91 protein-coding genes and 1 tRNA gene (1 of these 92 only partly in view) are annotated in these 112,354 nt (G+C 63.9%); 39 read left to right on the top strand and 53 right to left on the bottom strand.

What is annotated here, in order from left to right; translation table 11 throughout:
• Positions 1 to 117: 117 nt before the first annotated feature.
• The 3 genes from ACRARG_RS16965 to ACRARG_RS16955 are packed head-to-tail and all read right to left on the bottom strand — an operon-like array spanning position 118 to position 4,442.
• The gene (locus tag ACRARG_RS16965; protein WP_432691285.1) at positions 118 to 1,725 is read right to left on the bottom strand and encodes a carboxyl transferase domain-containing protein; all 1,608 of its coding nucleotides are present in this window, start codon (positions 1,723 to 1,725) and stop codon (positions 118 to 120) included.
• Positions 1,722 to 3,248 carry an AMP-binding protein gene (locus tag ACRARG_RS16960; protein WP_432691393.1) on the bottom strand — a complete coding sequence of 509 codons (1,527 nt, stop codon included), beginning with the start codon at positions 3,246 to 3,248 and terminating at the stop codon, positions 1,722 to 1,724. Before ACRARG_RS16960 ends, ACRARG_RS16965 begins: the two co-directional genes overlap by 4 nt.
• 33 nt (positions 3,249 to 3,281) lie before the next feature.
• Positions 3,282 to 4,442 carry an isovaleryl-CoA dehydrogenase gene (locus ACRARG_RS16955; RefSeq protein ID WP_432691284.1) on the bottom strand — a complete coding sequence of 387 codons (1,161 nt, stop codon included), beginning with the start codon at positions 4,440 to 4,442 and terminating at the stop codon, positions 3,282 to 3,284.
• A 140-nt stretch (positions 4,443 to 4,582) separates the two neighbouring features.
• Between ACRARG_RS16955 and ACRARG_RS16950 the strand changes: the two genes are divergently transcribed.
• Complete coding sequence (locus ACRARG_RS16950) at positions 4,583 to 5,059, top strand: pyridoxamine 5'-phosphate oxidase family protein (protein WP_432691283.1); 477 nt, start codon at positions 4,583 to 4,585, stop codon at positions 5,057 to 5,059.
• Between the two features lie 182 nt (positions 5,060 to 5,241).
• Here the strand turns inward: ACRARG_RS16950 and ACRARG_RS16945 are convergent, their stop codons facing one another.
• The 3 genes from ACRARG_RS16945 to ACRARG_RS16935 form a co-directional block, all read right to left on the bottom strand.
• On the bottom strand, positions 5,242 to 6,462 hold the full coding sequence (locus tag ACRARG_RS16945; protein ID WP_432691282.1) for a DegT/DnrJ/EryC1/StrS family aminotransferase: 1,221 nt from the start codon (positions 6,460 to 6,462) through the stop codon (positions 5,242 to 5,244).
• A 9-nt stretch (positions 6,463 to 6,471) separates the two neighbouring features.
• On the bottom strand, positions 6,472 to 7,743 hold the full coding sequence (locus ACRARG_RS16940) for a TCR/Tet family MFS transporter (RefSeq protein ID WP_432691281.1): 1,272 nt from the start codon (positions 7,741 to 7,743) through the stop codon (positions 6,472 to 6,474).
• An 87-nt stretch (positions 7,744 to 7,830) separates the two neighbouring features.
• Positions 7,831 to 8,493, bottom strand: a complete 663-nt coding sequence (locus ACRARG_RS16935; RefSeq protein WP_432691392.1) for an HAD hydrolase-like protein — start codon at positions 8,491 to 8,493, stop codon at positions 7,831 to 7,833.
• Positions 8,494 to 8,617: 124 nt separating this feature from the next.
• Here ACRARG_RS16935 and glmU point away from each other — a divergent pair, with 124 nt between their 5' ends.
• The 3 genes from glmU to ACRARG_RS16920 are packed head-to-tail and all read left to right on the top strand — an operon-like array spanning position 8,618 to position 12,489.
• A complete protein-coding gene (gene glmU / locus ACRARG_RS16930; RefSeq protein ID WP_432691280.1) occupies positions 8,618 to 9,973 on the top strand; it encodes a bifunctional UDP-N-acetylglucosamine diphosphorylase/glucosamine-1-phosphate N-acetyltransferase GlmU in 1,356 nt (451 codons plus the stop codon).
• Positions 9,974 to 11,797, top strand: coding sequence for a glutamine--fructose-6-phosphate transaminase (isomerizing) (glmS, locus tag ACRARG_RS16925; RefSeq protein ID WP_432691279.1), 1,824 nt, complete (start codon positions 9,974 to 9,976; stop codon positions 11,795 to 11,797).
• Complete coding sequence (locus ACRARG_RS16920) at positions 11,794 to 12,489, top strand: DNA alkylation repair protein (RefSeq protein ID WP_432691278.1); 696 nt, start codon at positions 11,794 to 11,796, stop codon at positions 12,487 to 12,489. The genes glmS and ACRARG_RS16920 overlap by 4 nt, the downstream gene beginning before the upstream one ends.
• On the opposite strand, the gene ACRARG_RS16915 is transcribed toward ACRARG_RS16920, so the two are convergent.
• Positions 12,479 to 12,949: a hypothetical protein gene (locus ACRARG_RS16915; RefSeq protein ID WP_432691277.1), complete on the bottom strand. Its 471-nt coding sequence runs from the start codon at positions 12,947 to 12,949 to the stop codon at positions 12,479 to 12,481. The two genes, ACRARG_RS16920 and ACRARG_RS16915, sit on opposite strands and share 11 nt — an antisense overlap.
• 118 nt (positions 12,950 to 13,067) lie before the next feature.
• On the opposite strand from ACRARG_RS16915, the gene moaA reads away from it, so the two are divergent.
• Both moaA and ACRARG_RS16905 read left to right on the top strand, forming a co-directional pair.
• Positions 13,068 to 14,075 (top strand): GTP 3',8-cyclase MoaA, encoded by a 1,008-nt coding sequence (gene moaA / locus ACRARG_RS16910; RefSeq protein ID WP_432691276.1) that lies wholly within the window; start codon positions 13,068 to 13,070, stop codon positions 14,073 to 14,075.
• Positions 14,076 to 14,087: 12 nt separating this feature from the next.
• On the top strand, positions 14,088 to 15,443 hold the full coding sequence (locus tag ACRARG_RS16905; RefSeq protein ID WP_432691275.1) for a 3-deoxy-D-manno-octulosonic acid transferase: 1,356 nt from the start codon (positions 14,088 to 14,090) through the stop codon (positions 15,441 to 15,443).
• A 239-nt stretch (positions 15,444 to 15,682) separates the two neighbouring features.
• Here the strand turns inward: ACRARG_RS16905 and ACRARG_RS16900 are convergent, their stop codons facing one another.
• From ACRARG_RS16900 to ACRARG_RS16885, 4 genes are read right to left on the bottom strand one after another with little or no spacing between them, the layout of a single operon-like run.
• Complete coding sequence (locus ACRARG_RS16900; protein ID WP_432691274.1) at positions 15,683 to 16,846, bottom strand: M20 aminoacylase family protein; 1,164 nt, start codon at positions 16,844 to 16,846, stop codon at positions 15,683 to 15,685.
• A gap of 24 nt (positions 16,847 to 16,870) precedes the next feature.
• The gene (locus ACRARG_RS16895) at positions 16,871 to 18,034 is read right to left on the bottom strand and encodes a M20 aminoacylase family protein (protein ID WP_432691273.1); all 1,164 of its coding nucleotides are present in this window, start codon (positions 18,032 to 18,034) and stop codon (positions 16,871 to 16,873) included.
• Positions 18,035 to 18,048: 14 nt separating this feature from the next.
• Positions 18,049 to 19,215, bottom strand: a complete 1,167-nt coding sequence (gene argE / locus ACRARG_RS16890) for an acetylornithine deacetylase (RefSeq protein WP_432691272.1) — start codon at positions 19,213 to 19,215, stop codon at positions 18,049 to 18,051.
• A gap of 3 nt (positions 19,216 to 19,218) precedes the next feature.
• Entirely contained in the window at positions 19,219 to 21,069 is a 1,851-nt protein-coding gene (locus ACRARG_RS16885) for an ABC transporter ATP-binding protein (protein ID WP_432691271.1), read from the bottom strand.
• A 223-nt stretch (positions 21,070 to 21,292) separates the two neighbouring features.
• Between ACRARG_RS16885 and ACRARG_RS16880 the strand changes: the two genes are divergently transcribed.
• The 4 genes from ACRARG_RS16880 (at position 21,293) to ACRARG_RS16865 (ending at position 26,387) form a co-directional block, all read left to right on the top strand.
• Positions 21,293 to 22,996, top strand: a complete 1,704-nt coding sequence (locus ACRARG_RS16880; protein ID WP_432691270.1) for a peptide ABC transporter substrate-binding protein — start codon at positions 21,293 to 21,295, stop codon at positions 22,994 to 22,996.
• Positions 22,997 to 23,159: 163 nt separating this feature from the next.
• Positions 23,160 to 24,167, top strand: a complete 1,008-nt coding sequence (locus ACRARG_RS16875; RefSeq protein WP_432691269.1) for an ABC transporter permease — start codon at positions 23,160 to 23,162, stop codon at positions 24,165 to 24,167.
• Between the two features lie 16 nt (positions 24,168 to 24,183).
• Complete coding sequence (locus tag ACRARG_RS16870; protein WP_432691391.1) at positions 24,184 to 25,125, top strand: ABC transporter permease; 942 nt, start codon at positions 24,184 to 24,186, stop codon at positions 25,123 to 25,125.
• A 200-nt stretch (positions 25,126 to 25,325) separates the two neighbouring features.
• Entirely contained in the window at positions 25,326 to 26,387 is a 1,062-nt protein-coding gene (locus ACRARG_RS16865) for a YeeE/YedE thiosulfate transporter family protein (RefSeq protein ID WP_432691268.1), read from the top strand.
• Positions 26,388 to 26,392: 5 nt separating this feature from the next.
• Here the strand turns inward: ACRARG_RS16865 and ACRARG_RS16860 are convergent, their stop codons facing one another.
• Complete coding sequence (locus tag ACRARG_RS16860; protein ID WP_432691267.1) at positions 26,393 to 27,265, bottom strand: hypothetical protein; 873 nt, start codon at positions 27,263 to 27,265, stop codon at positions 26,393 to 26,395.
• Positions 27,266 to 27,497: 232 nt separating this feature from the next.
• Here ACRARG_RS16860 and ACRARG_RS16855 point away from each other — a divergent pair, with 232 nt between their 5' ends.
• On the top strand, positions 27,498 to 28,088 hold the full coding sequence (locus ACRARG_RS16855) for a hypothetical protein (RefSeq protein WP_432691265.1): 591 nt from the start codon (positions 27,498 to 27,500) through the stop codon (positions 28,086 to 28,088).
• A 70-nt stretch (positions 28,089 to 28,158) separates the two neighbouring features.
• On the opposite strand, the gene ACRARG_RS16850 is transcribed toward ACRARG_RS16855, so the two are convergent.
• The 3 genes from ACRARG_RS16850 to ACRARG_RS16840 all read right to left on the bottom strand — a co-directional run bounded on the left by ACRARG_RS16850 (position 28,159) and on the right by ACRARG_RS16840 (position 31,756).
• Positions 28,159 to 29,592 (bottom strand): NAD(P)(+) transhydrogenase (Re/Si-specific) subunit beta, encoded by a 1,434-nt coding sequence (locus ACRARG_RS16850; RefSeq protein WP_432691263.1) that lies wholly within the window; start codon positions 29,590 to 29,592, stop codon positions 28,159 to 28,161.
• A gap of 15 nt (positions 29,593 to 29,607) precedes the next feature.
• On the bottom strand, positions 29,608 to 31,182 hold the full coding sequence (locus ACRARG_RS16845) for a Re/Si-specific NAD(P)(+) transhydrogenase subunit alpha (RefSeq protein WP_432691261.1): 1,575 nt from the start codon (positions 31,180 to 31,182) through the stop codon (positions 29,608 to 29,610).
• Between the two features lie 124 nt (positions 31,183 to 31,306).
• Positions 31,307 to 31,756, bottom strand: coding sequence for a methyltransferase family protein (locus tag ACRARG_RS16840; RefSeq protein WP_432691390.1), 450 nt, complete (start codon positions 31,754 to 31,756; stop codon positions 31,307 to 31,309).
• Between the two features lie 176 nt (positions 31,757 to 31,932).
• On the opposite strand from ACRARG_RS16840, the gene ACRARG_RS16835 reads away from it, so the two are divergent.
• Positions 31,933 to 32,685, top strand: coding sequence for an SDR family NAD(P)-dependent oxidoreductase (locus tag ACRARG_RS16835; RefSeq protein ID WP_432691389.1), 753 nt, complete (start codon positions 31,933 to 31,935; stop codon positions 32,683 to 32,685).
• Between the two features lie 97 nt (positions 32,686 to 32,782).
• On the opposite strand, the gene ACRARG_RS16830 is transcribed toward ACRARG_RS16835, so the two are convergent.
• Both ACRARG_RS16830 and ACRARG_RS16825 read right to left on the bottom strand, forming a co-directional pair.
• Positions 32,783 to 33,562, bottom strand: coding sequence for a gamma-glutamyl-gamma-aminobutyrate hydrolase family protein (locus ACRARG_RS16830; protein WP_432691259.1), 780 nt, complete (start codon positions 33,560 to 33,562; stop codon positions 32,783 to 32,785).
• Positions 33,563 to 33,686: 124 nt separating this feature from the next.
• On the bottom strand, positions 33,687 to 33,878 hold the full coding sequence (locus tag ACRARG_RS16825) for a hypothetical protein (protein ID WP_432691257.1): 192 nt from the start codon (positions 33,876 to 33,878) through the stop codon (positions 33,687 to 33,689).
• A gap of 278 nt (positions 33,879 to 34,156) precedes the next feature.
• Between ACRARG_RS16825 and pepN the strand changes: the two genes are divergently transcribed.
• Positions 34,157 to 36,721 carry an aminopeptidase N gene (gene pepN / locus ACRARG_RS16820; RefSeq protein WP_432691255.1) on the top strand — a complete coding sequence of 855 codons (2,565 nt, stop codon included), beginning with the start codon at positions 34,157 to 34,159 and terminating at the stop codon, positions 36,719 to 36,721.
• Positions 36,722 to 36,744: 23 nt separating this feature from the next.
• The gene (locus ACRARG_RS16815) at positions 36,745 to 37,491 is read left to right on the top strand and encodes an SDR family oxidoreductase (protein WP_432691253.1); all 747 of its coding nucleotides are present in this window, start codon (positions 36,745 to 36,747) and stop codon (positions 37,489 to 37,491) included.
• Positions 37,492 to 37,531: 40 nt separating this feature from the next.
• On the opposite strand, the gene ACRARG_RS16810 is transcribed toward ACRARG_RS16815, so the two are convergent.
• Positions 37,532 to 38,251: a CDP-alcohol phosphatidyltransferase family protein gene (locus ACRARG_RS16810; RefSeq protein ID WP_432691251.1), complete on the bottom strand. Its 720-nt coding sequence runs from the start codon at positions 38,249 to 38,251 to the stop codon at positions 37,532 to 37,534.
• A gap of 230 nt (positions 38,252 to 38,481) precedes the next feature.
• Here ACRARG_RS16810 and ACRARG_RS16805 point away from each other — a divergent pair, with 230 nt between their 5' ends.
• From ACRARG_RS16805 to ACRARG_RS16780, 6 genes are all read left to right on the top strand, one after another.
• Positions 38,482 to 39,699 carry a hypothetical protein gene (locus ACRARG_RS16805; protein WP_432691249.1) on the top strand — a complete coding sequence of 406 codons (1,218 nt, stop codon included), beginning with the start codon at positions 38,482 to 38,484 and terminating at the stop codon, positions 39,697 to 39,699.
• Positions 39,700 to 39,927: 228 nt separating this feature from the next.
• Entirely contained in the window at positions 39,928 to 41,442 is a 1,515-nt protein-coding gene (gene gatB, locus ACRARG_RS16800; protein WP_432691388.1) for an Asp-tRNA(Asn)/Glu-tRNA(Gln) amidotransferase subunit GatB, read from the top strand.
• Between the two features lie 7 nt (positions 41,443 to 41,449).
• Positions 41,450 to 41,668: a hypothetical protein gene (locus ACRARG_RS16795; RefSeq protein WP_432691247.1), complete on the top strand. Its 219-nt coding sequence runs from the start codon at positions 41,450 to 41,452 to the stop codon at positions 41,666 to 41,668.
• A 321-nt stretch (positions 41,669 to 41,989) separates the two neighbouring features.
• On the top strand, positions 41,990 to 42,511 hold the full coding sequence (locus ACRARG_RS16790; RefSeq protein WP_432691245.1) for a thioesterase family protein: 522 nt from the start codon (positions 41,990 to 41,992) through the stop codon (positions 42,509 to 42,511).
• Positions 42,508 to 42,978: a thioesterase family protein gene (locus ACRARG_RS16785; RefSeq protein WP_432691243.1), complete on the top strand. Its 471-nt coding sequence runs from the start codon at positions 42,508 to 42,510 to the stop codon at positions 42,976 to 42,978. Before ACRARG_RS16790 ends, ACRARG_RS16785 begins: the two co-directional genes overlap by 4 nt.
• A 161-nt stretch (positions 42,979 to 43,139) precedes the next feature.
• Positions 43,140 to 43,913 carry a DUF4177 domain-containing protein gene (locus ACRARG_RS16780; protein WP_432691241.1) on the top strand — a complete coding sequence of 258 codons (774 nt, stop codon included), beginning with the start codon at positions 43,140 to 43,142 and terminating at the stop codon, positions 43,911 to 43,913.
• 15 nt (positions 43,914 to 43,928) lie between these two features.
• Here the strand turns inward: ACRARG_RS16780 and ACRARG_RS16775 are convergent, their stop codons facing one another.
• Entirely contained in the window at positions 43,929 to 44,186 is a 258-nt protein-coding gene (locus ACRARG_RS16775) for a BolA family protein (RefSeq protein ID WP_432691239.1), read from the bottom strand.
• Between the two features lie 74 nt (positions 44,187 to 44,260).
• On the opposite strand from ACRARG_RS16775, the gene ACRARG_RS16770 reads away from it, so the two are divergent.
• Positions 44,261 to 44,890 carry a J domain-containing protein gene (locus ACRARG_RS16770; RefSeq protein WP_432691237.1) on the top strand — a complete coding sequence of 210 codons (630 nt, stop codon included), beginning with the start codon at positions 44,261 to 44,263 and terminating at the stop codon, positions 44,888 to 44,890.
• Between the two features lie 496 nt (positions 44,891 to 45,386).
• Here ACRARG_RS16770 and ACRARG_RS16765 read toward each other — a convergent pair whose 3' ends face one another.
• Together ACRARG_RS16765 and ACRARG_RS16760 are read right to left on the bottom strand one after the other, a co-directional pair.
• Complete coding sequence (locus ACRARG_RS16765) at positions 45,387 to 46,076, bottom strand: anti-sigma factor (RefSeq protein WP_432691235.1); 690 nt, start codon at positions 46,074 to 46,076, stop codon at positions 45,387 to 45,389.
• Positions 46,073 to 46,615 carry a sigma-70 family RNA polymerase sigma factor gene (locus ACRARG_RS16760; RefSeq protein WP_432691233.1) on the bottom strand — a complete coding sequence of 181 codons (543 nt, stop codon included), beginning with the start codon at positions 46,613 to 46,615 and terminating at the stop codon, positions 46,073 to 46,075. The genes ACRARG_RS16765 and ACRARG_RS16760 overlap by 4 nt, the downstream gene beginning before the upstream one ends.
• 136 nt (positions 46,616 to 46,751) lie before the next feature.
• Between ACRARG_RS16760 and cobS the strand changes: the two genes are divergently transcribed.
• Positions 46,752 to 47,735: a cobaltochelatase subunit CobS gene (gene cobS, locus ACRARG_RS16755; protein WP_432691231.1), complete on the top strand. Its 984-nt coding sequence runs from the start codon at positions 46,752 to 46,754 to the stop codon at positions 47,733 to 47,735.
• Between the two features lie 91 nt (positions 47,736 to 47,826).
• A complete protein-coding gene (locus tag ACRARG_RS16750; protein ID WP_432691229.1) occupies positions 47,827 to 48,399 on the top strand; it encodes a transferrin-binding protein-like solute binding protein in 573 nt (190 codons plus the stop codon).
• Between the two features lie 199 nt (positions 48,400 to 48,598).
• Here the strand turns inward: ACRARG_RS16750 and ACRARG_RS16745 are convergent, their stop codons facing one another.
• A complete protein-coding gene (locus tag ACRARG_RS16745; RefSeq protein WP_432691227.1) occupies positions 48,599 to 49,192 on the bottom strand; it encodes an NADPH-dependent FMN reductase in 594 nt (197 codons plus the stop codon).
• 465 nt (positions 49,193 to 49,657) lie between these two features.
• Here ACRARG_RS16745 and cobT point away from each other — a divergent pair, with 465 nt between their 5' ends.
• The 3 genes from cobT (at position 49,658) to ACRARG_RS16730 (ending at position 53,918) form a co-directional block, all read left to right on the top strand.
• On the top strand, positions 49,658 to 51,532 hold the full coding sequence (gene cobT, locus ACRARG_RS16740; protein ID WP_432691387.1) for a cobaltochelatase subunit CobT: 1,875 nt from the start codon (positions 49,658 to 49,660) through the stop codon (positions 51,530 to 51,532).
• Positions 51,533 to 51,707: 175 nt separating this feature from the next.
• On the top strand, positions 51,708 to 53,504 hold the full coding sequence (locus ACRARG_RS16735) for an aminopeptidase P family protein (RefSeq protein ID WP_432691225.1): 1,797 nt from the start codon (positions 51,708 to 51,710) through the stop codon (positions 53,502 to 53,504).
• Positions 53,505 to 53,576: 72 nt separating this feature from the next.
• A complete protein-coding gene (locus ACRARG_RS16730) occupies positions 53,577 to 53,918 on the top strand; it encodes a DUF427 domain-containing protein (protein ID WP_432691223.1) in 342 nt (113 codons plus the stop codon).
• A 123-nt stretch (positions 53,919 to 54,041) separates the two neighbouring features.
• Here ACRARG_RS16730 and ACRARG_RS16725 read toward each other — a convergent pair whose 3' ends face one another.
• Entirely contained in the window at positions 54,042 to 55,733 is a 1,692-nt protein-coding gene (locus tag ACRARG_RS16725) for a chloride channel protein (RefSeq protein WP_432691221.1), read from the bottom strand.
• Between the two features lie 122 nt (positions 55,734 to 55,855).
• On the opposite strand from ACRARG_RS16725, the gene ACRARG_RS16720 reads away from it, so the two are divergent.
• On the top strand, positions 55,856 to 57,223 hold the full coding sequence (locus ACRARG_RS16720; protein WP_432691219.1) for an FAD-binding oxidoreductase: 1,368 nt from the start codon (positions 55,856 to 55,858) through the stop codon (positions 57,221 to 57,223).
• A 101-nt stretch (positions 57,224 to 57,324) separates the two neighbouring features.
• Positions 57,325 to 59,196 carry a bifunctional helix-turn-helix transcriptional regulator/alpha/beta hydrolase gene (locus tag ACRARG_RS16715; RefSeq protein WP_432691217.1) on the top strand — a complete coding sequence of 624 codons (1,872 nt, stop codon included), beginning with the start codon at positions 57,325 to 57,327 and terminating at the stop codon, positions 59,194 to 59,196.
• A 207-nt stretch (positions 59,197 to 59,403) separates the two neighbouring features.
• Here ACRARG_RS16715 and recN read toward each other — a convergent pair whose 3' ends face one another.
• The 5 genes from recN to ACRARG_RS16690 form a co-directional block, all read right to left on the bottom strand.
• The gene (gene recN, locus ACRARG_RS16710; RefSeq protein ID WP_432691216.1) at positions 59,404 to 61,068 is read right to left on the bottom strand and encodes a DNA repair protein RecN; all 1,665 of its coding nucleotides are present in this window, start codon (positions 61,066 to 61,068) and stop codon (positions 59,404 to 59,406) included.
• 60 nt (positions 61,069 to 61,128) lie between these two features.
• Positions 61,129 to 61,986 (bottom strand): outer membrane protein assembly factor BamD, encoded by an 858-nt coding sequence (locus ACRARG_RS16705; RefSeq protein ID WP_432691214.1) that lies wholly within the window; start codon positions 61,984 to 61,986, stop codon positions 61,129 to 61,131.
• A gap of 187 nt (positions 61,987 to 62,173) precedes the next feature.
• The gene (gene lpxC / locus ACRARG_RS16700; RefSeq protein WP_432691212.1) at positions 62,174 to 63,097 is read right to left on the bottom strand and encodes a UDP-3-O-acyl-N-acetylglucosamine deacetylase; all 924 of its coding nucleotides are present in this window, start codon (positions 63,095 to 63,097) and stop codon (positions 62,174 to 62,176) included.
• Between the two features lie 293 nt (positions 63,098 to 63,390).
• Positions 63,391 to 65,040, bottom strand: coding sequence for a cell division protein FtsZ (gene ftsZ / locus ACRARG_RS16695; RefSeq protein WP_432691210.1), 1,650 nt, complete (start codon positions 65,038 to 65,040; stop codon positions 63,391 to 63,393).
• A 444-nt stretch (positions 65,041 to 65,484) separates the two neighbouring features.
• Positions 65,485 to 67,275 carry an Ig-like domain-containing protein gene (locus ACRARG_RS16690; protein ID WP_432691208.1) on the bottom strand — a complete coding sequence of 597 codons (1,791 nt, stop codon included), beginning with the start codon at positions 67,273 to 67,275 and terminating at the stop codon, positions 65,485 to 65,487.
• Positions 67,276 to 67,814: 539 nt separating this feature from the next.
• Here ACRARG_RS16690 and ACRARG_RS16685 point away from each other — a divergent pair.
• Complete coding sequence (locus ACRARG_RS16685) at positions 67,815 to 69,425, top strand: nidogen-like domain-containing protein (protein WP_432691206.1); 1,611 nt, start codon at positions 67,815 to 67,817, stop codon at positions 69,423 to 69,425.
• Between the two features lie 111 nt (positions 69,426 to 69,536).
• Here the strand turns inward: ACRARG_RS16685 and ftsA are convergent, their stop codons facing one another.
• From ftsA to ftsW, 10 genes are all read right to left on the bottom strand, one after another.
• Complete coding sequence (gene ftsA, locus ACRARG_RS16680) at positions 69,537 to 70,871, bottom strand: cell division protein FtsA (protein ID WP_432691204.1); 1,335 nt, start codon at positions 70,869 to 70,871, stop codon at positions 69,537 to 69,539.
• Positions 70,868 to 71,920: a cell division protein FtsQ/DivIB gene (locus ACRARG_RS16675; RefSeq protein WP_432691202.1), complete on the bottom strand. Its 1,053-nt coding sequence runs from the start codon at positions 71,918 to 71,920 to the stop codon at positions 70,868 to 70,870. Before ACRARG_RS16675 ends, ftsA begins: the two co-directional genes overlap by 4 nt.
• Positions 71,908 to 72,843, bottom strand: coding sequence for a D-alanine--D-alanine ligase (locus ACRARG_RS16670; RefSeq protein ID WP_432691200.1), 936 nt, complete (start codon positions 72,841 to 72,843; stop codon positions 71,908 to 71,910). The genes ACRARG_RS16675 and ACRARG_RS16670 overlap by 13 nt, the downstream gene beginning before the upstream one ends.
• 106 nt (positions 72,844 to 72,949) lie before the next feature.
• Entirely contained in the window at positions 72,950 to 73,885 is a 936-nt protein-coding gene (gene murB, locus ACRARG_RS16665) for a UDP-N-acetylmuramate dehydrogenase (protein ID WP_432691198.1), read from the bottom strand.
• 300 nt (positions 73,886 to 74,185) lie between these two features.
• Entirely contained in the window at positions 74,186 to 75,466 is a 1,281-nt protein-coding gene (locus ACRARG_RS16660) for a TRAP transporter large permease (RefSeq protein ID WP_432691197.1), read from the bottom strand.
• A gap of 2 nt (positions 75,467 to 75,468) precedes the next feature.
• Positions 75,469 to 76,017 (bottom strand): TRAP transporter small permease, encoded by a 549-nt coding sequence (locus tag ACRARG_RS16655; RefSeq protein ID WP_432691195.1) that lies wholly within the window; start codon positions 76,015 to 76,017, stop codon positions 75,469 to 75,471.
• Positions 76,014 to 77,030, bottom strand: a complete 1,017-nt coding sequence (locus ACRARG_RS16650; RefSeq protein ID WP_432691193.1) for a TRAP transporter substrate-binding protein — start codon at positions 77,028 to 77,030, stop codon at positions 76,014 to 76,016. Before ACRARG_RS16650 ends, ACRARG_RS16655 begins: the two co-directional genes overlap by 4 nt.
• A gap of 193 nt (positions 77,031 to 77,223) precedes the next feature.
• A complete protein-coding gene (gene murC, locus ACRARG_RS16645) occupies positions 77,224 to 78,621 on the bottom strand; it encodes a UDP-N-acetylmuramate--L-alanine ligase (RefSeq protein ID WP_432691191.1) in 1,398 nt (465 codons plus the stop codon).
• A gap of 73 nt (positions 78,622 to 78,694) precedes the next feature.
• Positions 78,695 to 79,822: a UDP-N-acetylglucosamine--N-acetylmuramyl-(pentapeptide) pyrophosphoryl-undecaprenol N-acetylglucosamine transferase gene (locus ACRARG_RS16640; protein WP_432691189.1), complete on the bottom strand. Its 1,128-nt coding sequence runs from the start codon at positions 79,820 to 79,822 to the stop codon at positions 78,695 to 78,697.
• Positions 79,819 to 80,985 (bottom strand): putative lipid II flippase FtsW, encoded by a 1,167-nt coding sequence (gene ftsW / locus ACRARG_RS16635; RefSeq protein WP_432691187.1) that lies wholly within the window; start codon positions 80,983 to 80,985, stop codon positions 79,819 to 79,821. The genes ACRARG_RS16640 and ftsW overlap by 4 nt, the downstream gene beginning before the upstream one ends.
• Positions 80,986 to 81,135: 150 nt before the next feature.
• Here ftsW and ACRARG_RS16630 point away from each other — a divergent pair, with 150 nt between their 5' ends.
• Positions 81,136 to 82,335 (top strand): BaiN/RdsA family NAD(P)/FAD-dependent oxidoreductase, encoded by a 1,200-nt coding sequence (locus tag ACRARG_RS16630; protein ID WP_432691185.1) that lies wholly within the window; start codon positions 81,136 to 81,138, stop codon positions 82,333 to 82,335.
• Here ACRARG_RS16630 and murD read toward each other — a convergent pair.
• The 9 genes from murD to ACRARG_RS16585 form a co-directional block, all read right to left on the bottom strand.
• Positions 82,326 to 83,726: a UDP-N-acetylmuramoyl-L-alanine--D-glutamate ligase gene (gene murD, locus ACRARG_RS16625; RefSeq protein WP_432691183.1), complete on the bottom strand. Its 1,401-nt coding sequence runs from the start codon at positions 83,724 to 83,726 to the stop codon at positions 82,326 to 82,328. The two genes, ACRARG_RS16630 and murD, sit on opposite strands and share 10 nt — an antisense overlap.
• Positions 83,727 to 83,838: 112 nt before the next feature.
• A complete protein-coding gene (gene mraY, locus ACRARG_RS16620; protein ID WP_432691181.1) occupies positions 83,839 to 84,921 on the bottom strand; it encodes a phospho-N-acetylmuramoyl-pentapeptide-transferase in 1,083 nt (360 codons plus the stop codon).
• A 40-nt stretch (positions 84,922 to 84,961) separates the two neighbouring features.
• Positions 84,962 to 86,392 carry a UDP-N-acetylmuramoyl-tripeptide--D-alanyl-D-alanine ligase gene (locus ACRARG_RS16615; protein ID WP_432691179.1) on the bottom strand — a complete coding sequence of 477 codons (1,431 nt, stop codon included), beginning with the start codon at positions 86,390 to 86,392 and terminating at the stop codon, positions 84,962 to 84,964.
• Entirely contained in the window at positions 86,389 to 87,879 is a 1,491-nt protein-coding gene (locus ACRARG_RS16610) for a UDP-N-acetylmuramoyl-L-alanyl-D-glutamate--2,6-diaminopimelate ligase (protein WP_432691177.1), read from the bottom strand. Before ACRARG_RS16610 ends, ACRARG_RS16615 begins: the two co-directional genes overlap by 4 nt.
• A gap of 19 nt (positions 87,880 to 87,898) precedes the next feature.
• Positions 87,899 to 89,689 (bottom strand): peptidoglycan D,D-transpeptidase FtsI family protein, encoded by a 1,791-nt coding sequence (locus tag ACRARG_RS16605; RefSeq protein ID WP_432691175.1) that lies wholly within the window; start codon positions 89,687 to 89,689, stop codon positions 87,899 to 87,901.
• On the bottom strand, positions 89,686 to 90,054 hold the full coding sequence (ftsL, locus tag ACRARG_RS16600) for a cell division protein FtsL (RefSeq protein ID WP_432691173.1): 369 nt from the start codon (positions 90,052 to 90,054) through the stop codon (positions 89,686 to 89,688). Before ftsL ends, ACRARG_RS16605 begins: the two co-directional genes overlap by 4 nt.
• Positions 90,051 to 91,046: a 16S rRNA (cytosine(1402)-N(4))-methyltransferase RsmH gene (gene rsmH, locus ACRARG_RS16595; RefSeq protein WP_432691171.1), complete on the bottom strand. Its 996-nt coding sequence runs from the start codon at positions 91,044 to 91,046 to the stop codon at positions 90,051 to 90,053. The genes ftsL and rsmH overlap by 4 nt, the downstream gene beginning before the upstream one ends.
• A gap of 3 nt (positions 91,047 to 91,049) precedes the next feature.
• Positions 91,050 to 91,568 (bottom strand): division/cell wall cluster transcriptional repressor MraZ, encoded by a 519-nt coding sequence (locus tag ACRARG_RS16590; RefSeq protein ID WP_432691170.1) that lies wholly within the window; start codon positions 91,566 to 91,568, stop codon positions 91,050 to 91,052.
• Positions 91,569 to 92,703: 1,135 nt separating this feature from the next.
• The gene (locus tag ACRARG_RS16585) at positions 92,704 to 93,780 is read right to left on the bottom strand and encodes an Mrp/NBP35 family ATP-binding protein (protein WP_432691168.1); all 1,077 of its coding nucleotides are present in this window, start codon (positions 93,778 to 93,780) and stop codon (positions 92,704 to 92,706) included.
• A gap of 312 nt (positions 93,781 to 94,092) precedes the next feature.
• On the opposite strand from ACRARG_RS16585, the gene ACRARG_RS16580 reads away from it, so the two are divergent.
• A complete protein-coding gene (locus ACRARG_RS16580) occupies positions 94,093 to 94,308 on the top strand; it encodes a DUF1127 domain-containing protein (RefSeq protein ID WP_432691167.1) in 216 nt (71 codons plus the stop codon).
• A 447-nt stretch (positions 94,309 to 94,755) separates the two neighbouring features.
• Here ACRARG_RS16580 and ACRARG_RS16575 read toward each other — a convergent pair whose 3' ends face one another.
• Entirely contained in the window at positions 94,756 to 97,197 is a 2,442-nt protein-coding gene (locus ACRARG_RS16575) for an ATP-dependent helicase (RefSeq protein ID WP_432691165.1), read from the bottom strand.
• A 108-nt stretch (positions 97,198 to 97,305) separates the two neighbouring features.
• Here ACRARG_RS16575 and ACRARG_RS16570 point away from each other — a divergent pair, with 108 nt between their 5' ends.
• From ACRARG_RS16570 to ACRARG_RS16550, 5 genes are all read left to right on the top strand, one after another.
• Positions 97,306 to 98,451 (top strand): alpha-hydroxy acid oxidase, encoded by a 1,146-nt coding sequence (locus tag ACRARG_RS16570; RefSeq protein WP_432691163.1) that lies wholly within the window; start codon positions 97,306 to 97,308, stop codon positions 98,449 to 98,451.
• A 152-nt stretch (positions 98,452 to 98,603) separates the two neighbouring features.
• Entirely contained in the window at positions 98,604 to 102,044 is a 3,441-nt protein-coding gene (locus tag ACRARG_RS16565; RefSeq protein WP_432691386.1) for a pyruvate carboxylase, read from the top strand.
• A 391-nt stretch (positions 102,045 to 102,435) separates the two neighbouring features.
• Positions 102,436 to 102,966 (top strand): SH3 domain-containing protein, encoded by a 531-nt coding sequence (locus ACRARG_RS16560; protein ID WP_432691161.1) that lies wholly within the window; start codon positions 102,436 to 102,438, stop codon positions 102,964 to 102,966.
• A gap of 160 nt (positions 102,967 to 103,126) precedes the next feature.
• Positions 103,127 to 103,201: transfer RNA gene (locus ACRARG_RS16555), tRNA-Gly, on the top strand.
• 63 nt (positions 103,202 to 103,264) lie between these two features.
• On the top strand, positions 103,265 to 103,390 hold the full coding sequence (locus ACRARG_RS16550; protein ID WP_432691159.1) for a hypothetical protein: 126 nt from the start codon (positions 103,265 to 103,267) through the stop codon (positions 103,388 to 103,390).
• Positions 103,391 to 103,450: 60 nt separating this feature from the next.
• Here the strand turns inward: ACRARG_RS16550 and ACRARG_RS16545 are convergent, their stop codons facing one another.
• Together ACRARG_RS16545 and ACRARG_RS16540 are read right to left on the bottom strand one after the other, a co-directional pair.
• Positions 103,451 to 104,203: a maleate cis-trans isomerase family protein gene (locus ACRARG_RS16545; RefSeq protein WP_432691157.1), complete on the bottom strand. Its 753-nt coding sequence runs from the start codon at positions 104,201 to 104,203 to the stop codon at positions 103,451 to 103,453.
• Positions 104,200 to 105,354, bottom strand: coding sequence for a M24 family metallopeptidase (locus ACRARG_RS16540; RefSeq protein WP_432691155.1), 1,155 nt, complete (start codon positions 105,352 to 105,354; stop codon positions 104,200 to 104,202). The genes ACRARG_RS16545 and ACRARG_RS16540 overlap by 4 nt, the downstream gene beginning before the upstream one ends.
• 154 nt (positions 105,355 to 105,508) lie before the next feature.
• Here ACRARG_RS16540 and ACRARG_RS16535 point away from each other — a divergent pair, with 154 nt between their 5' ends.
• Genes ACRARG_RS16535 through ACRARG_RS16525 form a run of 3 tightly spaced genes read left to right on the top strand, consistent with a single transcriptional unit; the run spans position 105,509 to position 108,932 of the window.
• Complete coding sequence (locus ACRARG_RS16535) at positions 105,509 to 106,990, top strand: FkbM family methyltransferase (RefSeq protein ID WP_432691153.1); 1,482 nt, start codon at positions 105,509 to 105,511, stop codon at positions 106,988 to 106,990.
• 24 nt (positions 106,991 to 107,014) lie between these two features.
• The gene (locus ACRARG_RS16530) at positions 107,015 to 107,962 is read left to right on the top strand and encodes a 6-hydroxymethylpterin diphosphokinase MptE-like protein (protein ID WP_432691152.1); all 948 of its coding nucleotides are present in this window, start codon (positions 107,015 to 107,017) and stop codon (positions 107,960 to 107,962) included.
• The gene (locus tag ACRARG_RS16525; protein WP_432691150.1) at positions 107,946 to 108,932 is read left to right on the top strand and encodes a glycosyltransferase family 2 protein; all 987 of its coding nucleotides are present in this window, start codon (positions 107,946 to 107,948) and stop codon (positions 108,930 to 108,932) included. The genes ACRARG_RS16530 and ACRARG_RS16525 overlap by 17 nt, the downstream gene beginning before the upstream one ends.
• A gap of 98 nt (positions 108,933 to 109,030) precedes the next feature.
• On the opposite strand, the gene ACRARG_RS16520 is transcribed toward ACRARG_RS16525, so the two are convergent.
• The 3 genes from ACRARG_RS16520 to ACRARG_RS16510 form a co-directional block, all read right to left on the bottom strand.
• Entirely contained in the window at positions 109,031 to 109,999 is a 969-nt protein-coding gene (locus ACRARG_RS16520; RefSeq protein ID WP_432691148.1) for a GSCFA domain-containing protein, read from the bottom strand.
• Positions 110,000 to 110,123: 124 nt separating this feature from the next.
• Positions 110,124 to 111,011 (bottom strand): SMP-30/gluconolactonase/LRE family protein, encoded by an 888-nt coding sequence (locus tag ACRARG_RS16515; RefSeq protein ID WP_432691146.1) that lies wholly within the window; start codon positions 111,009 to 111,011, stop codon positions 110,124 to 110,126.
• Positions 111,008 to 112,354 carry the 3' portion of a motility associated factor glycosyltransferase family protein gene (locus ACRARG_RS16510; protein WP_432691144.1) on the bottom strand. The gene runs 618 nt beyond the window's last position, so the window shows 1,347 of its 1,965 coding nt (coding positions 619–1,965); the start codon falls outside the window, past its right edge; its stop codon occupies positions 111,008 to 111,010. The genes ACRARG_RS16515 and ACRARG_RS16510 overlap by 4 nt, the downstream gene beginning before the upstream one ends.

Here is a 112,354-nt window from a genome sequence, read left to right as displayed (position 1 = left end):
CCCCGGCCCCCCGCCCCCCCCCCCCCGCCCCCCCCCCCCCGCCCCCCCCCCCCCCGCCCCCCCCCCCCCCCCCCCCCCCCCCCCCCCCCCCCCCCCCCCCCCGCGCCCCCAGCCATATTACATCCGGAATATGCCAAACCGCGTCTCCTCCACCGGCGCGTTTCGCGCCGCCCGCAGACTCAGCGCCAGAACCTCCCGGCTCCGCCGCGGGTCGGTGATCCCGTCATCCCAGAGCCGCGCCGCCGCATAGAGCGGATGCGACTGCCGCTCAAACATCTCGATGGTCGGTTGCTTGAACGCCGCCTCCTCGGCCGCCGACCAGCTGCCCCCCGCCCGCTCGATCCCGTCGCGCTTGACGGTGGCCAGGACGCCCGCGGCCTGCTCCCCGCCCATCACCGAAATCCGGGAATTGGGCCAGCTCCAGAGGAACCGCGGCCCATAGGCCCGCCCCGCCATGCCATAATTCCCCGCCCCGAAAGAGCCGCCGACTAGCATGGTGATCTTGGGCACATTCGTCGTCGCCACGGCGGTCACCATCTTGGCGCCGTGCCGCGCGATCCCCTCGTTCTCATATTTCCGCCCGACCATGAAGCCGGTGATATTCTGAAGAAATACCAAAGGGATATGGCGCTGCGAACAGAGCTCGACAAAATGCGCGCCCTTCTGCGCCGCCTCGGAAAAAAGCACGCCGTTATTGGCGACGATCCCGACGGCCATGCCCATGATATGGGCAAATCCGGTCACCAGCGTCTCTCCGAAACGCGGCTTGAACTCGTCGAACCGCGAACCGTCGACCACCCGCGCAATCACCTCCCGAATATCGTAGGGCGTGCGCAGATCGGCGGGGACCACGCCGATGATCTCCTCCGGATCATAGGCCGGGGGCTCCGGGCTCTGGTCCTGTAGGGTGGGGTTCAACCCCACCTTCCCCAGCGACCCCACCGCCCGGCGCGCCAGGGCCAGCGCATGGGCATCATCCTCCGCCAGGTAATCCGCCACGCCCGATAGCCGCGTGTGCACATCGCCGCCGCCGAGGTCCTCCGCGCTCACCACCTCGCCCGTCGCGGCTTTGACCAGCGGCGGCCCGGCGAGAAAGATCGTGCCCTGCTCCTTCACGATGATCGTCACATCCGACATGGCCGGCACATAGGCGCCGCCTGCCGTGCAGGAGCCCATGACCACGGCGATCTGCGGGATGCCCTTGGCCGACATCCGGGCCTGATTGTAGAAAATCCGCCCGAAATGGTCGCGATCCGGGAAAACCTCGTCCTGGTTGGGCAGGTTGGCGCCACCGCTGTCGACCAGGTAAAGGCAGGGCAGATGGTTCTCCTCCGCGATCTCCTGGGCCCGCAGATGCTTCTTGACGGTCATCGGGTAATAGGTACCGCCCTTCACGGTGGCATCGTTGCAGACCACCATGACCTCGCGCCCCTGGACCCGGCCGATGCCGGTGATCAGACCGGCGCAGGGGGCTGCGCCATCGTACATGTCATGCGCCGCCGTCGCGCTGAGCTCGAGGAAGGGCGACCCCGGATCGAGGAGCCCCGCCACCCGGTCGCGCGGCAGCATCTTGCCCCGCGCGACATGGCGCGCCCGCGCCTTTTCGCCGCCGCCCCGGGCGGCCGCCTCCGCCGCGGTACGCACGGTCGCGAGCGCGGCGAGATGCCCGTCGCGGTTGCGGCGGAAGTCTTCGGATGTCGCGATGGCCTGCGAATTCAGCTTCATGCTCCGGCCTCCTCCTTTGCCCGCGCTTTCAGGTCTTTGCGGATGACCTTGCCCGTAACCGTCATGGGCAGGGCATTCAGGAATGTCAGCTCGCGCGGATAGCTGTGCCCGGAAAGCCGGGATTTAACATGATTGACGATATCTTGCCGGGCCTCGTCCGAAGGCTCAAAGCCGGGCTTCAAGACCACGTAGGCCTTGACGATTTCGGTGCGCAGCGCATCGGGCTTGCCGACGACGCCCGCCGTCGCCACGGCGGGATGGGTCAGCAGGCAGTCCTCCACCTCTCCCGGCCCGATCCGGTAACCGGCAGAGGTGATGACGTCATCCTCCCGCCCCAGGATGCGGAGAAACCCGTCCGCCATAACGCCGCGGTCGCCGGTCAGCATCCAGTCGCCGCGGAACTTTTCTGCCGTCGCCTCGGGATTATGCCAATATTCCAGCATCATAGAGGCCGATCCTCTGCGGAAGGCCACATCGCCTTCACCATCCGTCAATAGTCCCTGCCGGTTTATGACCGCCACGTCATGCCCCGGAACGGCACGGCCCGCACAGCCCGGACGCGGCGAAAACAGCGCGCCGCAGGAGGACACCGTCATATTACATTCGGTCTGGCCGTAGAATTCGTTGATCGTCACGCCCAGAGCATCCTTCCCCCAGCTCAGCATCTCCTCCCCCAGCGGTTCGCCCCCGCTGGCGACCGTGCGCAGACCGGGAATGGCAAGACCTTCGGATTTGAGCATCCGCAAGGCGGTCGGCGGGAAAAAGACATTGCGGATACCCGTCTCCGCGATCAGCGCGGCGCAGGCGGCGGCGGAGAATTTCGGCATCCGCGCGGCCACCACCGGCACGCCCAGCGTCAGCCCCGGCATCAGCACATCGAAAAGGCCGCCGATCCAGGCCCAGTCGGCAGGTGTCCAGAGCACGTCGCCCGGCTGACCCAGGAGATCATGGCTCATCTCCACACCCGGCAGATGGCCCGTCAGAACCCGATGCGCATGCAGCGCGCCCTTGGGCTTGCCGGTCGTGCCGGAGGTGTAGATCAGCACCGCCGGGTCCTGCGCGCCCGTGTCGTAGGTGGGGGTCAGCAGGTCAGGAAGCCCTGCCTCGGGGATCAGGGAATCGCAGCCGATGTCCGCCAGCATCGCGGCGCCCTCGGTATCCGTCACAGCCAGCGTCAGCCCGCTGTCCCCCACCCGGCTGCGCAGGGCATCTTCCCGGAAGAGTTTGAAAAGCGGGACGGAAATCGCGCCGACCTTCCAGATCGCAAGATGGGCGGCGGCGCACCAGGGGTCCTGCGACCGCAGCACGCCAACCCGGTCGCCGCGGGCGACACCTCGATCCAGCAGCGCGGTCGCGAGGGTCTCGGCCATCTCCCGCAGCGCGGCGTAGGAGACATCGCGCCGCCGCGCGCCGGTCATGTCGATGATCGCCGTGCGATGCGGTTCGCGGCTCGCCCAGTCGTCGCAGGCCTGCCGTGCCATGTTCAGCCGGGCGGGAATGTCCCAGCGGAACCCGGCGCGCATCGCCTCATATGACAGGTCGCGGGGCAGCACGGGTCACATCGCCGCCATCAGTTCGCGGCCGATCAGCATGCGGCGGATTTCCGACGTGCCGGCGCCAATCTCCATCAGCTTGGCATCGCGGAAGATGCGGCCGACCGGGTTGTCGTTCAGATAGCCCGCCCCGCCCATGGCCTGCACGGCCTGATGCGCCACGACCATCGCCTCCTCCGAGGCGTAGAGCACGCAGGCGGCGGCGTCCTGACGGGTGACTTCGCCCCGGTCGCAGGATTTCGCGACCTCGTAGACATAGGCGCGGGCGGAGTTCATCTTCGTATACATATCGGCAATCTTGCCTTGCATAAGCTGAAAATTCCCGATCGGCTGGCCGAACTGCTTGCGCTCTTTCATATAGGGCATGATCTCGTCCAGACAGGCCGCCATGATGCCGGTTCCAATGCCCGACAGCACGACGCGTTCGTAATCGAGCCCCGACATGAGGACGCGCACGCCCTTGCCTTCCTCACCCAGGATGTTCTCGAATGGCACCTCGACATCGTCGAAGATGAGCTCCGCCGTGTTGGAGCCACGCATGCCCAGCTTGTCGAAATGCGGCGAGGTCGAGAAGCCCGTCATGGATTTTTCGATCAGGAAGGCGGTGATGCCCCTGGACCCGGCCTCCGGGTCGGTTTTGGCGTAAACGACCAGCGTATCGGCGTCCGGGCCATTGGTGATCCAGTATTTATTGCCATTCAACCTGTAGTGATCATTGCGTTTTTCGGCCCTGAGCTGCATCGAGACGACGTCAGACCCGGCATTGGGTTCGGACATGGCCAGCGACCCCACATGGTCGCCGTTGACGAGGCCGGGGAGGTATTTCTCCTTCTGCTCCTCCGTGCCGTTCAGCCGGATCTGGTTCACGCAGAGGTTGGAATGCGCCCCGTAGGACAGGGAGACGGAGGCAGAGGCGCGGGCGATTTCCTCGACCGCGACGACGTGGGCGAGGTAGCCCAGACCGATGCCGCCATGTTCCTCGTCGACGGTAATGCCCAGCAAACCAAGGTTGCCCATCTCTTTCCAGAGCGCTGCGGGAAATTCATTGCTGCGGTCGATCTCGGCCGCCATCGGTTTGATCCGTTCCTGGGCAAAGCGATGGACGGTGTCGCGCAGGGCGTTCACGTCCTCGCCCAGGTCGAATGTCATGGAAGCGGTGAACATAGCGGCCTCCCTCCGTTATTGAACACTTGTTCATATCCCAATCACAAGGCTCGAGTCGCGTCAAGCGGCGGGAACCCCCGGCGGTGGGGTTGGGTTGAGCTTTCGACGCCATTCACAGGCGATAAGAAAGGATTAATGCGATGAAGGATTACGTAACAGATCTTAACAAAGTCTTCTGGGACCGTGCGGAGGGTGTGCATGTCGCGATGCTGGATATCGACGGACGGGCGATGCCGATGGCGCCCTATGCCGATAAGGGCGAAGGCCTGATCTGGTTCATCACCGCCGAGGGGACAGAGGCACATAAGGCCGCCCAGGGCGCGGGCAGAGCGCGGCTTGTCGTCTCTGATGGGTCGGCCAAACTTCATGCCGACATCTCCGGCTCGCTGACAGTTGCCGATAATGCCGACAAGCTGGACGAGCTCTGGTCACCGGTCGCTGCGGCCTGGTTCGAGGACGGGCGGGAAGACGAGGACGTCCGTCTTCTTGCCTTCCGGCCGACGGAGGCAGAGGTCTGGGCGACGGATGGCGGCGCCGGGTTCCTCTACCAGATCGCCAAAGCCAATCTGACGGACAGCACGCCGGATGCGGGTGACCATGGGAAGGTACGGTTCTGACACCGGTATTGCGAAAGACTTAAGCTCTGACGCGCAGGGCCGGGCCAGGGGACCGGCCCTGTGACGTCGGGCCTGTCCCTGCCCCGCCGTCGTGCAGAAGAGGAAGGAGTGATTTGGAAAGATTGGTTTCGGAGATGTGAATCTGTTGCGAGCCAGCCGCCATGCGACATGGCGCAAAGGCTTCACGCTGTCGCGCCGATCCCCTGCCAGACCGCCCCGACCTCAGCCCGGATGATGCGGGCGATCAGCGCGCAATCCTCCAGCGAGAAGGTCAGCGGCAGGCGCATATCGACAATCGCCTTCAGGACACGATCGCTGGCCGGCATCCGGTCCGACGGGGCATAGCGCCAGCTGTCGTAACGGGAGGTAAAGCCCGTCGGTTCCGCCCCGCCGAACCACTTGAGCTCCACTCCACGCTTCAGGCAGCGTGCCAGCACCTCATTGATGGCTTTTTCCGGCCAGTCGAGCAGAAGCACCTGAATGGAGGAGCCAACGTAGCGCTCGGCCTCGGGCCGCTCCACCACCGTGAGGCCCGGCGTGCCACGCAATCCGTCCTCCACAACGCGGTACCGGTCGTTCCACCGGGCACATTGCTCTGTCAGGCGGCGCAGTTGCGGGCGCAGGATCGCAGCACGCAGATTGTCCATTCGGCCGGAGACATTCGGCGTATCATATTTCACCTTTTCAAAGGCTTCCGGCCCCGGCGCAGCCAGGTGCCGACCATAGAGCATATAGCTGCCAGACAGGATCACCGCCCGCGCCATCAGCGCGTCATCATCGGTGATAAGGAAGCCACCCTCGCCTGAATTGAGATGCTTGTAAGTCTGGGTCGAATAACAGGCCATGGCGCCGTGACGACCGGACATCACGCCATTCCAGGCACCGCCCATCGTATGGGCACAATCCTCGATCACCGTCACCCCGGCGGCATTGCAAATCGCCATGAGCCGGTCCATGTCACAGATATGGCCGCGCATATGCGAGAGCAGGAGGACCTTCGCGGTGCCAGCCAGGGTTTCCAGATGATCAAGGTCGATCACCAGCCCCTCGGTCACGCCGACATAGACAGGCACGGCGCCGAGCGAGGCGATGGCACCGGGCACCGGCGCCAGCGTAAAGGCATTGGTCAGAACCCTTTCGCCGGCCTTAACGCCCGCGGCCCGCAGTGCCACAGCCAGGGCAGAGCCGCCAGAAGCCGTGGCCAGCGCATAGCGCGCGCCCATCGCGGCGGCAAATTCCTGTTCCAGCAGAGAGACTTCGGCAACCTCTCCTTCCGAAACGTTATAGCGGTGCAGGCGCCCGCTCTGCATGACCCGGACCGCGGCCGCGATCGCCTCTTCTGGGATCGGCTCTTGCTGGGTGAAGGACCCGGCAAAGGTCTCGGTGCTGGCGGTGGTGGTCATGGCGGCCTCCTAAGGCGCGACTGTGGGGGCTGCCGGGCCCGCCGTCAATCCGCCGCCCCGGCGCCAGCCGCCCACCCGCAGAAAGACGAACAGTGACAGGGCCAGCAGGAGGCCGGTCACCATATAGGGGGCGCCGGGCATGGGCGTTTCCGCCTCGGGCCGGATGAACCAGCCGAAGATCTGGGTGTAGAAGATCGAGGCCAGCAGCATTGCCAGGTTCGACAGGCTGGAGATCCCGCCCTGCAGCTCTCCCTGCGCGTCATCGGGCACCTGTTTGGTCATCAGCGCGTTGAGGCAGGGATGCACCAGCCCCTCCAGCGCGACAAAGACCAGCAGCGCCGCGACCATCCAGGTCTGCGTTACCAGGGCAAATCCGAAGGCGCCGATCGTGCCGGTGACAAGGCCCATCAGGATCACGCGGGATTCGCCCACCCAACGCACCAGCGGACCAGAGAGCACCCCTTCGAAAAGCGCCGCCGTGGCGCCGAACATGGCCAGGGTGATGCCGATGGTCAGCTCATCCCAGCCCAGCTGTGCGATCCCCCAGAAGGACCAGAGCGTCGGGTAGGAGCTGGTGGCGAAGAAATACATCACCATGACCACAGTCAGCGGCAGAACCGACGGGTAGCCGCGGAAAACTTTCAGCACTGCCAGCGGGTTACACCGCCGCCAGTCGAAGGCGCGGCGCTTTTCCGGAGCGAGGGATTCCGGCAGGACAAAGAGCCCGAAGACGAAGTTCGCGCCGGAAAGGGCCGCCGCCGCCCAGAAGGGAACGCGGGGCCCGAGCTCTCCCAGAAGCCCGCCGATGGCCGGTCCGATGACAAAGCCCATGCCAAAAGCCGCGCCGATCATGCCGAAGGCGCGGGCGCGATCCTCGGCCGGGGTGACATCGGTCATGAAGGCGCTGGCGGTGATGTAGGAGGCGCCGCAGATGCCCGCGATCAGCCGCCCGATAAACAGCATCCAGATCGAAGGGGCCAGGGCGCAGAAGACATAATCAATCGCCAGCCCGCCGATCGCGACCAGCAGCAGCGGACGCCGGCCGAACCGGTCCGACAGGTTGCCGATCAGCGGCCCGCAGAGGAACTGCGCCAGCGAATAGGCCGCGAACATCCAGCCGCCGATCACGGTGGCACGCGCCAGATCCACATGCCCGACATGCTGCAGAAGCGCAGGCATGACCGGCATGATCAGCGCGATACCGATCATATCGATCAGAATTGTTACGAATATGAAAAGCTGGGCGCGACGGGTGGCGCCCGGTTGAACCAGTTGAGACATCAGAAACCCTCTTCAAGATGCGGTAAATCCGGGCGAAGAGGCGGTCAAGTCACCGTTTTCTGACATTAGCAAGTGGTGAATGTGCGCCTATCGCCAGAAGGTTTCGACAATTGGCGGCAATTCGTCGAAATGGCCGATCAGCGCTTCGGGAGCAAGGGCGGCCATGTCTTCGCCGCTGGGCCCAAAGGTCACAAGGACAGAGGGCACGCCCGCCGCGCGGGCCGTGTTGCGGTCGGTATCACTGTCGCCGATGAGACAGCTCATGGCCGGATCGCCGCCGACGCGGCGCACGGCCTCCCGCAGCGGTTCCGGATCGGGTTTGCGGACGGGCAGCGTATCGGCCCCGACCAGCGCACCGAATTCCCCCAGAACGCCGAGTTTTGTCATGAGGGATATCGCCAGCGCTTCGGGCTTGTTGGTGCAGATGGCGACGGTGTGTCCGGCGCTGCGCAGGGTCGCCACCGCCTCCATCGCGCCGGGGTAAAGCACTGTATGGGTTGCGATATTCGCGCTGTAGGCCTCCAGCAATTGGGGATACTGGCGGTCGATCTCCGCCTCGTCTCCGGCGCGGCCGATCCGCGACATGCCCAGCCGCAGCATGGCCCGCCCGCCGCGCAGCGCCGTACCGGCATCGGCAGGCGTGAGCACATCCGCGCCGTGCAGGTCGCGGAAACAGGCATTGGCCGCAGCCAGAAGATCGGCGGAGGTATCCGCGAGTGTCCCGTCGAGGTCGAAGACCACCGTGCCCATGCGCTGCCCCATTCTGTTACGGGCCGAAACCCAAGTTGATTGATCCGTCAGGGCCGCGACCTTGCGCGCCCCCCGCAACCGGATAAAACGTGGCAAACGGAAAAACAACGGCGGGTCGGGCAGTATGTCGGTAGCTTTGGTGGTTCTTGCAGCGGGTCAGGGGACGCGGATGAATTCCGACCTGCCCAAGGTTCTGCACAAGATCGGGGGCGCGCCGATGCTGGTGCATGCGATCCGCTCTGGCGAGGCTTTGGAGCCCGCGCGGATCGTGGTGGTCACCGGCCATGGCGGGGAGGCCGTGGGCAAAGCCGCGCTCGACTATCAGCCGATGGCGGAGATTGCGGTGCAGGCGGAGCAGAAGGGCACAGCCCATGCTGTGGCGCAGGCGCAAGAGGCGCTTGAGGGCTTCGACGGCGACGCGATTGTTCTTTATGGCGACACGCCTTTTATCCGGCCGGAGACGCTGGAGAAGATGCAGGCGGCCCGGGCTGTGCATGACGTCGTGATCCTGGGGTTCGAGGCGGCCGATCCGGGCCGCTACGGGCGGCTGGTCATGGATGGCGAGAGTCTGGAACGCATTGTCGAATTCAAGGATGCCTCAGATGAAGAACGCCGCATAACGCTCTGTAATTCTGGCGTTGTGATGGCGAGCGCTAAGGTTCTGTTCAGCCTTATTGACGAAGTATCAAACGACAATGCCGCCGGGGAGTATTACCTGACCGATATCGTGGCGCTGGCGCGTGCGCGGGGCCTTTCGGCCAGTGCCGTGACCTGTGCGGAGGCGGAAACGATGGGCATCAACTCCCGCGCCGAGCTGGCCGTGGCGGAGGCCGCGTTCCAGACCCGCGCGCGGGTCGAGGTGCTGGAGGATGGGGTCACGCTGGTCGCGCCGGAGACGGTATTCTTTGCCTTCGACACCTTCGTCGGGCGCGACACGGTGATCGAACAGAACGTGGTCTTTGGCCCCGGCGCGACCGTGGAGTCGGAGGCGCATATCCGGGCCTTTTCGCATCTGGAGGGATGCCATGTCAGCCGGGGCGGCGTCGTTGGCCCCTATGCGCGGCTGCGGCCCGGGGCGGAACTGGCCGAGGACGTCCGGATCGGCAATTTTGTCGAGATCAAGAATGCGCAGATCGACCGGGGCGCCAAGGTCAACCACCTCTCCTATGTCGGCGATGCCGTGGTGGGAGAGGAGGCGAACCTGGGCGCGGGTACGGTGACCTGCAACTACGATGGCGTGTCGAAACATCAGACGCGGATCGGCGCGCGGGCCTTCATCGGGTCCTCGACCATGCTGGTGGCGCCGGTGTCGGTGGGCGACGACGCCATGACAGGCTCCGGTTCCGTGATCACGGCGGATGTCGAACCCGGCGCGCTGGCGCTGGCACGGGCCAAGCAGGTGAATAAACCGGGTCTGGCCCGGCGTTTGTTCGAAATGCTGAAAGCCAACAAAGAGAAACGTAACAAAGGGGCAGAGTAAATGTGCGGAATCATCGGGTACCTCGGCAATCACGAAGCGGCTCCTTTTCTTGTCGAAGCGCTAAAACGGCTGGAATATCGCGGCTATGACAGCGCCGGGATCGCCACGGTGGAGGGTGGCCGACTGGATCGGCGCCGGGCTGTCGGCAAGCTGGTGAACCTGTCGGACCTGCTGGTGCATGAACCGCTCTCGGGCAAATCCGGCATCGGGCATACCCGCTGGGCGACCCATGGGGCGCCCACGCAGAATAATGCCCATCCGCATCAGTCGCGCGGTGTGGCCGTCGTACATAATGGAATTATCGAGAACTATCAGGAGCTTCGGGCAGAGCTACAGGAAAACGGCATCGCCTGGCAGACCGATACGGATACAGAAACCCTGTCTCTGATGGTGGCGCTTTACATGTCGCGCGGGGACAGCCCGCGCGCGGCGGTGGAGCGGTTGCTGCCCCGGCTGGAGGGCGCCTTTGCCCTGCTGTTTCTGTTTGAACAAGACCCGGACCTGCTGATCGCCGCACGGAAAGGGCCGCCGCTGGCCGTCGGTCATGGAGACGGGGAAAATTTCGTGGGGTCGGATGCCATTGCGCTGGCGCCGCTGACCGACCGGATCACCTATCTGGAAGAAGGCGATATGGCGGTGGTCACGCGCAGCTCCATCGAAGTGCGCGATGTCGAGGGCAAGCTTGCCAACCGGGAGATGCGGCGAGTCCGGATGGATGCCGCACGGGTCGACAAGGCCGGGCATAAGCACTTCATGTCGAAGGAAATTCATGAGCAACCACAGGTTGTTGGGGAGGCGGTCAGCTATTACATGGGCCCGACCGGCGCCGAGGTCCGACTGCCCGGAGAGGGGCTCGATCTGACCGGCACGACGCGCATGGTTCTGGTCGCCTGCGGCACCGCCTTTTACGCCTGCCTGACCGCCAAGTACTGGATCGAAAAGCTTGCCGGCATTCCCGTGGAGGTCGATGTCGCCTCTGAATTCCGCTACCGAGAACCGCCGGTGGGTCCAGGTACGGTCGCCGTCTTTGTCAGCCAGTCCGGGGAGACGGCAGATACCCTCGCGGCCTTGCGCTACTGCGTTGATAAAGCTGACAAGATTGTCGCCGTGGTGAACGTGCCCGAAAGCTCCATCGCGCGGGAGAGCGATCTGGTCCTGCCGATCCACGCGGGGACGGAGGTCGGCGTGGCCTCCACCAAGGCCTTCTCCTGCCAGCTGACAGTGCTGATGATCCTGGCGATGGAGGCCGGGCGGCAGAAGGGGCGGCTTGCCCCGGCGATGCTGGAAGAAATGGCCACGGCTCTGCGCGGCCTGCCGGGGCGGTTCAACCTCGCGCTGGACACCGAAGGCGTGACGGAGTCGCTGAGCCAGGAGCTGGCGGAGGCGCAGGATGTGCTCTTCCTCGGTCGGGGGCAGATGTATCCGCTGGCGCTGGAAGGCGCGCTGAAGATGAAGGAAATCAGCTACATCCACGCCGAAGCTTATGCCAGCGGGGAGCTGAAGCACGGCCCTATCGCGCTGGTCGATCCGAATGTGCCGGTGGTGGTGATGGCGCCGCGCGATGCGCTTTTCGACAAGACGATCTCCAATATGCAGGAGGTGATGGCGCGCGGCGGCAAGGTGCTGCTGGTGTCGGACAAGGCGGGGATCGAGACGGCCGGCGCCGGTATCTGGCGCAGTATCGAGATGCCGCAGGTAGCGGATATTCTCGCCCCCATCGTCTATGCCCTGCCCGCACAGCTGCTGGCCTATCACACGGCCGTGGCCAAGGGCACGGATGTGGATCAGCCGCGCAATCTGGCAAAGTCCGTGACGGTGGAATGAGCGCCCTGCCCGCCTCGGCGGTGGAGGCGATTGCGGCGCTTATGGCGCATGAAGAACCCGGTCGGGCCGAAAGCTCTGTCGCCTATCACAAGGCTGAGCGGCGCTATCTGGGCGTGCCCAACCCGGCGATCAACGAACTGACCCGGGACTGGCGGCAGGGGCTGACGCTGGATCAGCGGGTGGCCCTGGCGCGCGATCTCTGGGACAGCGATATCTTTGAGGCGCGGATCGCGGCGGCGAAACTGCTGGTACAGGCGCGGATCCGGCCCGATACAGCCGTCTGGGTGCTGATCAAGAGCTGGGTGCCGCAGTTCGACAGCTGGGCCATTGCCGATCACGCCTGCGATGCGGGCGGACGGCGGATTATGGCGGATCTGACGCGGCTGGACGAGGTCGAGGCCTGGACGCGGTCGGACCATCTCTGGACACGCCGCGCCGCGCTGATCATCACCCTGCCGTTGACGAAATCGAACCATCCGGGCCCGGAGGAGACGGCGGCGCGGGATCGCGTTCTGGGCTGGGCTGCGGGCTATGTGACTGATTCGGAATGGTTTATCCAGAAGGCCGTGGCCTGGTGGCTGCGCGATCTGTCCAAGCATGATCCCGACCGCACGCGGACTTTTCTCAACGATTATGGCATGCAGATGAAGCCCTTCGCCCGGAAAGAAGCTGGCAAATACCTCAGCGACTGACCGTCACCTCGGGCAGATCCGTGAGCGCGGCGCCAATCGCCTGCATCGCCTGAAGCGAGATGCGGGAGCCGCCTGAGACGGGACCTTCAAGCGGGATCAACTCAACGTTTACGGTTTTGCCGTTATAAGACACGGTGCCGGGCCCCTTTGTTTGGGTCAGCGGCGTCTTGATCCACATGCCCGGCTCTGCGGCATTGCCGAGGGACGCAATCGTCGTGCCAAGCGGGCCCGCAGTCGGCAAAGCCGGTGTGGACGGTGGCGGCGTGATGGAGGCGGCCTCTGCGTCTTCGGCCTCCCCCTCGCCCGGTCGGGCGGGCGGGCGCATCTGCCCGGCCCCGTTCTGGACGGCGGCGGCAGGCTGTGGCTGTCGTTTCTTCAGGCCGAAGTCCGGAAAACCGCCGGAACAGGCAGAGGCGAGGGTCAGCGCGGCAAACGCGAGCAGTGAAACGCGGGTCATCATGGCCAAAGCATGCGCGACAAGAGGCGCGGTTGGCAATCCCGCCCGTGCCGGAGCCCGGGGCTTCGCATTCTCCCGCCGCCCCTTGTTCCCGGCCCCGCCGATGCATAATGTCCTGCGCATGAGTGCACCGCTGATCGACCCTTTTGCCCGCGCGATCACCTACCTCCGGGTTTCGGTGACGGACCGGTGCGATTTCCGCTGTGTCTACTGCATGGCCGAAAACATGACCTTCCTGCCGAAGAAAGAGCTTCTGACGCTGGAGGAGCTGGACCGGCTCTGTTCGACCTTCGTGGGTCTTGGTGTTGAAAAACTGCGAATTACCGGGGGGGAACCGCTGGTTCGCCGCGATATCATGACCTTTTTCCAATCCATGTCCCGGCATCTGGACAGCGGCGCGCTGAAAGAGCTGACGCTGACGACCAATGGGTCGCAGCTGGAGCGGTTCGCGGGCGATCTTTATGCGGCGGGGGTGCGGCGGATCAACGTCTCTCTCGATACGCTGGACGAGGAGAAATTCGCCCGTGTGACCCGCTGGGGCCGGCTGCCGCAGGTGCTGCGGGGGCTCGATGCGGCGCAGGCCGCCGGGCTGAAGGTCAAGCTGAATGCCGTGGCGCTGAAAGGGTTTAATGAGGATGAGCTTTTGACGCTCACCGAATTCTGCGCCGCGCGCGGCATGGACCTGACCTGGATCGAGGTCATGCCGATGGGCGATCTGGGCAATGAGGACCGGATCGGCCAGTACTGGTCGCTGCGCGACCTGCGCGGGACTTTGGGCCAGCATTACACGCTGATCGATCTGGCGGAGCGCACCGGCGGCCCGGCGCGCTATGTTCAGCTGCAGGAAACGGGTCAGAAGATCGGCTTCATCACCCCGCTCACGCATAATTTCTGCGAAAGCTGCAACCGGGTGCGGGTGACCTGCACGGGCGAGATCTACATGTGCCTCGGGCAGGAGGATGTTGCCGATCTGCGGGCGCCGCTGCGCGCCCATCCCGGTGATGACGCCCCGCTGGAGGCTGCGATCCGCGCCGCCATCGGGCGCAAACCCAAGGGGCATGATTTCGACTATTCGCGCCAAAAGGCCGATGGTCAGGTCACGCGCCACATGAGCCATACCGGCGGCTGAGGACTGCGGACCATGCCGCAGGGCACTGTATTTTATCACTTTTACCGGGGCATCTCGGCCCTTGCCGCGCCGCTGATCTGGAAGCGCGTTTCCGCCAAGCTGGAAAAGCAGGGCGTGGAGGAGGCCCGACGGCGTGAACGCCTGGGCGAGCCGACGGAGGGGCGGCCGGAGGGCCCGCTGCTTTGGTTCCATGGTGCCAGCGTGGGCGAGAGCCTGTCGGTCCTGACCCTCGCCGAACGGATGCAGGCGCTGGTGCCCGGGGCGCAGGTGCTGATCACCTCCGGCACCGCCAGTTCCGCCGCCATTCTGGAGGAACGGATGCCGGAGGGGTTCCTGCATCAGTTCGCGCCGCTGGATCAGGCCCCCGCGCTGCAGAAATTCTTTGCCCATTGGCGCCCGGATGCCGGGATCTTCGTGGAAAGCGAGATCTGGCCGCAGATGCTGGTGCAGGCGCGGGCGGCTGGGGTGCCGCTGGCGCTGGTCAATGCGCGGATGTCGCAGGGCACGATGCGCAACTGGAAGCGGTTCGATCATACCGCACGCTTTCTGCTGTCGCAGTTCGAGGTGATCCGCACCCAGGATCGCGCCACGCTGGAGGGGCTGGTGGATATCGGCGCGCCCGCCTCGCAGGCCGCGCTCGGGCCGAACCTCAAGGCCGTCTCTGCCCCCCTGCCCGTTGATCCGACGCGGCTGGCGCGGATGCAGGAGGTCATGCCGGGGCCGCTCTGGCTGGCCGCCTCAACCCATGAGGGCGAAGAGAAGCAGGTGCTCAAGGCCCATGCCCGGGCACGCAAAACCATCCCGGATCTGGGGCTGATCATCGCGCCACGGCATCCCGAACGGGCCGATGCCATCGCGGCAGAGGTCGAAAAGGCCGGCTACCCCTGCGCGCGGCGGTCACTGGGCGATATCCCCTCGGCCAGCGATGTTTATCTGGCCGATACGCTTGGCGAGATGGGGCTATGGTATGCGCTGGCGCCGGTGGTGTTTCTGGGCGGGTCGCTGGGGTCCGCGGGCGGTCACAACCCTTATGAGCCCGCCCGGCAGGGCTGTGCCATTGTCACCGGGCCAAAGGTGGCCAATTTCGCGGATGTCTATGCAGAGTTTGACCTGCATGGGGCGGTGCGTCGCCTGAAGCGGCCCCGCGATCTGGGACGTGCCATTACCGCACTGCTGACCGAGACGGACGCAGCCCAGACGCTGGGCGATGCCGCCCGCGCCTTTGTTGCCGATCAGGAGGGCGCGCTGGATGATCTGGCCGGGCTGCTGGTCGACCGGCTGATGCCGGATGCGCCGCGGGCAGATGCCCCGCAGGAGGGGCCTGAGGCGGCCGATAGCGCCTCGTCCGGGCCAGACGCCGCAGATTGAATCTGTCTTTCCGGTCGAGGGTGACCCTCAAGACCGTAAGGCCTCTACGGCTCGATTGCGCCCTGATCGCGATCTACCGCGACCTGCTGACCCGTAGCTGACCCGTCCTTTTTCTTGCCTGAAATATCCTCAGGGGTGAATTGAGCCGCAGGCTCAAGAGGGGGCAGACAGCCCCCTCCCCGCCCGCCGAAAGGCGGGCAAACTCCGATCGGGCCGCCGCCCGGGCGGGCAAGCCCGGATCAGGCCGCGGGCATCCGCTGTTCGACAATCCCCGCCCACCAGGAACAGCCCGCCGGGATGGCCTCGTCGTTGAAATTGTACTTGGGGTGGTGCACGTCGGCGCTGTCGCCATTGCCCATGAAGATATAGGCGCCCGGACGCTCCTCCAGCATGTAGGAGAAATCCTCGCCCCCCATGGTGATCTCCGCCTCGGCGCAGTCGCCCGCCACCATGCGGGCGACACCGGCGGCAAATTCAGTCTGTTCCGGCGCGTTGATCGTGGGCGGGTAGTTGCTGTGATAGGTCACCTGCGCCTCCGCCCCCATGGCGGCGGCAATGGAGACGGGGATGGATTTGATCTTCTCCTCCGTCATCTTGCGGTTTTCGGGCGTCAGCGTCCGCATCGTGCCGCGCAGCTCCACCGTGTCGGGGATGACGTTATAGGCCGTGGAGGAGGACTGGAAGGAGGTGACGGAGACCACGACAGCATCGATCGGATCGGTCGTGCGGCTGACAATGCTCTGCAGCGCCACCACGACATGGGAGGCGGCGAGGACCGGGTCAATCGCGCGGTGCGGTTTCGCGCCATGGCCGCCCTTGCCTTTGATCACAATGGTGAATTCATCGGTTGCGGCCATGGTCGGGCCGGGGCGGATGGCAAAGGTGCCAACCGGAATGCCGGGCCAGTTATGCAGGCCATAGACCTCCTGAATGCCGAATTTCTCCATCAGACCGTCGGCGCACATTTCGCGGCCACCGCCGCCGCCCTCTTCGGCGGGCTGGAAGATCACAACCACAGTGCCGTCGAAATTGCGGGTCTCTGCCAGATATTTCGCGGCGCCCAGCAGCATGGCGGTATGGCCGTCATGGCCGCAGGCATGCATGGCGCCGGGGGTCTTCGACGCATAGTCGACGCCGGTTTCCTCAAGGATCGGCAGGGCGTCCATATCGGCGCGCAGGCCCAGCACCTTGCCCGATCCGGTGGCCTTGCCCTTGATCACGCCGACAACGCCGGTGCGGCCCAGACCGGCGACAACCTCGTCACAGCCGAATTCCTTCAGCTTTTCCTCGACCATGGCGGAGGTGCGGAAGGTGTCGAAGAGGATCTCCGGATTTTCGTGGATATCCTGCCGCCAGGCGGTGATTTCGGGCAGCAGTTCGGCAAAGCGGTTCTTGACGGGCATGGGACTCTCCTTCTCGCCGCGCGCTCAGAGCGCCGGCATGCGTTTTTCGACGAGCTCGGCAAACCAGCTGCAGCCGGCCGGAATGGCCTCGTCGTTGAAATCATAGGCGGGGTGATGCACGGCGGCCGTGTCCCCGTTCCCCATGAAGATATAGGCGCCGGGGCGTTCTTCCAGCATGAAGGAGAAATCCTCTCCGGCCATGACGGGGGGCGTGTCACGGGTGACATGGCCCGCGATGGACTCTGCCACCTCGGCGGCGAATTCGGTCTGCTCGGCGGCATTCATCGTGACGGCGGCGGCTGTGTCGAGCTCGATCCGGGCGGTGGCACCATAGGCCTCCGCCGTGGCGGTCACGATCTCCCGCAGGCGGCGTTCGGTGAGGGTGCGCATCTCAGGATCCAGCGTGCGGAAGGTGCCGCGCAGGAAGACAGAGCCGGGGATGATATTGAACGCCTCGGTATCTGACCGCAGGGCGCAGACCGACACCACCACCGATTTGACCGGGTCGGCATTGCGGCTGGCGATGCTTTGCAGGGCCAAGATGACCTGGGCAGAGGCCACGACCGGGTCGATTGCCGTCTGGGGCGCGGCCCCGTGGCCGCCCTTGCCGTCCACCCAGATGCGGAATTCATCGGCAGAGGCCAGCAGCGCGCCGGGCCGGATCGCGAACTGCCCGGCGGGGAGGCCGGGCATATTGTGCAGGCCATAGACCTCATCGACGCCAAAGCGGTCCATCAGACCGTCGTCGCACATGGCCTTGGCCCCCGCGCCGCCCTCTTCGGCGGGCTGGAAAATGACAACGACGGTGCCCGCGAAGCGGCGGGTCTCGCAAAGGTATTTGGCCGCGCCCAGCAGCATGGCCGTGTGGCCGTCATGGCCGCAGGCATGCATGGCGCCGGGTATTTTGGAAGCATGCGGCAGGCCGGTGATTTCCGTCATCGGCAGGGCGTCCATATCGGCGCGCAACCCGATGGTCCTGGTCCCTGCGCCCGTGCCCCGGATCACGCCGACAACGCCGGTGCGCCCGAGGCCTTCGACCACCTCGTCACAGCCGAAGTCGCGCAGCTTTTCGGCGACGATTCCGGCGGTGCGATGCACCTCATAAAGGATCTCGGGGTTTTCGTGGAAATCATGGCGCCAGGCGGTGATCTCCGGCAGGAGTTCGGCGAAACGGTTCTTCACTGGCATGGGATGCTCCTGCTTCAGACAGACTTGAGACGGTCGAGCAGGCGCTTCATGAAATCATGCCCCGCCTCGAACTGCGCCACTTCGATATATTCGTCGGGCTGGTGGGCCTGTTCGATGTCACCCGGCCCGCAGACCACGGAATCAAATCCGTGTTTCTGGAAATAGCCCGCCTCGGTCCCGTAGCTGACGACATGCGTGCCATTGTCGCCGGTGACCTGACGCACCAGCGTTTCCGCCGCCCCGCCGGGTTCTGCCATCAGCCCGGGCCCGGCGAAACGTTCGGTGACTTCGATCCAGGCTTCGGGGCGGATCGCCTTCATCTCCGCCTCGATCTCCGCGACCTTGTCGAGGATACGCTTTTTCCAGGCGGCGGGATCGTCGCCCGGCACCACGCGGACGGAGAAGACAAATTCGCAGTCCTTGGCAGTGATATTATGCGCCGTTCCGCCCGTGATCATTCCGACATGCAGGTTGGACCAGGGCGGATCAAACAGTGCGTTGATCTCATTGGGCGTGGCGGCAGCGCTTTCGGCATTCACCTCATTGGCCCATTGGATCAGCTTCGCGCCCTCCATGATGGCGGAGACGCCGCGATGCGAGAGGGAGGAATGGATCTCATAGCCGTGGAAATGCATCGTCCAGGCCATGCCGCCCTTGTGGCCGGTGACGGCCTGCATGGTGGTCGGTTCCCCGATGATGGCGGCGGAGGCTTTGGGGAAGGCATCGCCCAGATCGACCAGCAGCGGGTCAGCGCCGATCAGCCCGACCTCCTCGTCATAGGTGAAGGCCAGCTGGAGCGGGCGTTTGGTGCCATTCCGCTGCGCCTCGACCACGGCCCAGATCGCCAGGGCGTCAAAGCTCTTCATGTCGCAGCAGCCGCGCCCGTAATAGCGCCCGTCGCGTTCGGTCACGGTGAAAGGGTCGGAGGACCAGTTCTGCCCGTCCACCGGCACCACATCCGTATGGCCGGACAGGACGACGCCGCCTTCCTCCATCGGTCCGGCATGGGCCCAGAGGCCGGCCTTGGGCTCATCGGCATGGATATGGCGGCGGGTTTCGACGCCGTGGGATTGCAGATAGCCCTCCACCCAGTCGATCAGGGGAAGGTTGGTGTCACGTGACACCGTGGGGAACCCCACCAGACGCTCCATGATCTGATAGGGGGTCAGCAATTCGGGCATTTCTTAATATCCGCTGTCAGTCGTCAGGACATAATGGTCGTCGCCGACCTGTTCGTAGACAGAGGGCTCGGGCGTGTAGTCGAGATCGTGGATGGGCGACGGGATCGGCTTGAAGTTCAGCTCCCGTTCGGATTTGCGGCGCGTCGGATCGGCAATCGGAACCGCCTTCATCAGCGCCTGGGTGTAGGGATGGCGCGGGTCTTCAAAGACCGCGCGGCGCGACCCGATCTCAACGATCCGGCCCAGATACATGACGCCGACGCGGTGGCTGACCCGTTCGACCACGGCCATATCGTGAGAGATGAAGAGGAAGGACAGCCCCAGCTCCGCCTGCAATTCCATCATCAGGTTCAGCACCTGCGCCTGAACGGAGACGTCGAGCGCGGAGACAGCTTCATCCGCGACAATCAGCTTGGGGTTCAGGGCGAGCGCGCGGGCGATGGCGACGCGCTGACGCTGACCGCCGGACAATTCGTGCGGATAGCGGCGCATAAAGCTGCGCGGCAGTTCCACCCGGTCAAACAACATGGCGATGCGGTCTTCCATCTCCTTGCCGGAATGGGTGCCGTAATTGTGCATGGGCTCTGCCACCTGATCGCGCAGCATCATCTGCGGGTTCAGCGAGGCAAAGGGATCCTGAAAGATCATCTGCATGTCGAGGCGCGCTTTCCGCAGATCGCGCGGGTTCAGCGACATGATATCCTTACCGTCGAGGCGCACCTCACCCGACATCGGTTCCACCAGCCGCAGCAGCGACCGCCCGGCAGAGGATTTGCCGCAGCCCGACTCGCCGACAAGGCTGAGGGTCTGACCCTTCTTGATATCAAAGGAGATATCTTCAACCGCATGGACATTGGCGACGGTGCGGCGGAAGAAGCCGCCCTTTACCGGGAAGCGGGTCACGAGGTTCTTGACGCTGAGCAACAGCTCTGACGAGCCGGTGATCGGTTTGACCTCTCCCATATCCTTGCCGAGCAGGCGCATCGGTTCCGGCGCATCCTTGCCCTTCATCTCGCCCAGCTTCGGCACGGCCGCCAAAAGCGCCTTTGTATAATCGTGCTGTGGATTGCTGAAAATTTCAGCAACCGGGCCTTCTTCGACCTTGTGGCCGCGGAACATGACGACGACGCGGTCGGCCATCTGGGCGACGACGGCCATGTCATGGGTGATGAACATCACCGCCGTGCCGGTTTCGCGCTTCAGCCGGTCCATCAGGGCAAGAATCTCTGCCTGAATTGTCACGTCCAGGGCGGTGGTCGGTTCATCCGCGATCAGCAGGCGCGGCTTGCAGGCAAGGGCCATGGCGATCACGACGCGCTGGCGCATGCCGCCCGAAAGCTCATGCGGATATTGCTTCATCCGGCGCTCGGGTTCGGGGATACGAACCTCCCGCAGAAGCTCGATCGCGCGCTTGTTAGCCTCGTCTTTCGACAGGTCCTCATGCAGGCGCAGGCCTTCGGTCAGCTGGCGGCCGATGGTAAAAACAGGGTTCAGGGCCGTCATCGGCTCCTGAAAGATCATGCCGATCTCATTGCCCCGGATCGTGCGCATAAGCCCCTGATCTGCCTTGGCAATATCCAGCTCTCCGCCCTTCTGGCGGTCAAAGAACAGGTGCCCGCCGGCGATCTTGCCGCCGCCATATTCCACCAGCCGCATCAGCGACAGGGAGGAGACGGATTTGCCCGAACCGGATTCGCCCACGATGCAGACCGTTTCCCCCGGATTTACGGAGAAGGACACGTCCTGGACGCCAAAGACCTCCCCGTCCTTGGTCTGGAACGACACCCGCAGGTTTTCGATACGGGCAATTGGGGTCTGGCCGGCGGTCTCCGGCGTGGGGGTCTGGTCCAGCATGGGGGTCCTGTCTCTACTGACAGCATGACGCTAGCGAGGGTTTGCGCAAATTGTCAAACGCGGTCGACGGTTTACCAAAGGTCCGCCGGTCACCGGGCTTGCAATTTGAACGAATCCGCTTTTCGATACCGACACCCGTGGGGTGCGCGTGTGGTTGCGTGCTCCACGATCAAGGCCCGGTCGCCGGAAGAAGCGGCCTGGCAGTCCAACAACGGAGAGAAGCATGAAGCTCAAATCCCTGCTGCTCGGCGCCGTCGCCGCATCGGCAATGGCGCCTGCCGCCTTTGCGGAGCGTGGCGAAGACGGGCACGTCAATGTCATTTACTGGCAGGCGCCCTCGATCCTGAACCCCTATCTGTCCGGCGGGACGAAGGATATCGAATCCTCCTCCATCGTCATCGAACCGCTCGGCCGGTTCGACCAGGACGGCAATATGGTTGCCTTTCTGGCGGAAGAGATCCCGACCATCGAAAACGGTGGCGTGACCGAAGACCTGAAAACGATCACCTGGAAGCTGAAAGAGGGCCTGACGTGGTCCGATGGCTCCCCCGTGACCTCGGCTGACGTGAAATTCACCGCCGACTACTGCATGCATCCCGAAGGCGGCTGCGCGCAGCTGTCCAAGTTCGAAGGCGTGTCGGAGATTGAAACGCCGGACGATCTGACCATCGTCGTGCATTTCTCCGAACCCAAGCCGAACCCCTATGGCCCGTTCATGGGCGGCCAGTCGCCGATCCTGCAGGCGGCACAGTTTGCCGAATGCCTGGGCGCCCGCGCGCCTGAATGCACCGAGGCCAACTTCGGCCCGATCGGCACCGGCCCCTTCGTCGTTGACGAATTCAAGCCGAACGACGTGATCTCGCTGTCCGCGAACCCGAACTACCGCGACCCGGCAAAACCCGCCTTCGCGACCATGACCTTCAAAGGCGGCGGCGACGCGGCGGCCGCGGGTCGTGCGGTTCTGGAAACCGGCGAATTCGACTACGCCTGGAACCTGCAGCTGGCCCCGGAAGTCATCGAGAAGATGGCCGCCGCTGGCAAAGGCACGGCCGTTTCGGCCTTCGGGACGCTGGTTGAGCGGATCGAGATGAACATGACCGATCCCTCGCCCTCCCTGCCCGAAGGCGAGCGTTCCACCGAGGCGCATCCGCACCCGATCCTGTCCGATGTGAATGTCCGCAAGGCCCTCTCCATGGCGATCGACCGCGAGCTGCTGGTGGAAATCGGCTACGGCCAGGCGGGTCGCCCGACCTGTAACCTGGTGCCCGCGCCGGAAATCTATGCGTCGGACAACACCGACTGCATGACGCAGGACATCGAAGGCGCCAAGGCGCTGCTGGAAGAGGCCGGCTGGACCGTGGGCGCCGATGGCATCCGCGAAAAAGACGGCATGAAGTTCAAGCTGCTCTACCAGACCTCCACCAACGCCGTGCGTCAGGACTTCCAAGCCCTGATCAAGCAGTGGTGGCAGGAGATCGGCGTCGAGACCGAGCTGCGCAACGTCTCCGGCTCCGTCTTCTTCGGTGGTGACCCGGGCTCCCCGGATACCTTCCAGAAGTTCTATGCGGACGTGGAAATGTACGCCAACAACTTCGACGGCACCGATCCCGAAGCCTATCTGGCCGCCTATACCTGCGAAAAGGCGCCCAAGCCTTCCTCGCAGTGGCAGGGTACGAACATCAACCGCTACTGCGACCCGGAATATGACGCGCTTGTCGCCGAACTGGGCAAGACCGGCGAGATCGAGAAGCGGGCAGAGCTTGCCAAAAAGCTCAACGACATGCTGACCAAAGACAGCTACACGATCGTGCCGCTGGTTGACCGTGGCCGCGTCTCCGCCCATTCCAACTCCCTCGGCGGCGTTGTCCTGAACACCTGGGACTCCGAGCTGTGGAACGTTGCCGACTGGTACCGGATCGACGGTTAATTCATCAGTTCTGTGCCCCCGTGCATCTGCGCGGGGGCATTTTTCATTCTGTGGACTGCGTTTGCCAGCCTTCGTGCAAGGATGGTTGCCAAATGCAGCCCCCGAACGGAGCCAATTCCTTGACGTCACGTCTTCCCGTTCCCGCCCCTGAAGGACCGCAGACATGCTGACCTTCACGATCCGGCGCCTGATCCTTGCGATCCCCACCCTCCTCTTCATTTCGCTGGTCATCTTTGGCCTGCTGCAGCTGGCCCCGGGCGACCCGATGGCGCAGGTGCCGCTGACCGTGCCGCCAGAGGTGAAGGAAAAAATGCGCGAAGCGCTTGGCCTGGGCGATGCCTGGTACATCCAGTACTGGAAATGGATCGTGCAGTTCTTCTGGAACGAGCCCAAGGTGCTGGTCGACTGGATTTTCGGCACCGATTTCAGCGCCGGTCAGCTGCGGGTTCTCAGCTGGCAGACCCGCTCTCCGGTCATGGATATCGTGATGCAACGGATCCCCCAGACGCTCTGGGTTGTGGGCACGGCCTATGTGGTTGCGGTGCTGATCGCCCTGCCCATCGGTATCTATTCGGCCTACCGGCAGTATTCGGTCTTCGACAACGTCGGGACTTTCGTGTCGATGATCGGCTTTTCGGTGCCGCCGTTCTTTTCCGGCGTGCTGGCGATCGTGGTCTTTTCGGTCATCCTGGGCTGGTTCCCGTCGATCTATGACACGACCCACCGCGTGGTGGACTGGGACAGCTTTGTCTACCAGCTTCGCCAGATGATCATGCCGGTCATGGTACTGGCATTGCAGATCACGGCGCAGATCGCGCGGTTCATGCGTGGCTCGATGCTCGACAACCTCAACCAGGATTATGTGCGCACGGCGCGGGCCAAGGGTCTTGGCGAACGCGCGGTGGTGCTCAGCCATGTTGTGCGCAACTCCATGATCCCGGTGGTGACGGTCATCGCGCTTGGTATCCCGCAGATCTTTGGCGGGGCGATCATCACCGAACAGGTGTTCAAGGTGAACGGGATCGGCCAGCTGCTGATCACCGCGATCCAGGCCAATGACCTGCCGATGGTGCAGACGCTGACCTTTATCTTCGCCGTTCTGATCGTGCTCTTTAACCTGATCGCCGACGTGCTCTACGGCATTCTCGACCCCCGGATCCGCTATGACTGAAGACAACGATCACCTGATGGAACCCGGCCCCGGTGGCGTACAGGCCACGGATGTGCTGACCGCCCCCCTGCCCTCCAACCCGCCGCGCAGCCAGTGGAGCGAGGTCTGGGCCCAGTTCCGCCACCACAAGGGCGCGATGGTGGGCGGGATCGTCTTCCTGCTCATCGTGCTGCTGGTCTTCCTCGGGCCGCTGTTCTGGCCCTATGACGCGACCTTTATCGACATCCGGGCCCGCAATCAGGGGCCGTCCCTGGCGCATCCCTTCGGCACCGATCAGCTGGGCCGCGATATGCTGGCGCGGATGATGGCGGGCGGGCAGGTGTCGATGTCGGTGGGCATCACCGCGATGCTGCTGGCGCTGTTCCTTGGCTCCCTCGTGGGCGTTGTGGCGGGCTATTTCAAATCGCTCGACAATGTGCTGATGCGGCTGACGGACCTGTTCCTTGCCCTGCCGCTGTTGCCGCTGCTCTTGGTCATGGTGCTGCTCTTCCGGGAGCCGCTGAATGCCTCCTTCGGGCCGGAGACAGGGATTTTTATCCTGATCGTGGTCGCCATCGGCGTCACCTCCTGGATGCCCACGGCGCGGATCGTGCGCGGCGATGTGCTGGCGCTGAAGGAACGGGAATTCGTTCTGGCCGCGCGCTCCATCGGGACAACCAATGTAATGATGATCGTGCGGCATATCCTGCCCAATGTGATCTCGCCCATCGTGGTGTCGGCCACGCTGGGGATCGCCAATGCGATCATCACGGAATCCGCCCTGTCGTTCCTCGGTCTCGGCTTCCCGCCCGACTTCCCGACCTGGGGCCGTCTGCTTTTCGATGCGGTCGATTACATGCAGCAGAACCCGGAGCGGGTGATCCTGCCCGGCGCCGCGATCTCGCTGACGGTGCTGTCGGTGAACTACCTTGGCGACGGGCTGCGCGACGCGCTGGACCCGCGGATCCGGGGCCGCTGAAAATAAGGCCGGCATCCGGCGGGCACGGGTCCCGCCGGCGCGGCTGTTCTGCGATCGGAGCGGTTCAAGAATAACCTCCGCCCCTCTGCCGGATATCGGAATAATTTCCCGCCCGCGCGCCCCTCTCACGCGGGCGTTACACTTGATACGTATTCATATCGGCGGATATGAGACGAATATTCCAGTTTCAGGAGCTCCCCATGTTCGAAACGCTCGGGTTTGAGAATGCGACGCCACAGCAGGTGTCGGTCTGGTTTGCGCTTGGCCTCGGCCTTGCTTTTGGCGTGCTGGCCGCGCTGACCAAGTTCTGTTTCCGCCGGGCGCTGATCGGCGAAGACCGGCGGGAGGCCCGCGGCGTCTGGGCGCTGGCGCTGGCCGTGGCGGTGATCGGGACGCAGGCGGCCGTCTTCACCGGGCTGATCGACTTCGCGGGGCATCGCTACACGGTGTCAGAGATCCCGGTGCTGGCGATCACGCTGGGCGGGCTGCTCTTTGGTCTGGGCATGGTGCTGACACGGGGCTGCATCTCCCGGCTGGCGGTGCTGACCGGCGCGGGCAACCTGCGGGCGCTGCTGGTGCTGGCGGTCTTTGCGGTGGTGGCCCATGCGACGCTGAAAGGCGTGCTGTCGCCGCTGCGCACAGCGCTCTCCTCCGTCACCGTCAATGTCGGCGATGCGGGCACGCTGGCGGGCCTGCCAGGCGGTGCGCTGGTCTGGACCGCCCTGCTGGCGATCGCCGCGCTGGCCTTCGTGCCGCGCTCCGGCAACCCCGCCGGGCGTCTGGTCTTGGCGGCGCTGATCGGCGCGCTGGTGCCGCTGGGCTGGGTCGGCACGGGCTATGTGCTTTATGACGAGTTTGACCCGATCACGCTGGAGAGCCTGTCCTTCATCGCGCCGATGACCGAGGGCCTGTTCTGGACCATCGCCTCCACCGCCGTGCCTGCGGGCTTTGGCACCGGGCTGATCGGCGGCGCGCTGGCGGGCGGGCTGCTGGCCGCGCTCCTCACCGGCGCGTTCAAATGGCAGAGCTTCGAGAGCCCGGCCCAGACCGGCCGTTACCTGACCGGCGCCGTGCTCATGGGGTTCGGCGGCGTTCTGGCGGCGGGCTGCACCGTGGGTGCCGGTCTGGCGGGCGTGCCGACGCTGGGGCTGGCCGCGATCCTTGCGCTGCTCTCAATCGGTGTCGGCGGGCTGGTCGCGCACCGGCTGATCGACGCAAACCGCACCGGCGAAAACGACCTGAACGCGGTGCCCGCCGAATAACCCGATCAGTCCTCCTCATCGCGGAAATAGGCCATGGACCGCCCGGTGCGGGCTTCGGCCCGGGCCAGAGCGCGGGCAACCAGATCGTCATGTCCGCGTTCAAGCGCCTCGTTCAGCAGGCGTTTGACGAAGTAATACTTTTCCTTCCGACCCCGCAATTCTGCCCGGAAATCCGCTTCGGTCAGCTGATTTTCAAGCGCTGCGGAACTGATATTCCGCAGGTTGCCCATCAGTCGCAGCACGCGGGGCACCTTGTGCCCCATGAAGGGCGCGCGGAAGAGGGTCAGGTTCGCCGGCGCCAGCCGTTCCACATGCTTTTGGTCGGGCGCATGATAGGGGTCGTAAAAGATCGACACATGTGATGCCGCAAGGGCGCCGTCCCGGCCATCGACATAGCGCCTGTCCTCGTAATCGCCGCGCTTACGGCCATTGGCAAAGCGGGTTTCGAAAGGCACGAGGGTCGGGCAGAGCGTTGTCTGCGGCACAAAGGCCACGACACGCGATCCAGGCGCGGCCGCAGCAAAGGCCAGGGCGCCGTACCCGCCCATGGAGGAGCCATAAAAGACCACATCGTCGAAATCCCTGAAGAAATCCTGCTGCTGCAATTCATCGAACAGGTCGAACAGGCTGGGATGGCGGAACCAGTCATTGCGGCGGGACATGCAGATGCCCAGATGCGACGCCCCCTTCGCTTCGACAAAGCTCCACCCCCAGGGATAGCGGGGGCCGGGCATGTCGCGGCTTTTCATATTGTCGAACGTCACGACCAGACGCGGCCCACGCTGACGGAAGGCGACAAAATGACGGTCCAGCTGCCGGTACCAGCCGTTCCGCTCTACTTCGAGGGCACATTTTCGAAATTTTGGTCGAAATTTCATGAATGGGCCTGCTGCAATCGGAGAGCCCCCCTGTTACCGCGATATCAGCGGGTGCGAAAGGCAACCGCAGGTAATCGCCGCTTTTCATAATTCGCCCGTCGCTGCAGGCTGAACAGGCCGGCACGGCGCCGCCCGAAAAACCTCCGCCGCGAATTCCATTAGACAGATGCGCCTTTTTCTTACAGGCTTGTCCGTATTCATACATCTATTCCGACAAAATGCAGGATTCGCCATGACGTTAAAATCGGCTATTAATCCGGGCTATTTCCTTGCAATCAAGACCAGCGGTCGCGCCGGCGGCGGGGCATCTATCACCTATATTACCGGGTCCGAGCTCAGCGGTCGGCGCGGGCTGGAGCCTCGCGGGTCGCGGGGCGGCCACGCGCCGCTTGAGATCTGGCGGCCCGATCAGGCCGCGTCGATTCTCAGCGCTGATGCGGGTGATCCGCCCGCGCCCAGTGCCTATTCCGCCTTTTCGACCCAATTCGACTCGCGCGGGATCGCTGTCATCCCGTTTCTCTACGATTACTCCGTTATCCCGCAGACCGTCGCCGGTAAGCATGGGCTGCATGCGACACCGTTTACCTATGCAATCACGGGCGTGACCGGCGCCTCAGGCCAGTTCAACGGACATCTTTTGCATTTTTCGAATATTTTTGACTCCGGTCGGACGTTTCAGAACGTCGTTCTGCCCAGTTTCCCGATACCCGGCCGGCTGCAAAGCGCCCTGTCGGCCGCAACCTCGGCAGCGCAGCGGATTGCCGCGGCAACAAATTCCCTCAGCCGCCACGTCATGGCCGGCGTCACATTTGTCGAAGGCTGACCCGACACAATGCCCGCGCATGACAAAGGGCGGCCCGTGCAGGCCGCCCTTTGCTTTACGTCCCAATGGATCAGCCCAGCTTGGACAGCAGCGCCCCGATGGAGTCCTTGGCATCGCCGTAATACATCCGCGTGTTCTCCTTGTAGAAGAGCGGATTCTCGATGCCGGAATAGCCGGTGCCCTGCCCCCGCTTGGAGACGAAGACGTTTTTGGCTTTCCAGACCTCCAGCACGGGCATGCCCGCGATGGGAGAGTTCGGGTCGTCCTGCGCCGCCGGGTTCACGATGTCGTTGGAGCCGATCACGATGACCACATCCGTCTCCGGGAAGTCCTCGTTGATCTCGTCCATCTCCAGCACGATGTCATAGGGCACCTTGGCCTCGGCCAGCAGCACGTTCATATGGCCCGGCAGACGGCCCGCGACCGGATGGATCGCGAAGCGGACTTCCTTGCCCTGACCGCGCAGTTTGCGGGTCAGCTCGGCCACGTTCTGCTGCGCCTGGGCCACCGCCATGCCGTAGCCCGGCACGATGATGACACTATCGGCTTCGTCCAGCGCATTGGCGACGCCGTCGACGTCGATTGCCACCTGTTCGCCCTCGACCTCCATCGCCGGGCCAGCCGTGCCGCCGAAGCCGCCGAGGATCACCGACACGAAGGACCGGTTCATGGCCTTGCACATGATGTAGGACAGGATCGCACCGGAGGAGCCGACCAGCGCGCCGACCACGATCAGCAGGTCGTTGCCGAGGGAGAAGCCGATGGCCGCGGCCGCCCAGCCGGAGTAGCTGTTCAGCATCGACACCACCACGGGCATATCGGCGCCGCCGATGCCCATGATCAGGTGATAGCCGATGAAGAGCGCGGCCAGCGTCATCAGGATCAGCGGGAAGAAGCCGCCCGTCGACACGTACCAGATCAGGCAGATGACCGACAGGCCGGCGGCTGCCGCGTTCAGCATATGCCCGCCCGGCAGTTTCTTGGCCGCAGAGGTCACCTTGCCCGCCAGTTTTCCATAGGCGATGACGGAGCCGGTGAAGGTCACCGCACCGATGAAGATGCCAAGGAAAAGCTCGACCGACAGGATGTTGAGCTCGACCGGGGTCTTATGCGCCACGAGCTCCGCAAAGGTGCCGTGGATTTCCGTGCCGGCCGCCTGCGCCTTGGCCACCGCTTTCATGGTGAAATGCGCATTGAAGCCGACGAAGACCGCCGCGAGGCCGACAAGCGAGTGCATGGCCGCGACAAGCTGCGGCATCTCGGTCATCTCGACCTTCTTGGCGACGTACCAGCCGATGGCCCCGCCCGCGACGATCAGGATGATCGACAGCAGCCAGAGACCCGCGCCGGGGCCGATGAGCGTGGCGAAGACCGCCAGCGCCATACCGGCGATCCCGTACCAGACGGCCCGTTTCGCGCTTTCCTGGCCGGAGAGCCCGCCCAGGGAAAGGATGAAGAGAACAGCCGCGACCACATAGGCCGCCGTGGTGAATCCGAAGTCCATTGTCCCCGCCTCCCCTTAAGATTTCTGGAACATGGCGAGCATGCGCCGTGTCACGAGGAAGCCGCCGAAGATGTTGATCCCGGCCATGAAGACCGAAAGCGCGGCAAGCAGGATCACGATGAAGGAGCTCGTACCGATCTGCATCAGCGCCCCCAGGATGATGATCGAGGAGATGGCGTTGGTGACAGCCATCAGCGGCGTGTGCAGAGAATGCGCCACGTTCCAGATCACCTGGAAGCCGATGAAGACTGACAGCACGAACACGATGAAGTGCTGCATGAAGCTGGCCGGCGCGACGAGGCCAATGGCCAGCAGGATCACAGCCCCCACGGCCAGCATCGTGACCTGGGATTTGGTCTGCGCCTTGAAGGCTGCCGTTTCGGCGGCGCGCTTTTCTTCCGCCGTCAGTTCCTTGGCCTTTTCCTTGGGCTTCTGGGCCGCGATGGCGGCAACCTTTGGCGGCGGGGGCGGCCAGGTGATCTCGCCCTTATGGGTGACCGTGGCGCCGCGGATCACGTCGTCTTCCATGTTGTGGTTGACGGCGCCGTCCTTCTCGGGCGTCAGATCCGTCATCATGTGACGGATGTTCGTCGCGTAGAGCGACGAGGACTGCGTGGCCATGCGCGAGGGGAAGTCGGTATAGCCGATGATCGTGACGCCATTGTCGGTCACGACCTTCTCGTCCATCACGGTGCCTTCGACGTTGCCGCCACGTTCGGCGGCGAGGTCGACGATGACCGATCCGGGCTTCATCGCCGCAACCATGTCGGCCAGCCAGAGCTTGGGCGCCTCACGGTTGGGGATCAGCGCGGTGGTGATGACCACGTCGACATCGGGTGCCAGTTCACGGAACTTGGCCAGCTGCGCCTCGCGGAACTCCGGAGAGGAGACAGCCGCATAGCCGCCCGTGGCCGCACCATCCGCCTGTTCTTCCTCGAAATCGAGGTAGACGAATTCCGCGCCCATGGATTCGACCTGCTCTGCCACTTCGGGGCGCACGTCAAAGGCGTAGGTGATCGCGCCCAGCGAGGTCGAGGTGCCGATGGCGGCAAGGCCTGCCACACCGGCGCCGACGACCAGAACCTTGGCCGGGGGCACCTTGCCCGCCGCCGTAATCTGGCCGGTGAAGAAGCGGCCGAAGTTGTTGCCGGCCTCGATCACCGCGCGGTAGCCCGCGATATTGGCCATCGACGACAGCGCGTCCATCTTCTGCGCGCGGGAGATACGCGGGACCATTTCCATCGCGATGACGGTGGCACCCTTGGATTTCGCCAGCTCCATCCCGGTCTCGTTGCCGGCAGGATTGAAGAAGGAGATCAGCGTCTTGGTGTCATCCAGCCGCTTCAGCTCCGTCTCGGTGGGCTGGCGGACCTTGGCGATGATGTCGACCTCTTTCCAGAGCGCGGCGGCGGTTTTCACAACCGTGACGCCTGCGTCCTCATAGAGCTTGTCGGCAAAACCCGCGGCGGCACCTGCCCCGCTTTCGATATAGCAGTCGTGGCCGAGCTTCTGGAGCTGCGCCGCCGAATCCGGCGTCATCGCAACCCTGTTCTCACCCTCGAACACTTCCTTTGGTGTTCCGATTTTCACCGTGTCACTCTCCCTTGCGAGCTTCGTCGTTAAGTGGCGCGGAATAATCCGTCCGTTTCATATAATGGTGCGCAACATTATTGCGCGGCCGTCCCGCATGATTTGCCTGTTCTGCGGCGCAGAGTCAAACCCATCGGCGTGTCTTCTGACAGTATCTTGCGAAATCTGCACGGAATTTCCGGCGCAGCGCATCCTCTTCGGGGATGATGAACCGCTTTTCTATCAGCCATACGAAGATCGGCAGCAAAGGCAGCGAAAGAACCGCATCCCAGTAGAGGATCAGCCCCAGCAGGATCAGCGCATCGCCCAGGTAGATCGGGTTGCGCGAGCGGGAGAAAATCCCGGTAGTGACAAGGCTTGCCGCCTCCATATGCGGGATAACCGTGGTGCGTTTGCGGCGCATTTCGGTGATGGCGAGCGCGAGCAGTATAAACCCCGCGCCCACCAGCAGACCGCCCAGGAAATCCGCCCAGGCACCGCCGAAATGCAGGCCCATGGGCAGGGAATGCGCCTGTGCCCAGGCCAGCAGCACAGCTGCGGCCAGCCAGACAGGCGGCATGTCCAGCCATTTCATCAGGGGCATGTGTACGCTCCGGCATCATCGCGATGACAGTATGTAGCGCGCGGGCTGCACTCAACCCGAAAGCTGAGATCCCGTCGCACACGTATGGAATTCGTCCTGTGCTTGCGCTCCGGCGGGCAGTGGATATGGTTCTGCGGAATGATTTTCCGCAATGAGGGAGGAGCGGCATCATGCTGGATGGAAAACACGCGATCGTCACCGGGGGTGGCACGGGAATCGGGCTGGCCATAGCGCGGGCGCTGGTGGCGCAGGGTGCGCAGGTCACGATCACCGGGCGCCGGATGGAGGTTCTGAAAGAGGTGGCAGAGCCGGGCATGTTCCCCGCCGTCATGGATGTGACCGACGAAAACCAGATCATCGACGTGACGGCCGCCGCCGTGGAGGCGCGCGGGCCCATCCAGATCTGCGTCGCCAATGCCGGGATCGCGGAGGGCAAGAAGCTGCACAAGACCTCCTCCGACTTCTGGCGCAAGATCATGACGACCAATTTGGACGGCTGTTTCTACACGGTCCGCGAAAGCCTGAAGTCGATGATGACCACCGACTGGGGCCGCTGCATCGCCGTGTCGTCGATCGCGGGGCTGCGCGGGTCGGCGGGGGCCGGAGCCTATGCGGCCTCCAAACATGGTGTCATCGGGATGATGCGCAGCTTTGCCGAGGATTTCCTGCAGGAGCCCTATACGTTCAACTCCATCTGCCCGGGCTATGTCGATACGCCCATCGTGACGCGCAACACCGACTCGATCTCCCAGCGGGCGGGCGTGTCGGAGCAGGAGGCGCGCGACATGATGGTCAACCTCAACCGCCACAAGAAGCTGATCCTGCCGGAAGAGGTCGCGGCGGCGGCGGTCTGGCTCTGCAATCCGCTCTGTGAAAGCGTCAACGGGTCCGAGATTGCCATTGGCGGCGGGCAGGTGTGACAGAAGTTGCGCCGGGATGGGTGAGATCACCCATCCTACACCGCGGTCCGTAGGATGGGTGCTATGCACCCATCGCCGCATGAACCGGCCCCGAAGCTCAGGCCGTTTTCGCCAGCGGCATCGGTTCGCGGTGCGCGCGCCAGGCGGCGGCGGCTTCGCCAAAGGCCTCGAACAGCGGGCGGGAGACCGGGTCCATCCCGGCGTGATATTCTGGATGCCACTGCACCGACATGGTGAAACCCGGCGCGTCCTTCACATAGGCGGCCTCTGCCGTGCCGTCCGGGGCCAGGCCGTCGATGATGAACCGCTCCCCGGCGCGGATCACACCCTGGCCGTGCAGCGTATTGGTCATGACCTCCTGCGCGCCCATCAGCCGGTGAAAGGGGCCGTTTTCGGTAAAGGTCACCTTGTGGCGCAGGGCGAATTTCTCTTCGATCGTGCCTTCGGGCGGCATGCGGTGGTTCATCCGGCCCGGCAGGTCGCGAATTTCCGGATGCAGGCAGGAGCCCATGGCAACCGCCACCTCCTGAAATCCCCGGCAGATGCCAAAGACCGGCTGGCCGCGTTCGACGCAGGCCCGGACCAGCGGCAGGGTAATGGCGTCGCGGGCACGATCGAACGTGCCATGCGCCTCCGTCTCGTCCTCGCCATATTCCTCGGGGTGGACGTTCGGACGGCCGCCGGTCAGCACGAAGCCGTCGCAGGTGTCCAGCAGGTCATCGACGGAGATCATGCGCGGGTCCGCCGGGATCAGCAGGGGCATGCCGCCGGAGACCTCGGCCACCGCTTCGGAGTTCATCACGCCGCCCGCATGGGTGCGGTAGCTGTCATTGACGATGTGAAGGTTGGTGATGATGCCGATACGCGGGCGGGACATGTGTCGCCTCTCTGGGTTGCTCCTGTCACAAAATATACACCAATCGGACAGCTTGAAACCTAGAGAAGGTGTGCGCAGGCGCAGAGTCGGACCCTCTCGCCTGCAAAACGGGCAAGGGCGGGGCTCAGTTCGCCTCCACCTCTCCTGTGCGCCCGTCGATCTGCATGTCGGCGCCGGACGGGCCGGAGGCATCGGTTGCGGTAAAGGTGATGGCCGCGCCCATTGCGGCGCCGAAAACGAGCGCTGCGATAATGCCCCAGAGCGGGAAGCGGTGCTGGCGGGCCTGTCGGTCGAGGTTGGTGTCGGGGGCTGACATGGTCGGTCTCCTTTGATGTGCGTTGCAGGGCTAACGCGGCAAAGGGGCTGCGGGTTCAATCAACAACCATGACCGGCGCTGCGCGCGTGATGCGTCGCGGGATTTCCTGCATCTAATTAGACCGCCCGCTGAGACCTCCCGCGGCGGCCACCTGCCCTGCCCGGTGATCACCCATTTGAACCTGACGCGCCTTCCCCTGCCTGCATCCGTCGCCGCCCCTTGCATCCCCCCCGCCCGGCTGGAACAACTGGATCCAACAGATATCAGGAGGCACCACCATGACGGATGCAGCACAGGCGACGGGCGATCAGACGATCTACCTCAAGGACTACACCCCGCCCGCCTGGCTGGTGGAGGAGGTCCGGCTGACCTTCCGCCTCTCGCCCCGGGCGACGCGCGTGCTGTCGACGATCCGGTTTGCCCCGAACCCCGCGACCGAAGACCGGACATTTTTCCTGCATGGCGAGGAGATCACGCTGATCGAGGCGCGGATCGACGGCACCCCCGTCACGCCGGAGATCACCGCAGAAGGCCTGACCTGTGATGTGCCAGATCAGGCCTTCACCTGGGAGGCGGAGGTGGAAATCAGCCCGGAGACGAATACCGCGCTCGAGGGGCTCTACATGTCCAATGGCATGTATTCCACGCAATGCGAGGCGCAGGGCTTCCGCAAGATCACCTATTACCCCGACCGGCCCGATGTGATGTCGACCTTCACCGTGCGGATCGAAAGCGACCTGCCGGTGCTGCTGTCCAATGGCAACAAGGTGAAATCCGGGCCGGGCTTTGCCGAATGGCACGACCCCTGGCCCAAGCCTGCCTATCTCTTTGCGCTGGTCGCGGGGGAGCTGTTGAACCTGCCCGGCCAGTTCACCACCCGGTCGGGCCGGGAGGTGGAGCTGAACGTCTGGGTCCGCAAGGGCGACGAGGACAAATGCGACTTCGCCATGGAGGCGCTGAAGAAGTCCATGAAATGGGACGAGGAGGTCTATGGCCGCGAATACGACCTCGACATCTTCAACATCGTCGCCGTGGACGATTTCAACATGGGCGCGATGGAGAACAAGGGGCTGAACATCTTCAACTCCTCCGCCGTGCTGGCCAGCCCCGAAACCGCGACCGACAGCAATTTCGAGCGGATCGAAGCGATCATCGCGCATGAGTATTTCCACAACTGGACCGGCAACCGGATCACCTGCCGCGACTGGTTCCAGCTCTGCCTGAAGGAAGGGCTGACCGTCTATCGCGACAGCCAGTTCACCGCCGATATGCGGTCCGAACCGGTCAAGCGCATCTCTGACGTGCTGGACCTGCGGGGCCGCCAGTTCCGGGAGGATGGCGGCCCGCTGGCGCATCCCGTCCGCCCCGAGAGCTTCAAGGAGATCAACAACTTCTACACCGCCACCGTCTATGAAAAGGGGGCGGAGGTGATCGGCATGCTCAAGCGCCTCGTCGGCGATGAGGCCTATTACAAGGCGCTCGATCTCTATTTCACCCGCCATGACGGGCAGGCCTGCACGATTGAGGACTGGCTGAAGGTGTTCGAGGATACCACCGGCCGCGACCTGACGCAGTTCAAGCTGTGGTATTCCCAGGCCGGCACGCCCCGCGTGTCGATGACCGAGGACTGGGATGGGGAGACCTTCTCCGTCACCCTGCGTCAGAGCCTGCCCGACACGCCCGGCCAGACGAAGAAAAAGCCGCAGGTGATCCCCTTTGCGCTCGGCCTTTTGGATCAGGAGGGCAAGGAGATCCTGCCGACCACGCTGCTGGAGTTGACCGAAAGCGCACAGGTCTTCCGCTTCCCGCGCATGAAGGCGCGGCCCGTCGCCTCCCCCCTGCGGGGCTTCTCCGCCCCTATCGTGCTGGAGCGGGAGACGACGAACGAGGAGCGCGCCTTCCTGCTGGCCCATGACACCGACCCCTATGCCCGCTGGGAAGCGGGGCGGATGCTGGCAAAGTCCGTTGTCATGGCGCTGGTGCAGGGGGCGCAATCGCCCGATCAGGGGTATCTCGACGCGCTGCGCGCCGTGGTGACGGATCGGGATCTGGACCCGGCCTTTCGGGCGCTGTCGCTGGCGCTGCCGTCGGAGGATGACCTCGCCCAGACCATCGCGGATGAGGGCCAGACCCCCGATCCGCAGGCCATCTGGGAGGCGCGGGAGGCGATGCGCATGGCTATTGCAGAGGCGCTGTCGCCGGACCTCGCGCCGCTCTATGCCGATATGACGGTGCTGGCGCCCTATGTGCCGGATGCCGAACAGTCGGGCAAGCGGGCGCTTGGCAATTCGGTCCTGTCGCTGCTGACCCGGCTGGACGGGGGCGAGGCCGCGAAGGCGCAATATGCGGCGGCCACCAATATGACCCAGCAGCTGGGCGCGCTCGGGGCGCTGCTGGCCAGCGATCTGGGGTCGCTGGAGCTGGCGCAGTTTGCCGATCAATGGGCCGATGAGCGCCTTGTCATGGACAAGTGGTTCGCCATTCAGGTCGGCGCGGCCCGGCCGGAGGCGGCGGCCGATGTGGCGCAGGCGCTGACCGAACGGCCCGATTTCACCATGACCAACCCCAACCGCTTCCGCGCGGTGATGGGCGCGCTGGCGATGAACCAGGCCGGGTTCCACCATGCCTCCGGCAAGGGATATCAGGTGCTGGCGGACTGGCTGATCAGGCTTGACCCAAAGAACCCGCAGACCACCGCCCGGATGTGTTCTGCCTTCCAGACCTGGCGGCGCTATGATGCGGACCGGCAGGGCATGATGAAGGAACAGCTGGAGCGGATCGCCGCCCTGCCCGGCCTTTCCCGCGATACCGGGGAGATGGTGGGGCGTATTCTGGACGCCTGAACCGTAAAGACATGGAGGGGATGATGAAACGCACACTCTTTATCACCGGGGCCAGCTCCGGCATCGGGGCGGCCTGCGCCCGGCTGGGCGCCAGCCCGGAGACGCATCTGCTGCTGCATTACGGACGGAACGAGGCCGGGGTGCAGGAAGTGGCGGATGTGGCCCGGACGCGCGGGGCGGAGGTCACGCTGCTGCAGGCCGACGTCGGTGATCCGGCGGCGATCCGTCAGATGGGGCTCGACGCGTCAGAAGCGGCGGATCCGAAACTGCCGCTGCATCTGGTGAATAACGCCGGCATCGTCGATCAGAAGGCGAGCCTTGCCGATCTGACGCCGGAGCGGTTGCAGCGGATGTTCGCGGTCAATGTGATCGGCGCCATTCTGGTGGCCCAGCAGGCGGTGGCGCTGATGCGGCGGCAGAACCGGGGCGGGGCCATCGTCAATGTGTCCTCCGCTGCGGCCCGGCTGGGCTCGGCCAACCAGTTCATGGATTACGCGGCCTCCAAGGGGGCGATCGACACATTTACGCTGGGGCTGGCGGATGAGCTGGCGCCGGAGGGCATCCGCGTGAACGCCGTCCGTCCCGGCCTGATCGGGACGGAGATCCACGCCAAGGGTGGCGATCCCGACCGCGCGGACCGGCTGGCCTCTGGCGTGCCCCTGGGCCGGGTCGGCACGGCAGAGGAGGTGGCGGAGACGATCCTCTGGCTGCTGTCGGACAAGGCGGGCTATGTGACGCGGACGCTGGTCGACGTGGCAGGCGGGCGCTGAGGCTCCCCCTTTCTCCGCCTCCCACAAGACGCGTGGCGGCTCACCGCAGCGGCGTGTCTTCCGTCAGCTGCTGCGCAATGCCCGCGCCCAGCAGGTAGAGGCTGGTCACCACCAGACCGATCTGCGCCGCTGCAACCGGCTGGAAATGCGTGATCGCCGCATAGGCCGCCAGCACCGTCCAGACCAGCGCCACCGCCAGCGACACCGGCCGCCAGCGCTTTGTCCGCGTGGGGTGGATGAATTTCAAAGGCATGAACATGGCCACGGCCAGAACCGCGATCACCGGCACCACCACGCCCGGCGGCGGGGTGGCGGCAAAGATCACCAGGACAAACATGTTCCAGCAGGCCGGGAAGCCCTGAAAGCTATAGTCTGCGGTCTTCATCCAGCTGCCGGAGAAATAGAGACCGCTCGAAAACGTGATCCCGAAAAGCGCGATCCAGGCCCAGATGCCCGGCAGGATATCGGACTGGAAGAGCGCATAGGCCGGGATGAAGACATAGGTCAGATAGTCGATGATGAGGTCCAGAAGCGCCCCGTCGATATGCGGCGCATGGGTGCGGACGTCGTATTTCCGCGCCAGCGGACCGTCGATTCCATCAACCGCAAAGGCCACGACCAGCCACAGGAACATATTGCCCCAGCGTTCATCCACGGCCGCCAGCAGGGCCAGCATGGCAAAAACCGCCCCGGTGGCGGTCAGAAAATGAACTGAGAAGGCCCGGATCACGCTTGCTGTCATGAAACAGTCATAGCGCATCCGGGCTGAATTGGAAGTCTTGGCAAATGCGGCAATCATGGCGAAGCCGGGCCGCTCTCTCGGGTTCTGCCCCGGTTTTGCTGCATTCCCGGCAAAGCACCGCCGATCCGCGGCGCTGACGCGGCAACCGGGGCGCTTGGTCACGCCAATTTCGTGCATTCACCCCGCCCCGGCCCTTTTTCAGCCCGAAAGCGCGCCCAGAAGGGGGCCAGATTTAAGAGGAGCTTTCCATGTCCGCGCGCCCGCCCCATACGATCACCAATGTCGCCATGCATCCGAGCATGTACCGAACCCAGGTGAGTATCGCGACGAAACGGGCGGATAACCTCGACAGCCGGCCAACGCTGAACCTCAAGACGCTGGAGGAAAGCGGGATCGACCGGGTCCGGAACGAGGCCTTCCTGCGCGGGCAGAAACTGGCGCGACAGGAACGCTGGGACCTGCTGGCGGTGGAATTTGCGGATGCGGACAGGACGCGGCGGGTCTCTCCGGCGGGGGTGACGATGACTTCGGTGCTGGGATCGGGCGCCAGGGCGGATGCGACCATGCATGCCCGGGCGGTCATCTCGGAAGGCGAAACCGGCCTCCCCTTCGGTCTCGAGTCGCTCGACGAGGTGCTGGAGGAGTGTTCGGACCACTGGGCCGTGGCGCTGATCGTGGCCCGCGCCCATATGGAGACCGGCTGGGCCTATCAGGGACAGATCGATCCGCTGGGCCGGCCCGCGCAGCCGGGCCGGGCGTTTCTTGAGCGGTTCGAACGTGCGGCAGAGCTTCTGGCGGCTGCCGAAACGGATGCTCCGTCCAGCCCGGAGCTGGCCGGCGCCTTCTGTGATCTTGCCGCAGCAGGCGCCGGGACATCCGTGACGATTGATGATCTGCACATGCGAGCGATTGCGCTCGCGCCCAATAATCCGGGCCGGTTGCGGATCTACGGCGTGCATCTGCTGCCCCGGTGGTACGGAAGTTACGACCGGCTGGAGGCCGCGGCCAACGATATGGCGCAGAGCCACTCTGTGCTGAGTGGCGACGGCGCCTATGCCTGGACCTGGTTCGACGCGCTGCGGCTGGACCCGCAGGCGGCGGAATTCCTGGACTGTGGCCGGTTTATTGCCGGGCTGAACGACATTCTGACGCGCCGCCCCTCGCCGCATCTGGCCAATCTGATCGTCGCCTATGTCGACGGGATGATCCCGGATAATGCCCCGGCAGATCTGCCCGATGCGGCCACGCAGGCGCGGGCCCGTATTCATGCGACCCTCCCGCGGCTGATCGACGATCATCTGACGGAACTGCATCCGCAGGTCTGGGCCCGGGTGGATATCATGCCCGGCGCGGCGCAGCCGGCCCCGCTGCAACGCGGCCGTGTCGCGGCGGCGACGGCACAGGCGCGGCAGACCGTTCTGACGCTGTTTCCGGACGGGCCGGGACAGAATGCCCGCCGGCGCTGAGCCCGAGCCTGTTTCCAGATAGCGATCCTTCGGATCATGCGATGTTTTGCGATCCTGACGGATCGCGAGGGGGGGCGTTGCCCCCCGCTGACCGACGCGATGCGTCCGCCAGCGCCCCCCAGGATATTTCAGGACCAAAGAAGCCGGGGCGCCGCGCCGCGGGCGGGCCTTGCCCCCTGCCCCGGGCTTGTCTAGAAGGCGCAGGTGGACCAGATGCGAGGGAACGGGATGCTCGACCTGACTTATGAGGCGCCGAAGCCCAAGGTAATTGCCGGGGCGAAGCATGACTGGGAACTGGTGATCGGGATGGAGATCCATGCCCAGGTGTCGTCGCAGTCGAAGCTGTTTTCCGGCGCCTCCACCGGGTTCGGGGCGGAGCCCAATTCGCATGTGGCCTTTGTGGATGCCGCCATGCCGGGCATGCTGCCCGTCATCAACGAATTCTGCGTGGCGCAGGCGGTGCGGACGGGTCTGGGGCTGAAGGCGCAGATCAATCTGCTGTCGGCCTTTGACCGCAAGAACTATTTCTATCCCGACCTGCCGCAGGGCTATCAGATCTCCCAGCTCTATCACCCGATCGTCGGTGAGGGCGAGGTGCTGGTGGAGATGGGCGAAGGCGTGGCGCGGCTGGTGCGGATCGAACGGATCCATCTGGAACAGGATGCCGGCAAGTCGATCCATGACATGGATCCGGCGATGTCCTTTGTCGATCTGAACCGGACCGGCGTGGCGCTGATGGAGATCGTGTCGCGCCCCGATATCCGCGGGCCGGAAGAGGCCGCCGCCTATGTGACTAAGCTGCGCCAGATCCTGCGGTATCTGGGCACCTGCGACGGCAATATGCAGAACGGCAACCTGCGCGCGGACGTCAACGTCTCGGTCTGCCGTCAGGGCCAGTATGAGAAATACCAGGAAACGCAGGATTTCTCGCATCTGGGCACGCGCTGCGAGATCAAGAACATGAACTCCATGCGCTTTATCCAGGCTGCCATCGACTATGAGGCGCGCCGCCAGATCGCGATTGTCGAGGCGGGCGGCGAGGTCGTGCAGGAGACGCGGCTTTACGATGCGGAGAAGAACGAGACGCGGTCGATGCGGTCGAAGGAAGAGGCGCATGATTACCGCTACTTCCCCGATCCCGACCTGCTGCCGCTGGAAATCGAACAGGGCTGGGTGGATGATATCGCCGCCTCCCTGCCCGAGCTGCCGGATGCCAAGAAGGCGCGGTTCATCACCGGGCTGGGCCTGTCGGACTACGATGCCTCCGTGCTGACGGCGGAGACGGAGAATGCGGATTTCTTTGAAGCCGTTGTCGCCGCCTGCGACGACGGCAAGGGCGCGGCCAACTGGGTCATCAACGAGCTTTTCGGGCGTCTGAAGAAGGACGACAAAGAGATCGGCGAGAGCCCGATCAGCCCGGCACGGCTGGGCCAGATCGTGGCGCTGATCAAGAAGGGCGATATCTCCGGCAAGATCGCCAAGGATGTCTTTGAGATCGCCTATACCTCCGACCGTGATCCGGCGGAGATTGTCGAGACAGAAGGCATGAAGCAGGTCACCGATACCGGCGCCATCGAGGCCGCCGTTGACGAGGTGATCGCCGCCAACCCGGCGCAGGTCGAAAAGGCCAAGCAGAACCCCAAGCTCGCGGGCTGGTTCGTCGGTCAGGTCATGAAGGCCACCGGCGGCAAGGCCAATCCGGCGGCCGTGAACCAGATGGTGACGGAGAAGCTGGGGCTCTGACCGGCGTATGGCGAAGGACCGGCTGACGATCTGGAACGAGAGGGTGAAGCTCTTTGCGGGCTTCCTCAACACGATCGGGATCGGGATGATCGGGTTTTCCGTGTTGCGCCCGGTTATCGAGGAGAAGGCCATTCCTGAGAGCCTGGGCTGGGTCTGGGCGGCGGCGGGCATTGTAATGCATCTGTGCGCGCACTATGTTATGGGCAGGATGAGGAAGGTACCCTGATGACCTATGTCGACCTGTTTCCACTTGCCGCTCTGGCTGTCGCGCTCTGCGGGGCGCTCTATTTCCGGATTGCCGGGCGGCGTCTGGATGCGGAGCTTGCCCGCCATCCGGCGGAGTGACCGGCTGACATGACCGTTTCCGTTCTTCTGCTGTCCCTGATGACGCTGGCCATCGCCGGCATCTCCGCACGGCAGGTAGCCGAGGCCCGTGCCGAGCTGCGCAACCGCAAGGGCTGAGATCGGGCGCCCCGCCCTTTACCCCGCCCTTTACCCCAGGACGAAAGAAAATTACCAAAGGGACCGGAACCACCCGGAGCCCTGAATGTCCGATCCGTCAACCATGCAGAAGCGCCTCCGGCTTAAGGGGGAAATGGTGGATGGGCGGCTCATGTCGGAACCGATGGAGCTTCGGCCCGACTGGATCGATTTCAACGGCCATCTGAACATGGCCTTTTACGGCGTGCTCTTCGATTTCGGCTGCAGCTTTGCCTTCGATGCCCTGGGCCTCGGCGACAGATACCGGGCGGAGACGCCCTATACCTCGATGACCGCCGATTTTCGGATCCGCTACCTGCGGGAGATCATGCTGGGCGACCGGGTGCGCGCCAGTTTCCAGATCGTGAAGGTGGGGCCCAAGAGCTTCCATTTCCTGCAGGAGCTGATCCATACCGACGGATGGGTCTCTGCCACATCCGAGACGCTGAACCTGAACGTGGATGCCACCGCCCGCCGTGTGGCCCCCTACCCGCCCGAACAGATGGCCGCCCTGCGCGCCATGGAGGCGGAGCATAGAAACCTGCCGCTGCCCGACTGGGTCGGCGCGCCCCTGGGAGTAAGAGCTTGACCGATATTTTCCTGTCCCCGCCGATGCAGATCAATCCCGACTGGATCGACCAGAACGGGCATCTGAACATGGCCTATTACGGCGTGCTTTTTGATACCGGCGTGGATGAGGCCTGCAAGGAATTTGGCCTGGGGTGGGACTATACCTCTCAGGGCACTCATACGACCTATTCGGCCGAATTCCGTATCCGCTACCTGCAGGAGCTGCATCTGGGATCGACGGTACGGGCCAGTTTCCGGCTGCTCGACGTGGGGCCAAAGGCCTATCACTTCTGTCAGGAGCTGATCCATGAAGATGGCTGGATCAGTGCGACCGGTGAAGGGATCTCGCTGCATATCGACCAGAGCGGGCCGCGTGTCGCACCCTATCCCGAGGCGATCAAGGCAAAACTCGACGCGACGCTGGCGGCGCATTCCAAGCTGCCGGTGCCGGATTGGGTCGGCCTGCCGATGAAGCTGCGGAAATGATCCGTCGGGTCCGGGCCGGGCGCATTCTCAGGAAATGGTGAACAGTGCCCCCGGGGGCCCTGTTATTGTTCGATTTTTGGCCGTGAAATGTGGTTTTTCTGGGACGGGTCGGAAATTTTGGTCATAACGGTCCCAGATGACGCTGATCCATTGGGTGTGGAATGAACTGGTACGAATACAAGGTGGTACCGGCGCCGACCAAGGGGACCCGGGCCAGGGCCGCACGCACTGCAGACAGCAGGTTCGCGCTGACCCTTGAAACCGTGATGAACAGTATGGCCGCGGACGGCTGGGAATTCCTGCGCGCGGAAACGCTGCCCTCGGAGGAACGGAGCGGGCTGACGCAGTCGCAGACCGTCTATCGCAGCATGCTGATTTTCCGGCGGCAGAAGCCGGGCGGGCTGTCGGATTTTGCGCCCCGCGTTTTGGGAGAGACCGACCAGACCGCCCTGTTGCCCGCCCCCGAGGAGACGACGGCGGGAGAGGCACAGACGCCCGAGGATGCGGCATCCCCCGCCAACGCGATCCGCCCCGCCTCTCACAGCCTGACCGATCTGTTGCGACGCAGGGCGAACCGGCTCTTCTCTGCCGGAGAGGCGCAGAACGGGGTGGCGTCGCCCGGCCAGGACGACACCGCACCGGACGGTCCCGACCCGGCCATGCCGGACATCCCTCCGGACGCGGCCGAGGCCGGAGCCCCGCTGCAGACCGACACGACAGAGGATGAGGCACAGCCCGGCGCTACGGCCTTCAACCCGCTCCGCGATGGCGCCGGGCCGGCCGACTGGAACGACACGATCTATGCCGAAGACGATCCGGAGGATTATACGGAAGACGACCCGCAGGGTGCCGATATGACCGAGATCGCCCGAGACTTCCTGCCCAACGGCAGTGCCGGCAGCCGGCGGAACGGATCCTCTCCTGCCGCCGACTGAGGCGCGGCCTTCGGATCAGTCCGACAGCTCCAGCGCCAGCGCATGGATGCGCCCGATCAGCTCCGGACCAATCGCGCTGTGAACCGCCCGGTGACGGGCGATGCGGGACATGTCGCCCAGGGTGGCCGCCTTCATGCGGACGATAAAATGGCTTTCGCCGCCGTCCTGATACCCCGCATGGCCGCGATGCGACTCGCTATCGTCGATCACCTCCAGAAAACTGGGATCGAACCGGGCTTCCAACCGGGTACGGATCTCTGCCGACACAGACATTTTTTACCACCTCGCCTCTTCAATATCGCGAAAGTCAGTCTAAACTGCACCGCCTGACTCGGAAAGGAGAACCCATGCCCAAATCAGACCCCTTCGGATTCGACATGTCGGTTTCCTCCGCCAAGAAGAAGACCAACCGGGGCCGCCGCGGCATGTCGGGTGCCTCGGATACCTCCCAGAAGGTCTGCGAACACCCCGGCTGCGAAGAGGCGGGCAAGTACCGCGCGCCCAAGGCGCCGGATGTGCTGGACGACTATTACTGGTTCTGCCAGCAGCATGTGCGCGAATATAACCTCAAGTGGAATTTCTTCGACGGCACGACCGAGGCGGAGATGACCGCCCAGCAGTCCAAGGACAAGGTCTGGGAACGGGAAACCAAGCCGATGGGCGACCCGGAGGCGCGCGCCTGGGCCCGTCTGGGCATCGACGACCCGCATCAGGTGCTGGGCGCCAATGCGACCCGCAATCCGGGCAAAAGCACCAATGGCGCCTCTACCCGCCGCCTGCCCTCCACGGAGCGGCGCGCGATCGAGATACTTGAGGCCAAGGACCACTGGACCAAGGCCGAGGTCCGCAAGGCCTACAAGGCGCTGATCAAGGTGCTGCACCCGGATATGAATGGCGGCGACCGCAGCCAGGAAGAACAGCTGCAGCTGGTGGTCTGGGCCTGGGACCAGATAAAGGACAGCCGCAACTTCAAGTGAGCTAAGCCCGCGACGTCCCGCGCATCGTGGCGCGGGACGTCGCGGGCAAAGGGCCTGCCCTGTCCGTATGCCAGGACCAGCCAGGCACAGAAAATCTGTGCCCTGTCGTTCAGATGTTCTTTGGGGGGGGTGACGGCCAGCGATTGATGGCCGATCAGGGCCAGGGAACCAGCGGGTCAAAGGCGGTTCAACGTGGCGGAACCGTTCGGAAATTCAGGCTTATTTAACCGCGGTCGCCAGAATAACTTCCAGCCCCTCATCGCTGCGATCCGTGTTCAGATCTGCCATGGCATGCGCTGCAAATGAGAATGTCCCGGTGACCAAAAGAATAAGCATTACGCTTGTCCGGCGGGTAAATCGGGGAAAGGTCATGAATTTAGTCTTACACTGCATTTTCGTTTTTGTGGGAGTCGCCTCCGTACCCAAGCGGATATAGGCTTGATGTTCGTGATGCTACATTAAACTGCCGTCAATGACCGTTTAATTAAGATTTGGGTCAAATTTCGCTCACTTCGCCTGTGGCGAGCACGGTCCCCGTCGGGGTTCCGGTTGGCGAGCCGCCGGCGGGTTCGTCGGAAATGGCCAGAACGGCGCCCGGCAATCTTGCCGCCAGATCGACCGGCAGCATGACGGTTTCACGCTGGGTCGCGTTGTCCGGCCAGACCAGAACCGAGACCGGCGCCTGATCGGGCACGATCAGCCAGAATTCAAGCGACCGCCCCTCCTGGGCGACGCCGCTGCGTTTCTGAATTTCCAGCGTTGCGCTGTCGACGTCATAAGCCGCTGAAAAGACATAGCTTTCGTCCAGCGCAGCAATGCGGGCCTGGAATTCCGGGGCGGCCGGCTGCAGAAGGCCCGAGCTCAGCACAACCCAGGCCAAAGCCGCCGCCGCAGCGCCGCCCAGGGCGTAGCCAAAGAAGCCGATGCCGCCGATCCGCCGGCGTTTGGGAGGGGCCAGGGCCGCCTCGATCCGGGGCCAGAGCCCGGCAGGGGGCGGAACCTCTGCGATCGGATCGGTCAATGACGCAAAATCCTCCGCCCATTCGGCGACCCGGGCGCGCAGAATTGCGTCGCCGTCCAGCCGCGCCTCGAAGCCGCGCGCCAGATCGGGCGGCAACAGTCCCAGAACGTATTCGGCCGCAAGTATACGGTCGTCGTCCTCGGGTATGTCTTGCGCCTCGCTCATTCCGACAGGCATTCCTTCAATTTGGCCAGGCTGCGGCGCAGCCAGGTTCGCATGGTGTTCAGTGGGACGGCAAAGCGTGCCGCCAGCTCCGCATAGGTTTCGCCTTCCAGATAGGCACGGCGTACCGCTTCCGCCCGATCCGGTGGCAGGGTTTCAAAGCAGGCGACGATCCGCGCGCGGTCCGACGTGGCCATGGCCAGCGCCTCTGGTCCCGGGGCTTCGGATACGATCTCCTCTGCCTCGTCAAGTCCGGACCCGGAGGCGCGGCGCGACCGGAGCCGGTCGATTGCGTGGTTGCGCGCGATCGTGATCAGCCAGGTCATCGGAGAAAAGCCACCGGCCCTGTATCGATCGGCATTGCGCCAGATCTTTATGTATATCTCTTGTATGGCCTCTTCGGTCTCTGCTTCCGATTTCAAGATACGCAGGCAGACCCCGAAGAGTTTCGCAGAGGTGTGACGATAAAGGTCAGCAAAGGCCGCGCGGTCCTGCCGCGCGGTTCTGTCGATCAGCGCCTCGATGTCGTCGCGTGTTGCCATTCCGTCCCTTCAGCCCAGCCCCGGCCCCGCCGGGCCGACGGGAGAAGCCAATTTTATCCTTTTCCTCCCCCGCGTCTTCGATATGTTGCGGGGCGGGCCGGCCTCAAGTCCGGCAATCAGAAAGGACATTCAGACCATGGCCGAGGGTATGACCGATATCAACGCTAAACCGACAGAGGATATTTCGGTGCGCGAGGTGTTCGGTATCGACACGGACATGATCGTGAGGGGCTTCGAGTCTGTGACCGACCGCGTGCCCGAAACGGACAGCACCTACAAGTTCGACCCCGATACGACTCTGGCGATCCTTGCAGGGTTTTCCCATAACCGCCGCGTCATGGTGCAGGGCTATCACGGCACGGGCAAATCGACCCATATCGAACAGGTTGCGGCGCGGCTGAACTGGCCCTGTGTGCGGGTGAACCTCGACAGCCATATCTCCCGGATCGACCTGATCGGGAAGGATGCGATCAAACTGAAGGACGGCAAGCAGGTCACCGAATTCCACGAGGGGATTCTGCCCTGGGCGCTGCGCAACCCCACCGCCATCGTCTTTGACGAATATGATGCCGGTCGCGCGGATGTGATGTTCGTGATCCAGCGCGTGCTGGAAACCGACGGCAAGCTGACGCTGCTCGACCAGAACGAGGTCATCACGCCGAACAAGTATTTCCGCCTGTTTGCCACGTCGAACACGGTGGGTCTGGGCGATACGACCGGCCTCTATCACGGCACCCAGCAGATCAACCAGGCCCAGATGGACCGCTGGTCGCTGGTCGCGACGCTGAACTACCTCAGCCATGATGCGGAGGCCGCGATCGTTCTGGCCAAGGCGCCGCACTATAATAATGAGAAGGGCCGCAAGCAGGTGAACCAGATGGTGCGCCTGGCCGATCTGACCCGGACCGCCTTCATGAACGGCGATCTCTCGACCGTCATGTCGCCGCGGACCGTCATCACCTGGGCCCAGAACGCGGAGATCTTCCGCAATATCGGCTATGCCTTCCGCCTGACTTTCCTCAATAAATGCGATGAGCTGGAGCGGCAGACCGTGGCCGAATTCTACCAGCGCTGCTTTGACGAGGAACTGCCGGAAAGCGCCGCCTCCTCCGCCGCCTGATCGCGATATGCGGCGGACGTTGACTCGTCTGGCCACTGCATTAAGCATGTGGGGGACGCACCGCGCCCCCAAGACAACAGGACTTAAAGTCATGACCGTTCTTTCTACCGCCAAGCTTTTTTCCGGCCTGTTTCTTGTGGCAGGTCTGGCCGCCTGCGGGTCCAGTTCCGAAGAAGACGTGACCTTTGCGTCGCTGGATGAGGAACGGGACGAAATTCTGACCGATCTGGCCGCTGCTTCGCCCACTCTGGACATGCCGACCAGCGGAACGGCCTATTATGAAGGCGTGGCCGGGTTCAAAGTCGGGTCTGCCGCCAGCTCTGTCGCGGATATGGATTTTCTGGCCGATGCGGCGCTGGCCGCGGATTTTGGTGCCGGCGAAATCGAAGGCGACTTTTACGATTTTCATGACACCAGCGGCAATTCCCTGACCGGGAATTTCAAGGTCGAAGACGGCGTCATCACGGATAACACCTTCTCCGCCGATGTGAACGGCTCCTATGTCCAAGACGGGGTGGTCGCCACGCTGGAGGGCACGACCACCGGCACCTTCCTCGGCGACGATGCAGAGCTGATCTCCGGCGATGTGACCGGCACGGTCAGCTATGTCGATGGCTCGACCGCGGATATGTTCGGCGACGTCTCGATGCGGGAAGACGACTGATCTCGGAAGCGCCTGCCGTCAACGCCCGTCACGACCGCCCATGCCAGCAGCCTGAGAGCTCTGACCGGCCAATCCGGGCCCGGCCATGTCAGCGCGCGCGTGCGGTATGATCGCGACTTTCCCGGCGCGGCGCCCGAGATAACAAAAGCCCCGGCGCATCCGCCGGGGCTTTTGCCTATTCGCTCAGGTGATCCGAAGATCAGGCCGACGCGTCGCGGGCGGTTTTGGTGGCATTGGCCCACCAGACCAGATCGTCCAGCGCGCCTTTGGCAGCGGGGGCGATATTGGCCTCGATATCGGAGAGAGGCTTGCCGCCACCCATCGGGTGCACGGCAAAGAAATCCGCACCGCCGATATGGACCGCACCGCGCACCGGCACCATCTGCAGCTCCACCGCGATCATGCGCAGATGCTCCAGCGCCCGGGTTGCCCCCATGGAGCCATAGGCAATCGCCGTCATCGGCTTGCGGACCCATTCGTTATAGGCCTGATCCAGCGCGTTCTTCAGCGCGCCCGTGATCGAATGGTTATATTCGGCGACGGCAAAGATGAATCCGTCGAATTCGCCGATCTTCTTCTGCCAGGCCACGGCCTTGGGGTCAGAAGACGGCATCCACATGTTGGAGGCGGGCTCGTTGAAGAGCGGCAGGTCAAAATCTTTCAGATCGACCAGCTCGACCTCCATGTCGGTGCGGGCCTTGGCCTGCTCCAGCATCCACTGAACAGGGGTGTCGGCCCAGCGGCTGTCACGGGTAGAGCCAACGATAAGGGCGATGCGGGGTTTCGTGGACATATGTCTCTCCTGTTGGATGTGTCCTGAATTCGTCATCCCGATATCGTCTGTTTCGCATGTGCAGAAAACGCCTGCCGCCGCACACGGGCTGTGCATCGCCGCGCAGGTGGTGCTGAAAGCCTGTGCGCGCCCTTGCACCCGCCGGCCTGCAACCGGTCCGGGGCGCAACAGCCTGCGCCCGGTCGGGTAACACCTCATTAACCTTGCCGGGGCACAACAACGTCAGGACCAGACCGCGCCCCGCTGCCCGGGGCGATAACCAGAACCAAAACCGGGAGTCCCAGCCATGCCCCTCTGTCGCCCTGTCCCCACCCCCGCCGTCGCCGGACTTGACCGATGACCCTATTCATCCGACCCTCTGTCTATGAAAAATCCGCACGCCCTGTCACCATGAGCGGGCTGGGCAGCCCCGCCCCCGGTCATCAGCACCTTGCCGAGACCCGCGCGGAGTGCTTTACCTCTCCCATGAGCAAGCAGAGCGACAACCCAGCCGATCCGTTCAAAAAGGCCCTGGCCGAGGCCACCAAGGTCATGGCCAATGACCCGGAACTGAACGTCTCCTATTCGGTCGATCCCTCGGGCACCTCGGGCGACAATATGCGCCTGCCGCAGGTTTCCCGGCGGATGACCAAGGATGAGGTGCTGCTGGCACGCGGCACCGCCGATGCGCTGGCGATGCACCGTCGCTATCACGATGCCTCGACCCATGCGAAATACGCCCCTGCCGGTCAGATGGCGCGCGACCTTTACGAGGCGATGGAAACCGCCCGCTGTGAGGCGATGGGCGCCCGCGACATGCCCGGCACCGCCGGCAATATCGACGCCAAGATCGGCGCGGAGGCGCGGCGGCTGGGCTATGAGGGCGTGACGCAGGCCGCCGATGCGCCGCTGTCGGCTGCCGCAGGTTACCTCGTCCGCCATCTGGCGACGGGCCGCGATCTTCCTGCAGGTGCCCAGAACGTGATGGAGCTCTGGCGCGGGTTTATCGAGAACCAGGCCGGTGGCCGGCTCGAGTCGATGTCGGACAAGCTGTCCGACCAGAAGGAATTCGCCCGTTTCGCCCGCCAGATCATCGAGGATCTGGGCTATGGCGACCAGCTGGGCGACGACCCGGACGGCTCCGACGACGAGGACCAGCAGGCGGAAGAAGACGGTCAGGAAGAAGAGGACCAGCCCGACAGCACCGGCGAGTCCGATGAGGAGGAACAGGCAGAGGCCTCGCCCGAACAGTCGCAGGACGACCAGCAGGACCCGTCGGAGGCCAGCGTGTCGATGGACGACATGGCCGAGGAGGAGATGGGCGAAGAGGCGGAGATGCCCGAGGGCGAGGCGCCCCTAGAGCCGCCCCCACCCCCGCCACCCTCGGAGGCGGATCCGAATTACGTCGTCTATTCCTCCGACTATGACGAAGAGGTCGCGGCTGAGGATCTGGCCGAACCGGTCGAGCTTGAACGCCTGCGCGCCTATCTCGACCAGCAGCTGGAGCCGCTGAAGGGCGCCGTGGGCCGCCTTGCCAACAAGCTGCAACGACGCCTTCAGGCCCAACAGAACCGCTCCTGGGAATTCGACAAGGAAGAGGGCGTGCTCGATGCCGGCCGCCTCGCCCGCGTCGTCGCCAACCCGACCACCCCGCTCAGCTTCAAGGTCGAGAAGGATATGGAGTTCCGCGATACCGTGGTGACACTGCTCCTAGACAATTCCGGGTCGATGCGCGGCCGCCCGATCTCCATCGCCGCGATCTGCGCCGATGTTCTGGCCCGCACGCTGGAACGCTGCTCCGTCAAGGTGGAGATCCTGGGCTTCACCACCCGCGCCTGGAAGGGCGGTCAGGCGCGTGAGGCCTGGCTCAACGATGGCCGCCCGCAACAGCCCGGCCGCCTGAACGACCTGCGCCACATCGTCTACAAAAGCGCCGACGCCCCCTGGCGCCGCGCCCGCGAGAACCTCGGCCTGATGATGAAGGAAGGTCTGCTCAAGGAAAACATCGACGGCGAGGCGCTGGAATGGGCGCATCGCCGGATGCTGGGCCGCCGCGAGGCCCGCAAGATCCTCATGGTCATCTCCGACGGCGCCCCGGTGGACGATTCGACCCTGTCGGTGAACCCGGCGAATTTCCTTGAAAAACACCTGCGCGACGTGATCGCCATGGTGGAAAAGCGCAAGCAGGTCGAACTGCTGGCCATTGGCATCGGCCATGATGTGACACGTTACTACAACCGTGCGGTCACCATCACCGATGTCGACCAGCTGGCGGGCGCCATGACCGAACAGCTCGCCGCGCTCTTCGACAGCGACCCCCGCGCCCGGGCCCGGATGGTCGGGATCCGGAAAGCTTCCTGAGCTTTTTCTTGCTGAAAATATCCCGGGAGGCGCGGAGGGCAGCGCCCTCCGCACCGCGCCTGCGGATGCAGGCGCAAAACATGATGTGCGCGCGCAAGCGCGCTCTGTTTGGAAAGAGCACTGGTCAGCGCCGGACTCTTCCGTAAACTCCGCCCTGCCTGATCAGGAAGATACCATGTTCCAGACGTTTGACACCGCCACCTCCCCGGAACAGGGGCCGCCCCGCCTCGCCGCGCTCAGGGCAGACATGACCCGCCTCGGGCTCGACGCGGTGCTGGTCCCCCGCGCCGACCGGTTTCAGGGCGAATATGTCGCCGACCGCGACGCCCGGCTGGCCTGGCTCACGGGCTTCACCGGCTCTGCGGGCTTCTGCGCCGTCACCGCGGACAAGGCCGCCGTCTTTGTCGATGGCCGCTATACCGTGCAGGTGCGCGAACAGGTGGCGCTGTCGGATTTCACCCCCGTGGACTGGCCCGCGACATCGCTGGCGCAGTGGCTGAAGCGCAGCCTGGCCGAGGATGCCGTGCTGGGGTTTGACCCCTGGCTGCATACGGTTGACGAGATCACCCGCCTCAGCCGCGCCCTGCCCCGGCTGGAGTTGCGCGGCATCGACAATCCGGTCGATGCGATCTGGACCGACCAGCCCGCCGCGCCCATGGCACCGATCTTTGCCCATCCGCTGGAATTCGCGGGCGAGGATCATGCCGCCAAACGCGCCCGGCTGGCCGATGAGCTGCGCAGCGCGGGAGAGGCCGCCGCGCTGATCACCCTGCCCGATTCCGTCGCCTGGCTCTTCAATATCCGGGGCGGGGATATTCCCCGTAACCCGATCCCGCATGCCTTTGCCCTGCTGCGCGCCGATGGCTCCGCCGTGCTGCTGACGGAGCCCGACAAATGCGCGGGGCTTGGTGATCATCTGGGGGCGGATGTCTCGGTGATGCCTCCCGACCAGCTGGCCGATCTTCTGGCCACCGTGGAGGGGACACTCCGCATCGACCCGTCGAGCGCGCCGCAGGCGCTGATTGCTCTGGCGGCGCTGGCGGGCGTCAACCTCAGCCATGGCGCCGATCCCGCGCGCCTGCCCAAGGCCATCAAGAACCCGGCAGAGCTGCAGGGGATGCGCGATGCCCATCTGCGCGATGCCGCTGCCATGTGCCGGTTTCTGGCCTGGTATGATGCCGCCGATCAGACCGCGCTCAGCGAGGTCGAACTGGTTGTGGCGCTGGAAGGCTTCCGGGCGGACACCAATATGCTGCGCGAGATCTCCTTCGACACGATCGCGGGCGCCGGGCCCAACGGCGCGCTGCCGCATTACAAGGTCAGCGCCGAGTCGAGCCGCCGTCTGGAAGAGGGTCAGCTGGTGGTGCTGGACAGCGGCGGGCAATATCCGGACGGCACGACCGATATCACCCGCACGCTGGTCGTGGGTCAGGCCGGGGCGGAGGAGACACGCGCCTTCACCCTCGTGCTGAAGGGCATGATCGCCATGTCCCGCGTCCGGTTTCCGCGTGGCGTGACGGGCGGGCATCTGGACAGCCTCGCACGGTATCCGCTGTGGCTGGCGGGGATGGATTACGACCATGGCACGGGGCATGGCGTGGGCGCCTATCTCTGCGTCCATGAGGGGCCGCAGCGGCTGTCACGCACGAGCGACGTGGCGCTCGAGCCCGGAATGATCCTGTCCAATGAGCCGGGATATTACCGGGAGGGCGCCTTTGGCATCCGGATCGAGAACCTGATCGTGGTGCAGGAGGCCGCCCCGGTGCCGGGTGGCGATGCGCGTGACTGGCTGGATTTCGAGACGCTGACCTGGGTGCCCATCGACCGGCGGCTGATCGACACTGGTTTGCTGAGTGCCGAGGAGCGGGAGTGGGTGGACAGCTACCACGCCGCCTGCCGCGACAAAATCGGCCCTCTGCTTTCGGGGGAAACCGCTGTATGGTTCGCCTCCGCGACAGAGAAACTTGATTGAATATGCGCGCCTGTCATCGGCATGTCATCAATGCCGGGCAGGTGAAATGCGCTGCAAGGGGAGAGCAGGGTTATGAATGACATCACCATCCGCAAGGCCGATGGCACCTGGACCGTCCGGTCCGGCGGCGCCGTTCTGGGCGAAAGCCGCAATGCGCTGGAATTGTCGGAGGGCAGCTATCCTGTTGTGATCTATTTCCCGCGGGAAGATATCGCGATGGCCTTTCTGGACCGGACCGATCACACGACCCATTGCCCCAAGAAGGGCGATGCGAGCTATTTCTCTATCGTGACCAAGAGCACGACGCATGAGAATGCGGCCTGGTCCTATGAGGACCCGCTTGAGGGGATGGAGCGGATCCGGGAGTATATCGCGTTTTACGCCACCGAATTCGTGACGGTCGAGCGGGTCTGAGAGGGTGGCGGGGGGCGTTGCCCCCCGGGCTCTTTCAGAGCCTCCCCCCAGGATATTTTCAGCAAGAAAAAGCCAAGAGCGGGTTGTTTCGGCGCCGGTCCGGCCTGGGCTGGCGGGCCGGGATCAGCTGTGTTCTTCCGCCGCGGTGGCGGCGAGGGCGCGGTTATAGGCGCGCAGCGCATCGACGTGGTAGACCGCGCCCAGCAGGTCGGGCGGCTGGTCGGCGGAGGTGAGTTGGACCACGGGCAGAAACGCAGCCCCGGTGCGGTCGAAGGCCGGCAGGGCGGTTTCGAGCGTGGCCTGGGCATCGAGATAGCTGCCCTCTTCGATCAGCTCCCAGCAGCGGGCCTCCGGCGCGGCGCGGTCATGGTCGGGACGGCGCATGATGTCGGAGACGCGGAACAGGGACAGCAGATAGGCCTGTGGCCCTGCCGCCAGATGCATGCCGCGGCGTTCGAGCTGGGTCAGGAAAAAGCTGCGGTCCACCAGACGGGTTCCGATGGCCGTCGAGATCGACACGGTCACCATGACGGCGAGGCCGGTGGCCCAGTCTCCGGTCAGCTCGAAGATCATCAGCGTGGTCGAGATCGGCGCGCCCAGCACCGCGGCCGCCACGCCGCCCATGCCGGCCAGCGCATAGAGCGAGGAGGAGCCGGAGACCTCGGGGAAAACGGAGGTGGCGATCAGGCCGAAGGACAATCCGGTGAGCGCGCCCAGCATGAGAGACGGGGAGAAGACACCGCCCCCCATGCGGCCGCCGATCGTGATCGCAACCGCGACGGTCTTGATCACGGCAAAGCCGATTGCCTCCCACATGCCGACGCGGCCGGTCAGGGCCAGGGAGGTCGTCTCGTAGCCGACGCCGATGATATGGGGAAACCAGATGGCGATGAGCCCCAGCAGGACACCGGCCACGGCGGGGCGCATATAGCGCGGGAAACCGGTGCGGGCCTGAATATGGCTGGCGATATCCTCGGCCGCGAAAATGGCCCGCATCAGGGCGCCGGCGACAATGCCGCAGACCGCGCCCAGCAGCAGAAACGCCGGAAGTTCCTGATAGAACTGGAACACGGAGGCCGTGGGCAGGGTAAATTCCGTCACGCCGCCGAATTCGAGCCGGTTGATCACCGTGCCCGCGACAGAGGCGATCACGATGGGGGCAAAGGCATGGATGGCGAAATGCCGGAGCACAACTTCCAGCGCAAAGAGCGCGCCGGCGATCGGGGCGTTGAAACTGGCGGAGACGGCGGCGGCCACGGCACAGCCCAGCAGATCCCGGCCGGTGATGGCATCGGCCTTGAGCCATTTCAGCACGCGGGAGGAGAGCACGGCCGCGAGATGCACCACCGGCCCTTCCCGCCCCGAAGAGCCGCCCGTCGACAGGGTTATGAAGGAGGCGGCGGCGGAGGCGAGGCCGGCCCTGCCTTCGACCCGGCCGCCGTTCAGCGCGGCCCCGTGGATCACATCGGCCACCGAGCGGACCCGGCCGTCGGGGGTGAAGGCATGCAGGATAAGACCGACGGCAAGCCCGCCAAAGGCCGGAATGGCGAGCACCCAGAACCAGGGCAGCCCCCCTGCCCAGCTGTGCAGAAGGGTGATGTCATCGGATCGGTAGAGGAAGGCCTGCAGCGCCTCGATCCCCTTGCGGAAGAACAGGGCGGCCGTGCCGGCGGCGATCCCGACCAGCAGCGAAATGATCCAGAACTGCGCCTGGTTGGGGCCGCGGGTGCGGATCACGGTCCAGCCGGAGCGGCAGCGGTCCGTCAGCCGATCCAGCCGGAGAGAGTAAGAGGCGCGGTCAGATGACGACGTCATGGCGGGACAATGGGTCCTGTAGCGTATCGATAGCCCGCTTATGCTAATGCGCTGCGCGGGCGACTTTCCAGTTTCGGTGCACTCACATAGAAACATTTGAACGGATTTGGGAAGGATACCTTATGGGAGTGGAGGCAATTTGGCCGGAACTGGTGGCATTGCTGGGCGATCGGGTGACGCGGGCCGAGGCAGAGCGCGGGGCGCATGGCGGTTCGGAATCCTATTTCGAGCCCATGCTGCCGGATGCGGTGGCGTATCCGGCCACGACAGAAGAGGTGTCGGCGCTGGTCAAGCTCTGTGCCGGGGCCGGCGTACCGGTGATCGGCTGGGGCGCGGGCACGTCGCTGGAAGGGCAGGCTCAGGCGCCAAGCGGCGGGGTGACGGTGGATTTCCGGCATATGAACCGCGTCCTGTCGATCTCTCAGGGGGATCTGACGGCGCGGGTTCAGCCCGGCATCACCCGTGAAGAGCTGAACGAGGAGCTGCGGGCGACGGGGCTGTTCTTTCCGGTCGATCCGGGCGCCAATGCCTCTGTCGGGGGGATGGCCGGGACGCGGGCCAGCGGCACCACGGCGGTGCGCTATGGCACGATGCGGGACAATGTCATGGCGCTGGAGGTGGTTCTGGCCGATGGCCGGGTGATCCGGACCGGCAGCCAGGCCCGCAAATCGGCGGCGGGATACGATCTGACCGGGCTGTTCGTCGGATCGGAGGGCACGCTGGGCCTGATCACGGAGCTGACTTTGCGCCTGCATGGCCAGCCCGAGGCGGTGACCGCGGCGGTCTGCGGTTTCGACACGATCCGCGATGCGGTTCAGGCCGTGACGGAGACCATTCAGATGGGCATCCCGATGGCGCGGATCGAATTTGTCGATCATGCCACGGTGGAGGTGTTCAACGCGCAATCCGGCGCCGGCATGGCAGAGATGCCGCATCTGATGGTGGAGTTTCATGGCTCTCCCTCCGCTGTTGAGGAACAGGCCAGAAGTTTTGGAGAGATCGCGGCCGATCATGGCGGGCACGGCTTTGTCTGGGCGGCGGATGCGCAGGAACGCCGGGCGCTCTGGACGCTGCGCCACAATGCCTACTGGGCCATTGTGGCTGCCCGGCCGGGGACGCGCGCCGTGGTGACGGATATCTGCGTTCCGATCTCGCGTCTGGCGGAGGCGGTGGAGGCGACCCAGGCCGATCTTGAGGCGAAGGGGATCCGCGGGCCGATCCTGGGTCATGTCGGAGACGGCAATTTCCACGTCATCCTCCAGTTCGACCCGTCCAGTCCGACAGAGCTGGAGGAGGTCAAGGCCGCGTCGCACCGCATGGTGGACCTGGCGCTGCGACTGGGGGGGACGGTCACGGGCGAACATGGGATCGGCATCGGCAAGCTGGGCTTCATGGATCGCGAACATGGCGATGGCTGGGCTGTCATGGCCGCGATCAAACAGGCGATGGATCCGGGCCGCATCCTGAACCCCGGCAAGATTGTTCCCTAGGCTGGCGCGATGCCTTTTGGCGTCAATTGTGTTGATTTGAAGCCTCCGGCACCTTAACTCATCGGGATCGCAGTGATGCGGACGCAGTCTTGGGGGACGACGTGAAGCATTTTCTTTCGGAAGACGAGGCTGAGGCCGAGACCGGTGGGTCGCTGACGGAAGAGCTTGCGTCCCTGCAGACCGAGGTTCTGGACCGGCTGTATGGCACGGCGGTCGATCCCGATACGCTGGGCGATCTGGTCGAGCATTGGGAAACCCTGGTGCGCCCCAACCGCCGCCGCCCGTCGCATATCCGGCAGGCGGTGCTGGAACGGGCGGGGGTGATCCGGCACGTGGCCCGGCTGGAGCAGGTTCTGGAGCGGACGCTGACCGTCCGGTCCGCGCCGCCGGACCAGGACAAGGTCCTGCGGCTGAGACGGACGCCGGCCTTCAGCACGGATGGAACGGGTGTCATCCATTCCGCCAATGATGCGGCCCGCTCGACCATTGGCGCGGTGGCCGGTATGGCCCTGACCGCCCTGCCCTTCCACCCAGAAGACATGGCGCGGCTGGCGGCCGAGGTTCGGGATCTGATCTCGGACGGGGCTGAGGCGCGCGAACGTCATGAAGATGCCGCCAGCACAAGGCTGATCCGCGCGCGCCGCTGCCGTGATGACCGGCTGGTCTTTCTGCATCTGCGCCTGATGGAGGATGCACAGCCTCTCAGGCAGGTGCTTGTCCTGAGTTCTGACATGAGCTGGTCGGACCAGGCCTATAAGCTGCTGACCGATGCGTTTGGCCTGACGCCGGCAGAGGCGGATGTGGTTGCGTCACTCACCGAATGCGGATCCGTCAAGGATATTGCCGCGCGGCGCGGCCGGTCGGTCGAAACGGTCCGCAGTCAGATGAAATCCATCCTGGCCAAAACCGAGGCCCGCAATCAGAGCGACCTCATGCGGCTGACCATCTCTCTGTCCGATCTGGCACTGTTGCCGGGGTCGGAGGCGATGCCTTCCCGGCAGGATACCGTCGGGCCGCGGATCAGCCGGGGCGGACAGCAGCTGATCGCGCGGCGGTATCACAGTATCGCGCGCCCGGATGGCCGGATCGTCGATTATCTTGAGTTCGGCGACCCCGACGGCCGGCCGGTCATCAATACGGGGTCCAATTTCGGATATTGCCGCTGGGCCGCGCAGGCCGAGGAAAAGGCCGGTGATCTGGGGATGCGGGTGATTTCGCCGATCCGGGCCGGCTTCGGAGGGTCCACGCCGCTGCCGCAGGGCGCCGACCGGCTGAGCGCTGTTGCCGAGGATTACGCGGCGCTGATGGACCATCTGCAGATTGCCCAGGCGCATTTTGTTGTCGTCGATGCAGATCTGATGTTTGTGGCGCGGCTGAACACGCTTTTTCCCGGACGGATCGCCGGTGTGCTGGGCTGTGCCATGGCCCTGCCCTTCAGCAAGGCCGCCCAGTTCGACCGGATGGGGCCCTGGCACAGGTTCATCCTGGGCACGAGCCGGTACGTGCCGCAGATGCTGCCGTTTCTGGCACGCGCCGGATTTGCCATGGCCCGCAGTCTGGGCAAGCCCGGATTCATCCGAAAGGTCTATGCCGGGTCCCCGGCCGATTGCGCCCTGTCGCGCGATCCGCTGGCGATGGAGGCGGTGGAATCGGGCACTGACGTCGTCCTGACAGCGGATTTTGATGCATCCCGGCATTACGCAACCGAGATGCTGACCGTGCATGCGCATGGCTGGGCAGAGGACGTGCCGCGGCTTCTGGATGCCGTGCCGGTGATCGATCTGGTCGGGACCGAAGACCAGTCGATGCCGCCCGAAACCGTGCGCGAACTGACAGAGGCCTATCCGCAGGTTTCGTTCCGCTCCGTGGACCGGGCCGGGAACTTTCTCATTTTCCAGAAATGGCCGCTCATGCTGGCGACCTTGGAGGAAATGATGACAGAGGCCGCGGCAAAGACTGAGGTCGGAACGTAACGTAACTAACGAGATTATCACCCCTTTCCCCCAATTTGGGTATGACGCCCAAGCGCGCCATGTCGTAGGGTTAACCTTAGTAAGGGGTATGATGTTAGGCTCTGGGTCATGCGTTCATGGCCCAGAGCTTTCCCTTTCCGGACAATGACTTCCCGTCCGGTTCTGCGGGCCGGCAGCGGGGCATTGGCGGCGCATCACCCCGGCGGGTCAGACCCGCGCTGTTCCGCTTTCCAAGAGAGATTTCGCCGCGGCGCGGGCTTCTGTCGTAACCCGGTCGCCGGAGATCATCCGGGCGATTTCGTCAATTCGATCCGCGCCGCGCAGGGCCGTCACCGCTGAATAGGTCACGTCATCCTGCACCCGTTTCGACACCTGCCAGTGGTGCGCCCCAAGCGCGGCCACCTGCGGTGAATGGGTCACGACGAGCACCTGCCCCCCCTCGGCCAGCCCGGCAAGCCTGCGGCCCACGGCATCGGCCGTAGCGCCGCCGACGCCGCGGTCGATTTCGTCGAAGATCATCGTCATGGTCGCCTGATCCCGGGCCAGACAGACCTTGAGGGCCAGCAGAAACCGCGACAGTTCCCCGCCCGAGGCGATCCGGTTGAGCGCGCCCGCCGGGGCGCCGGGATTGGTGGCGACGGTGAAGGTCGCCTCTTCGGTGCCGTCGGGGCCCGGGGTGGCGGGGCTGAGGTTGGTGCGGAACACCGCCCGCTCCATCTTGAGCGGCGCGAGTTCCTGCATGACGGCGCGATCAAGGCGGGCCGCGGCCTCTGTCCGGGCCTCGGAGAGGGCTTCGGCGGCCAGGGCAAAATCGGTCTGCGCCCGGCGGGCGGCACGGTCGAGCGCGGCGAGATCGCCCTCGCCCTGATCGAGCCGGGTCAGCCTGTCGCGCAGCGTATCGGAAAAAGCGGCCAGATCATCGGGCGCGACCGAATGTTTGCGGGCAAGGCCGCGGATCGCAAAGAGCCGCTCTTCGGCCGCCTCAAGTTCATAGGGGTCAAAGTCCAGCGCATCGAGGCAGCGGGTGACGCCGTCGGCGGCCTCTCCCAGTTCCGTCATGGTGCGGGAGAGTGCGGCCAGCGCCTCGTCCAGCCGGGCGTCCATCTGCGCCGCGGCCCCGTCAAGCCAGCGCTGCGCATCGGTCAGCAGACCTTCGGCACCTTCGGGGCCCAGAGCGGCGGCGGCGCGGGCGACATCCTCCCGCACCTTTTCGGCCGATTGCATGAGGCGGCGGCGGCTGTCAAGATGCGCCTCCTCGCCCGGTTCGGGGGCGAGCTTGTCGAGCTCTGCCACGGCGTGGCGGAGGAAATCCTCCTCCGCCTTGACTTCGTCCAGGCCGGCGCGGGCCGTCTCCAGCGCCTTGCGGGCGGTTCGCAGGTCCCGCCAGGCGCTGCGGGTCGCCTCGATCAGGTCGGGCCGGTCCATAAATGCGTCGAGAAGCGCCCGGTGGCCGCGCGGGTTCAGCAGGCCGCGATCGTCATGCTGTCCGTGCAGTTCGACCAGCGTTTCGGACACCTGACGCAGCACCTCGCCAGAGGCGCGGCGGTCGTTGATCCAGGCGGTCTTGCGCCCGTCGGGCATATTGATGCGGCGCAGGATCAGCTCTTCTTCGGCGGGGATCCCTGCCTCGGCCAGCACGGCAAGGGCGGGGTGGCCATCTGGCAGATCGAAGACCGCGGTCACTTCGCCCTGCTCGGCCCCCTGACGCACCAGATCGGCGCGGCCGCGCCAGCCCAGTACAAAGCCGAGCGTGTCGAGAAGGATGGATTTTCCGGCGCCGGTTTCACCCGTAAGCACATTGAGACCGGGCTGGAACTCTAGCTCCAGCCGGTCGATGATCAGCATGTCCCGGATGTCCAACCCGCGCAGCACCTTGCCCCTGCCCTCTGTTCGGCCTGTGGAACGATGGGTGCGATGCACCCATCGGCCCGGTCACAGCCACTTGCCCTGAATCATCTGACGATAAATCGCGGAGAGCCAGTTGCGGCCCCGGACCTTTGGCTCCAGCCCCTGCCTGGTCAGCAGGCGATAGCTGTCTTCGTACCATTCGGTGGACTGAAAGTTGTAACCGAGGATCGCCCCGGCGGTCTGCGCCTCGTCCGTCAGGCCCAGCGACAGATAGGCTTCGACCAGACGATGCAGCGCTTCGGCGGTGTGGGTGGTGGTCTGGAAATCCTCCACCACAACCCGGAACCGGTTGATCGAGGCGGCAAAATGATCGCGCTTGAGGTAGTAGCGCCCGATCTCCATCTCCTTGGAGGCGAGATGGTCGAATGCCAGGTCGAATTTCAGAATGGCAGAGCGCGCATAGTCGCTGTCGGGATAGCGTTCGATCACCGTGCGCAGCGACTGCAGCGCCTGGAAGGTCAGACCCTGATCGCGGCCCACTTCGTCGATCTGGTCGTAATAGGACAGCGCGAGGAGATACTGCGCATAGGCGGCATCCTCGTCCGTCGGGTAGAAATCGAGATAGCGCTGCGCGGCAGAGCGGCTGTTCTCGTAATCCTTCGCGTTGTGATAGGCGAAGGCGTTCATGATCAGCCCGCGCTTGGCCCATTCGGAATAGGGGTAGAGACGCTCAACCTCTCCGAAATATTCGGCCGCGCGTTCGAATTTCCTGCGATTCATCTCGTATTCACCGCGGCCGTATATCTGTTCCGCAGTAAAGGATTCGATCGGGCGCCCGTTCGCGCCCAGCCCGTCGCTGGAGCTGTTGCCGCATGCCGCCAGGGCCGCTGCCATGGTCGTTGCCATGGCCAGCACTCTGGCCCGACGCATTCCGCCTGACATGATTGACTTCACCACTGGCCGCCCCGTCCGTCTTTTTTGACTTTCCTGTATCGCGCGGCCCCCGCCGGGGGCGGAGGACCGTGCGGTCCACATGGGTCTAGCATATAAAATCCGGGGGGCAAATTGCCTTTCGCCACACAGGCGGAGCGTTGAATTCGGTTGCAAATCGGGGCGCGCCCGGTTCCGGTCAGGCGACCGCCGGAATCTCCAGCTGGCTGACGCCGGCGCCAGGCAGGCTGGCCGTCTGACGCGGATCACAATCCACGATCCGCAGGTTGCGCGGATCGGCAAAAAGCGCCCGAAGCAGCGTGTTGGTCAGGCTGTGCCCGGCCCGGGTCCCGGTGTAGAGCCCCAGGATCGGGCCGCCGGCCAGAGCGAGATCGCCAAGCGCGTCCAGCATCTTGTGGCGCACGGGTTCGTCGGCATGGCGCAGACCGCCGGGGCTGGTCACGGCCGCCCCATCAAAAACAACGGCATTCTGGCCGGGAATACCGCCCATGGCGAGGCCCTGCGCCTGCATCGCGTCAACGTCGGACTGGCGGCAGAAGGTCCGGCTGTCGCAGAGTTCGCGCACGAAGGTACCGTTGCGCATCACCAGACGTTTGGCCTGATGACCGATTGCGGCATCCTCGAAATCGATCTCGAAGGCGATTTCCATGACGCGGTTCGGGTCAAGCCGGGCGATGGCGTCGCCATTGCGGACCTCGACCGGGCGCAGCACTTCGATGGCGCGGATCGGCGCCGACTGGACCTGAAGCCCGCGCGCGAGGAAGCCTTTGACGAAGGGCATGGCAGAGCCGTCGAGGATCGGAACCTCGGGGCCATCGATTTCGATAAACGCATTGTGAATGCCGCAGCCGGCAAAGGCCGCCATCAGATGTTCGATGGTGGAGACCGACGTCCCGGCAGCATTTTCGATCTTGGTGCAGAGCGGCGAGCGGTTTACCGCGTTCCAGCGTGCAGGCACCAGCGCGTCGCCGACGTGAATGTCGGTGCGGCGAAACCAGAACCCGGTATCGGCGGATGCAGGGCGCACGACAAGACGGGCCGGCCGGCCGGTATGCAATCCGGGGCCGTTGAATTCGACAGGAGCTTTCAGCGTCTTTTGCACGTTGACCTCGCTTTGCCGGGCTTTGCTTGTCCTGTTGGTGCCGGAACATCCGGCGCCGAAGCATCCTGCCCGCAACCGGGGCTGGCGGACTTCGCCCGTTGATCATTAGGTAGAGGCTGTGCCGCGTTCGCTCAACTCACTCTTTGCAACGAAATGAAACATGCGACTGTCAGGGTTCGTCAGGGTCAGCCGCCGTGTGAAGAACGCCTGTTAAAACGTTGTTTTACATAAAAAAGAGGCCGCTGTTACGCGGCCTCTCTTTTCACGTGTGACTTTGGGTCAGCCTTGCCGGATCAGTTGGCCTGACGACGCAGGAATGCCGGAATCTCGATCCGCTCCTGGTCTGCATCGGCCTCCGCTTCGGCGGGGCGGCGCGGCTCGGACGGGCGCATCGTCGGCTGATGACGCGGTGCCGGCTGGGGGGCCGGGCGCGGTGCGGCGGCGGCGGCCGGCTTGGCCTCTCCCGTCATCCGGTTGATCAGGGAGTTGATGCCGAAACGGGGCTTTTCCTCGCTCGCGGTGTGTTCCGCGGGGCGCTGATGCTTTTTGTTCACGGCGGCCTGAAGGCGGGCCAGCGTATCGGCATTGGGCTCGCCCGTCTTGGCGGACGGCGCAACAAACTCGTCGGCCGCGCGGGCAGCGACGGTTTCCTGAGCCGGCGGCTGGACGGCCTGCGGACGGTAGGCCGGGGCGGGAATGCTCTCTTCTTCCGCGCTGTCCTCATACTCTTCTTCATATTCGGCAAAAAGCGTCGGCTCTTCTACCGGACGTGCGACCGGCTGAGGTGCGGGGCGCGCCGCCTGCGGTTCGTATTCGGCCGCGTTGAACACCGGGACATCGGCTTCGACCTCTGCCTCACGCTCCGCAACCACGGCGGCCGGGCGTTCGGCCGCAGGCTGGGCCGGTTGCGCCGGTTCAACCGGGGCGGCGACGGCGTTGGTCCGGCGACGCGGGGTCGGAATTTCCCGCGCATCGTCAGAGACATCGATGCCGGTGGCGACGACGGAGACGCGCATCTTGCCCTGCATGTTCGGGTCGAGGGTCGAGCCGACGATGATGTTCGCCTCCGGGTCCACTTCTTCGCGGATACGGTTGGCGGCCTCGTCCAGTTCAAAGAGGGTCAGGTCTTCGGAACCGGTGATGTTGATCAGCACGCCCTTGGCGCCGCGCAGCGAGATCTCGTCCAGCAGCGGGTTGGCGATGGCCTTTTCGGCGGCCTGGATGGCGCGATCTTCGCCCTCGGCCTCGCCGGTGCCCATCATGGCTTTGCCCATCTCGTCCATCACCGCACGGACGTCGGCGAAGTCGAGGTTGATCAGACCGGGACGGACCATCAGGTCGGTCACACCTTTGACGCCCTGATAGAGCACGTCATCGGCCATGGAGAAGGCTTCGGTGAAGGTCGTCTTCTCGTTGGCGAGGCGGAATAGGTTCTGGTTCGGGATGATGATCAGCGTGTCGACCATCTTTTGCAGCGCTTCAACGCCTTCCTCGGCCTGGCGCATCCGCTTGGCGCCTTCGAACTGGAAGGGCTTGGTCACGACGCCGACGGTCAGAACGCCCAGCTCCCGCGCGGCCTGCGCGATGATCGGGGCGGCGCCGGTGCCGGTGCCGCCGCCCATGCCTGCGGTGATGAAGCACATGTGGGAGCCGGCCAGCTGATCCACGATCTGTTCGATCGATTCTTCGGCGGCGGCAGCGCCAATGGCGGCCTTGGCCCCTGCCCCCAGTCCTTCGGTGACCTTGACGCCCAGCTGAATGCGGCTTTCCGCCTTGCTCTGCTGGAGGGCCTGCGCATCGGTGTTCGCCACGACGAAATCGACGCCATCCAGCGCCTTGTCGATCATGTTGTTCACCGCGTTGCCACCGGCGCCCCCGACGCCGAATACAGCAATGCGTGGCTTCAGTTCGTCCTGTCCCGGAACCGAGAGATTGAGTGTCATGGTGCTATCCGCCTGTTGGCCGCCTTCGGACGGCATTTGTCGTGCCTATCGTTGTTCAACATACCGCGAGTTTATGCCGAGGTCATCAATAAAACACGCTGTTTCTACAGAATATACGGTCTATTCTTGGAAGTTACGCAGGATATTGCCGTTTTATCCATGGATAGTCCATATTTATTCTTGCAAACCGCAACCGTGAGTTGAGGGCTCCCGGCGCAATTCCACGAAATTGCGTCCCCGTGCATGCCGGTCCCGGCCTCGATTCTGTGCAAGTCTGCTCTCGCGTCAAAGGATGGCCCTGTTCCGAGCCTTTAACCGATTCTTAGCATATTCGGAGAGGTGGCGCCATAATGCCGCCGGTTGCCCGCCCGAGGGGCCGGAAAACGAACTGCGGCCGGGCGTGGGGCCCGGCCGCAGTCTTGTTTCTCAGTCTTGGCGACCGGATCAGGTCATCGGGATCAGCATGTCGGTGAAGATCATGCCGGACACCGCGTCGTAATCCGTTTCGCTGAAGTTGCGCAGCAGGATGGACCCGCCGCCGTCGATGTCGACCAGCGTATGGTTGCCGGTGAAGCTGACGGAGGCCATGGCGCCGTCCAGATCGATCAGGTCGAGACCGCCTTCGAAGCCGAAGACCACGTCGTCACCGTTGTTGAGCGTATCGAGGACCAGCACATCGGCATCACCATCGCCAAGCAGGCCAGTGCCCAGCTTGAAGACGTCGTCGCCCAGACCCAGCAGCATGGTGTCCATGCCGTCGCCGCCGACCGCGAGGTCTTCGCCATCGCCGGAGTCGATATAGTCGTCGCCGTCGCCGCCTTTGGACACGTCGTTGCCGTCACCGCCCATGATGTCGTCGTCGCCGCTGCCACCGGAGAGGTAGTCATCGTCGTCGCCGCCATCCATGGAGTCGTCGCCGGCGCCGCCAAATGCGATATCGTCGCCTTCGCCGCCTTCGATTTCGTCATCGCCGTCGAGGCCAAGGACGGTATCGTCGCCCGTTCCGCCAACGAGGGCGTTGTCGTTCGCGTCGCCACGGATCCGCTCGCCATCGGAGGGCGGCGGCGGCGGGGTATCGTCGCCTTCGACCTCGACGGTGACAACGGCCGTATCGGTCAGATCGCCATCGGTGATGGTATAGGTGAAGGTGTCGGTCCCGGTGAAGCCGGCTGCCGGCGTATAGGACAGGCTGCCGTCGCCGTTCACGACCACGGTGCCGCCAAAGACGGAAACCGCATCAGCCGAGACGACGGACAGCAGGTCGCCATCGGGGTCGATGTCATTGTCCAGAACGTCCAGACCGATCAGCGGCGTGCCTTCGCTTGTGACGTAATCGTCGTCACGCGCATCGGGGCGGTCGTTCTCTTCGGAGTCGACCACCGCTTCGCCAACGATGTTGAAGCCGGCAAAGAAGATGTTGTCGTCGTTGGAGGGGTTGGACGTGGTGACCGTCACGCCGGTATCGCCGTTCAGCAGGAAGGGCGAGTTGTCGGCGCCATTGCCCTGGGCGAGATCGTAGAGTTCGTCATCGGTGCGCGGGTTGCTCGGGCCGACGTTCGGGTCGGTCGGGTTGGCCGGATCGTCGTCCAGACCACCAATGGTGATCAGGCCGCCATTGTTGGTGTCCCCGTCATCCTGGCCGCCGGCAGAGCTGGTCAGGCGACGCCCGTCGATATCGACCAGCGACCGCTGGCCACCGCCGCCGAGCTGATAGCCGAAGCCGATCCCGAGGGACAGCAGCGCCTCGAACCCTTCGACTGTCGTGTCGATCGGTTCGGGGAAGGAGACGGAGAAGGTGTCGCCGGAGAAGTCGGAGTAGCCATCGGCGAAGATGATCGCGCGCTCTGCTTCATCGGGGTTGGAATAGACGACAACCAGCGCATAGCCGTCGACATCGTTTTCTTCGACGTCGGAGACTTCGATCTCGAAGCGGGTGTCGCTGCCGGAGCCGACCTCGGACCGGATCAGCGAGGTGACATCGGTGCGGAACGCCTGCAGGAAGCCGGGCGAGCCGAGCGGCGTGAATTCTGAGGAATCGATGACTGTGCCTTCGACGGTCACGTCACCGGCGTAATCATCCGTGGAATAGGTCGTTGCGTAGAGGAACGCCGCCTCGACATAGGAACCTTCGGGGACTTCAACCTCGATGATGCCGCCATCCGTACGGGTGCCGCTGACGCCGTCCAGTGACCAGTTACCATTACCTTGGAACGTATAGTTGACAGAAAGGGACATGGTCCTCTCCTCCAATTCGATGTGCAAAAAAGCCCCCGACGGAGGCATGGATCAAAATTTGTTCAGCTCTTAATCAAGCTGGTTAAACGTTACTTAACGGAAGGTGCGGGCACAACACTTTTTCGCCATATTCTGTGAATACGAAATTTTTTCGTATGGTGTTGAAATAAATGACTAATTCTCATTTCTCTACCTATGGTGGAATTTATAGTTTGTCCCTAAATCGTAAACAGTGGCAGGATTTCGGAGGGAGACTCGCGTTAGCGTAAACATTCCCCTCACGGAATTCGTTAACGCAATTGTCCCGGCAATTTCCGCATAATGCTGCGCTTGCATTGTGGACATTCCGCGCAGCAGCATTCGGCTGTCACGGCACTGGAATGGCACTGATCTCCGGAAAATTCGGGGCGCTTTTGCGGATGGTACCCCGCTTTGTCCAGTGGCTGACAAAATTTGTCAGTTCGCGATCCAATGATGACGGCCTACCAAAAGTTATCGCGTAACCATTTTTCTGGAGAATTCCCATGACGGCCCCATCCATGATTAACGACCTCGGCGGAGATTACGGTTTCGGTACCGAGTTTCTGGATCGCAACGACGATGGCTCGACGTCCGAGATCGACATAACATCTATCTTTGAAAGCGGTTTGAACTTCTTTGGAGCGACCTACACGTCGCTTTTTGTAAATAACAACGGCTCTGTCACATTCGATGATGCCCTGTCGCAATATACGCCGGATACGATTTCCGGCGGCACCGTGCCGGGCTTCTTTCCCTATTGGGGCGATGTCGATACGCGGAGCCCGATGCAAGATGGCAGCCCGGGCGGCACGTCCCAGGGCACCAACCTGGTCTGGTATGCGCTGGACGAGGTCAATGACCGCATCGTCATCACCTGGGATGACGTCGGCTTCTTTTCCAGCAATACCAGTCTCGTAAACTCCTTCCAGCTGATTATCGAAGACGTGTCCGATGCGCCGGGCCGGTCCGCCGGCGACGCGGATGTCACCTTTATCTATGAACAGATCGACTGGACCGCCGGCGATGCTTCGGGCGGATCAAACGGGCTTGGCGGCACTGCGGCACATGCGGGCTTTTCGGCCGGGAACGCGGAAGGGACATATTTCGAACTGCCGCAATCCGGATTCGAATCGGAATTGCTGGAGCTGGAGAACACCCCCGGCAATGGCGGAGAGACCGGGATCTGGTTTTTCCAGATCACAAATGGCGATATTGAACTGTCTGCACCCATTGCGCGCAACGACGATGTCACAATCGCCGAAAACGGGTCGGAGATGTTCAATGTTTTGGCAAATGACACCGATCCGGATGGCGATGCCCTGTCGATTGTCAGCTTTGATGCCAGCGGCCTGTCGGGCGTACTGACCAATAATTCCAATGGCGATTTCGAATATACGCCGGCGGAGGGCTTCGTGGGCACCGAAACCTTCACCTATGTCGTGACGGACGGTGTCTTTGAGGATACCGCGACAGTGACCTTCACGGTTGAAGAAGGCGAGGATACGCCCCCCTCTGCGGAAGATGGTCTTCGCATCCGCGGCACGGGCGTCGATGACGCGCTGAATGGCGGTGCCGGCGACGATACCGTCCTGGGTCTGTACGGCGATGACGACATTTTCGCCGCCGGCGGGGACGATCTGATCTTCGCAAGTTTCGGCGACGATTCGGTTGACGGCGGCACCGGGGCCGACAGCATCAATGGCGGCGAAGGTGATGACGAGCTGACCGGCGGGTCCGGCGATGACCGGCTCAAGGGTCAGGATGACGATGACGTTCTGGACGGCGGGCTGGGCGACGACAGCCTGTTCGGCGGGACGGGATCGGATGAGATCCTCGCCGGTTTCGGAGACGACATGATCCACCTTGGTGTCAGCATGCAGGGCGATGGCGATGCCGACCTGATCGTGATCGACGTGGCCGATACCGGCGATGATACGGTAAACGGGTTTGATGCCGGCATCGACATGATCGACCTGAACGGCGCGGTGGCCACGGTCAGCTTTACCGGCGCGCATACGCTGGTGGAGATCGACGGCGGCGGGTCGCTGTTGCTGCGCAACTTCGATCAGGCAGAGTTCGATGCGATCGGCGGCAATATCTTTGTCGATCCGCTGCTTGCCATGGGCTGATCACGCCCTCCCCCGCGCCGGGCAAGTCCCGGTTTCAGAAACCAAAAACGGCCGGGTTCTCCGGCCGTTTTCGTTTGTCCTGTGATCTGCCCTGCGGTCTGGCCCGTCAGATTACCAGTTGTCCTTGAACCAGCGGACGGCCCGCTTGAGCGTGCGGCCATTGTCGCGGTCCACGGGCAGTTCAAAATCCCACCATTCATCCTGCGGGCGCGCCGCGAACAGGCACATGCCGACGGTGGAGGCGAATCCGGGCCCGGTGGCGGCCTGCGGCAGGCCATGCACCCGCAGCGGACGGCCCAGGCGGACATTATGGCCGAGGATACGCGCAGCTAGCCCGTCCAGCCCGGGGATCTGGCTGCCACCCCCTGTCATCACGATCTGCTGGCTGGGCAGATGGTCGAACCCGGCGGCGTCCAGACGGTGGCGCACCTCTTCCAGAATTTCCTCGACGCGGGGGCGCATGATCCCGATCAGCTCGGCCACCGAAACTTCCCGGCGGTCGTGGTTCCAGTCGCCGGTCTCTCCGTTCAGCTGGATGCGTTCCAGGTCATCGCGGCCGGTGGCTACGACGCCGCCATAGAAATTCTTGATCCGTTCGGCATGGGCTGTGGGGATCTGCAGCGCCATCGAGATATCGCCGGTCACATGGTCGCCACCGATGCGGACGGCATCGGCATAGATCATGTGTTTTTTCATAAAGATCGAAATGCCGGTCGTGCCGCCGCCCATATCGATACAGGCCGCGCCCAGCTCCTGCTCGTCCTCGACCAGGGCGGCATTACCGGCGACATAGGCGGCAGAGGCAAAGCCCGCCAGTTCCAGGTCACAGCGTTTCAGGCAATGCGCAAGGTTCTGCATGGCCGTGGCGTCCACGGTCAGCATGTGCAGATCGGCGGCAAGGTTCTGCCCGACCTGGCCACGCGGGTCCGACAGGCCCGAGCGGTGATCGAGGGCGAAATTCACCGGCTGGGCATGCAGCACCTCACGGCCCGCGCCAAAATCCGGCACATCGCAGGAGGCCAGCACGCGGGAGATGTCCTGTTCCGTCACGGCCTGCGCCTCGACCTCGACCTGGCCGGCCAGACCGTAGGAGCGGGGCGTGGCACCGGAGAAACAGGCGATCACGTGATCGACGCGGATATTGGCCATCTTCTGGGCCGCCTGAACAGCGGTGCGGATGGCGCGTTCGGCCTCGGGGATGCTGTCGATCTCGCCAAAGCTGATGCCGCGCGACCGGGTGGTGGCGGCGCCGATGACGCGGAAGCCGGCCTGCCCTGCCAGCGAGCCCAGACCGTCGCGCTGCAGACCATTGCCCATATTGTCGAACCGCAGGACGAGGCAGGCGATCTTGGAGGAGCCGATGTCCAAAACGGCCACGACGCCGCGCTGCATCGCCGCCTTCCGGTTGTTCCGCATGGCCCGCTGAGTTTCGTAAAACATCGTCATCTGCTTGTCGTCTCCACAATCAGGTTCTGGACCTGACGCCATTGTTCGAGGGCGTTTTCTTTCATTCTGAGCGTCGGGCGGGCCGACAGGCGCATATCCAGCGCCGCAATATCGCGGTTCAGCACGTCCTGTGCCTCCTGCAGGGCGATCACCCGTTCCAGCGCCAGAACAGGGCGTTCGGCCGGCAGCATGATCCGCAGGTCAGGCTCAAGGATCAGGTCCCAGCGGCGTTCTCCGACACGGACGAGGCCGCGGAACCGGTCGCTTAGCGGACCTGCCGCGCGCAGGATATCCAGCGCCCCGGCAACATCCTGATTGGCACCATATCCGGCCAGCATCGGCAGGTCGGGAAAGCTTTCGCGGCTATGGGCGGCACCGATCACAACGCCTTCGGCATCCAGCAGATCGATGCCCACGCCGGACCGCCAGAGCGCGGCGGGCTGACGTTCCAGCACCGAGACTTCCAGCACGCCTTTCTGGCGGACGCGGACGGCGGCCTGCGCCACGGCCGGCAGCTCTTCCACCGATTTTTGCAGCGCGGTCAGATCGAGATCGAAGGTCGATGCCGGGAAATCCAGCTGCGCGACTTCGCGGATGTCGGCCTCTGTATCGGCTGTGGCGCCTTCCACGGCCATCAGGCGGATCGTGAACTCCGGCCGGCTTTCAAAATCGGCGCGCAGATCGTGCAGGGTGCTCAGGACCGTTTCCCGCCGATGATCATCGGACATGAAGATCAGCACTGAGGAAAACGACAGCGCAAACGGCAGGACCACCCGCATGGCCAGGCGGTAGGCCGGGGTCAGCATCAGGCGCTGGATACGGTAGGCGGTGCGGGACGGGGCCGGATCGGGCTTGTCAGACTGGGCCCCGCGTGAGGGCGAGACCCGGGCGGCAAGTCTGGCGGCGGCGGAGAGTTCGGTCTGCTGCGGCTTTGCGGGCGCCTTTGCCGTGGGGGCAGCCGAGGCTTTCGCCGCAGGCGCTGCCGGCTTTTTGGTCGCGGAGTCTGTGGTCGGGCGTTTGCCGGGACGGGTGGCGATCAGCGGTTGCACGAGGCGTCCTCCACGATCCAGCGGCAGAGCTTGCCAAAGCTGTAGCCCCGCGCCTGCGCATGTTCCGGCGTCAGCGAGGTGGGCGTCATGCCGGGCTGGGTGTTGGTTTCCAGCAGGAAGAGGCCCTTCAGCCCCTTGCTGTCGTCCCAGCGGAAATCGGTCCGGCTGACACCACGGCAGCCAAGCGCGTCATGGGCGCGGCGGGCATAGTCGAGGCAGGCGGCCTCGATATCGGCGGGGATTTCGGCGGGGCAGACATGGCGCGATCCGCCAGGGGCGTATTTCGCTTCGTAGTCGTACCAGCCGGAGGTGAAAATCTCGGTCACGCAGAGCGCGCCGGGATCGCCCTCCCCTACCCCCATGACAGAGACGGTCAGTTCACGGCCGGGGACATATTCCTCTACCATGACGGTGTCGGGCATGGTTTCGGCCAGCTGGGGCGGAGAATTCGCGCCTTCGGTCACGAGGTAGACGCCGACGGAAGAGCCTTCGTTATAGGGTTTCACAACGTAGGGCGGTTCCATCAGGTGGCGGGCGGAGACCTGGGCCTTATCGGCAAGCAGGCTGGGGACAACGGGCAGACCGGCGGCGCGGTAGACCTCTTTGGATTTTTCCTTGTCCATGGCCAGCGCAGAGGCCAGCACGCCGGAATGGGTATAGGGCAGCTTCAGCCATTCGAGCAGGCCCTGAACGCAGCCATCCTCGCCCCAGCGGCCATGCAGGGCGTTGAACACCACATCGGGGGAGATTTCGGACAGGCGTGCGGGAAGATCGGGGCCGGCATCGACCTCGACAACTTCAAATCCCTCGTCCCGCAAGGCGGCGGCGCACTCACGCCCCGATGACAGTGACACCTCGCGCTCTGCCGAGGGGCCGCCAATCAGTACCGCCACTTTCGGGGGTGTCCTGCTCGACAATCCCACGACGTGCCTCGTTCCGGGCCTTTTGGCCCTGTTTTTGCTATCGAACCTTTGGGGTCCTGTATTCTGCCCTGCGCGGGTGCCCTTTTGTGCTTTCTTGAACGGGGTTTCAGCCCTGTTCCGAAGCCGGGTCGCCAATGCGCATGATTTCCCACTCTAACGTCAATCCGGAGCTTTGGAAAACTCTTTTTCGCACTTCCTCGCCCAGGGATTCGAGCTCTGTGGCCGTTGCGTCACCCGCATTGGTCAGAAAATTGGCATGCATGTCATTCATGACCGCGCCGCCCAGGCGGGCACCGCGCATTCCGGCGTCCTCGATCAGCTTCCAGGCCTTCAGATCATGCGTGTCATCGGCCCGGCCGGTTGAGGAATATCCCGCCGGGTTGCGGAAGGTCGACCCGGCCGTTCGGTCCTTGGTGGGCTGGGTTTCGTCGCGTTTTTTCAGCTGCGCGTCCATATGGGCGTTCAGCGCGTCAGGGTCACCAGCGGGGCCGGTCAGCCGGGCCTCCGTCAGGATCAGATCGGCGGCCAGGCCAGTCTGGCGGTAGGCGAACTGCATATCCCCGGGGCTCAGGGTGACGATGTCGCCGGCGCGGGTGACGGCGGTGGCGGCGGTGAAATGGTCGGCGGTGTAGCTGCCGTAGCAGCCCGCGTTCATCCGGCAGGCGCCGCCGATCGTGCCGGGGATTGTGCGCAGGAAGGTCAGGTCGATCCCGGCCTCCGCCGCGCGTTTCGCGACATGGGCGTCGAGGGCGGCGGCGCCTGCGGTGACCGTTGTGCGCTCGGTCGCGATGGCGTTGAAGCCGCGCCCAAGCCGGATCACCACGCCGCGCAGCCCGCCATCGCGGATGATGAGGTTGGAGCCGACACCCATGGGGAAGACGGGGATGTCGGGGTCGAGATGTTGCAGGAAACTGGCGAGGTCTTCGATATCGGCAGGCTGGAAGAGCCAGTCCGCCGGGCCGCCGACGCGCAGCCATGTGAGCTCTGCCAGGCTGCGGTCTGGGGTGAGCCTGCCGCGGGTCTCGATCTGGTCTGGCTGCATGGGGGCCTCCTGTGCTTGGGCAGGCAGATAGCAAGGGGGACGCGGGGCGGCAAGCGGCGGGCTTTGGTCCGGCCGGCCTTCGTTCCGCGTGGTCGGGCGCCTGTGGTTCGCGAGACGGGCAGCGACCGACCGCGGGTGGGGGCGAAGCGCCCGTCCGAGGGGGCGGTCGGGCGCTGCCCGGCGTGCCGCCGGGCGGGTGATCTGTTCGGTGCGGAGGGCTTTTGAGAGCTGCGGCAAGCGGGCGGGCATTGCCTGCGACACGGATGACAGGTCCAGCCCGGCCTCAGGCCGATCGGCAGATCACGTCAGCACCAGCACCAGCGATGGCACTGCGATGATCAGGGCGATCCGCAGGATATCCATCCCGACAAAGGGCAGCAGGCCGCGAAAAATCGTGCCCAGCCGCACATCGGGCACGACGGAGCGCAGCACAAAGGCGTTCATCCCCACCGGCGGCGTGATGTAGGACACCTCGGTCACCATGACCACGAATATGCCGAACCAGATCAGGTCGATCCCATGGCCCGCCGCAATCGGATAGAGCACTGGCACGGTCAGAATGATCATCGACAGGCTTTCCAGCACACAGCCCAGCAGCAGGTAGATGCACAGCGCCGCAATGATGAAGCTGAGCCGGTCATTGCCAAGCAGGGCCAGCAGGTCCTGAATATCTCCGGTCATGCCGGACATATTGACGTAATTGGTAAAGCACAGCGCGCCGAAGAGGATGAAGAACATCATCGCCGTGGTCTTCATCGTGTCATAGAGGACGATCCCCATGGCCCGGATCGAGAACCGGCGTTGCAGCAGTACCAGCAGAAACGCGCCCCCTGCCCCCATGCCGGCGCTTTCGGTCGGTGTGAACACGCCCAGGTAGATGCCGCCCATGATAAAGACAAAGAGGACCAGCGCTCCGGCGGTCCCGCGCAGCGCCCGGATCCTGTCTCGCAGGGGCAGACGGGGTTCAACCGGCAGATCGATCCGGCGCAGAACCATCGACAGCCGGACGGCCATGGCATAGCCGATGATCCCAATAATGCCGGGGATGATACCGGCCAGGAACAGGCGGCCGATGTCCTGCTGGGTCATGATGCCGTAAAACACGAGGATGACCGATGGCGGGATCAGGATCCCCAGCGTCCCGCCGGCGGCGACGGATGCGGTCGACAGGTCGTCGGGATAGCCGAACCGGCGCATCGACGGCAGGGCAATGCGGGTCATGGTGGCGGCGGTGGCCATCGACGACCCGGACACGGAGGAGAATGCGCCGCAGGCAACAACGGTCGCCGTGGCCAGCCCGCCCCTGCGATGGCGCAGCCAGGCGTAGGCAGAGGCGTAGAGATCTTCGGCCACGCCGGACTGGACGACAAAATTGCCCATCATCAGGAAGAGCGGCAGGACCGACAGCGAATAGTCGCGGCCATTGTCGAAAAAGACCGACCCGAGCAGGGACAGCGCCGGCGACCATCCGATGATCGAGGCGACCCCGATCGTGCCGACGCCCGCCAGCGCGAAGGAAATCGGCACACCGGCAAAGAGCAGGACACCCAGCACGGCAAGCCCGACGGGCCAGTGTTCCATCGTCAATCTCCGGTCGGGGTCCGGCTCAGCAGCCGCTTCAGCGGCAGCACCAGCGTAATGACCGCGCCAACCCCTGCGCAGATTGCGCAGAAATATCCCAGCGGCGCCACCGGCAGGCGCAGCGTCGACGTCGCGCCGCCATAACCGCCGATCTGTGCGGCATAGACCCAGAGCCGCCAGGCAACCACAGCCAGCACAACGCTGCCGATCCCCCCGCAGAGCACCAGCCGCAGCGGCTGCACCGCTTTGGGCAGGTGATCGGTCAGCAGGTCGACTGTCACATGTTCCTCGCTCAGCGCAACGGCGCCCAGGCCAAGAAAGATCGTCGCGGCCAGCAGAACCTCGGTCAGTTCTGCCGCACCGCGGACGGGGGAATTAAAGACATAGCGGCCGATCACGTCGCAGACTGTCAGCCCCATCATCGCCGTCAGCATGACCCCGCCAAAGATGGCCAGAACGATGCCCACGGGGCCCAGCCCGGCTGCACCCTCTCCCGCGCCCGGAATGGGGCGGGCGGGTGTTTCCGGGCCGGGCTGAAGCGGTGAGGTCACTGCGCGGCTTCCGCCTCGATTTCCTTGAGCAGCATGTCATAGGCGGCCTGCCCGTCCACGCCGGCCTCTGACACCTCGGCAATCTTGGCTTCGATCACGGGCGCCAGCATCTCTGACCAGGCGGTCATCTGTTCGTCGGTGGCCGGGGTGACGTCGATCGCGCCCTGCATCGCCTCAAGACCGGCGGCATCGGCCTTGTCCCACATCTGACCGGCCATACGCGCCAGCGCTTCGCCCGTCACACTGTCGATTTCCGCCTGCTGTTCGGGGGTCAGGCTTTCGAATTTGGCCTTGTTCATGACGATGTAGAAGGCGGTATTGTAGAGCCCGCCGGGGACAGAAACGCCAACGGTAAGCTGCGGGATCAGCTTGAAGAAGGACACCGATTCATAGGGAAAGAGGATACCGTCGGCCACGCCCTGCGACAGCAGTTCATAGGCTTTGGAGGACGGCCCCTCGACCGGAACGGCCCCGAGGGTTGTCGCCACCTCGTGCACGATGCCGCCGCCCACGCGCAGCTTGGTGCCCTTGAGCATATCGACCGATGCCGGGTCGCCGTCTTTCAGGAAGATCTCGCCGGGGCCATGGGTGAAGACGGCCAGAACCTTGACGTCGTCGAATTCGCCCGAGTCTTTGAACATCGCCTCCCAGACGCGCCAGTAGGCGACGGAGACATCCTCTGCGCTGTCGCCCAGGAAGGGGATTTCGGCAATATTCGAAGTCTTGAACCGGCCGGGAGTGTAGCCCAGCACGCCAAAGGTGATGTCGGCCACGCCATTGACGGCAAAGTCATAATGCGCCGGCGGCGGGCCAAGCGGTGCGGGCAGGATTTCCGCGGTGACTTCGCCGCCCGTGGCTTCGCCGATCTGTTCGGTCATCGGCACGATGACTTCGGAGACAAGGGGATGCGAGGGCGGCAGCCAGTTGGCCACTTTGAGAACCGTTTCAGCCTGCACAGCGCCGGCAAAAAGGGCCGCGGCTGCGGCGGCGGTCGCAATCATACGGAAAGTCATGGGTATTCTCCTGATCCCTGAGGAAAGTCGGCAGGCCGGTGGGGCTGGCCGGCTGTCCCGCCGGGTCCTGTCCCCTAGGCTGTCCGGATTTTCTGCCACTTCCGCCGGACCTAAGACCAGATGGTACCATGATCTTGCGCGTTTGGAACTGAAACGACGCGCAGAAATCAGGCATTCCGGCCGGTGGTCAGGATCAGCCGCCCAGCCGTTTCGGCAGGTTATTGGCCCAGGCCGAGATCGTGCCGGCCCCAAGACAGACCACCATATCGCCCGGCTGCGCCTGTTCGCGCACCAGACGTTCGAGATCTTCCTCGGAGGTGATGGCCCGGGCATGGCGGTGGCCGTGGCGGATCAGGCCGGCGACCAGATCATCGCGGGAGGCGCCGGGGATCGGGTCTTCACCGGCGGCATAGACCTCGGCGATGGCGACCACGTCGGCCTCGTTGAAACAGGCGCAGAAATCGTCAAAGAGCGAATGCAGGCGCGAGTAGCGATGCGGCTGGTGGACGGCGATGACGCGGCCTTCGGTGGCCTGCCGGGCGGCCTTGAGGACGGCCGCGATTTCCACCGGGTGGTGGCCGTAGTCGTCGATCACGGTGACGCCGTTCACCTCGCCCACGCGGGTGAAGCGGCGGTTGACGCCGCCGAAATTGGCCAGCGCTTTGCGGATCTCGTCCTTTTTCATGCCGAGGTGGCGGGCAACGGCGACAGCCGAGAGCGCGTTCGATACGTTGTGATCGCCGGGCATGGGCAGGGTGCAGCCGTCGATCCGGTCATCCTCGGCCTGCAGAAGGATGTCAAAATGCGCGACGCCTTTCTGATAGGTCAGATTGACGGCGCGAATGTCCGCCTGGGCGTTGAAGCCATAGGTGGTGACGCGGCGATCGGTGATCTTGCCGACCAGGGCCTGCACCTCCGGATGGTCGGTGCAGCAGACGGCGAGTCCGTAGAAGGGGATGTTCGATACAAAGTCCAGAAAGCCCTGACGCAGCGTGTCAAAATCGCCCCAATGGTCCATATGTTCTGGGTCGATATTGGTGACGATGGCAATGGTCGCGGGCAGCCGGTTGAAGGTGCCGTCGCTCTCGTCTGCCTCAACCACCATCCATTCGCCCAGACCCACGCGCGCGTTCGACCCATAAGCGTGGATGATGCCGCCATTGATCACCGTCGGGTCCAGATCACCCGCGTCGAGCAGGGTGGCGACCATGGTTGTGGTCGTGGTCTTGCCATGGGTTCCGGCGATGGCGACGTTGGATTTCAGGCGCATGAGTTCGGCCAGCATCTCGGCCCGGCGGACGACCGGCAGGCCGCGGCGGCGCGCCTCGTCCAGTTCCGGATTGCCCGGCTTGATCGCGGAGGAGATCACGACGACCTGCGCATTGTCGAGATTTTCGGCCGTCTGGCCTTCGAAGATCTTCGCCCCCAGCGTTTCCAGCCGGTCGGTGATTTTCGAGGTCTTGAGGTCGGATCCCTGGACGGAATAGCCGTGATTGAGCAGCACCTCGGCGATGCCCGACATGCCGATGCCGCCGATCCCGACGAAATGGATGGGGCCGACATCGGTGGGGAGTTTGGTTGCAGCGTTCACTGATTACGTCCTGTCATTCAACTGTCTGTGCCGGCCTGTCTGCGCCCGGCGTCGTGGCCCGGGCGCGCCGGGGTTAGTCCTTGGCGGGTGTTCCGGTTGCCCGGCCCCCGGTTGTGGCGAGCCCTGCCACCATATCGGCCAGTGCCGATGCGGCATCGGGGCGTCCGATGGAGACCGCCGCCCGTGCCATCATTTCCGCGCCTTCGGGATTGGTCAGGATCAGGGCGATCTGATCGGCCAGCGATTCTGCGCTGACCTTGGATTCGGGGATCAGGATCGCCGCGCCTGCCTCGACCATGCCGCGGGCATTGGCGGTCTGGTGGTCCTGCGCGGCGGCGGCAAACGGGATCAGGATGGAGGGGCGCCCGATCACGGTCAGATCGGCAATGGTGGAGGCGCCGGAGCGGGCGATGACCAGCTGCGCCTCGCTCATGCGGGTCGGCACGTCGTGAAAGAAGGTCTGCACATCGGCGTCGATCCCGTGCGTGGCATAATATTCCGCCACCCGCGCGAGATCCTCTTCGCGCGCCTGATGGCTGACGCGGATGTGGCGCAGTATCTCGGTCGGCAGGGCGGCGATTGCGGGCGGCACGACATCCGACAGGATGCGGGCGCCCTGCGATCCGCCCATCACGAGGACCGACATCGGGTAATCGCCCGGCGCGATATATCCGGCCCCGGCACGGTCATGAATGGCGCCGCGCACCGGATTGCCGGTGTGGTGCCCGTCGACGCCGCCGGGCAGCGTGGTGGGCCAGGTGCCGCAGGCCACCAGATTGACCCGCTTGGCAAACAGCGTGTTGACCCGGCCCAGCACACCGTTCTGTTCGTGGATCATACGCGGCTTGCGCAGGATCGTGGCCGCGGCAATCGCCGGGATCGCCGGATAGCCACCAAACCCCACCACGACGGTGGGCCGCTCCAGCATCATCCGGAAACAGGCGGCAATCGTGCCGCCCGCAATCCGGAACGGCACCAGCGCCTTGGCCAGCGCACCGCCCCGCGCAAATGTGGCGGAGGCGCGCGTCTCGATCTCGACCTGAGGGGGGAAGCCGCCGGTATAGCGGGCACCGCGGGCATCGGTGGACAGTTTCACCCGCCAGCCGCGGGCCAGCATTTCCTCGGCCAGCGCCTGGGCCGGGAACATGTGCCCGCCAGTGCCGCCCGCCGCGATGACCAGAAGCGGGGCATTGAGGTTCATCTGCCTCTCCCCGCGAGCAGTTCGCCGATCTCGCCCTGCGGTCGCTTGCGGGTAAAGGCCAGCAGCATGCCGACCGCGATGCCGGAGGCAATGACCGACGAGCCGCCGTAAGAAATGAAGGGCAGTGTCATGCCCTTGGCCGGCAGCAGGCGCACGGCCACGCCGAGGTTGATCATCGCCTGCACCCCGATGGAGGCGGCCAGCCCCGTGCCCGCAAGGCGGATAAAGGGGTCACGCTCCTTGGTCAGGCGCAGCAACGACCGCAGCACCAGCGAGGTGTAGAGCAGGATAATAACCATGACGAGCGCCAGCCCGTATTCCTCGGCCGCGACGGCGATGATGAAGTCGGTATGAGCATCGGGCAGCGACATCTTCACCTCGCCCTGCCCCACGCCGACGCCAAAGAGCCCGCCTTCGCGGATGGCGTTGGTGGCATAGCCGATCTGGGTGGTCGGGTCGACCTCCGAGGTCAGGAAGCCGTCGATCCGGCGGGCGAAATGTTCCGAAGTATTATAGGCCATGACGCCAAGCGCCACGACGCCGCCCGCCATGGAGACGAGCAGTTTCAGCGGTGCTCCGGCGACGAAATACATTACCCCCCAGGAGAACAGGACCAGGCTCGCCTGGCCGAAGTCGGGCTGCATGGCGAGGAAGAAGACGATGATGATCATCAGCAGGAAAGACCAGAGCCGCCCCGGAGGCCCGTTCAGATCCTGCGCCGCCGACAGAAGCCAGGCAGCCACGGCCACAAAAACCGGTTTGAGGAATTCCGACGGCTGAACCGAGGCAAAGCCAAGCGAAAACCAGCGCGTCGCCCCCTTGCCGAAATCCGTCCCGAAGACGGGCAGCATGGCCAGCGAGGCAAAGGCCACAAGGAACCCCAGCACCGCGAGACGCCGGACCATCTGGGGAGACATGATCGAGGTGACGATCATCGCCCCCATCGCCAGCACCCCGAAAAAGGCCTGACGCGACACGTAGTAGAAGGGCGGATAATTGTTTCGCTCCGCCAGCGGTGGAGAGGCCGCAAGGCCCAGCAAAAGCCCGATCCCGAAGAGGATCAGAACCGTTGTCAGGGACCATCTGTCGATGGTCCGCCACCATTTGGGAAGAATAGGCTCACCATCCCGCACCGGGAGTGTGCCATACACCATTTCCGTCATTGGACTGCCGCCTTATGCCTCTGCCCGCGCCCCGTTTCTCGGGGTCTGCTGCCGCAGTTTAGACAAAATTTGTCCACAGGGCTAGAGGCAAGCGTACCGGGCCTCCGCTGCGTCCTTGCGGCGGGTATCATCATAGGGCATGGGCGGGGGATGGAGTTCGATACCGTCATTCTGGGGGCCGGTGCGGCCGGCCTGATGTGCGCGGCCCATTGCGCAGGGCCGGGCCGGGGCCGCGTCTTGCTTGTCGATCATGCGAAGGCGCCGGGGGAGAAGATCCGGATCTCCGGCGGGGGGCGCTGCAATTTCACCAATACGGGCTGTGAGGCGGCAAATTTCCTGTCCTCCAATCCGCATTTCGCGAAGTCGGCGCTGGCGCGCTACGGCGCCTGGGATTTTGTCTCGCTGGTGTCGGAACACGGGATCGCCTGGCATGAAAAGACGCTGGGCCAGCTCTTCTGCGACGAGAGTGCCAAGCAGATCGTCGCGATGCTGACCGGGCTGGTGGCGCAGGCTGGGGCGGAGATGTGGCTCTCCACCTCGGTCGGAGAGGTCCGCCATGACGGGGCGCTGTTCTCTCTGACGCTGGACAAGGACGGGACGCCGCGCCAGGTCACCGCGCGGCGGCTGGTGGTGGCGACGGGCGGCAAGTCGATCCCCAAGATGGGGGCGACGGGGCTGGCCTATGACATTGCTCGCCAGTTCGGCCATGCGGTGACGCAGACGCGGCCCGCGCTGGTCCCCTTCACCTTCCCGGAGGGGCGCTTTGCGCCGCTCTCCGGTGTCGCGTTGCCGGTCGTCGCACAGACCGTCGATGGCCCGCCTTTCGCCGAGGCGCTGCTCTTCACCCATCGCGGGCTGTCCGGGCCGTCGGTCTTGCAGGTCAGCTCCTATTGGCGGAACGGAGAGCCCGTGAAGATTGACCTCCTGCCCGGTCAGGACGCCTTTGCCCTGCTGCGCGCCGCCCGGGCAGAGGCCGGACGGCGCGGCCTGGCGCGCGTTCTGGCATCCTGGCTGCCGACCCGCCTTGCAGATGCTGTGGCAGAAGAGCTTGCGCATCCCGGCAATCTCGCCGATCTCTCCGACCCGCGCCTGCAGGAGATCGCGCAGCGCCTGCACCGCTGGCAGGTCATCCCCGGCGGCACCGAAGGCTACCGCACGGCAGAGGTCACGCTGGGCGGCATCGATACGGCGGGGCTGTCGTCCCAAACGATGGAATCCACCCAGCTGCCCGGCCTCTATTTCATCGGCGAATGCGTCGATGTGACCGGCTGGCTCGGTGGATATAATTTCCAGTGGGCCTGGGCCTCGGCCATGGCCTGCGCCCGGGCTCTGTCAGGGGCTCAGGGCTGAAGCGCCTGCACCCGCGCCACAAAATCCTCGCCGCGTTTCTCGAAACTGTTGTACTGGTCGAAACTGGCCGCCGCCGGGGCCAGCAGGACCGTGTCGCCCGCCTCCGCCTCTGCCGCAGCCCGCGCCACCGCGGTGGCCATATCGGTGCAGACCTCCGTCTCCACGCCCCGCAGCTGGACGGCGAACTGCGCCGCCTCCCGCCCGATGACGTAGGCCTTGAGGACAGAGCCGGTCGCGGGCAGCAGCCCCTCCAGCCCGCCCTCCTTCTCCAGCCCGCCGCAGATCCAGCGGATCCGGTCAAACGCGCCCAGAGCCTTGGCGGCGGCATCCACATTGGTCGCCTTGCTGTCGTTGACGTAGCGCACCCCGCCGATCTCCGCCACGGTCTGGGACCGGTGCGGCAGGCCGGCAAAGCTGTGAAACGCCTGTTCGATGACCCGCGGCGCCAGACCAAGCGACCGGCAGGCGGCAAAGGCGGCACAGGCGTTCTGATGATTATGCTCGCCCGGCAGGCCGGTGATGCCGCGCAGGTCGATGGAGGCGACCTGCTTGCCCTTGCGCCATTCCGTCAGAAACCCCTTGCGCGCAAAGACCAGCCAGCCCGGACCGGTGAGTTTCCGCGCAACCGACACCCGGATCACCCGGTCATCCAGCGGCCCTTCCGACAGCTGATTGGCAAGGTAGCGCCCCTCGACCTCGTCCACCCCCACGACAGCGCGATCCGGCCCACCCTCGGCAAATAGCCTCCGCTTGGCCGCGAAATAGCCGCCATAGCCACCATGACGGTCCAGGTGATCGGGGCTGAGGTTGGTAAAGACCGCCACATCGGGGGTCAGCGCCCGCGCCAGATCGGTCTGGTAGGAGGACAGCTCCAGCACCACAACACCGCCATCGCCCGGCGGGTCGATATCCAGCACGCCACGCCCGATATTGCCGGCCAGCTGGGCCTCCCGCCCGCTCTCCTCCAGAATATGATGGATCAGGGCAGAGGTGGTGGATTTCCCGTTCGACCCGGTCACCGCCACCACCTTGGGCGTGACATCGAACCCGTCCCATTCCGCATCGGCCAGCGACCGGAAAAAAAGCCCGATGTCATTGTCGACCGGCACCCCCGCCTCCAGCGCCAGTGCGATCACCTCATTGGGCTGGGGATAGAGATGCGGGATGCCGGGGCTCACCACTAGCGCAGCCAATGCCTCCAGCTCCGCCGCCCGCGACAGATCGACAACCAAAAACCCCTCGGCCTCCGCCGCCTCCCGCGCCGCCGGATTGTCATCCCAGCAAACAGGCTCCGCGCCCCCTGCCCGCAGGGCCCGCGCCGCCACCAGACCGGACCGTCCCAGCCCCAGAACGCCGATCCGCTGCCCTTCAACACCCTTGACCGCAATCATGCCCGTCTCTCCCGACCCGAAAGAGCCTCAGCTCTTTTTCTTGCCAAAAATATCCTGCAGGGGGGTGTGGGGGGATGCAAAATCCCCCCACGGCGCGACGCTGACACCAGCGTCAGCGCAGTTTCAGCGTTGCCAGCCCCACAAGCGCCAGGATCAGCGAAATGATCCAGAAGCGGATCACAATGGTCGGCTCCGCCCAGCCCTTCTTCTCGTAATGATGATGAATCGGCGCCATCAGGAAAACCCGCTTTCCGGTCCGTTTGAAATAAGCGACCTGGATGATGACCGAGAGCGCCTCGACCACGAAAATACCGCCGACGATGCCCAGAACGATCTCGTGTTTGGTGGCGACGGCAATGGCGCCCAGGGCGCCGCCTAGGGCCAGCGATCCGGTATCGCCCATGAACACGGCCGCAGGCGGCGCGTTATACCAAAGGAAACCCAGCCCGCCGCCGATCAGACCGGCCACAAAGATCAGGATCTCGCCCGTGCCCGGCACGTAATGCACGTCCAGATATTCGGAAAAGTCGACCCGGCCGACCGTATAGGCGATGACGCCAAGGGCGCCCGCCGCGATCATCACCGGCATGATCGCCAGCCCGTCCAGCCCGTCGGTCAGGTTCACCGCATTGGCCGCGCCGACAATGACAAACATGGCAAAGGGCAGGAACAGCACGCCGAAATTCACCAGCACATCCTTGAAGACCGGCAGCGCCAGCCGGAACTGCAGCTCCTCGGGATGGATCATCGAGGCCCAGTAGCCCGCGATCAGCGCGATCAGCAGGCCAAGGCCAAAACGGACCCGCCCCGGCACGCCCTTGGTATTCTGCTTCGACACCTTGGCGTAATCGTCAAGAAAGCCGATCAGCCCGAAGGCCAGCGTGACAAACAGCACGATCCAGACATAGCCATTGTCGAGCCGCGCCCAGAGCAGGGTGGAGGTCACCAGCGCCCCCACGATCAGCAGCCCGCCCATGGTCGGCGTGCCCGCCTTCACGAAATGCCCCTCCGGCCCGTCGGTGCGGATCGGCTGGCCCTTGCCCTGACGGCGGCGCAGCACGTCGATCAGCGGCCGTCCGAAGATAAAGCCAAAGATCAGCGCCGTCATAAAGGCGCCACCGGCGCGGAAGGTGATGTAACGGAACAGGTTGAAGAGGTCTCCGCCGTCCGACAGCGCGGTTAACCAATACAACATCTTGCGGTCTCCTGGGATCGAGCTCCCTCAAACGGGGGTCTCATATGTCTGGCGCGGGATGCCCCAGTTTGCGCAGCGCGTCAACAACCAGGCTGACCTTGGACCCTTTGGAGCCCTTGACCAGCACAACGTCGCCGGCATCGGCAAGCCTGGCGGCAGTGGCCGCCAGATCATCGGCTTTCTTCATGAACCGCCCGCGTTTTTCCGCCGGAAGTGCGTCGTAGAGCGCCTGCATCCGTTCGCCCACGCAATGCACAACGTCGATCCCGGCCATGGCCGGAAGATCGGCCAGCCCGCGATGCATCTGCACCTCATCCGGGCCAAGTTCCAGCATTTCACCCAGAACGGCAATCCGGCGCCCGCGCTGGTGGCGGCCCAGATTGTTGCGCGGCCGGGCCGCGGCGATGATTTCGAGCGAGGCGGCCATGGAGGCAGGGTTGGCATTGAAGGCATCGTCGATCAGCTCAAACGACAGGCGTTCGTCCAGCGGATCGAGCAGGAGGCGTTCGCGCAGGCCCCGTCCGGCAGGCGGCGACCAGCGGGCCAGATCGGCGCAGGCCATGGCCCGATCAAGGCCAAGCGCCTGCACCACGGCCAGAACACCCAGGGCGTTGACCGCGTAGTGACGCCCCGCTGCGCCCACCTTGTAGAGCGCCTTTGCCCGCCAGATGCGGGCTTCCGCCACCGTGGTCTCATCGACGATCTCGATCTTCATCAGCCGGTGGTGGTTTGCGGGCTTCTCGCCAAATGTCAGGACCTTGGCGCCCGCAGCTGATGCGGCCTCCAGCAGGATCGGCGTGGTGGGCAGGTCACCGTTCACAATGGCCCAGCCCTCCGGCATCAGCCCGGAGAAGATGCTGGCCTTTTCGCGGGCGATGCCCTCGATATTCTCGAAGGCCTCCAGATGGGCGGAGGCGACGGTGGTGATCATCGCCACATGCGGCCGGGCAAGCCGGGCGAGCGGCGCGATCTCTCCGGGATGGTTCATGCCGATCTCGATCACCGCCAGTTCGGTATCGCGCGGCATGCGGGCCAGCGTCAGCGGCACGCCCCAGTGATTATTGTAGCTGGCCTCTGCCGCATGCACCTTTCGCTGACCGCCGAGGACCACCCGCAGCATCTCCTTGGTGGAGGTCTTGCCGACCGACCCGGTCACGGCGACGACCTGGCCGTCGATCCGGGCGCGGGCGGCACGGCCCAATGCCTCCAGCCCGCGCAGGACGTCGGGCACGATGAGAAGCGGCGCGTCCTTGGCCACACCTTCGGGGATGCGGGAGACGAGCGCGGCCCCTGCCCCGCTCTCCAGCGCCTGCGCCACGAAGTCATGGCCGTCACGCGCGGCGGAAAGGGCCACAAATAGATCGCCCTTCTGCAAAGTGCGGGTGTCGATGGAAACGCCGGTGACGGACCAGTCGCCCCGTGCCTCTCCGCCCGTCGCGGCGGCGGCCTCATCGGCCGTCCAGAGGGTCATGTCAGCCGCCCGTCGAGCGCGGAGACGGCAACGCTCGCCTGTTCGGAATCGTCAAAGGGATAGACGGTATCGCCAACAATCTGGCCCGTCTCATGTCCCTTTCCTGCAATCAGCAGCGCGTCGCCGGGCCCCAGTGCATCGACCGCGCGCAGGATCGCTTCGGCCCGGTCGGCCACTTCGGTGGCATCGGGGCAGCCCATCATCACGGCATGGCGGATGGAGGCCGGATCCTCGCTGCGGGGATTGTCGTCGGTGACAAAGACCACGTCGGCATGTTCGGCGGCGGCCTCTCCCATCAGGGGGCGCTTGGTGCGGTCGCGGTCGCCGCCGGCGCCGATCACGGTGATCAGGCGGCCCATCACATGCGGGCGCAGCGCCTTGAGCGCTGTGGCGATGGCATCGGGGGTATGGGCATAGTCGACAAAGACAGCGGCGCCGTTGGTGCGGCGGGCGGCCAGTTCCATCCGGCCATGCACTGTCACGAGGCTGGGCAGGACAGCAAAGACCTCATCCGGGTCCTCGCCCGCGAGGATCGCCATGCCCGCCGCGACCAGCACGTTTTCCGCCTGAAAGCCGCCGATCAGGCCCATGGTGGTCTGGTGCACCTCGCCATCGAAGGAAAAGCGGATGGTCTGGCTGTCGGCATCGAAACGGCGGCCGAGGATCTGCAGCTCTGCATCCTCGCCGGAGCCGACGGTCAGCACATCAAGGCCGCGGTCGGCGGCCAGTTCCGCCATGCGTTCGCCGCGCTGGCCGTCGATATTGATGACGGCGGCGGCATCGGGCGGCAGGACGCGGGTGAAGAGCCCGGCCTTGGCGTTGAAATAATCGTCAAAGTCGTGGTGGTAGTCTAGATGGTCCTGCGTCAGGTTGGTGAACCCGCCGACTGTCAGGACAACCCCGTCGAGGCGCCGCTGGGCAAGACCGTGGGACGACGCCTCCATCGCGGCATGGGTGATGCCTTCGCTGGCGATCTCTGCCAGGGCGCGATGTAGGGTGATCGGCTCCGGCGTGGTATGCATGAGCGGCAGGGAATAGCAGCCCTCCACGCCCGTGGTGCCGATATTCACCGCATCATGGCCGATCAGCATCCAAATCTGGCGCAGGAAGGAGGCGACGGAGGTCTTGCCGTTGGTGCCGGTCACGGCGGCCATCACGCGGGGCTGGCGTCCGAACCAGAGCGCGGCGGTATAGGCCAGCGCCTGACGCGGGTCTTCGGCGATGACGAGCGCGGCGCCGGAGGCCGCGATCTCCTCGGCGGCGATCCGCGCGCCCTCGGCATCGGTTAGGATGGCGGCAGCGCCCTGACGCAGCGCGTATTGGATAAATTCGGCGCCGTGAACCTTGGTGCCGGGCATTGCGGCAAAGAGGAAACCGTCGCGTACCTCCCGGCTGTCGACGGCGATTCCCGTGATCTCAGGATTGCTGCCTGCCTTGGCGGACAGGCCCAGTTGGCTCAATGTCCGTCGCTGCCCGTTCTCCGCCATGCGCCCCCGCCTTTCCGGCTTATTGAGATGCAAGCGTTATACCAGCGAGGTCGGCAGGTGCAATCTCGGGCCGGAGGCCAAGGAGCGGTGCAATGCGCGTAATCATTTCGGCGGCGACCGGAACGGCGACCCAACCGGCGGTACGTCGCGGCTGCGGCCCAGATGTCTCCACCCCTTCGTCCAGCGTCACGATCAGCACGTAGCGCGGATCATGGGCGGGGAACATGGAGGCGAAGGTGGTGATCGTCTTGTCCTTGAAATATCCGCCTGTCGGCTTGGGCTTGTCGGCAGAGCCGGTTTTGCCCGCGACATCATAATAGTCGATCTTGGCGAAAGAGGCCGTGCCTTCGGAGACGACCTTGGACAGCATCACCTGCGCCTCATGTGCGGCGCGTTCGGTGAAAACCTGCGGCCCGTCCTGTGGTGCGGACTGGCGCAGCAGCGTCGGGCGTACAAGCTTGCCGTCATTGGCGATGGTGGCATAGGCGGCGGCCAGATGCAGCGGGCTGACAGACATGCCGTGCCCGTAGGACACTGTCATGGTGGTCAGTTCGGTCCAGTTCTTCTGGTAGAGCGGCGCACCGCTTTCGGCCTCTGTCAGCTCGATCGGCGTCGGTTCCATCATGCCGAGCGCTTTTAGAAGCGCCTGCTGACGCTCTGCCCCGATCTTTTCTGCCAGACGGGCCGTGCCGATGTTGGAGCTTTCGACGATCACGTTGGTCAGGCTCAGTTCCTTGCCCAGGTAATGGGAATCGCTGATGGAATGTTTGCCCCAGCGGATGGGGCCGCGGATGTCGATGACGGTTTCGGGCCGGGCAATGCCGAGGTCGAGCGCCTGCGCAGCGGCAAAAATCTTGAAGGTGGAGCCCAGTTCATAGACGCCCTGCACCGCGCGGTTGAAAAGCGGGCTGTCGTCCGGATGGCCGGAGGTCGGCAGCGGCGGCCTGTCGTTGGGATCAAAATCGGGCAGCGAAACGAGGGAGATCACCTCGCCCGTCCGGGCATCCATGAGCACGGAGGCCGCACCCTTGGCATTCATCAGCTTCATGCCGCCGTAAAGCACCTGTTCGGCCGCGGCCTGCACCGTCAGGTCGAGCGACAGGTTCAGCGGCCGGCCGCCGTTCAGCGGGTCGGTCAGATAATCCTCGAATTCGCGCTCGACCCCGGCCGTGCCCTTGATCTCTGCGGCGCTGACGCCCTCCTCGCCAAAACCGGCGCCGCCCAGGACATGGGCGGCCAGCGCCCCGTTGGGATAGAGCCGCATTTCGCGCGGACCGAACAGCAGGCCGGGTTCGCCCAGATCATGCACCGCCTGACGCTGTTCCGGGCTGATCTTGCGGCGAATCCAGACAAACCGGCGTTTTCCGGTGAAATCCTTGAGAAGCCGGTCGTAGTCCAGCTCGGGGAAAATATCCGCCAGGGCGCGCGCGGATTTGACCGGCGACACCATCTGATGCGGATGCGCATACAGGGCATGAGTTTCGAGATTGGTCGCCAGTATGCGTCCGTTGCGGTCCAGAATATCGGCGCGCTGTGCGACAATGCCGGACCCGGCGATGGAGGTGCGCGGCTCTTCCGGTTCAGACCGGGCAACCACGCTCATTTTGATGCCGATTGTCGCGAAGGCGAGCGCAAACATCGCCCCCAGAACAAAAATCCGGCCCTCGGCCCGGACCCGGGACCTGTCGCGCATCTGTTCGTGGCGCAGGCGCAGGTTTTCCTTTTCAATCGCTTCGGTGTTTTCACCATTGTCCCGGGCCGGCAGAATGCGGGCCAGAGGACGCAGCGGGATGCGCGGCTGATCGGTCACGGGTAGGTCTCCTCCGCATCCGGGGCGTTCATGGTGGACACTTCGATCGAATTGGACAGGTCGAACACCTCTGCCTCCGGAGCCGGATAGGCGACCTGATCGGCGCGGCCGAACTGATCCGGCGACAGGGGCAGCAGCTGCAGGCTGTCAAAGGTCAGCTCTGCCAGTTCGCGCAGCCGGTCGGGCCGGTTCAGATAGGCCCATTCCGCCCGAAGCGCAGCCAGACGCGCCCGCGCCTGCCCGATATCATGTTGCAGCCGCTCGGTTTCGTCGATGACCTGCTTGGTCTCGTAGTTTTCCTGATAGGCCCAGAAGCCGAGCCCGATCAACGCTGCGAAAGACAGGACATAGAGCAGTGCCTTCATGACAGTCTCCCCTCGAATTGCGGCATTCCCAGTGACTTGCGGTCAATCGTTCCGGCAGGCGCCTCGGTCCGGCGCGCGACACGCAGCATGGCCGAGCGCGACCGCGGATTCTGCGCCAGCTCGTCCTCATCGGCCCCGATGGCCTTTTTATTGACGATGGTGAAGCGCGGCGCGTCCTCGGGCGTTTCGGGCGCATAGCGATTGGCGCGGCCGGTATTGCCGGAGCGCTGCTGGAGGAAGCGTTTGACCATGCGATCCTCCACCGAATGGAAGGTGACGACGGCGAGCGCGCCGCCGGGGGTCAGAGCGCGTTCAGCGGCCATGAGCCCTTCGGCCAGCGCACCGTATTCATCGTTGACGGCGATGCGCAGCGCCTGAAAGGTGCGCGTGGCCGGGTGTGACTGGCCCGGCTTGGGCCGCGGCAGGCAGCCCTCGACAATTTTTGCCAGGGCCAGCGTGGTGGTTACGGGCGCTTCTTCACGTGCGCGAACGATCGCACGGGCGATGCGTCGGGAGGCGCGTTCTTCGCCGTAAAGGAAGATGACATCAGCCAGATCGCCCTCTGACATGCCATTGATCAGATCGGCGGCAGAGGGGCCCTCCTGGCTCATCCGCATGTCGAGCGGGCCGTCCTTCATGAAGCTGAAACCACGCTCTGCCAGGTCCAGCTGCATCGAGGAAACGCCGAGGTCGAGCACGACTCCATCCAACATTTCATCGGCAATTTTGTCGAGTTCTGCGAAGTTGCCTTTGCGGATTTCCAACTTTTCGCCGTATTCGCTTGCCCAGCCCTGCGCCATCTCCAGTGCAAGCGGGTCGCGGTCGACGCCAATGACCTTTTCTGCGCCGGCCTCAAGCAGCCCCCGGGAATAGCCCCCTGCCCCGAAGGTCCCGTCCAGCCAGACGCCCGACACGGGGGCGACGGCGGCAAGAAGCGGGCGCAAAAGGACGGGGATATGAGGCGCGTCCGAACTATGGGCGCGTGGAGCCATGGCTTACTCCGCCCCGCCGGCATCGGCGCCACCATAGAGAAGGTCGTCCATGAAGGCATCGGGATCGAAATCGTCGTCTTCGTCCTCGCCCATGACAGCGTCATAGACATCCTTCTTCCAGAGTTGGAAGGTCTTCAGGTCACCCAGGAAGGTCACGTAATCCTCTTTGCCCAGCCCCAGCTTGTCGCGGACCTTGGCAGGCACGACGATGCGGCCGGTGTCGTCGACGGTGACGGTCAGCGCATTATGGATGAAGTGACGGCGCGCCTTTTCAGCCCCCTTGTCGGTCTTGGGCTTGCGGGTCAGCGCCTCGCGGATTTCGGAAATTGTTTCAATGGAATAGCCCTCGACATAATTTTCAAGCCGCGGGCTGTAGATCAGCACCATGCGGGCGAATTTATCGGAGTTCCATTCGGGGTCTTGGCTTTCAAGGACGCGGCGGAATTCGACCGGGACGGACAAGCGATACTTGCTGTCCACCTTAAAGTCTTCACTGCCCTGGAACCGCTCTATGTAAGCCACGGTTTCCTGTCCTGTCCCCCTGATGTGAAAATCGATCTCCAGAAACGGAAACGGCGGATAGGAGCTGCTGCCACTGCCCTATCCGCCGCCCTCGTCCCGTTTCCGGGGTGTCCAGCTGCGCGCGCCACCTGGGGGGATGTCTGCTCGCCCGCGCGCCGGATCTCTTCGTTCGATGAAAGCGGGTGCCTGTATGATCACTGCCTTGGGATTTTTTATGGGGTCTTGGGTGCCCCGTATTCCCGTCTCATCTGATGAACTATGGATGCCATGGGATCACATGGGACGCAACGAGTATTTTGCGGGAAATGGCCGATCAACAGAGTTATCCACAGTGTGATTGGCATGTTTTACGGAAGATATGATAGGGGCATATCCCCTATATGGGATATTCATGACCTCGAACATCTATATATAGATTAATTTAGCCCCACCCAATCCGTCCCATAAAATCCAAGGTTTTTTGACCAACAGTTAATCTCGCCCGGATTTTGGGCGGTTGCCCGGTGTCGGAATCTGCAAAATCACAGTGAATCACAGACGAATCGCAGAATCGAGAGGCAATGCCCAACGGCGTTCGAAGCTTTGGCCGCCCAGCGGCCCCTGCCACACCCCGCCTCGTCCCACCAAATCCCAGAGCGGCCATCCCGTCCCAGCCGGATGCCTGATCTGCGGCTTCTCTGGCCGTCGTTTCAGAGCGGCACCAATAAGAGAGGAAGCATCCGCCCGGGGAGTGAGGCGGACGGCGCCTCTCCGATCTGCAGCGCGACAGGTTGTATATAGAAGGGGGCGGCGTCGGGCTCGGCTTCGATCCGCAGATGGCCGGCGCCCCGCAGACGGGCCGCGAAACAGGAGCAGTCTGGCAGGTGGCGCCCGAGGCCCTGCCGCATCGTCTCCGGCGCGACCCATAGCTTTTCAAGTCAGCCGGTTTCGTGCCCGTCCGATATTGCGGCAAATGCCCGGGGACTGTCACCGATGACAGTCAGAGGATGCCGGCCGGGGACACAGGTCAGCTCTGTCCGGCAGGCCGCCATGAACGCGCGGTCATGGACCCAGTGCGCCTAGGGCCGCGGATAGAGATACGTAAGCGCGCGCCACGCATCAGAGCGCGGCGGGGCGGGACGGACGCGATTTTGGCTCAGGCCAGCCCGCCGCGGACCAGACCTTCGGCAAGGCGGGCATAAGATTCGGCCATCGGGCTGTCACCCGTGGCAATTGGCCTGCCCGCATCGCCCGCCAGACGGGTGTCGAGGTCGATGGGCAGCTGGGCCAGCAGCGGCACGCCCATCTGCTGGGCCTCTTTCGCGACGCCACCATGGCCAAAGATATGGGATTCGTGGCCGCAGTTGGGACAGATGAAGGTGGACATGTTTTCGATCAGGCCCAGCACGGGCGTCTTCAGCGTCGCAAACATGTCGATCGCCTTGCGCGCATCTATCAGCGCCACATCCTGCGGGGTGGAAACGACCAGCGCGCCGGTCAGCTCGGACCGCTGGCAGAGCGTCAGCTGCACATCGCCGGTGCCCGGCGGAAGGTCGACGATCAGCACGTCGAGCTCGCCCCAGGCCACCTGCCCCAGCATCTGTTGCAGCGCGCCCATCAGCATGGGGCCGCGCCAGACGACGGCCTTGCCCTCCTCCACCATGAAACCGATCGACATGAGCGTGACGCCATGGGCGTGCAGCGGCTCGATGATCTTGCCATCGGGCGAGGCGGGGCGCCCGGTGGCGCCCATCATGCGGGGCTGGGAGGGGCCATAGATGTCGGCATCCAGCAGGCCGACCTTGCGACCCTGCCGCGCCAGCGCCACGGCGAGGTTGGCAGAGACGGTGGATTTGCCGACGCCGCCCTTGCCAGAGGCAATCGCGAGGATTCGCTGCACGCCCGCAGGTTTCATCGGACCAGCCTGCGGCGTTGGGTGACCGCCGATCTTCAGCTGCGGCGCCTGCTTGGGCGCGGAGGGCTGCGAGGCATGCGCCGTCAGGATGACAGAGACATGGGTTACGCCATCCAGACGTTGCACCAGCCCTTCCGCCGCGGCGCGCAGGCCTTCCATATGGCGGGCCTCCTCGGGCGACTCGGCCTCGATCACGAAACTGACGCGCCCGCCCTCGACCGAAAGCGCACGGATCATGTCGCGGCTGACCAATGTGCCGCCATCGGGCAGGCTGATCGCGGAAAGGGCTTGTTTTATGGTCTCTGCGGTCAGTGCCATGGGCGCCTCCTGATGGGGTCTGGAGCCTATGTATTTCGCGAATCCCCGGGATGCCAGTGCTGCAACAGTCCAAAGGGACGTTACGTCACCCACAATGCTGCACCTGCACAATGGCCCATATTTTGATCACCCGACCGGAATTTATCGTGGAATTGCGGTAAAAACACACAAGATGCAGCTCATGCGCAAATTGCATAGCCGCGTTGCGGCATCGTCCATTGTGCAATCGCAGCAAAAGCGTAAATTGATCCTCAACAAGACGCCGTAGGGCAATCCGGCACCGAGCGGCAAAACCGAAAGGGTAGAAGTAAAATGGCAATGATGACCGAAACCCGCGCCCATGTCGCACACGGCGGCTTCTTCACGCGCATCGTGACCGGTCTGTCCGAGCGTTACGCGCAGAACAAAGCCTACCGCAAGGTTGTGGCTGAACTGTCCGCCCTGAACGATCGCGAGCTGCGCGACCTGGGCCTGCACCGCTCCATGATCCGTTCCCTGGCTTACGAAGAAGCCTACCGGAACGCCTGAGTTAACGAGATCGGTCGGTCCTCTCCTCCTCCCTGGGCCGACTGAGACCAGCGGCGACATCTCTCCTCCTCCCTGATGTCGCCGCGCCTAATCCCCGGAGCCGGGTAAGACGCTCCGAACAGAGATGCATCGGTCCTCTCCTCCTCCCTGGGCCGGTGATAGCAAGACCGGCGGCCCCTCTCCTCCTCCCTGGGGTCGCCGGAACTGCACCGAGATACGGCGGCCCTCTCCTCCTCCCTGGGTCGACGTTGTATGAACGGCGGCGCCTCTCCTCCTCCCTGGCGTCGCCGTTTCTTATTTCAGGACATCGATATGGGTTTGGACCGGGCGGGCGTTTGCCGGGCTGGGGCGCATGATGTGGCGGAATAAGGGGCGCTGCCCCTTCTTGCGCCTGCGGCACAATTCATCCCCGGGATATTTCAGGCAAGAAAAAGCAGGATCGCGCACTCAGAAGGGCACGTCGTCCTTGGCCATGACGAATTTGGCGACGACCTTTTTGGGGCCGGCCTTTTCGAAATCGACCTCCAGCTTGTCGCCTTCGATGGCGGTGATATCGCCATAGCCGAATTTCTGGTGGAAAACGCGGTCGCCCACCGTGTAGCGGCTGACGGCGGTCAGGTCGATCACCTGGGCGCGGGCTTCGCGCGGCTGGGAGACGGGGCGTTCGTTCGCGCGGGCCTGCATGCGTTTCCAGCCGGGGGAATTGTAGACATTCGCCTCTGACGCGCGCTTGTCGATGGTGGATTCGAGGCCGCCCGGCGCCGCCGCGCCGAAACCGCCACCGTAGAGGCCGGGGGGCGTGAGCACCTCCACATGCTGTTCGGGCAGTTCGTCGATGAAGCGGGAGGGCAGCTGGCTCTGCCACTGGCCGAAGACGCGGCGATTGCCAGCAAAGGAGATGGTGCAGATTTCCTCCGCCCGGGTGATGCCGACATAGGCGAGGCGGCGTTCCTCTTCGAGGCCCTTGAGGCCGCTCTCGTCCATGGAGCGTTGCGAGGGGAAGAGGCCGTCCTCCCATCCCGGCAGGAAGACCACGGGGAATTCGAGGCCCTTGGCGGCATGCAGCGTCATGATGGAGACCTTGGCACCGTGGTCGTCGGTCTCATTATCCATGATCAGCGCGACATGTTCGAGGAAGCCTTCGAGATTGTCGAAGTTTTCCAGCGCCTTGACGAGTTCCTTGAGGTTTTCGAGGCGGCCGGGCGCCTCTGGCGTCTTGTCGTTCTGCCACATCCCGACATAGCCGGATTCTTCGAGGATCATCTCTGCCAGTTCGATATGGCTGACCTCGGGCGGGCCGTATTCGAAGCGGGCGGGCGGTGCGGTCTCGTCCTCCAGCACGCTGTCGTCGGGGGTCAGCTCGATCCGGGGGCCGCGGGTCATGCGGGCCCAGCGGTCGAGATTGTCGACCAGCGCGCGGAGTTCGCCCGCGCCCTTGCCCGACATGCCGCCTTCGGAGAGGAGGATGCGGGCGCCTTCGACCAGCGGGACGCCATTCTGGCGGGCGCAGAGCTGGATTTTCTGCTGGGCCTTGTCGCCGAGGCCGCGTTTGGGCGTGTTGACGATGCGCTCAAACGCCAGATCGTCAGACGGAGAGATGACGAGGCGGAAATAGGCCATGGCATCGCGAATTTCGAGCCGTTCGTAGAAGCGCGGGCCGCCGATGACGCGATAGGGCAGGCCGATGGTGAGGAAGCGATCCTCGAAGGCGCGCATCTGATGCGAGGCGCGGACGAGAATGGCCATCTTATCAAGGTCGTAGGCCTGCAGGCCGCGGGTGCCGCGCTGGAGCGCCTCGATCTCCTCCCCGATCCAGCGGGCCTCTTCTTCGCCGTCCCAATGGCCGATGAGGCGGACCTTCTCGCCCTCCTCGGCCTCCGTCCAGAGCTCTTTGCCGAGCCGCCCTTCGTTGCCCCGGATGACGCCGGAGGCGGCGGCGAGGATATGCGGGGTGGAGCGGTAATTCTGTTCCAGCCGGACCACCTTGGCGCCCGGAAAATCCTTTTCGAACCGCAGGATATTGCCCACCTCGGCGCCGCGCCAGCCATAGATCGACTGATCGTCATCGCCGACGCAGCAGATGTTCTTGTGCGCGCCCGCCAGCAGCCGCAGCCAGAGGTACTGGGCGACGTTGGTATCCTGATATTCGTCGACGAGGATGTATCTGAACCAGCGCTGGTACTGCTGGAGGATGTCGGGATGTTTCTGGAAGATCGTCACGACATGCAGCAGCAGGTCGCCGAAATCCACGGCGTTCAGCTCCCGCAGGCGGGTCTGGTACTGATCGTAAAGCTCCGTACCACGGTTGTTGAAGGCGGAGGCCTCTGACGAGGGGACGTTTTCGGGCGTCCAGGCGCGGTTTTTCCAGTGGTCGATCACGCCGGAGAGCTGACGGGCGGGCCATCGCTTTTCGTCAATTCCGGCGGCGTTGATCAGCTGTTTCAGCAGGCGGATCTGGTCGTCCGTATCGAGAATCGTAAAGTTCGACTTCAGGTCGACCAGTTCCGCATGGCGCCTCAAAAGCTTGACGCAGATCGAATGGAAGGTGCCCAGCCAGGGCATGCCCTCCACCGCCTCGCCCAGCATGCGGCCGACGCGCAGCTTCATCTCCTTCGCGGCCTTGTTGGTGAAGGTGACGGAGAGAATCTCGTTAGGACGGGCGCGGCCGGTGTTGAGCAGGTGGACGATCCGGGCCGTCAGCGCCTTGGTCTTGCCGGTGCCGGCGCCTGCAAGCATCAGGACCGGGCCATCCAGCGCCTCCACCGCCTCCCGCTGGGCGGGGTTGAGTTCGTCCAGATAGGGAGTCGCACGGGCGGAGATGCCCGCCGCCATGGCGCGGGCCGACAGGGATGCGCCTTCAAAGGCGTCGTGATCGTCGTAGCTGCTCATGGCGGGCAAGATAGCGTGGACGGGCGAAAAGTGAAAGGGTGTGTTCACGTCTTGTTCACAGATGATTTTGCTTGCCACCGCTGCTGGCCGTGCCAATGATCCGCTCTCATGAACCTCGACCTCGCCTACCCGTCCCTTGCCGATCTGCGCGCCCGCGCGAAACGGCGTCTGCCGCATTTTGCCTGGGAATATCTGGACAGCGGGACGGGCGATGACGCGGCGATCCGCCGCTCGCGGGCGGCGCTGGATGCCGTGGTGCTGGCGCCGGAGGTGCTGGCGGGCCGGGTGACGCCGGATCTGAGCACGACGCTGCTGGGGCGGGCCTATTCGCGGCCCTGGGGCGTGTCGCCGGTGGGGATGACCGGGCTTTTCTGGCCGGGGGCAGAGATCACGCTGGCGCAGCATTGCGTGGCACAGGGGCTGCCGTTCGGGCTGTCGACGGTGGCGGCAGCCTCGGTCGAGGATCTGGCGCCGCATATCGGCGATCAGGGGTGGTTCCAGCTCTATCCGCCGGCCGATCCGGCGCATTGCGAGGATCTGGTGAAACGGGCAAAAGATGCCGGGTTTCATACGCTTATCCTGACGGTTGATGTGCCGGGGCCGTCGCGGCGGGAACGTCAGCGGCGGGGCGGGCTGCAGACGCCGCCGCGCATCACGCCGCGTCTTTTCCTGCAATCCGTGCTGAGGCCGCAGTGGTCGCTGGCGGTGGCGCGGGCGGGGGTGCCCTCGGTCCGGGGGCTGGCGAAATATGCCGATGCGAATGAGCCCGCGCGGCATGTCGGGCTGGCGCCCCATTCCGCCCCCGACCGGGCGCTTTACGAAAAGCTGCGGGCGATGTGGGACGGGCCGATTGTGGCCAAGGGTGTTCTGGTGCCGGCCGCCGCCGCGATGCTGAAGGAGGTGGGGTTCGACGCCGTCTGGGTGTCGAACCATGGCGGGCGGCAGTTTGACGGCCCTCCGGGCGCCGCGACCGCCCTGCCCCTTGTGCGCAAGGCCGTGGGCCCGGATTTCCCGGTGCTTTACGATGGCGCGATCATGTCGGGGCTCGATGTGCTGCGCGCCATCGCCCTTGGCGCGGATTTCGTGATGCTGGGGCGGCCCTGGCTCTGGGGTGTGGTGTCCTTCGGGGCGCGCGGGGCGGCGCATGTGAGCCATGTTCTGACCGAGGATATGACCTCGGCCATGGTGCAGATGGCGATCACCCGGCCGGAAGAGGTGCGCGGACGGCTTTGGTCGGATCACGCGCAGGTCTGACCTTATTTTCCGACAATTGCTGAATGTTTCCAGCCCTGCGGTGCCGCAGCGCGTAGCGGGGTAGTGGCTGTCCCAGGGTCAACTCCACCCTTGCGCTGCGGCGCGGCATGTCGTTTGCTGGGGGGATCAAGACCCTCATGGAGACTATTCCCGTGGCAGATTTCCAGAAAATCCTCATAGCCAACCGCGGCGAGATCGCGATCCGCATCATGCGGGCTGCCAACGAGATGGGGAAGAAAACCGTTGCCGTCTATGCGGAGGAGGACAAGCTGGGCCTCCACCGGTTCAAGGCGGATGAGGCCTATAAGATCGGCGAGGGGCTGGGGCCTGTGGCGGCTTATCTCAGCATCGAAGAGATCATCCGGGTGGCCAAGATGTCGGGCGCGGATGCGATCCACCCGGGCTATGGGCTGTTGTCGGAGAACCCGGATTTCGTGGATGCCTGCGATGCGGCGGGGATCACCTTTATCGGGCCCAAGGCCGCGACGATGCGGGCGCTTGGCGACAAGGCCTCCGCCCGCAAGGTCGCCGTGGCGGCGGGGGTGCCGGTGATCCCGGCGACCGAAGTGCTGGGCGATGACTGGGACGCCATCACCAGGGAGGCGGAGGAGATCGGCTATCCGCTGATGCTCAAGGCCAGCTGGGGCGGCGGCGGGCGCGGCATGCGGCCGGTGACCAATTCCAAGGAGCTGAAGGAAAAAGTGCTGGAGGGCCGGCGCGAGGCAGAGGCGGCCTTTGGCAATGGCGAGGGTTATCTGGAAAAGATGATCACCCGTGCGCGGCATGTGGAGGTCCAGATCCTGGGCGACAAGATGGGGAATATTTACCATCTGTATGAGCGCGACTGTTCGGTGCAGCGGCGGAACCAGAAGGTGGTCGAGCGCGCGCCCGCGCCCTACCTGTCGGAGGCGCAGCGGGAGGAGATCTGCGAGCTGGGCCGCAAGATCTGTGCCCATGTGAATTACGAATGCGCCGGCACGGTCGAATTCCTGATGGATATGGAGACGGGCGCGTTTTACTTCATCGAAGTGAACCCCCGCGTGCAGGTCGAACACACCGTGACCGAAGAGGTCACGGGCATCGATATCGTGCAGGCCCAGATCATGATCGCGGAGGGCAAATCGCTGGCGGAAGCCACCGGCAAGGCCTCCCAGTACGACGTCAAGCTGACCGGCCATGCACTACAGACCCGGATCACGACCGAGGATCCGACCAACAATTTCATCCCCGATTACGGGCGGTTGACGGCCTATCGGTCCGCCACCGGCATGGGCATTCGTCTGGACGGCGGCACGGCCTATGCGGGCGGCGTGATCACGCGGTACTATGACTCGCTGCTGGTCAAGGTGACGGCCAAGGCGCCGACGCCGGAACAGGCGATCAAGCGGATGGACCGGGCGCTGCGGGAGTTCCGCATCCGGGGTGTCAGCACCAATATCGACTTTGTCATCAACCTGCTGAAGCACCCGACCTTCCTCAACAATCAGTATACGACGAAGTTCATCGACACGACGCCGGAGCTGTTTGACTTCAAGACCCGCCGCGACCGGGGCACCAAGGTGCTGACCTATATCGCGGATATCACGGTGAACGGGCATCCGGAGGTGCAGGGCCGAGCCATGCCGCATCCCGATCTGAAACCGCCGCGCATTCCCGACAGTTCCGGCGTGATCCCGGACGGCACCCGCACCCTTCTGGATAAGGAAGGGCCGGAGGCGGTCGCGAAGTTCATGAAAGAGCAGAAGGAACTGCTGTTCACCGACACGACGATGCGGGACGGGCACCAGTCGCTGCTGGCCACCCGAATGCGGTCGATCGACATGATCAAGATCGCGCCCGCCTATGCAGAGAGCCTGTCGGGCCTCTTTTCGGTCGAATGCTGGGGCGGCGCGACCTTTGATGTGGCGTACCGGTTCCTGCAGGAATGTCCCTGGCAGCGGCTGCGCGACATCCGCGCCGCCATGCCCAATATCCTGACCCAGATGCTTTTGCGCGCCTCCAACGGTGTGGGCTACACGAACTATCCCGACAATGTGGTGCAGGAATTCGTGCGGCAGGCGGCAGAGACCGGGGTCGATGTCTTCCGCGTCTTCGACAGCCTCAACTGGGTTGAGAATATGCGGGTGGCCATGGATGCGGTCGTCGCCTCGGGCAAGATCTGCGAGGGCACGGTCTGTTATACCGGCGATGCGCTGGACCCGGCCCGCGCCAAGTATGACATCAAGTATTACGTCGACATGGCGAAGGAGATGGAGAAGGCCGGCGCCCATGTGCTGGGTATCAAGGATATGGCGGGGGTGATGACCGCGCCGGTGGCCAGGGTGCTCTTCCCCGCGCTGAAGGATGCGGTGGACCTGCCGATCCACTTCCATACGCATGATACCTCCGGTGCCGCGATCTCCACCATCCTGACGGCCGCCGAGGCGGGCGTGGATGTGGTTGACGTGGCCATGGATGCGCTCTCCGGCAACACCTCCCAGCCGACCTTCGGGTCGGTGCTGGAGGCGCTGAAGCATGGCGACCGGGCCAGTAGCATCGATATCGCCAAGGTGCGCGAGATCTCCAACTACTGGGAAGCCGTGCGCGGCCAGTATGCGGCGTTTGAATCGGGCATGCAGGCGCCCGCGTCGGAGGTCTATCTGCACGAGATGCCCGGCGGTCAGTTCACCAACCTCAAGGCGCAGGCGCGGTCGATGGGGCTGGAGGAGCGCTGGCACGAGGTCGCGCAGACCTATGCCGAGGTGAACCAGATGTTCGGCGATATCGTGAAGGTGACGCCGTCGTCCAAGGTTGTCGGCGACATGGCGCTGATGATGGTGTCGCAGGGTCTGACGCGCGCCGATGTGGAAGACCCGAAGAAGGAGGTCTCCTTCCCCGACTCGGTGATCGACATGATGCGCGGCAATCTGGGCCAGCCGCCGGGCGGCTTCCCTGATGCCATCGTCAAGAAGGCGCTGAAGGGCGAGAAACCTAATCTGGAGCGCCCCGGCAAGAATCTGAAACCCGTTGATCTGGAAGAGAAACGGGCGGAAGCATCGGCCGCCGCCGGCGATGTCGAGATCGATAATGAAGACCTGAACGGCTACCTGATGTATCCCAAGGTCTTTACCGATTACGCCACCCGCCATGCCACCTATGGCCCGGTGCGCTGCCTGCCGACGCTGACCTATTTCTACGGCATGAAGCCCGAGGAAGAGATCACGGCGGAGATCGACCCCGGCAAGACGCTGGAGATCCGGCTGGTCACGGTGGGCGACACGCAGGACGATGGCGAGGTGCGGGTCTTTTTTGAGCTGAACGGCCAGCCCCGCGTGATCCGCGTGCCCGACCGCAAGGCCACCGGCGGCAAGGCCGCCCGCCCCAAGGCGGAGCCCGGCAATGCCAAGCACATCGCGGCGCCCATGCCGGGCGTGGTGGCGTCGTTGGCCGTGGGAGCGGGAACGAAGGTCAAGGAGGGCGACCTGCTGCTGACCATCGAGGCCATGAAGATGGAGACCGGCCTGCATGCCGATCAGGACGGCGTGGTGAAGATGGTCCATGTCGCCGCAGGCGCCCAGATCGACGCGAAGGATTTGTTGATCGAGATGGAGTGACTCTTTCCTCCGAGTGAAGAGACACTTGCACGCGACAAATGACGCGAAGAGCAAAATATTTTTGACCGCCCCAATGATGCGCCTTGGCGTCTAATGCACTTGTGTTAACCTTAGTTAACAGGTGTTGGGGTGCGGTATGCGATCGCGTTGGTGGATTACACTTTTCCTTATCAGTCTGGGCATTGGTTATGTTTTCGGAGCCTCGGGCAGCCCGACGGATGCCGGGCGGACAAATGAGGTCGCGGCCGCACCGGTACAGCTCGAAAAATCGGCCGATACCTTTCCGTTTCCCACGCCGAAGGTGCAGCAGAAGGTTGCCGGAACACCGGACAGGACGCCGGTTCCGGTCGATCCGGCAAAAGCGGCGGTTCTCACCGGGCCGGAAGAGGTCATGCCCGCCGCGCTGCCCCAGGCCGTCGCAGCTCCCCCTGCGGTATCGACAGGAGAAACGCGTTTCATCAGCGCCGAAAAGCTGAATATCCGCAGCGGCCCTGGAACGACCTATCCCGTTCAGCTGAGCCTGGGCCGAGGGGCGGAGGTGATGGTGATGGCTGAATCCGGGGGCTGGTCGCATGTCCGGATCAAGAACAGTGGGCAGGATAACCTGTGGGCCTCCAGCCGGTTCCTCAGTTCCAAACCGAACGCCGCGGCCATCCCAGCACGCAGTGTGCCAAAGCGAACCGTCGCGGCCCCCAGCAGCCGGGAAGTTGCCGTGGCCAAAAAGCAGATTATTGCACAGAGTATCTCGGCCTACCCCGGCTCTTGCCCCTGCCCGTTCAATGTCGATCGAGGCGGGCGCCGCTGCGGTGGGCGCAGCGCCTGGTCACGGGCAGGCGGCTATGCACCGCTTTGCTATGAAAGCGATGTGACTTCGGCCCGGCTTGCGACATATTTTGCGCGCGAACGGGGGGCCACCGAATGATGTAACCGGCGAGATGTCGGGGCGCCGCCTGAGCCTTCTTCTCAGGAAGAGCGGGCGTCTCGCGTCTTTGCCGGATACGTGCAAGAATTCTGCCGAAGCGCCCAAATTTCCTCTTGCACCCGTCCCGAAGTCTTTATACATGCTCCCCTACCCAATGGACGCGGGCGTAGCTCAGGGGTAGAGCATTACCTTGCCAAGGTAAGGGTCGTGAGTTCGAATCTCATCGCCCGCTCCAATTTTCACCGACAGTTTCTTACCGGTATCGTGGGTCACAAGCGGCCCGCAGGGCGCCGCAGGTGTGTCTGGAGCTATGCTTGCCGGATCGCTTCAGATGGCGCCGCAGCTGATTGTGCTGGTGCGGCGTCGCGCCGTCTTCCTGCAGGAAGGTGCCACGACGGGGTTTCTGTCAGGCATCCGGAACTGAAAGCCTGTCGCTCCGGGTCGCGCGTATGACGTCGGGCGCCCCGGGGCGCAGCCGCCTTTTTCACGGACAATCGAACAGTCTGCCCGGGCTGTCCGTGGCGGTCTGGGCCCCGGACAGATGGCGCATATGCCAGGCGAGCACCTGGTTGCTGCTGAGAACGGGCATGCCCAGACGCGCCTCCAGCCGGGGGATGACATCGAGTGTCCGTAGATTCGTGCAGGAGATAAAAACCGCCTCCGCACCAGAAGCTGCGCCGGCCCTGAGCGCCGCATCGAATATAGAGTCGGGGTCGATCCGGGCCACGGCGGCTTCATTTGCCTCACCAAAGCTCAGGGCCGCGGGAACGGAAATGCCCCGCGCCTGAAAAGCCTCGACAAGGGTGGCGGCAACCTGCGGTTCATAAGGGGACAGGATGCTTACGTTTTTCACACCCAGTGCCGCGAAGGCGGCCGTCGCGGCCGTCAGAGGGTCGGTCACATGGCGGGTCCGCGCCTGACCGGAGACAAGCTCTGCCACCTTATCGGCGCCGATCAGCGACGTGCCGGAAGTACAAGCATAGGCAATCACGTCGAATTCGGCAGAAGGCGGGAGGAGGCCTGCGGCAACAGGCAGATCGGCGGCCATTGCGTGGATCGTGTCCGCGGTAAGCTCCGCACCGGACCGGATGCGGCTGACATGCAGCGCGACGGCGGCGGAGGGGAAGAGGCGACGGAAATCCTGTTCGATCGTCTCATCAACCTGAAGCACGATCATCCCCAGCGTTCCCGCCGGTCCGATACGTCCGGTCAGCCGATATGGTTCTGACTGCGTCATGTCAGCACCGGAATGTCGGTCGAGATCGCCGGCGACAGGCATTCGGCGCCCGACGCGCGGAGCACGACATTCTCCTCGTGAACCATAATGCGGCCGGGCGCGATCTCTATCCCCGGCTCGATCGCCAGCACCATGCCCTCGCGCAGCGGCCTGTGATCCAGCGGCGACAGCGATGGCCATTCCGTCAGCGCAATCCCCACCCCATGGCCGAGCCGTCCGGCCAGAGGGGTCGCCTCCCTCCGGGTCAGTTCAGCGACGATTTTGGCATGCAGATCGCTGGCCGTGCCGCCCGGTCTGAGCCCGCCTATGACCTCCTCCGTCGCCTCGACCAGGATGGAATGGGCGCGGCGGGTGTCTTCTGTTGCAGCACCGATGGCCCAGTTGCGGTCGAAATCGCAGAAGTAGCCCTGGCAAACGGCCCCCGTGTCCAGCATCAGAACATCGCCCGCCGTCAGCTGATGGTTGGATGCCGGTGAAATCACATCGCCATAGCCCCCTGCCCCGGCCCCGCCGGCCAAGTAGCTGACCCAATCCGCGCCTTCTTCCAGCAAGGTCATCTGGAACCGGCGAAACAGCTCTGCCAGCGGCAGCCCCGGACGGGCGAATTCCGGAACCCGGGCGAAGGCGCGTCCGGCGATGGTGCATGTCATGCGGATGCGGTCGATCTCGGCCTCCGATTTGATCTCCCGCACGCGGTGGAGCACGGCAGTGGCATCGGCCACGCTGCGCGGGGCGATCCGCTCTGTCAGCCGCGCATAATCTGCCAGGGGCATGCGCAGCTGGGTTTCCGGCCCCATTGCCACGCCCAGCCGCCCGGATGGCGGGATCATCGCGCAAAGCGCGTCAGCCAGAAGGCTGACCCCATCGTCCCGCGGGTCCGGCGACTGCCATGTCCGGATATCCGTCAGCCAGCTTTGGTGCATCAGATCGGCGCCAATGGCGGGAATGACCGCAACCGGATCGCCGGACTGGGGCAGGACAACATACCAAGGGCGGGTCGGGCTTTCCCAGAACCGGGTCAGAAAACCGGACAGATAAAAGATGTCATGCGCCCCGGTCAGCAGAACCGCGTCCAGGCAGGTCTGCCGCATCTCCTGCTGAAGCCGCTGCGCCCTGCGTCGGAATTCCGTTTCGGGGAACATGCAGGTCATTGTGGCGGCCCCTTTCTGAACGCCCTCAATATAAGGCCCCCCGGCCTTGACCCCCGGTCCGGCCTTCGATACGCGATGACTGACTGAGTACATAGCGTTGCCGATCTTTGGGCATCGTCACATGCGCGCCAGCAGACGGCCAATCGTGAGGCAAATGAGAAACTTTTTTTATAGATTCGGAATATTTCGCTTTCTGTACCGTACTGTCTTTTCCGTCCGCCAGAAAACACGGAAAATCCTCGTTCACCTGGACGAACTTCGTCACGAGTCCGGCCACCGCCAGGACCATCTCCTGCAAGAAATCCGAGAGACTCGGACCCTACTGGACCAGAAGTTTGCCCGCGCGGAGGGCGAACAAAACCGGTTGCGGGAGAAGACGAAGGAACAGGCCGACTTCAACTACAAAGCGCAGAGGGACTTTCTTGAGGATGCCCTGCATTCCCTGAAGCAAACCGCGCAACGTACGGTGGACCAGCAAGCGGCCGATTTCAGGACGGATGTCGTAGCGCTGAAACAGGAGCAGACCGAAAAGCTGGATTTCCTGTTCGAGGCGCAGACCAATGCGATCACCGAACTGCGTGACGGGATGGCAGCCCTGAAGGCCGAAATGGAAACGCTTCGCATGGCAGATGCGCGGCGCGGCGACTTCCTGCATATGCGTCAGATCGATTTTGAGAAATCTCTCAACGAGTCTTTCCTGAAAATGCGGCAGAAGGACCAGGAAAATCAGGCGGCCACGCTAACCAAAATTCAGGCCGAAATTGCATCTGTCGCCACGAAAGTCGCGCATACCACGCCAAGGCAACCGGAAAAGCCCGGTTATGAGAAACTGTTTCAGGGAACGTCGCCGCGGCTGCGCCGCATCCCTCGGCTCAAAGAATCTCTCCACGACTATGAAGGCGTCATCCCTGACAGCCAGCCGTTCAAGCTCTGGGATTTTGACGTCAGCTATTTGGATCGGAAATCCCTGTGGGTGCAGCTGCACGAGCTGGTGTTTCGTGACGAATATTACTTTTCCGATCAGGCAGATGCGCCGCTCAGGATAATTGACGGCGGCGCCAACATCGGCCTCTCGACACTTGTGTTCAAAGAACTCTATCCGAATTCCCAGGTCATCGCCTTTGAACCCAATCCGGAATGCCATGCAGTTGCAGAACGCAATTTCACGCAGAACAATCTCAAAGATGTGACACTCTATCGCGCGGCGCTTGGCGCAGAAAACGGCCGCGAAACGATGTACATCAGCGACGTCGACAATATGGCCGCCTCTCTTGCCCCCCGAAATGCAGTTCAGGCTCAGGAACGCAAAAAGATCGAAGTCGAAGTTCTTGCATTGTCCGATTTCCTTGACGAGCCCACCGATTTCCTGAAACTCGACGTGGAGGGCGTAGAAGCGGAGCTGATGGCTTCGGTCGCGGACAAACTCAGAAATGTCGATACGATCTTCTGCGAATATCACTTCGGGGAAGGGCGAGAAGGAAACAGCCTGCGCGACATCATCGATATCCTCGACGATAACGGGTTCGATTATCAGATTGCAAAATCGGTTTGGTTCGGGGACCATTCAGAATATCGCCCGATATCCCATGTGGGCAAGGATTACAGTGGGGTCGTTTACGCCAAAAAACGGTCATGACGCTGATGTAATGGAGGCAATATCATGCGGCTAATCCGGAAAACTGATACGACACCGGACGTTCGTGACAATCTGGACGCCGATCTTGCCGATCTCGTCGCTCGGCTGGAGCGCGCTGAACGGCGGCTCGATCAGGTTGGCGCGCTTGAAGAGAAGATTGGCGCCCTAGAGAATTCGCTTCGTAATCGTGGTTTTGAGATCAACAAACTCAAATATCAGGCGACGCTTGCAAACCGGACAATGGAGAGCGCGTTTCGCGCAATATTCGGTCGCAGCCTGAACGAGTTCGTCGACATTCACAAAGGCGAACGCTGCTTTGTCGTCGGGAACGGTCCATCCCTTAACAAAATTGATATGACCCGGCTGAAATCCGAAATCACGCTCGGCTCCAACCGCGCGTTCCTGGGATTTCCGAAATGGGGGTTTTCCTATAATTACTGGATGGTTCAGGATCGCATTCTCGCCGATCAGAATGCGGATGAATTTGCCGAGAAAATCCCCGCGGACACTGTCAAATTCATCCCCTACACGATCCTAAAATATTTCAACGTCTCAAATCTGAAAAATGTTGTTCCCGTGCATCTTGACTATACCAAGCAGTGCACGTTTTCGAATGACCCGTCGGGCCTGCACGAAGGTTTCACCGTGACTGTCGGGCTTCTTCAGATCGCCGCTATTATGGGCTGCCGTCAGATTATCCTTGTCGGAGCAGATCACAATTACCCCATTCCGGAAAGCAACGTGAATTCCGACAGAAAGTGGTCTGGTGAAGGTCTGCAGACCCATTTCTCCGAAGACTACACCAATCATCAGAATGGTCAGGTTTGGGAGATGCCGGACGTCGTAAAAATGACGAAGGCCTATGATGCTGCCGCGAAATGGGCCGAAGAAAACGGCATCGAAATATTGAACGCGAGCCCCGGCTCCAAACTGAATTCGTTTCCCAAGGTATCATATGACAGTCTCTTCTGACATTGAATCCAAGACTCCACTCATATCGGTTGTGGTGCCGGTGTATAACACCGAGCCATATCTTGAGGAGTGCCTCGATTCATTGCTCAACCAAGACCATGAAAACCTTGAAATAATCTGTGTCGACGACTGCTCTCCTGATAACTCAATTGATATTCTTCAGAAGTACGGGCAGTCTGATCCTCGTGTGACGACGCTCCGCCATGAGGTCAATCAGGGACTTGGTCCGGCCAGGAATACCGGGATCAAGGCTGCAAATGGCGGGCTTATCGGGTTTGTAGACAGCGACGACTGGATCGAACCCGAGATGTATTCAAAGCTGCTGGAGCTGATGCAGACGTCCGGCGCAGATATCACACAATGCTCGGCCGCCCGAATTTCCGATGGGCGCAATATAGGGTCCTACCCTGAATCGAATGGTGTTCGCACCTCATTCACCATGCACAGCATGTTTGGCGAGGCTCCGAAATTTGTTGGCGCGGCCTGGAATAAACTTTATCGCAAAAGCCTGTTCATCGATAACGATATCTTTTATCCGGCCATTCTGTTCGAAGATGTCGCCACGACCCCGCGCCTTCTTCAATGTGCGAGCGCCGTTGCCAGCCTGTCCGAAAGCTACCTGAATTACAGATACCGCGACGATTCCATTGTCAATGACGTGCGCCCCGACAAGATCATCGCCCGGCTAGATGGGCTTTTTGAGGGCGCAATGATCCTTGCCCGGTTTTTTACGGCGCGTAAGGTCGCTTCGCTCGAATTCATTCTGAATTACCGGGCGTATCTGATGCCGCAGATCCATCGAAACCTACGCCTCGCCGCGGAGATCGACCCGTCCGGCGAGGCGCTGGAATCTGCCCTTTCTACGCTGGAATCCTATCTATTGGGAGAAGATGAGCGGATCCGGTACTTTTTTCCCGATCGTGTCAGAATGATCCAGAGGCTTCGGATCGAGACGCGCACGCCCCTTTAATCTGACGCCGCTGAAAAGGGTGCCAGCAGACTGGTGCCGATCTATCGGGTGGCCTGGCGTACCGACCGGCCACCAAAAGAAACCTCAGACCGGCCAATTCAGCCTTCGACATATGCGTCCCGGAAACGCCCGGTGATGCTCCAAACCATGGGGGGTTCGACGTGGCGCTGGTCGTGCCGCCACGCCATGGAGCGGGGCGAATAGGTGACCATTTCATAACTCGGGAAATAGTCGACGTCGTCATGCGCCCGAAACATGTCCTGCGCCACGGCCCGGAGAGTCGATTTGGAATAGGAATTCGCCACGATGATGTCCTGATCGGAAAATGTTCGAAGCAAAGGTACCGGCGACACCGTCAGAATGAATTTCGGTGAGACGGTGGAGTGTTTGCGCACCAGATCGAGCGTTCGGCTGACACTGGCCCGGCATTCCTCGTAGCTGGAATTCCGGAATTCGAACCGGCCCGTCCGTTTCGCATATCGCCAGTCGATTGGCGCGTCATTCAGAGGAATGCCCGTTTCCGTATCTGTCCAGCCTTCCGTCAGACCGAGGGTGATGAACACAACATCGGCCTGTTTGATGGTCAGGATGGTCTTACGCACCGCCGCCGCCGTTGCGAGCTGATCTTCGGCTTCGAGCTCCCCCACCCGGTGGAGCTGAGGATTCCACTGTTTCGGCGCATTGATTTCAATGAACCCATGATCGAGCGGACGATCGTTCAGGGCACAGTCCAGTTCGGTTTCCATGGCCTGGGGCGTGAATTTCGTCAGCACCTCGTTCTGAGCGTAGATCACACGCTCGCGTGCGGCAGCCGGCAATTCGAGGTCGAGCGACAGCACTTCGGCGCCTGCCGTTCTCATCGCCATTTCGATGTTTCGGGCAAAACAGGACCCGATACCGAAGTATTTGGAGGTTTTCGGGAAGTGAAACTTTGGCGTGAAGGCAATATCGACATAGCCGTCTTCCGTCAGGCGCGTGGCCGCGTCGTGCGGGGCATGTCCGGTTTCCTTGAATTTATCATCCAGGCCTCTGGACCAGTGCTGATAATGCGTGTCGATCTTGCCCATGTCTTTGCACCACCTTTGGTTAGCCGCCCAAGACTCCGCAGTTTGGCCGGAGAGTTCAAGCCTTTTCGGCATTGGTGACCGCGTTGATGTTCGTCCGGAGGCACGACGCGCAGCCTCACCCTGGTCAGGGGAGGCCGGTCAGATCGACAGGTGGCGGCGCGACCCCCTGCCCTGCGTCTGAAAAGGCAAAGACCCGGCCGGCATCGTCGGCCCAGGAAGCCGGCTCGGGCGGCAGGTTCTGCCGGGCCGTGGTCACGAAAAGCGTGGTCAGATCCGCGCCTCCGAAGACCGGGCATGAGGTATGCCCGGTCGGCAGCGGGAGGCTGTGGCGTTCCGTCCCGTCCGGCGCAAAAACCGTGACGCAAGCAGAACCCCAGAGCGCGATCCAGAGGTTGCCCTGCCGGTCCGTGACCGCGCCGTCGGGTTTCCGTTCCGGCCGGTCACCGGAGGCGCGCAGGTCAAGAAAAGGCTCTGCCGGCCCTGTCGGCCAGCCGGTGGCCATGTCCAGCGGCTGACGGAACACGCGCCTTTGGCGGGTGTCGGAAAAATAGGCCCATTCCCCTGCCGGAGAGAAACAGATCGCGTTCGGCACGGTCAGGCCGGTGTGCAGGCGGCGCAGCTCGCCCCGGTAGTATCGGTAGATTGCGCCACGCTCTGCGACCGTTTCCTTGTGCATCGTGCCGATCCAGAACCCGCCCAGCGGGTCGGTGCGGCCGTCGTTGCTGCGCATATCGGGCTGGTCGCTCTCGATCGGGCAGAGGATGGTCTCCCGCTTTGTGGTCAAATCGTATTGGATAAGATCGCTTTCGCTGGCGATGACCAGCGTGTTCGCATCGACCCATCCGGCGGCAGATACCATGCGGTTGAACTGATGCTCTGTTTCGGTCGTGTCGCCCCGTGACAGCATCCGGCCCCCGAGTATATCGAACCAGAAGAGCTCCTGCCTTTGGGGATGCCAGAACGGGCCCTCGCCCAGCTCGCAGGCGCGTCGATCAAAAAGCTCTGCTTTCATGATGCGGCTCCGGGCAGAAGATCGTCCAGGCTGGCGCGGTCGAATACGGTCAGCTCGGTTTTTCTTGACGCATTCACGATCCTGACGCCGGCCGCGTCGCAGATATCCCGGGCCCGTTGGTACGAGACTTCGAGCACGTCGAGATTGGGCTTGTGCCAGACCTCTCCCTCGGCACGGTACTCGGGATGGAAGTGATTGATTTCGCCGTCATATTTATAGGTATTGCCGCGTTTTGTATCGGGAAGCCGGTAGCTGTGATCGACCCCGATCAGAACGATTTCAGCGGCCCCCATGAACAGTGCCAGCTGGATCTGCGTGTAGACGATGGTAGAGCCCCAGTGGACGCCATGGCTCAGATCGCGGCTAAAACCGGGGAAGTCGGGATCGGACAGGGGCTCGTCAAAAGATTTGGGCGGGATCAGCGGCATAAAGACCGTGTCGGCGGCATGATAGCCGTGGTTGCGCATATGTTCGGGAAAGATCTTGATGCTGTCCTGAAGCGCATGAATTTGCTCCATGCTGTTGCGCAGGACCAGGTGATCTTCCACCGAATAATAGGTCGGGCGCCAGCTGGTCTGGTCATAGGCCAGGAAGATTTTGTTCGAGGCAAAGCTGACTTCCCCGCTCATCCGGTCGAGGTCGGACATGTCGAGGCTGGGCCCGTTGCCAACAATGTAGACACGCGTCCCCTGATGCCGGTTGCGCAGCAGGGACAGCATGGTCCGGCTGGCGCGGTCCAGATCGGCCCGCACCCGGGCCGGGTCCGCGAGGCCGGCATGATGCATGCGGTCCTCCAGCGGTTCGATCATCGACTTTGCGGTGCGGACCAGATCATCGCGGCTGGCCCTGAGCGCCAGGAACATGTCCGATGTGCTGTCGCTTTCGCTGACGGTGTTCGCCATATCTTGCGCGCCCGTCAGCGCGAGTTGCGTCAGGGGAACGCCGCTGTCGACCCGGCGCCAGGTCTGGACCGCGGACCAGAATGCCGCATCCCCGGGACGGATCTCTGACGGCGGCCTTGCGCCTCGCAAGACACGTGCGAAATACCCAATCTTTTTGGGGGCTTCGATCTTTGGCGGGACGCCGGGGTCGCGCGGCTGATAGGCGCCGCCGAGGTTCGCCGGGCTGACGATGCGACAGCGGCCGGCCCGGATCATCCGGGACAGGTATTCAGTCCCGTCCTCTCTGGCATGCGCCGCATGGGGGAGACCGTTTTCATGTATGTCCCGCGCGTTGAACAGATGGGTCGCCCAGCCGGTCCCGCCCGTCGCGGCGGCCGTGGCGAGCTGCACGCCGGGCCGCAGGTACTGGGTGAACCCAAGCAGCGACTGGATATCGTCAAG

The sequence above is a fragment of the Pseudooceanicola profundi genome, assembly GCF_050897955.1.
Classification (GTDB): domain Bacteria; phylum Pseudomonadota; class Alphaproteobacteria; order Rhodobacterales; family Rhodobacteraceae; genus Pseudooceanicola.
Note: the sequence above shows the minus strand (reverse complement) of the source record. Positions and strands in the feature narration are given on the sequence as shown.

Excerpts from the sequence above, each read along its gene's own strand:
- ftsW (WP_432691187.1), bottom strand. The coding sequence starts at position 80,985 with ATGACGGAAATGGTGTATGGCACACTCCCGGTGCGGGATGGTGAGCCT.
- ACRARG_RS16535 (WP_432691153.1), top strand. The coding sequence starts at position 105,509 with ATGAGAAACTTTTTTTATAGATTCGGAATATTTCGCTTTCTGTACCGT.
- murB (WP_432691198.1), bottom strand. The coding sequence starts at position 73,885 with ATGCAGCCAGACCAGATCGAGACCCGCGGCAGGCTCACCCCAGACCGC.
- moaA (WP_432691276.1), top strand. The coding sequence starts at position 13,068 with ATGAGTGCACCGCTGATCGACCCTTTTGCCCGCGCGATCACCTACCTC.
- ACRARG_RS16905 (WP_432691275.1), top strand. The coding sequence starts at position 14,088 with ATGCCGCAGGGCACTGTATTTTATCACTTTTACCGGGGCATCTCGGCC.
- ACRARG_RS16585 (WP_432691168.1), bottom strand. The coding sequence starts at position 93,780 with ATGGCACTGACCGCAGAGACCATAAAACAAGCCCTTTCCGCGATCAGC.
- ACRARG_RS16750 (WP_432691229.1), top strand. The coding sequence starts at position 47,827 with ATGACCGTTCTTTCTACCGCCAAGCTTTTTTCCGGCCTGTTTCTTGTG.
- ftsZ (WP_432691210.1), bottom strand. The coding sequence starts at position 65,040 with ATGACACTCAATCTCTCGGTTCCGGGACAGGACGAACTGAAGCCACGC.
- argE (WP_432691272.1), bottom strand. The coding sequence starts at position 19,215 with ATGCCCGAATTGCTGACCCCCTATCAGATCATGGAGCGTCTGGTGGGG.
- ACRARG_RS16730 (WP_432691223.1), top strand. The coding sequence starts at position 53,577 with ATGAATGACATCACCATCCGCAAGGCCGATGGCACCTGGACCGTCCGG.
- ACRARG_RS16830 (WP_432691259.1), bottom strand. The coding sequence starts at position 33,562 with ATGTCCCGCCCGCGTATCGGCATCATCACCAACCTTCACATCGTCAAT.
- ftsL (WP_432691173.1), bottom strand. The coding sequence starts at position 90,054 with ATGAAGGCACTGCTCTATGTCCTGTCTTTCGCAGCGTTGATCGGGCTC.
- ACRARG_RS16685 (WP_432691206.1), top strand. The coding sequence starts at position 67,815 with ATGATTAACGACCTCGGCGGAGATTACGGTTTCGGTACCGAGTTTCTG.
- cobS (WP_432691231.1), top strand. The coding sequence starts at position 46,752 with ATGGCCGAGGGTATGACCGATATCAACGCTAAACCGACAGAGGATATT.
- ACRARG_RS16870 (WP_432691391.1), top strand. The coding sequence starts at position 24,184 with ATGGAACCCGGCCCCGGTGGCGTACAGGCCACGGATGTGCTGACCGCC.
- ACRARG_RS16840 (WP_432691390.1), bottom strand. The coding sequence starts at position 31,756 with ATGAAATGGCTGGACATGCCGCCTGTCTGGCTGGCCGCAGCTGTGCTG.
- ACRARG_RS16860 (WP_432691267.1), bottom strand. The coding sequence starts at position 27,265 with ATGAAATTTCGACCAAAATTTCGAAAATGTGCCCTCGAAGTAGAGCGG.
- ACRARG_RS16850 (WP_432691263.1), bottom strand. The coding sequence starts at position 29,592 with ATGGACTTCGGATTCACCACGGCGGCCTATGTGGTCGCGGCTGTTCTC.
- ACRARG_RS16520 (WP_432691148.1), bottom strand. The coding sequence starts at position 109,999 with ATGGGCAAGATCGACACGCATTATCAGCACTGGTCCAGAGGCCTGGAT.
- ACRARG_RS16615 (WP_432691179.1), bottom strand. The coding sequence starts at position 86,392 with ATGACCCTCTGGACGGCCGATGAGGCCGCCGCCGCGACGGGCGGAGAG.
- gatB (WP_432691388.1), top strand. The coding sequence starts at position 39,928 with ATGCTCGACCTGACTTATGAGGCGCCGAAGCCCAAGGTAATTGCCGGG.
- ACRARG_RS16560 (WP_432691161.1), top strand. The coding sequence starts at position 102,436 with ATGCCCGCCGCGCTGCCCCAGGCCGTCGCAGCTCCCCCTGCGGTATCG.
- ACRARG_RS16920 (WP_432691278.1), top strand. The coding sequence starts at position 11,794 with ATGAGCGCCCTGCCCGCCTCGGCGGTGGAGGCGATTGCGGCGCTTATG.
- ACRARG_RS16540 (WP_432691155.1), bottom strand. The coding sequence starts at position 105,354 with ATGACCTGCATGTTCCCCGAAACGGAATTCCGACGCAGGGCGCAGCGG.
- mraY (WP_432691181.1), bottom strand. The coding sequence starts at position 84,921 with ATGTTGTATTGGTTAACCGCGCTGTCGGACGGCGGAGACCTCTTCAAC.
- glmU (WP_432691280.1), top strand. The coding sequence starts at position 8,618 with ATGTCGGTAGCTTTGGTGGTTCTTGCAGCGGGTCAGGGGACGCGGATG.
- ACRARG_RS16960 (WP_432691393.1), bottom strand. The coding sequence starts at position 3,248 with ATGCGCGCCGGGTTCCGCTGGGACATTCCCGCCCGGCTGAACATGGCA.
- ACRARG_RS16955 (WP_432691284.1), bottom strand. The coding sequence starts at position 4,442 with ATGTTCACCGCTTCCATGACATTCGACCTGGGCGAGGACGTGAACGCC.
- ACRARG_RS16580 (WP_432691167.1), top strand. The coding sequence starts at position 94,093 with ATGGCAATGATGACCGAAACCCGCGCCCATGTCGCACACGGCGGCTTC.
- ACRARG_RS16790 (WP_432691245.1), top strand. The coding sequence starts at position 41,990 with ATGTCCGATCCGTCAACCATGCAGAAGCGCCTCCGGCTTAAGGGGGAA.
- ACRARG_RS16875 (WP_432691269.1), top strand. The coding sequence starts at position 23,160 with ATGCTGACCTTCACGATCCGGCGCCTGATCCTTGCGATCCCCACCCTC.
- rsmH (WP_432691171.1), bottom strand. The coding sequence starts at position 91,046 with ATGGCTCCACGCGCCCATAGTTCGGACGCGCCTCATATCCCCGTCCTT.
- cobT (WP_432691387.1), top strand. The coding sequence starts at position 49,658 with ATGAGCAAGCAGAGCGACAACCCAGCCGATCCGTTCAAAAAGGCCCTG.
- ACRARG_RS16515 (WP_432691146.1), bottom strand. The coding sequence starts at position 111,011 with ATGAAAGCAGAGCTTTTTGATCGACGCGCCTGCGAGCTGGGCGAGGGC.
- ACRARG_RS16805 (WP_432691249.1), top strand. The coding sequence starts at position 38,482 with ATGTCCGCGCGCCCGCCCCATACGATCACCAATGTCGCCATGCATCCG.
- ACRARG_RS16815 (WP_432691253.1), top strand. The coding sequence starts at position 36,745 with ATGAAACGCACACTCTTTATCACCGGGGCCAGCTCCGGCATCGGGGCG.
- pepN (WP_432691255.1), top strand. The coding sequence starts at position 34,157 with ATGACGGATGCAGCACAGGCGACGGGCGATCAGACGATCTACCTCAAG.
- ACRARG_RS16775 (WP_432691239.1), bottom strand. The coding sequence starts at position 44,186 with ATGTCTGTGTCGGCAGAGATCCGTACCCGGTTGGAAGCCCGGTTCGAT.
- ACRARG_RS16950 (WP_432691283.1), top strand. The coding sequence starts at position 4,583 with ATGAAGGATTACGTAACAGATCTTAACAAAGTCTTCTGGGACCGTGCG.
- ACRARG_RS16795 (WP_432691247.1), top strand. The coding sequence starts at position 41,450 with ATGGCGAAGGACCGGCTGACGATCTGGAACGAGAGGGTGAAGCTCTTT.
- ACRARG_RS16745 (WP_432691227.1), bottom strand. The coding sequence starts at position 49,192 with ATGTCCACGAAACCCCGCATCGCCCTTATCGTTGGCTCTACCCGTGAC.
- ACRARG_RS16770 (WP_432691237.1), top strand. The coding sequence starts at position 44,261 with ATGCCCAAATCAGACCCCTTCGGATTCGACATGTCGGTTTCCTCCGCC.
- ACRARG_RS16575 (WP_432691165.1), bottom strand. The coding sequence starts at position 97,197 with ATGAGCAGCTACGACGATCACGACGCCTTTGAAGGCGCATCCCTGTCG.
- ACRARG_RS16650 (WP_432691193.1), bottom strand. The coding sequence starts at position 77,030 with ATGACTTTCCGTATGATTGCGACCGCCGCCGCAGCCGCGGCCCTTTTT.
- ACRARG_RS16610 (WP_432691177.1), bottom strand. The coding sequence starts at position 87,879 with ATGGCGGAGAACGGGCAGCGACGGACATTGAGCCAACTGGGCCTGTCC.
- ACRARG_RS16690 (WP_432691208.1), bottom strand. The coding sequence starts at position 67,275 with ATGTCCCTTTCTGTCAACTATACGTTCCAAGGTAATGGTAACTGGTCA.
- ACRARG_RS16965 (WP_432691285.1), bottom strand. The coding sequence starts at position 1,725 with ATGAAGCTGAATTCGCAGGCCATCGCGACATCCGAAGACTTCCGCCGC.
- ACRARG_RS16880 (WP_432691270.1), top strand. The coding sequence starts at position 21,293 with ATGAAGCTCAAATCCCTGCTGCTCGGCGCCGTCGCCGCATCGGCAATG.
- ACRARG_RS16640 (WP_432691189.1), bottom strand. The coding sequence starts at position 79,822 with ATGAACCTCAATGCCCCGCTTCTGGTCATCGCGGCGGGCGGCACTGGC.
- murD (WP_432691183.1), bottom strand. The coding sequence starts at position 83,726 with ATGATTGCGGTCAAGGGTGTTGAAGGGCAGCGGATCGGCGTTCTGGGG.
- ACRARG_RS16780 (WP_432691241.1), top strand. The coding sequence starts at position 43,140 with ATGAACTGGTACGAATACAAGGTGGTACCGGCGCCGACCAAGGGGACC.
- ACRARG_RS16630 (WP_432691185.1), top strand. The coding sequence starts at position 81,136 with ATGGAGTTCGATACCGTCATTCTGGGGGCCGGTGCGGCCGGCCTGATG.
- ACRARG_RS16915 (WP_432691277.1), bottom strand. The coding sequence starts at position 12,949 with ATGATGACCCGCGTTTCACTGCTCGCGTTTGCCGCGCTGACCCTCGCC.
- ACRARG_RS16900 (WP_432691274.1), bottom strand. The coding sequence starts at position 16,846 with ATGCCCGTCAAGAACCGCTTTGCCGAACTGCTGCCCGAAATCACCGCC.
- ACRARG_RS16945 (WP_432691282.1), bottom strand. The coding sequence starts at position 6,462 with ATGACCACCACCGCCAGCACCGAGACCTTTGCCGGGTCCTTCACCCAG.
- ACRARG_RS16760 (WP_432691233.1), bottom strand. The coding sequence starts at position 46,615 with ATGGCAACACGCGACGACATCGAGGCGCTGATCGACAGAACCGCGCGG.
- ftsA (WP_432691204.1), bottom strand. The coding sequence starts at position 70,871 with ATGACGATGTTTTACGAAACTCAGCGGGCCATGCGGAACAACCGGAAG.
- ACRARG_RS16545 (WP_432691157.1), bottom strand. The coding sequence starts at position 104,203 with ATGACGCAGTCAGAACCATATCGGCTGACCGGACGTATCGGACCGGCG.
- ACRARG_RS16660 (WP_432691197.1), bottom strand. The coding sequence starts at position 75,466 with ATGGAACACTGGCCCGTCGGGCTTGCCGTGCTGGGTGTCCTGCTCTTT.
- ACRARG_RS16825 (WP_432691257.1), bottom strand. The coding sequence starts at position 33,878 with ATGTCAGCCCCCGACACCAACCTCGACCGACAGGCCCGCCAGCACCGC.
- ACRARG_RS16725 (WP_432691221.1), bottom strand. The coding sequence starts at position 55,733 with ATGACGTCGTCATCTGACCGCGCCTCTTACTCTCTCCGGCTGGATCGG.
- ACRARG_RS16895 (WP_432691273.1), bottom strand. The coding sequence starts at position 18,034 with ATGCCAGTGAAGAACCGTTTCGCCGAACTCCTGCCGGAGATCACCGCC.
- ACRARG_RS16885 (WP_432691271.1), bottom strand. The coding sequence starts at position 21,069 with ATGCTGGACCAGACCCCCACGCCGGAGACCGCCGGCCAGACCCCAATT.
- ACRARG_RS16705 (WP_432691214.1), bottom strand. The coding sequence starts at position 61,986 with ATGTCAGGCGGAATGCGTCGGGCCAGAGTGCTGGCCATGGCAACGACC.
- ACRARG_RS16865 (WP_432691268.1), top strand. The coding sequence starts at position 25,326 with ATGTTCGAAACGCTCGGGTTTGAGAATGCGACGCCACAGCAGGTGTCG.
- ACRARG_RS16935 (WP_432691392.1), bottom strand. The coding sequence starts at position 8,493 with ATGGGCACGGTGGTCTTCGACCTCGACGGGACACTCGCGGATACCTCC.
- ACRARG_RS16720 (WP_432691219.1), top strand. The coding sequence starts at position 55,856 with ATGGGAGTGGAGGCAATTTGGCCGGAACTGGTGGCATTGCTGGGCGAT.
- ACRARG_RS16530 (WP_432691152.1), top strand. The coding sequence starts at position 107,015 with ATGCGGCTAATCCGGAAAACTGATACGACACCGGACGTTCGTGACAAT.
- ACRARG_RS16570 (WP_432691163.1), top strand. The coding sequence starts at position 97,306 with ATGAACCTCGACCTCGCCTACCCGTCCCTTGCCGATCTGCGCGCCCGC.
- ACRARG_RS16765 (WP_432691235.1), bottom strand. The coding sequence starts at position 46,076 with ATGAGCGAGGCGCAAGACATACCCGAGGACGACGACCGTATACTTGCG.
- ACRARG_RS16735 (WP_432691225.1), top strand. The coding sequence starts at position 51,708 with ATGTTCCAGACGTTTGACACCGCCACCTCCCCGGAACAGGGGCCGCCC.
- ACRARG_RS16855 (WP_432691265.1), top strand. The coding sequence starts at position 27,498 with ATGACGTTAAAATCGGCTATTAATCCGGGCTATTTCCTTGCAATCAAG.
- ACRARG_RS16525 (WP_432691150.1), top strand. The coding sequence starts at position 107,946 with ATGACAGTCTCTTCTGACATTGAATCCAAGACTCCACTCATATCGGTT.
- ACRARG_RS16810 (WP_432691251.1), bottom strand. The coding sequence starts at position 38,251 with ATGCGCTATGACTGTTTCATGACAGCAAGCGTGATCCGGGCCTTCTCA.
- glmS (WP_432691279.1), top strand. The coding sequence starts at position 9,974 with ATGTGCGGAATCATCGGGTACCTCGGCAATCACGAAGCGGCTCCTTTT.
- ACRARG_RS16940 (WP_432691281.1), bottom strand. The coding sequence starts at position 7,743 with ATGTCTCAACTGGTTCAACCGGGCGCCACCCGTCGCGCCCAGCTTTTC.